82 protein-coding genes, 12 rRNA genes and 3 riboswitches are annotated in these 115,343 nt (G+C 38.9%); of the genes, 83 read left to right on the plus strand and 11 right to left on the minus strand.

Translation table 11 applies throughout. From position 1 onward, the window contains the following. Positions 1 to 267: 267 nt before the first annotated feature. The 4 genes from moaC to tatC are packed head-to-tail and all read left to right on the plus strand — an operon-like array spanning position 268 to position 2,432. Positions 268 to 756, plus strand: a complete 489-nt coding sequence (gene moaC / locus BK577_RS12895) for a cyclic pyranopterin monophosphate synthase MoaC (protein ID WP_078433171.1) — start codon at positions 268 to 270, stop codon at positions 754 to 756. 44 nt (positions 757 to 800) lie between these two features. Beyond that, positions 801 to 1,445, plus strand: coding sequence for a redox-sensing transcriptional repressor Rex (locus BK577_RS12900; RefSeq protein ID WP_026561987.1), 645 nt, complete (start codon positions 801 to 803; stop codon positions 1,443 to 1,445). Positions 1,446 to 1,469: 24 nt separating this feature from the next. Further along, positions 1,470 to 1,667 (plus strand): twin-arginine translocase TatA/TatE family subunit, encoded by a 198-nt coding sequence (locus BK577_RS12905; protein ID WP_026561986.1) that lies wholly within the window; start codon positions 1,470 to 1,472, stop codon positions 1,665 to 1,667. A gap of 18 nt (positions 1,668 to 1,685) precedes the next feature. After that, positions 1,686 to 2,432, plus strand: coding sequence for a twin-arginine translocase subunit TatC (gene tatC, locus BK577_RS12910; RefSeq protein WP_026561985.1), 747 nt, complete (start codon positions 1,686 to 1,688; stop codon positions 2,430 to 2,432). A gap of 14 nt (positions 2,433 to 2,446) precedes the next feature. Here the strand turns inward: tatC and BK577_RS12915 are convergent, their stop codons facing one another. Further along, positions 2,447 to 2,650, minus strand: a complete 204-nt coding sequence (locus BK577_RS12915) for a YdiK family protein (protein ID WP_026561984.1) — start codon at positions 2,648 to 2,650, stop codon at positions 2,447 to 2,449. Beyond that, the gene (locus BK577_RS12920; RefSeq protein WP_078433172.1) at positions 2,647 to 3,372 is read right to left on the minus strand and encodes a CPBP family intramembrane glutamic endopeptidase; all 726 of its coding nucleotides are present in this window, start codon (positions 3,370 to 3,372) and stop codon (positions 2,647 to 2,649) included. The genes BK577_RS12915 and BK577_RS12920 overlap by 4 nt, the downstream gene beginning before the upstream one ends. Before the next feature lie 318 nt (positions 3,373 to 3,690). On the opposite strand from BK577_RS12920, the gene groES reads away from it, so the two are divergent. The 16 genes from groES (at position 3,691) to BK577_RS13000 (ending at position 22,890) form a co-directional block, all read left to right on the plus strand. Further along, positions 3,691 to 3,975, plus strand: a complete 285-nt coding sequence (gene groES / locus BK577_RS12925) for a co-chaperone GroES (protein WP_026561982.1) — start codon at positions 3,691 to 3,693, stop codon at positions 3,973 to 3,975. 51 nt (positions 3,976 to 4,026) lie between these two features. After that, a complete protein-coding gene (gene groL / locus BK577_RS12930) occupies positions 4,027 to 5,661 on the plus strand; it encodes a chaperonin GroEL (RefSeq protein WP_078433173.1) in 1,635 nt (544 codons plus the stop codon). A 687-nt stretch (positions 5,662 to 6,348) separates the two neighbouring features. Then, on the plus strand, positions 6,349 to 7,239 hold the full coding sequence (locus BK577_RS12935) for an AraC family transcriptional regulator (RefSeq protein ID WP_245823508.1): 891 nt from the start codon (positions 6,349 to 6,351) through the stop codon (positions 7,237 to 7,239). Between the two features lie 21 nt (positions 7,240 to 7,260). Continuing rightward, positions 7,261 to 8,115: a sugar phosphate isomerase/epimerase family protein gene (locus tag BK577_RS12940; protein ID WP_078433175.1), complete on the plus strand. Its 855-nt coding sequence runs from the start codon at positions 7,261 to 7,263 to the stop codon at positions 8,113 to 8,115. An 18-nt stretch (positions 8,116 to 8,133) separates the two neighbouring features. Then, positions 8,134 to 9,291, plus strand: coding sequence for a Gfo/Idh/MocA family protein (locus tag BK577_RS12945; protein WP_078433176.1), 1,158 nt, complete (start codon positions 8,134 to 8,136; stop codon positions 9,289 to 9,291). A gap of 64 nt (positions 9,292 to 9,355) precedes the next feature. Beyond that, entirely contained in the window at positions 9,356 to 11,332 is a 1,977-nt protein-coding gene (locus BK577_RS12950) for a hypothetical protein (RefSeq protein WP_078433177.1), read from the plus strand. 376 nt (positions 11,333 to 11,708) lie between these two features. Then, the gene (locus tag BK577_RS12955) at positions 11,709 to 12,440 is read left to right on the plus strand and encodes an ATP-binding cassette domain-containing protein (protein WP_245823469.1); all 732 of its coding nucleotides are present in this window, start codon (positions 11,709 to 11,711) and stop codon (positions 12,438 to 12,440) included. Continuing rightward, positions 12,437 to 13,246 carry a hypothetical protein gene (locus BK577_RS12960; protein WP_078433178.1) on the plus strand — a complete coding sequence of 270 codons (810 nt, stop codon included), beginning with the start codon at positions 12,437 to 12,439 and terminating at the stop codon, positions 13,244 to 13,246. The genes BK577_RS12955 and BK577_RS12960 overlap by 4 nt, the downstream gene beginning before the upstream one ends. 9 nt (positions 13,247 to 13,255) lie before the next feature. Continuing rightward, positions 13,256 to 14,023 (plus strand): ABC transporter permease, encoded by a 768-nt coding sequence (locus tag BK577_RS12965; protein WP_078433179.1) that lies wholly within the window; start codon positions 13,256 to 13,258, stop codon positions 14,021 to 14,023. A 402-nt stretch (positions 14,024 to 14,425) separates the two neighbouring features. Then, a complete protein-coding gene (locus BK577_RS12970) occupies positions 14,426 to 15,106 on the plus strand; it encodes a response regulator transcription factor (RefSeq protein ID WP_342743293.1) in 681 nt (226 codons plus the stop codon). Continuing rightward, complete coding sequence (locus BK577_RS12975; protein ID WP_078433181.1) at positions 15,100 to 16,545, plus strand: sensor histidine kinase; 1,446 nt, start codon at positions 15,100 to 15,102, stop codon at positions 16,543 to 16,545. Before BK577_RS12970 ends, BK577_RS12975 begins: the two co-directional genes overlap by 7 nt. Before the next feature lie 299 nt (positions 16,546 to 16,844). After that, positions 16,845 to 17,552 (plus strand): SH3 domain-containing protein, encoded by a 708-nt coding sequence (locus BK577_RS12980; RefSeq protein WP_078433182.1) that lies wholly within the window; start codon positions 16,845 to 16,847, stop codon positions 17,550 to 17,552. Between the two features lie 861 nt (positions 17,553 to 18,413). Beyond that, positions 18,414 to 19,388, plus strand: a complete 975-nt coding sequence (locus BK577_RS12985; protein WP_078433183.1) for an aldo/keto reductase family protein — start codon at positions 18,414 to 18,416, stop codon at positions 19,386 to 19,388. A gap of 82 nt (positions 19,389 to 19,470) precedes the next feature. Beyond that, positions 19,471 to 20,487, plus strand: a complete 1,017-nt coding sequence (locus BK577_RS12990) for an aldo/keto reductase (protein WP_078433184.1) — start codon at positions 19,471 to 19,473, stop codon at positions 20,485 to 20,487. Positions 20,488 to 20,718: 231 nt separating this feature from the next. Further along, positions 20,719 to 21,831 (plus strand): hypothetical protein, encoded by a 1,113-nt coding sequence (locus BK577_RS12995; RefSeq protein WP_078433185.1) that lies wholly within the window; start codon positions 20,719 to 20,721, stop codon positions 21,829 to 21,831. 102 nt (positions 21,832 to 21,933) lie between these two features. Next, on the plus strand, positions 21,934 to 22,890 hold the full coding sequence (locus tag BK577_RS13000; protein WP_139367304.1) for a glycine-rich domain-containing protein: 957 nt from the start codon (positions 21,934 to 21,936) through the stop codon (positions 22,888 to 22,890). 167 nt (positions 22,891 to 23,057) lie between these two features. On the opposite strand, the gene BK577_RS13005 is transcribed toward BK577_RS13000, so the two are convergent. Further along, positions 23,058 to 23,855, minus strand: coding sequence for an AraC family transcriptional regulator (locus BK577_RS13005; RefSeq protein WP_245823470.1), 798 nt, complete (start codon positions 23,853 to 23,855; stop codon positions 23,058 to 23,060). Between the two features lie 287 nt (positions 23,856 to 24,142). On the opposite strand from BK577_RS13005, the gene BK577_RS13010 reads away from it, so the two are divergent. The 7 genes from BK577_RS13010 to BK577_RS13040 all read left to right on the plus strand — a co-directional run bounded on the left by BK577_RS13010 (position 24,143) and on the right by BK577_RS13040 (position 32,335). Further along, positions 24,143 to 25,540, plus strand: a complete 1,398-nt coding sequence (locus BK577_RS13010) for a family 4 glycosyl hydrolase (RefSeq protein ID WP_425435942.1) — start codon at positions 24,143 to 24,145, stop codon at positions 25,538 to 25,540. Positions 25,541 to 25,811: 271 nt separating this feature from the next. Then, a complete protein-coding gene (locus BK577_RS13015; protein WP_245823471.1) occupies positions 25,812 to 27,380 on the plus strand; it encodes an ATP-binding protein in 1,569 nt (522 codons plus the stop codon). Between the two features lie 23 nt (positions 27,381 to 27,403). Beyond that, positions 27,404 to 28,084: a response regulator gene (locus BK577_RS13020; RefSeq protein WP_078433190.1), complete on the plus strand. Its 681-nt coding sequence runs from the start codon at positions 27,404 to 27,406 to the stop codon at positions 28,082 to 28,084. A gap of 184 nt (positions 28,085 to 28,268) precedes the next feature. Continuing rightward, positions 28,269 to 29,240, plus strand: a complete 972-nt coding sequence (locus BK577_RS13025; RefSeq protein WP_078433191.1) for a tripartite tricarboxylate transporter substrate binding protein — start codon at positions 28,269 to 28,271, stop codon at positions 29,238 to 29,240. A 116-nt stretch (positions 29,241 to 29,356) separates the two neighbouring features. After that, on the plus strand, positions 29,357 to 29,806 hold the full coding sequence (locus tag BK577_RS13030; protein WP_078433192.1) for a tripartite tricarboxylate transporter TctB family protein: 450 nt from the start codon (positions 29,357 to 29,359) through the stop codon (positions 29,804 to 29,806). Between the two features lie 18 nt (positions 29,807 to 29,824). Then, entirely contained in the window at positions 29,825 to 31,327 is a 1,503-nt protein-coding gene (locus BK577_RS13035) for a tripartite tricarboxylate transporter permease (RefSeq protein WP_078433567.1), read from the plus strand. Between the two features lie 426 nt (positions 31,328 to 31,753). Beyond that, complete coding sequence (locus BK577_RS13040; protein WP_078433193.1) at positions 31,754 to 32,335, plus strand: nitroreductase family protein; 582 nt, start codon at positions 31,754 to 31,756, stop codon at positions 32,333 to 32,335. 55 nt (positions 32,336 to 32,390) lie between these two features. On the opposite strand, the gene BK577_RS13045 is transcribed toward BK577_RS13040, so the two are convergent. Then, on the minus strand, positions 32,391 to 33,575 hold the full coding sequence (locus tag BK577_RS13045; protein WP_078433194.1) for a DUF4317 domain-containing protein: 1,185 nt from the start codon (positions 33,573 to 33,575) through the stop codon (positions 32,391 to 32,393). Between the two features lie 329 nt (positions 33,576 to 33,904). On the opposite strand from BK577_RS13045, the gene BK577_RS13050 reads away from it, so the two are divergent. After that, complete coding sequence (locus BK577_RS13050) at positions 33,905 to 35,044, plus strand: CAP domain-containing protein (protein WP_245823472.1); 1,140 nt, start codon at positions 33,905 to 33,907, stop codon at positions 35,042 to 35,044. 53 nt (positions 35,045 to 35,097) lie between these two features. On the opposite strand, the gene BK577_RS13055 is transcribed toward BK577_RS13050, so the two are convergent. After that, entirely contained in the window at positions 35,098 to 36,276 is a 1,179-nt protein-coding gene (locus tag BK577_RS13055; protein ID WP_078433196.1) for a sensor histidine kinase, read from the minus strand. A 397-nt stretch (positions 36,277 to 36,673) separates the two neighbouring features. On the opposite strand from BK577_RS13055, the gene BK577_RS13060 reads away from it, so the two are divergent. The 3 genes from BK577_RS13060 (at position 36,674) to BK577_RS13070 (ending at position 37,482) form a co-directional block, all read left to right on the plus strand. After that, entirely contained in the window at positions 36,674 to 36,916 is a 243-nt protein-coding gene (locus BK577_RS13060; RefSeq protein WP_078433197.1) for a hypothetical protein, read from the plus strand. A gap of 1 nt (position 36,917) precedes the next feature. Beyond that, positions 36,918 to 37,166 carry a hypothetical protein gene (locus BK577_RS13065; protein WP_078433198.1) on the plus strand — a complete coding sequence of 83 codons (249 nt, stop codon included), beginning with the start codon at positions 36,918 to 36,920 and terminating at the stop codon, positions 37,164 to 37,166. 127 nt (positions 37,167 to 37,293) lie between these two features. Beyond that, positions 37,294 to 37,482 (plus strand): hypothetical protein, encoded by a 189-nt coding sequence (locus BK577_RS13070; RefSeq protein WP_078433568.1) that lies wholly within the window; start codon positions 37,294 to 37,296, stop codon positions 37,480 to 37,482. A gap of 128 nt (positions 37,483 to 37,610) precedes the next feature. On the opposite strand, the gene BK577_RS13075 is transcribed toward BK577_RS13070, so the two are convergent. Continuing rightward, positions 37,611 to 37,817 carry a hypothetical protein gene (locus BK577_RS13075; RefSeq protein WP_078433199.1) on the minus strand — a complete coding sequence of 69 codons (207 nt, stop codon included), beginning with the start codon at positions 37,815 to 37,817 and terminating at the stop codon, positions 37,611 to 37,613. An 83-nt stretch (positions 37,818 to 37,900) separates the two neighbouring features. Here BK577_RS13075 and BK577_RS13080 point away from each other — a divergent pair, with 83 nt between their 5' ends. Beyond that, entirely contained in the window at positions 37,901 to 38,533 is a 633-nt protein-coding gene (locus BK577_RS13080; protein ID WP_245823473.1) for a hypothetical protein, read from the plus strand. Positions 38,534 to 38,585: 52 nt separating this feature from the next. On the opposite strand, the gene BK577_RS13085 is transcribed toward BK577_RS13080, so the two are convergent. Further along, on the minus strand, positions 38,586 to 39,764 hold the full coding sequence (locus tag BK577_RS13085; RefSeq protein ID WP_078433200.1) for a DUF418 domain-containing protein: 1,179 nt from the start codon (positions 39,762 to 39,764) through the stop codon (positions 38,586 to 38,588). Positions 39,765 to 39,917: 153 nt separating this feature from the next. Between BK577_RS13085 and BK577_RS13090 the strand changes: the two genes are divergently transcribed. The 37 genes from BK577_RS13090 (at position 39,918) to purD (ending at position 93,959) form a co-directional block, all read left to right on the plus strand. Continuing rightward, a complete protein-coding gene (locus tag BK577_RS13090) occupies positions 39,918 to 40,637 on the plus strand; it encodes a response regulator transcription factor (RefSeq protein WP_078433201.1) in 720 nt (239 codons plus the stop codon). Next, on the plus strand, positions 40,634 to 42,394 hold the full coding sequence (locus tag BK577_RS13095) for a sensor histidine kinase (protein WP_078433202.1): 1,761 nt from the start codon (positions 40,634 to 40,636) through the stop codon (positions 42,392 to 42,394). The genes BK577_RS13090 and BK577_RS13095 overlap by 4 nt, the downstream gene beginning before the upstream one ends. Positions 42,395 to 42,563: 169 nt before the next feature. Further along, a complete protein-coding gene (locus tag BK577_RS13100) occupies positions 42,564 to 43,526 on the plus strand; it encodes an AAA family ATPase (RefSeq protein WP_078433203.1) in 963 nt (320 codons plus the stop codon). Further along, complete coding sequence (locus BK577_RS13105; RefSeq protein WP_078433204.1) at positions 43,527 to 44,735, plus strand: DUF58 domain-containing protein; 1,209 nt, start codon at positions 43,527 to 43,529, stop codon at positions 44,733 to 44,735. Next, a complete protein-coding gene (locus tag BK577_RS13110; protein WP_078433205.1) occupies positions 44,732 to 46,945 on the plus strand; it encodes a transglutaminase TgpA family protein in 2,214 nt (737 codons plus the stop codon). The genes BK577_RS13105 and BK577_RS13110 overlap by 4 nt, the downstream gene beginning before the upstream one ends. A 24-nt stretch (positions 46,946 to 46,969) precedes the next feature. After that, positions 46,970 to 47,071, plus strand: a riboswitch (purine riboswitch). Positions 47,072 to 47,276: 205 nt separating this feature from the next. Beyond that, positions 47,277 to 48,818, plus strand: coding sequence for a glutamine-hydrolyzing GMP synthase (gene guaA, locus BK577_RS13115; protein WP_078433206.1), 1,542 nt, complete (start codon positions 47,277 to 47,279; stop codon positions 48,816 to 48,818). 84 nt (positions 48,819 to 48,902) lie between these two features. Next, positions 48,903 to 49,004: riboswitch (purine riboswitch) on the plus strand. Positions 49,005 to 49,135: 131 nt separating this feature from the next. Then, positions 49,136 to 50,458: an NCS2 family permease gene (locus BK577_RS13120; RefSeq protein ID WP_078433207.1), complete on the plus strand. Its 1,323-nt coding sequence runs from the start codon at positions 49,136 to 49,138 to the stop codon at positions 50,456 to 50,458. A gap of 301 nt (positions 50,459 to 50,759) precedes the next feature. Next, positions 50,760 to 52,309 (plus strand): 16S ribosomal RNA (locus BK577_RS13125). Between the two features lie 226 nt (positions 52,310 to 52,535). After that, positions 52,536 to 55,465 (plus strand): 23S ribosomal RNA (locus BK577_RS13130). A gap of 219 nt (positions 55,466 to 55,684) precedes the next feature. Next, positions 55,685 to 55,800, plus strand: a 5S ribosomal RNA gene (rrf, locus tag BK577_RS13135). The 16S, 23S and 5S rRNA genes sit together here, the layout of an rRNA operon. A gap of 774 nt (positions 55,801 to 56,574) precedes the next feature. Next, positions 56,575 to 58,869: a bifunctional diguanylate cyclase/phosphodiesterase gene (locus BK577_RS13140; protein ID WP_078433208.1), complete on the plus strand. Its 2,295-nt coding sequence runs from the start codon at positions 56,575 to 56,577 to the stop codon at positions 58,867 to 58,869. Positions 58,870 to 59,307: 438 nt separating this feature from the next. After that, positions 59,308 to 60,858: ribosomal RNA gene (locus BK577_RS13145) — 16S ribosomal RNA — on the plus strand. Positions 60,859 to 61,084: 226 nt separating this feature from the next. Continuing rightward, positions 61,085 to 64,014: ribosomal RNA gene (locus tag BK577_RS13150) — 23S ribosomal RNA — on the plus strand. Positions 64,015 to 64,093: 79 nt separating this feature from the next. Next, positions 64,094 to 64,209: ribosomal RNA gene (gene rrf / locus BK577_RS13155) — 5S ribosomal RNA — on the plus strand. A 587-nt stretch (positions 64,210 to 64,796) separates the two neighbouring features. Next, on the plus strand, positions 64,797 to 66,470 hold the full coding sequence (locus BK577_RS13160; protein ID WP_425435943.1) for a DUF6044 family protein: 1,674 nt from the start codon (positions 64,797 to 64,799) through the stop codon (positions 66,468 to 66,470). A gap of 16 nt (positions 66,471 to 66,486) precedes the next feature. Beyond that, a complete protein-coding gene (locus tag BK577_RS13165) occupies positions 66,487 to 67,500 on the plus strand; it encodes a glycosyltransferase family 2 protein (protein ID WP_078433210.1) in 1,014 nt (337 codons plus the stop codon). Continuing rightward, a complete protein-coding gene (locus BK577_RS13170) occupies positions 67,472 to 67,888 on the plus strand; it encodes a GtrA family protein (protein WP_078433211.1) in 417 nt (138 codons plus the stop codon). The genes BK577_RS13165 and BK577_RS13170 overlap by 29 nt, the downstream gene beginning before the upstream one ends. Positions 67,889 to 68,181: 293 nt before the next feature. Further along, positions 68,182 to 69,731, plus strand: a 16S ribosomal RNA gene (locus BK577_RS13175). 226 nt (positions 69,732 to 69,957) lie between these two features. Beyond that, positions 69,958 to 72,887: ribosomal RNA gene (locus tag BK577_RS13180) — 23S ribosomal RNA — on the plus strand. 219 nt (positions 72,888 to 73,106) lie between these two features. Further along, a 5S ribosomal RNA gene (gene rrf, locus BK577_RS13185) occupies positions 73,107 to 73,222 on the plus strand. 643 nt (positions 73,223 to 73,865) lie between these two features. After that, positions 73,866 to 75,415 (plus strand): 16S ribosomal RNA (locus BK577_RS13190). Between the two features lie 226 nt (positions 75,416 to 75,641). Then, positions 75,642 to 78,571 (plus strand): 23S ribosomal RNA (locus BK577_RS13195). Positions 78,572 to 78,790: 219 nt separating this feature from the next. Then, positions 78,791 to 78,906: ribosomal RNA gene (gene rrf / locus BK577_RS13200) — 5S ribosomal RNA — on the plus strand. A 462-nt stretch (positions 78,907 to 79,368) separates the two neighbouring features. After that, positions 79,369 to 80,130, plus strand: coding sequence for a class I SAM-dependent methyltransferase (locus BK577_RS13205; RefSeq protein WP_078433212.1), 762 nt, complete (start codon positions 79,369 to 79,371; stop codon positions 80,128 to 80,130). 199 nt (positions 80,131 to 80,329) lie between these two features. Next, positions 80,330 to 80,530, plus strand: coding sequence for an NETI motif-containing protein (locus tag BK577_RS13210; RefSeq protein ID WP_078433213.1), 201 nt, complete (start codon positions 80,330 to 80,332; stop codon positions 80,528 to 80,530). Positions 80,531 to 80,616: 86 nt separating this feature from the next. Then, a riboswitch (purine riboswitch) is annotated at positions 80,617 to 80,718 on the plus strand. Between the two features lie 111 nt (positions 80,719 to 80,829). After that, positions 80,830 to 81,318 (plus strand): 5-(carboxyamino)imidazole ribonucleotide mutase, encoded by a 489-nt coding sequence (gene purE / locus BK577_RS13215; RefSeq protein ID WP_078433214.1) that lies wholly within the window; start codon positions 80,830 to 80,832, stop codon positions 81,316 to 81,318. Then, positions 81,305 to 82,435: a 5-(carboxyamino)imidazole ribonucleotide synthase gene (purK, locus tag BK577_RS13220; protein ID WP_078433215.1), complete on the plus strand. Its 1,131-nt coding sequence runs from the start codon at positions 81,305 to 81,307 to the stop codon at positions 82,433 to 82,435. Before purE ends, purK begins: the two co-directional genes overlap by 14 nt. 16 nt (positions 82,436 to 82,451) lie before the next feature. Beyond that, positions 82,452 to 83,744, plus strand: coding sequence for an adenylosuccinate lyase (gene purB / locus BK577_RS13225; protein ID WP_078433216.1), 1,293 nt, complete (start codon positions 82,452 to 82,454; stop codon positions 83,742 to 83,744). 120 nt (positions 83,745 to 83,864) lie between these two features. Beyond that, on the plus strand, positions 83,865 to 84,596 hold the full coding sequence (gene purC / locus BK577_RS13230) for a phosphoribosylaminoimidazolesuccinocarboxamide synthase (RefSeq protein ID WP_078433217.1): 732 nt from the start codon (positions 83,865 to 83,867) through the stop codon (positions 84,594 to 84,596). Then, the gene (gene purS, locus BK577_RS13235; protein WP_026562375.1) at positions 84,584 to 84,838 is read left to right on the plus strand and encodes a phosphoribosylformylglycinamidine synthase subunit PurS; all 255 of its coding nucleotides are present in this window, start codon (positions 84,584 to 84,586) and stop codon (positions 84,836 to 84,838) included. The genes purC and purS overlap by 13 nt, the downstream gene beginning before the upstream one ends. Continuing rightward, positions 84,835 to 85,518 (plus strand): phosphoribosylformylglycinamidine synthase subunit PurQ, encoded by a 684-nt coding sequence (gene purQ, locus BK577_RS13240; RefSeq protein ID WP_078433218.1) that lies wholly within the window; start codon positions 84,835 to 84,837, stop codon positions 85,516 to 85,518. Before purS ends, purQ begins: the two co-directional genes overlap by 4 nt. Next, positions 85,502 to 87,730: a phosphoribosylformylglycinamidine synthase subunit PurL gene (gene purL, locus BK577_RS13245; RefSeq protein ID WP_078433219.1), complete on the plus strand. Its 2,229-nt coding sequence runs from the start codon at positions 85,502 to 85,504 to the stop codon at positions 87,728 to 87,730. The genes purQ and purL overlap by 17 nt, the downstream gene beginning before the upstream one ends. After that, the gene (gene purF / locus BK577_RS13250) at positions 87,706 to 89,118 is read left to right on the plus strand and encodes an amidophosphoribosyltransferase (protein WP_078433220.1); all 1,413 of its coding nucleotides are present in this window, start codon (positions 87,706 to 87,708) and stop codon (positions 89,116 to 89,118) included. Before purL ends, purF begins: the two co-directional genes overlap by 25 nt. Positions 89,119 to 89,239: 121 nt before the next feature. Next, positions 89,240 to 90,277, plus strand: a complete 1,038-nt coding sequence (gene purM / locus BK577_RS13255; RefSeq protein ID WP_078433221.1) for a phosphoribosylformylglycinamidine cyclo-ligase — start codon at positions 89,240 to 89,242, stop codon at positions 90,275 to 90,277. Beyond that, the gene (gene purN / locus BK577_RS13260) at positions 90,277 to 90,843 is read left to right on the plus strand and encodes a phosphoribosylglycinamide formyltransferase (RefSeq protein ID WP_078433222.1); all 567 of its coding nucleotides are present in this window, start codon (positions 90,277 to 90,279) and stop codon (positions 90,841 to 90,843) included. The genes purM and purN overlap by 1 nt, the downstream gene beginning before the upstream one ends. Before the next feature lie 19 nt (positions 90,844 to 90,862). Beyond that, entirely contained in the window at positions 90,863 to 92,401 is a 1,539-nt protein-coding gene (gene purH, locus BK577_RS13265; protein ID WP_078433223.1) for a bifunctional phosphoribosylaminoimidazolecarboxamide formyltransferase/IMP cyclohydrolase, read from the plus strand. Between the two features lie 289 nt (positions 92,402 to 92,690). Next, positions 92,691 to 93,959: a phosphoribosylamine--glycine ligase gene (gene purD, locus BK577_RS13270; protein ID WP_078433224.1), complete on the plus strand. Its 1,269-nt coding sequence runs from the start codon at positions 92,691 to 92,693 to the stop codon at positions 93,957 to 93,959. On the opposite strand, the gene BK577_RS26745 is transcribed toward purD, so the two are convergent. Both BK577_RS26745 and BK577_RS13275 read right to left on the minus strand, forming a co-directional pair. Continuing rightward, positions 93,940 to 94,041: an EYxxD motif small membrane protein gene (locus tag BK577_RS26745; protein ID WP_342743284.1), complete on the minus strand. Its 102-nt coding sequence runs from the start codon at positions 94,039 to 94,041 to the stop codon at positions 93,940 to 93,942. The genes purD and BK577_RS26745 overlap by 20 nt on opposite strands. 212 nt (positions 94,042 to 94,253) lie before the next feature. Then, a complete protein-coding gene (locus BK577_RS13275; protein ID WP_078433225.1) occupies positions 94,254 to 94,532 on the minus strand; it encodes a YgaP family membrane protein in 279 nt (92 codons plus the stop codon). 106 nt (positions 94,533 to 94,638) lie between these two features. Here BK577_RS13275 and BK577_RS13280 point away from each other — a divergent pair, with 106 nt between their 5' ends. The 7 genes from BK577_RS13280 to BK577_RS13310 all read left to right on the plus strand — a co-directional run bounded on the left by BK577_RS13280 (position 94,639) and on the right by BK577_RS13310 (position 104,622). Then, the gene (locus BK577_RS13280) at positions 94,639 to 96,381 is read left to right on the plus strand and encodes an adenine deaminase C-terminal domain-containing protein (protein WP_078433226.1); all 1,743 of its coding nucleotides are present in this window, start codon (positions 94,639 to 94,641) and stop codon (positions 96,379 to 96,381) included. 45 nt (positions 96,382 to 96,426) lie between these two features. Next, entirely contained in the window at positions 96,427 to 97,470 is a 1,044-nt protein-coding gene (locus tag BK577_RS13285) for a DUF3048 domain-containing protein (protein ID WP_245823510.1), read from the plus strand. Between the two features lie 14 nt (positions 97,471 to 97,484). After that, positions 97,485 to 97,799 carry a YerC/YecD family TrpR-related protein gene (locus BK577_RS13290; protein ID WP_026562364.1) on the plus strand — a complete coding sequence of 105 codons (315 nt, stop codon included), beginning with the start codon at positions 97,485 to 97,487 and terminating at the stop codon, positions 97,797 to 97,799. Positions 97,800 to 98,196: 397 nt separating this feature from the next. Continuing rightward, positions 98,197 to 98,883 (plus strand): heptaprenylglyceryl phosphate synthase, encoded by a 687-nt coding sequence (gene pcrB / locus BK577_RS13295; RefSeq protein WP_078433227.1) that lies wholly within the window; start codon positions 98,197 to 98,199, stop codon positions 98,881 to 98,883. Between the two features lie 240 nt (positions 98,884 to 99,123). After that, on the plus strand, positions 99,124 to 101,343 hold the full coding sequence (gene pcrA, locus BK577_RS13300) for a DNA helicase PcrA (RefSeq protein WP_078433571.1): 2,220 nt from the start codon (positions 99,124 to 99,126) through the stop codon (positions 101,341 to 101,343). A 36-nt stretch (positions 101,344 to 101,379) separates the two neighbouring features. Then, a complete protein-coding gene (gene ligA / locus BK577_RS13305) occupies positions 101,380 to 103,386 on the plus strand; it encodes an NAD-dependent DNA ligase LigA (protein ID WP_078433228.1) in 2,007 nt (668 codons plus the stop codon). Between the two features lie 51 nt (positions 103,387 to 103,437). Then, positions 103,438 to 104,622, plus strand: coding sequence for a CamS family sex pheromone protein (locus tag BK577_RS13310; protein ID WP_078433229.1), 1,185 nt, complete (start codon positions 103,438 to 103,440; stop codon positions 104,620 to 104,622). 330 nt (positions 104,623 to 104,952) lie between these two features. Here the strand turns inward: BK577_RS13310 and BK577_RS13315 are convergent, their stop codons facing one another. Next, on the minus strand, positions 104,953 to 105,366 hold the full coding sequence (locus tag BK577_RS13315) for a hypothetical protein (protein WP_078433230.1): 414 nt from the start codon (positions 105,364 to 105,366) through the stop codon (positions 104,953 to 104,955). A gap of 553 nt (positions 105,367 to 105,919) precedes the next feature. Here BK577_RS13315 and putP point away from each other — a divergent pair. The 5 genes from putP (at position 105,920) to gatB (ending at position 111,357) form a co-directional block, all read left to right on the plus strand. Further along, positions 105,920 to 107,392 (plus strand): sodium/proline symporter PutP, encoded by a 1,473-nt coding sequence (gene putP / locus BK577_RS13320; protein WP_078433231.1) that lies wholly within the window; start codon positions 105,920 to 105,922, stop codon positions 107,390 to 107,392. 101 nt (positions 107,393 to 107,493) lie between these two features. Further along, positions 107,494 to 107,874 carry an Hsp20/alpha crystallin family protein gene (locus BK577_RS13325; RefSeq protein ID WP_078433232.1) on the plus strand — a complete coding sequence of 127 codons (381 nt, stop codon included), beginning with the start codon at positions 107,494 to 107,496 and terminating at the stop codon, positions 107,872 to 107,874. A 276-nt stretch (positions 107,875 to 108,150) separates the two neighbouring features. Beyond that, positions 108,151 to 108,441 carry an Asp-tRNA(Asn)/Glu-tRNA(Gln) amidotransferase subunit GatC gene (gene gatC / locus BK577_RS13330; protein ID WP_078433233.1) on the plus strand — a complete coding sequence of 97 codons (291 nt, stop codon included), beginning with the start codon at positions 108,151 to 108,153 and terminating at the stop codon, positions 108,439 to 108,441. Between the two features lie 13 nt (positions 108,442 to 108,454). Further along, the gene (gatA, locus tag BK577_RS13335) at positions 108,455 to 109,912 is read left to right on the plus strand and encodes an Asp-tRNA(Asn)/Glu-tRNA(Gln) amidotransferase subunit GatA (protein ID WP_078433234.1); all 1,458 of its coding nucleotides are present in this window, start codon (positions 108,455 to 108,457) and stop codon (positions 109,910 to 109,912) included. A gap of 14 nt (positions 109,913 to 109,926) precedes the next feature. Then, positions 109,927 to 111,357, plus strand: a complete 1,431-nt coding sequence (gene gatB, locus BK577_RS13340) for an Asp-tRNA(Asn)/Glu-tRNA(Gln) amidotransferase subunit GatB (protein ID WP_078433235.1) — start codon at positions 109,927 to 109,929, stop codon at positions 111,355 to 111,357. 39 nt (positions 111,358 to 111,396) lie between these two features. On the opposite strand, the gene BK577_RS13345 is transcribed toward gatB, so the two are convergent. Then, positions 111,397 to 112,158, minus strand: coding sequence for an AAA family ATPase (locus BK577_RS13345; protein WP_078433236.1), 762 nt, complete (start codon positions 112,156 to 112,158; stop codon positions 111,397 to 111,399). A 235-nt stretch (positions 112,159 to 112,393) separates the two neighbouring features. Between BK577_RS13345 and BK577_RS13350 the strand changes: the two genes are divergently transcribed. Beyond that, positions 112,394 to 113,305, plus strand: coding sequence for a diacylglycerol kinase (locus BK577_RS13350; protein WP_078433237.1), 912 nt, complete (start codon positions 112,394 to 112,396; stop codon positions 113,303 to 113,305). A gap of 90 nt (positions 113,306 to 113,395) precedes the next feature. After that, positions 113,396 to 114,775, plus strand: a complete 1,380-nt coding sequence (rlmD, locus tag BK577_RS13355; protein WP_078433238.1) for a 23S rRNA (uracil(1939)-C(5))-methyltransferase RlmD — start codon at positions 113,396 to 113,398, stop codon at positions 114,773 to 114,775. The last annotated feature ends 568 nt before the right edge of the window (positions 114,776 to 115,343 follow it).

A 115,343-nucleotide genomic window follows, 5' to 3' on the forward strand; every position in this document is an offset into this window, starting at 1 on the left:
TGCCCTTATAGGCAACAGTGACTGATTTCATATTGAAAGAACCTTAGGGGAAACTCTTCTTAAGGGTGATGAAGGACAAAAGTTGATGAGCTAGAGTAGGAAAGATCTCTAATGAGGGGGATGAAAGACAAAAGTCAGTGAGATCACCCAAGTAAAGTCCTTTTAACGAAGGAAAACGAACAAAAAACAAATCTATTAATTGTCACAATAACAAAACAGACAGATGCAAAAAAATAGTGTATAGTCTAGGTATAAGGGGATCTGTATATGTCAGAGTTTACTCATTTTAATGATCAGGGCAGAGCAAAGATGGTTGATATTTCTGCCAAAGAAGAAACAGTTAGAACAGCTCTTGCTAAAACCAGCATAACTGTCACCGAAGAAGTATATAAGAAAATCACAAATCATGAGATAGGCAAGGGTGATGTTTTATCCGTTGCCCAGGTAGCCGGAATTATGGCTGCTAAACAAACATCAAATGTTATTCCGATGTGTCACCCAATTTCAATTAAAGGTGTTAACGTTGAATTTGAATGGATAGTTAATGATCCTGATTATACTTTAGGTATTTCTGTTACTGTCAAAACAAAAGGAAGTACAGGTGTTGAAATGGAAGCGTTAACCGCTGCAAGCATTACAGCACTTACTGTTTATGATATGTGTAAAGCAGTTGATAAAGGTATGATCATAGGAGAAACCTATTTAGTTGAAAAAACAGGTGGCAAAAGTGGTGATTTTTTAAGAAAAGAAAAATGACAATATATATTGTCATGTGTTTTGTTTGAATGTGAGGGATCAGATTGAATATAGACCAAACGAAAATACCGCAGGCAACAGCAAAGAGGTTGCCGTTATATTACCGTTTTTTGAAAAATTTACACTCATCAGGGAAGCAGCGTGTGTCTTCAGCTGAGCTAAGTGATGCTGTAAAGGTAGATTCTGCAACGATTCGGAGAGATTTCTCATATTTTGGAGCATTAGGGAAAAAAGGGTATGGTTATAATGTAAATTATCTGTTATCCTTTTTTAGAAAAACACTAGATCAGGATGAAACAACGAAGGTTTGTTTAATAGGAGTAGGTAACTTAGGTACCGCTTTTTTACATTATAATTTTACTAAGAATAATAATACGGTGATTTCTTTAGCTTTTGATGTAGCACAAGAAAAGGTTGGGACAGAAATTGGCGGAGTACCTGTTTTTCATTTAGATGATCTTGAAACACAGCTTCCAGATGATGTAACAGTGGCCATCTTAACTGTACCGGCTGCAGTAGCGCAATCTATTACCGACCGTTTAATTACAAAAGGCATTAAAGGAATTTTAAATTTTACACCGGCTCGAATTAATGTTCCTGATGAAATTAGAATTCACCATATTGATTTAGCGGTTGAACTTCAGTCACTTGTCTACTTTTTGAAACATTATCCAAATGATGAAAAATAACAGCACACAAAGGAGATGGATTTAATGCCAAATGTAGGAATCGGAAGCCTCTTATTAATTGTTTTTGTTGCACTTCTTATTTTTGGACCAAAGAAATTACCACAGCTTGGAAAAGCAGCTGGTAATACATTACGAGAGTTTAAAAATGCTACAAAAGGTTTAGCCGATGATGATGACGATGATCAAGATGCTAAGCAAAAGAATAAAGAAGAGGTAAAGTAAGATAGGATGGAACCCGATATGAAACACGATGAAATGTCGGTCATTGAACATATAACAGAACTGAGAAAACGACTCGTCATTGTTGTCGTTTTCTTTTTCTTAGCTGTTATAGCCGGTTTTTTACTTTCAGGACCGATCATTAAATATTTACAGCATACAGACGAAGCAAAATCATTAACATTAAATGCCTTTAATCTGACAGATCCATTGATGGTCTACATGAAGTTTGCATTTATTATTGCATTTGTTATTACATCGCCAATCATTTTGTACCAGCTTTGGTCTTTTGTAAGTCCAGGTCTATATGAGAAGGAGAGAAAAGTAACCTTAAGCTACATACCGATCTCAGTCTTCCTTTTCTTATTGGGTTTGGCATTTTCATACTTTATTCTTTTTCCATTTGTCATTGATTTTATGGAAAGAATATCGAATGATCTAGATGTGAACCAGGTAATTGGAATTAATGAATACTTCTCTTTCTTAATTCAATTAACTCTTCCATTTGGATTACTCTTTCAATTACCTGTTGTTATTATGTTTTTAACAAGATTAGGAATCGTCACACCGATGTTTTTATCAAGTGTACGGAAATATGCTTATTTTGTGTTATTAGTTATCGCAGCACTTATTACACCACCTGAATTAGCTTCACACTTGATGGTTTCTATCCCTCTATTTATTTTATATGAAATTAGTATTTGGGTTTCGAGAATCACATATAGAAAATCGCAAAAATTGAGATTTGAAGAGGAAAATAAAAAATGAGACTGTCAGTAGTCTCATTTTTTTATATTCATTTTTTTGATTTTTCTAGATAAACGAAACATCCGAATGGATACACCAATATCGAATGTAGCAATAAGCATCAATAAGATTGTCGGAAAAGTGAAAATGCCTTCTTTTGCACTGTTAATCGCTAAATAGATAAACAGCAACCCCATAATCAAATAAAAAACAGCCATAGAAATAGGGTTTGTTCTCATGTTAAAAAGCCTCCAATAATGACTTGCATTTGTTCCATTTGCTTCATCATTCTTTCAATATCCTCTTGAAACGCAATTTGAAAAACCACAACCATTGTATTCATTGAAACATGTGCAAAGATGGGGACGAGTATACGCTTGGTTTTCACATAAAGAAAAGCAAAGGTAAAGCCCATCGAACCATACAGCAACACATGCTGTGGTTCACCATGCAATAGAGAGAAGATAAGAGAACTGATTAATGCTGCAATGAAAAAGTTTGTTCTTGTATATAGTACGCCAAAAAGGATTTTTCGGAATATAATTTCTTCAAGAATCGGGCCTATAATAGATGTAACAACCATGACTAAAGGAAAGAGCTCAATTATACTTACAATTCTTTGAGTATTTTCAGAACCAGGATCCACTCCAAAAATATTAACTTCAATATTAGCAGCTACACCTTGTACAAAAATAGCTAAGAAAAACCCAATAATTGCCCAACCAATGGAAGCACCTATAGAAGCTGGCTCTCCACGAAAACGGTTTTCCTCATGACGTTCATTTCTTAGGAAAAAGAGAATAATTAAGAACGTAAGTGTAAAGCTAAAGATTGTCCAATAGGCAAATCTCTCTACATTTGTCTCCCCGATGTTCAATAAGTCAAATAGCTTGATTCCCAGATAGCCTGATAACTGAAGAATCATATAGGCGATTAAAATAAACCAATAATGCTTTTTCATGTAAACCTCCTAAGTAAAGCACAAACGTATCTGTTTAGTTAGTCAGGTATATTGTAACATACCCTAATGTCATCCTATGTATGATACCGCATAAGAATGAGACAAATTAGTGAAGAGTTCACTTTTTGGCAGCGTACTCATTCATAATTTATAATTAATAGATAAGTTGAAAACTTCTAAAAAAAATTTTAAACTTCATACTTGAAATTAAAAGAAAACTTATATATTATAATAATTGTGTTAGCACTCAAAGGTTGTGAGTGCTAATAAAAAGGAAAAATAATCATTTATTCAAAGAATTTGAGGAGGTTGTTTCACTTGTTAAAGCCATTAGGTGATCGCGTTATTATCGAGTTAGTTGAATCAGAAGAAAAAACTGCTAGTGGTATCGTCCTACCGGATAGTGCGAAAGAGAAGCCACAAGAAGGTAAAGTAGTTGCTGTTGGTACAGGTCGTGTACTAGATAGTGGAGAGAAAGTAGCTCTTGAAGTAGCGGAAGGCGATCGTATTATCTTCTCAAAATATGCTGGTACTGAAGTGAAGTATGAAGGTACTGAATACTTAATTTTACGTGAAAACGACATTTTAGCTGTTATCGGATAATAAACAGCACACATAATAGATTAGTTAAAAATTTGAGGAGGTTTTGTAAACATGGCAAAAGATATTAAATTTAGCGAAGAAGCTCGTCGTTCAATGCTTCGTGGTGTTGATGCTTTAGCAGATGCGGTAAAAGTAACATTAGGACCTAAAGGACGTAACGTTGTATTAGAAAAGAAATTCGGTTCTCCTTTAATCACTAACGATGGTGTAACAATTGCGAAAGAAATCGAATTAGAAGATGCTTTCGAAAACATGGGTGCTAAGCTTGTTGCAGAAGTTGCGAGCAAAACAAACGATGTTGCTGGTGACGGTACAACAACTGCAACTGTTTTAGCTCAAGCTATGATCCGTGAAGGATTAAAGAACGTAACTGCGGGTGCTAACCCAATGGTTGTTCGTAAAGGAATTGAAAAAGCTGTAGCTGTTGCATTAGAAGAGCTTCAAGCTATTTCTAAACCAATTGAAGGAAAAGAATCTATTGCACAAGTTGCTGCGATTTCTTCAGCTGACGAAGAAGTAGGTCAATTAATTGCTGAAGCAATGGAGCGCGTTGGTAATGACGGTGTTATCACAATTGAAGAATCTAAAGGCTTCTCTACTGAACTAGAAGTAGTTGAAGGTATGCAATTTGACCGTGGTTATGCATCTCCATACATGGTAACTGATTCTGACAAAATGGAAGCAGTTCTTGAAAATCCATATGTATTAATCACAGACAAAAAAATCACAAACATTCAAGAAATCTTACCAGTGTTAGAGCAAGTTGTTCAACAAGGTAAGCCACTATTATTAATCGCTGAGGATGTAGAAGGTGAAGCTCTAGCAACTCTAGTAGTGAACAAACTTCGTGGAACATTCAATGCTGTTGCTGTTAAAGCACCAGGTTTCGGTGATCGCCGTAAAGCAATGTTAGAAGATATTGCGATCCTAACTGGCGGTGAAGTAATCACTGAAGAATTAGGCTTAGACCTTAAATCTGCAACAATCGATCAATTAGGACGTGCTTCTAAAATTGTTGTTACAAAAGAAAACACAACAATCGTAGAAGGTGCTGGCCAACCTGATCAAATCTCAAGCCGTGTAGGCCAAATCCGTGCTCAAGTAGAAGAAACTACTTCTGAGTTCGATAAAGAAAAATTACAAGAACGTTTAGCTAAATTAGCTGGCGGTGTAGCAGTAATCAAAGTTGGTGCTGCAACTGAAACTGAATTAAAAGAGCGCAAACTACGTATCGAAGATGCTCTTAACTCTACTCGTGCTGCAGTAGAAGAAGGTATTGTTTCCGGTGGTGGTACTGCTCTAGTAAACGTATATAACAAAGTTGCTCAAATTCAAGAAGAAGGTGACACTCAAACTGGTGTTAACATCATCCTTCGTTCTCTTGAAGAGCCAGTACGTCAAATCGCACACAATGCAGGTCTTGAAGGCTCTGTCATCGTTGAGCGCTTGAAAAATGAAAAAGTTGGCGTAGGATTTAACGCAGCTAACGGAACATGGGTAAACATGTTTGAAGCTGGTATTGTTGACCCAACTAAAGTAACTCGTTCTGCACTACAAAACGCAGCTTCTGTAGCAGCTATGTTCTTAACAACTGAAGCTGTTATCGCTGACAAGCCTGAAGAAGGCGGCGGCATGCCTGATATGAGCGGCATGGGCGGCATGGGTGGAATGGGCGGCATGATGTAATGACCGCTTAACCCCTTGATATATAAGGGATTCTGAGTTATTTGCTAACAAAATGTTAACATATATTAAGTTTAAAAGAGGCTTTCTCATTAGTTTTCAAAACTTTTGAGAGCCTTTTTTATTTCTTCTATAATGACGGTAGATGTTTCCACAGTCATCTATGTGTTCCTTGTATCTCCATGATATTCTCCATAGATCCATGTTATCTTACACGAATTGTACCCCGTTTCACTTAACGTTTTACTTTATGTTGAAAGCTATGTATTTACTATAATAGACCCCTCTTTTAGACTTGGTGAACCAGTGTCTCGACTTTAGAATCACTTGCTTCAATTTGTGTGAAAAATAGTAGATCTGGCCCGTAATTAATTACAATTGCCTGTTTTCTTTAAAGTTAAGAAACTTCTATGCTTTATACAATTTTTGTTGGTATGTTTGTATTTTCTTTTGCATTTTTGCAAAAATCACCTTCAAGTGAAGTTATATCTTAATTTCACTTGAAGATAATTTTTAAAAAAGTGACTTCATTTTTATTTATATTTCCATCATTAAAATAATGTGAAAAATCAACTTAACCACTCACAGCACATTATGTCTCAAAATACTACACTAATAGCTATATTTTTGATGTTTATATTAAAGTAGAATGAAAACAGAAGCACTTAGGGGTGGGAAATTGTGAACAAGATGTTGGAAGTGCAATATAGATTAAATGATAATCCAGATTATACTTATTTTCATTCTCATGACGCCTACGAAATTTTTATGTTTCATAAAGGTGCTTGTAGGTATCTTATAAATAATCATATTTACGATTTACAACCTGGCGATATTTTGCTGATGGATGGATTAGCTTTGCATAAACCAAATACAATTAAAGACAGTGAATATATAAGAAGTCATATCCACTTTAAACCTGAAGATATCGAACCAATATTAAGTTCAATAAAGGCAAATGGTTTGCTTGATGTGTTTAAATATCAACATCATTACTTATTGAGAACAAACAACACTTCTAAACTACAGTATATTGAAGAATTGATTAAGAAGTTATATCAAATTAGACTAGTTTCAAATGTTACAGAGCTTGAAAAAGCATGGGAAATGAAATTGATCTTAGGTCAAGTCTTAATACAAATCAATCAGATATTAAAGGATTCTCACTTAGATATTAGTAGAAGCTCGACTAGTAAAACTTCGCATGCCGAGAAAATTGCTACTTATATTCAACATCATTATAGAGAACAATTCACTATTGCTGATATGGCAAAATCAATTAATTTGGATAAATCCTACATTTCAAAAGTGTTTAAAGAGGCTACTGGTTTTACGATTATGGAATATGTGATGGCATGTCGAATAAAACAAGTGAAATATTTGTTAGAAACAAAGGAAAAAAAATCAATACAACAAATTGCTTTTGAATGTGGTTTCTGTAATATGTCTCATTTCAGTCGGTATTTTAAGAAACAGGTAGGAATAACTCCTAGAGCTTATCGACAAAAGCGCCTTGATCTTTATCGGAAAACTAGAACTCCCAAATTATTTAATAGTGAAATAAAAGAGAATAAAATTTAGACATTGAAAGAGGTTGATTTTGTGAGTAAATTTATTATCTCAGCTTTTGCAGACGAGATAGACGCTAATTTAGATACACAAATGGATGTATTAGATCAACACGGTATTAAGCATATTGAAATGAGAGGTGTAAATGGAAAACTTCTTGTTGATTCTTCTTTAGAAGAAGTTAAAGAGATTAAGAAACAGATAGACACAAGAGGCTTTAAACTTTCTGCTGTTGGATCACCATTAGGAAAAATAAAAATTACCGATGATTTTGAGCCTCATTTAGAGCAGTTTAAACATACGTTAGAGATTGCAAAAATTATGGAATGTAAGTATATTCGGATGTTTAGCTTTTTTATCCCTAAAGGAGACGCCCCAGGAGATTATAGGGATGAAGTAATGAAAAGATGGAAGAGTTTTATAGAGACAGCGGAAGGTAGTGGAGTTATTCTCCTTCATGAAAACGAATCTGGAATCTATGGAGATACTCCAGAGAGATGTCTTGATCTTCTTAATACGGTGAATAGTGACTATTTCAAAGGGATTTTTGACTTTGCAAATTTTGTGCAATGTAAAGCCAAAAATTATCCTGATGGGTTTGAACTGCTTAAAGACTATATCGAGTATATTCATGTCAAAGATGCGTTCTACAGTGATGGCCGCGTAGTGCCAGCAGGAGAAGGCGACGGAAATGTGGTGGAAATTCTTCAAGTGTTACATCGTAATGGTTATGAAGGCTTCTTATCTCTTGAACCGCATTTGTGGGATTATAAAGACTATTCTTTATTAGAACCAGATTCACCGGGTTATGATTTACCAGAGGGTGGAGCTAAAAGTTTTGCAGTTGCTGTCAAAGCGCTCAAAAATATATTAGAAGATATAAAGTAATAGTTAGGAGGAATGATTTTGGATAAAGTACGTATAGGAATTATAGGTATCGGCGGTATGGGCACAAACCAGGCAAATAATTTGATTGCGGATAAGGTTCCAAATGCCGAACTTACTGCTGTATGTGATATAAGAACTGAAAGGTTAGACTGGGCTAAAGAAAACTTTGGTGATAAAGTTAAGCGCTTTAATAATACGGAAAGCTTTTTTGAATCTAAAGCATTTGATGCAGTTATGGTTGTGACACCACATTATGACCATCCTGCTTTAGCTATTCAATCATTGAATGCAGGCTACCACACGTTAATTGAAAAACCTGCTGGGGTTTATACGAAAGCTGTAAGAGAAATGAATGAGGTTGCTTCAAAATGTGACAAGGTGTTTGCCATTATGTATAACCAGCGGACAAATCCTTTATATGGAAAATTGAAGAATCTTATCGATTCAGGCGAACTTGGAGAAATTAGAAGAACGAACTGGATTATTACAAATTGGTACAGACCACAGAGCTATTATGATTCAGGTGGCTGGAGAGCTACTTGGTCTGGAGAAGGTGGTGGTGTACTTCTCAATCAAGATCCGCATCAATTAGACTTATGGCAATGGATGTGTGGGATGCCAAAGCGCGTACGTTCTTTTATGTCCTTCGGGAAATATCGCGATATTGAAGTGGAAGATGATGTCACTGCTTATGTAGAGTATGAAAATGGGGCGACAGGTGTTTTTGTAACAACGACAGGAGAAGCACCAGGTACGAATAGATTAGAAGTGACAGGCGATAGAGGAAAAATTGTCGTCGAGGATGATAAGCTAACTTTTTGGAGATTACGTGAGTCAGAACCAGAGTTTAACGAGCGTTTTAAAGGTGGTTTTGGAAGCCCTGAATGCTGGAAATGTGAAATTCCTGTGCAAGGTGATAATTCTCAGCACATCGGAATTATGAAAAACTGGATTGAAGCCATTCAAAATGACGTAAAGTTGATTGCTCCAGGTATTGAAGGAATCAATGGATTAACTATCTCCAATGCTATGCATTTATCTGCTTGGACAGATGATTGGGTAAATATCCCGTTTAATGAAGATCTGTTTTATGAGAAGCTCATGGAGAAAATAAATAACTCCACATATAAAAAGAGTGGAGACGAAATAACTCTTGATGTTACTGGAACACATTAAACGTGCTACAAAGTAGTTTATAGATATATGTATAATCCTGCAAAATAATTGGGGTGTAGAGAATATGGAACTAATAATCTCAGCAAGAAGTAAAGAACAGAAGAGCGACGACTACCTTCCGTTGAAAGAGCATGGAATAAGTGCATCTATAGAGATAAATAGTGGAGATGGTTGGCCTAAGGATCCATATCATGCAAGAGCATGGCTTCGAAACGATAACGGAATAAAGTGGTCTGGAGTCATACATATAGAACTTCCATTTACAAAAGTTAATCCCCGCTATTTCTTGCCAGCATTTATGTATGGTAGAAACCGCGGTGAAGCTCCACAGAATGTACCAAATGAATTTCCGAGGTTACGAGAGGGTGGCTTCAATCGTCCATCGTCCCCTTGGTGGATGGTAAGGAGCGACAAATTATCACACCCGGTAGCTCTTGTATATGATAATGATAAAATATATGGGCTTAGTGCGAGCCCTTACTTTATATCGAAGAATGGAAGTAAGCAACAATGGATGCCTAATACAGAAGGAACATTTTACCAGTATGGTGGTTATACATGTTCACTTGATAAAGGAACAATCGGATACACGCTCGGTTATGAGAATGCGCCATGGCTATTCATTAAGTCACATCTGGTAAAAGAAAGATTCCCACTTAGTGATAATTGTTTTGAATTGGAACCTGGAGAGATTGTTGAATTTTCATTGGATTTATATGAATACGATGCCAATTCAGAATTAGATATTAATGATGTGATCCAAGAAGTCTATTACAATTATCACCAAAATCCAAGGAAGTCTAGCGATGTAAAAACAACTGTTACGGATTTGGCCCAAGCTATTTATGCGGATGGTTGGCTTCAGGAAGATTTAAACTACGCGTGTCAGGTGCATGAGGATTTAGAGAATGGAGGATACCGTTATACTAAACTCACATCTATAAGTTGGACTAATGGTTTATCAGCTGCAGTTCCTATGTTAATGGCAGCATTGAGACTTGAAAATGAACCGATGCGCAAGCAGTCACTCTCTTGTATTACAAACATTGTAGAAAATTCTATCAACCAATCATCGGGCTTACCGTATGATACATGCAACAATGGGTCATGGAGTGTTAAAGGATGGTGGTTTGATGGAATACATACACCAGGTCATAGCTCTTATGTAGTTGGTCAGGCGCTCTTCTACATTTTGAAAGCTTATGATTATGAAAAGCGTTATAAAAACGTTTCTCATGATGATTGGCTGGAATTTGTGAAGGCGGTTCTCATGAAAATTGAGAAAACAAAAAATTTAGATTATGAATATCCATACATCTTCTCTGAGAAAACAGGTGCTGGAATTGAATATGATTCATTTAGTGGAACTTGGTGTATGGCTGCATTGGCTTATTATTGCTGGCTAGTTAATGATAAAATGCATTTGGATAGTCTTAAGAAAAGTGAAAAACATTATTATGATGCATATGTTAAGCGGATGGAATGCTACGGGGCACCACTGGATACCGATAAGGCTGTTGACTCAGAAGGAATATTAGCCTATTTAAAAGCTCTCAAGTTTTTGCATGCCTTAACGAATGATAGTATTTATTTGAAACATATGAGGGATGCTTTATGCTATGAATTTTCATTTAAATTTTGCTATAATTCACCAATACAAGTCCCGCCTCTTAGCAGAATTGGCTGGTCGAGCTGTGGAGGTAGTGTTACTTCCGTTGCTAACCCACATATACATCCAATGTCTAGCAACATTATTGATGAATTGTTATATTATGAGAAAAATAGTGAAGATCAATATGTTCAAGACCGTATAGCAGATATTGTAAGATGGAGCTGTCAGACATATAATACTTATGATCGTGAATTCGATTATGGAAAAAAAGGATGGATGTCAGAGCGTTTTTGTCATTCCGAAGGGCTAGTAACGCAAAAATATAGTGATGACTCACTCGCAAGCACATGGTTTTGTTTGATGCCATGGGCAAGTGCGAGCATTATTGAGGGGTTGGCTGGTGATTATTGGGATGTAAATATTGGTTGAGTATAAAATACATAAAAGAGAAATAGTAAATCTATTTTTCACCCTTTTCACTTAAGTTGTGAAGTAGTGATGTAAAAACTTATATTGATAGCAAAACCACTTCCTATAAAAATTAGGGAGTGGTTTTTTGTGTTAATAAAAACTTCGTACGCGGACTTCTTAGATAACTGACCTTTCAAGAACACAAATAGAAAAACTATTGATAGCTATATATGATGTTCCTGTTCTAATAGCGATAAAAATTCTAATGACTAAGTATGTAAGGAATACTTCCACCAATACATATTTAAGAATAAATAAAAATGTATATTTTTCCCATGATTTTTATACTTTTTTTATATTTAGCTTTTATTCTTTCCTTATAGGAGGGATAAAAGTGAATAAAACAAAAGTATTAGAAGTCAAAAATATAAGTAAAAAAGTAAAAGGAAAAAGGATCCTGGAAGATGTATCATTTGATTTATATAGCAGTGATATATGCGGGTTTGTAGGACCGAATGGGTCGGGAAAGACCACACTTATTAGAATTTTAACAGGGTTAATTCATCCCACAAAAGGAGCGGTTTTTATAAATGGAAAAAACATCAACGAGAGACAAGCATCTGCGTTGCAGAATGTCGGAGCGATTGTTGAGTCACCAATCTTTTTTCCGTACATGACAGGCAAACAGAATTTAATCAATTTAGCGAGAATCACTCATGGTGTCAATAAAGGAGAGATAAAAGAGAAAGTAAAAGAAGTGTTAAAGGTTGTTGGATTAGAGGATCGAGGAAATGACAAGGTTGGAAGTTATTCCTTAGGAATGAAACAACGTCTAGGTATTGCACAAGCATTATTGGGTGAACCGCGTTTTATTATCTTGGATGAACCCTCAAATGGATTGGATCCGTTAGGAATGAAACAATTAAGAGAACTAATTTTATCATTAAATAAGAACAAGGGAATCACATTTCTTATCTCTAGTCATCTCATAAAAGAATTAGAGGTGGTCTGTCACTCTTGGGTAATGATTAATAAAGGGAGTATCGTTTGGCAGGGCAAAAGCAGTGAATTAGGTGATAAATACGAGGATCTTGAACAGAAATTTATTGGACTAATGAGTCAATGAAAAAACTCGTTTATGCCGAATGGCAAAGAATGTGGATAAAAAAAAGCACCTGGTTATTCTTATGTATGATTCCCATGCTATTAGTAGCTACCTCTCGTTATTTGTCGAAACATAATAAACTGATTTCTAAAGATTCTCCTGATTATACGTATGCAAATTCCTTTCCAATCATGGGTTTAGCAGAACAGTTAACCTTTACCTTTAGTATCATTTTATTAATTATTTGTATATTGGGATTTGCACAAGAAATTCATACAGGTCAGTTGAGGCTAATTATCCAGCGTTCGTATTCATATCGAGATGTGATCCTAGCAAAGTTAATTAATGTTTTACTATTTACTTTGCTATTCTTGTCTATCTATTTTGTATGCAGTTATGTTGTTGGATTTTCTTTATTTGATGATAAGGATGATATTCTTTTATTCTTCCATGAAACACCGAAATCAGCTGGTCAAGTTTTTTTGTATAACCTAGCATATTATGGTCTAGTCTATCTTTCATTAGTTGCAATGGTTAGCGTTTATGCATTGTTTTCAATTATTAGTAAATCAACCACCAGTGCGATTGGGTTAGGGATGGCATTTCTTCTATTCTCTCTAGCATACCCAACCATTTTTAATATGTCTGGCACTTCTTCACCCTTTGTGTTATTTAGTTCCCTGCCAATGATTCAATATCAAGGAATTGCCGTCATGTTAGCATCAAATTCTGTATTCTATTTTAACCTGTTCGTACTAATTGCCTATATAGCCATTTCAAATGCTTTTATCCTGTATTTTACGAACAAAAAAGACTTTTTTCTTTGAGGTGAAATAATGGGTTTACTAGTCAAAAATGAGTTTCAGAAAATTTTATTAAGAAAAAAAACAATGCTCCTCTTCATCATATTTACATTAATTGTGCTTGGGTCGTGTTTGTTTTTAAATTATTATGGTCTAGGTAATCACACCAGTGACTCTCCACAAGTCAAAGTCAATAATCTAAATTTACCTGTGTTAGTGGCGAAAGAGTCTTTCTTTGTTTTGAGTTTAATCATTTTCCCACTGCTATTTCTAGATAGCTTTAGTGGTGAGCTAAGCTCAGGAGCATATAGGATGACACTTATCCGCCCGATATCTAGAGTGAAACTGCTTTTTTCAAAGTATGTATCTCAACTGATCATTGCTTTGCTATTTTTAGCCATTCCCTTACTTGTCGGTTACATTTATGGGCAACTTTTAAGTCCACATGTAAGTCATGTTACGTATTCCAATCAATATTCAAAACTGAACGGATTAGAATCTGTTTTATATACAGTAAAGTTCTATAGCTTACTACTCATTATTGGGATCAGTATTTTGACGATTGTAAGTTTACTAAGCGCGTTCATTCCGAATACTCCTTTATGTTTCCTGTTCACACTTGGAGTAATGATTGGCTCCATTTATATAAGTGATACATTTTCATACTTCTTACTTTCTGGTGAATATGTTTATAACCAATTAAATAATCAAGGTATTACCTTCTTTTTAACAAATGGTATAATTATCCTTTGTGGAGGGTTAGTTAATTCACTTAGGTGGAGAACCAAGGACTTTTTTTAAATAGGCTGTTTTCAGAACCTTGCTTGCAGCGAGAAATGCTCACTTTCTGCTGAGAGGGACGGTGAGCTTTCTCAGTGTAATCACCTGCTTAAGTCTTATCTGTCCTACTATTTATTTCCATCATGCTTCAGCACCTAAACCCTTCATGGGTCATATAAGCCACTCTTGAATGAAGTAAAAAGAACATCTTCCATATCTATGGAGTGTCTTAAGACTGGCGGGGTTAAACAACCGCATATGCATTTTTAAGCAGGAGTCTTGCAATCTGCTTAATCAACCTTAAACAGATTTTGTCAAAGAACCTATTAAAAAACAACCATTTCAAAAAGGTTTAGATTACAAGTACCTCGATCAAAGACTCGATGAAAAATAAAGGGGGGGGGGAGTACCATTACGAATACCATTTTAGTCGTAGACGATGAACAGGAAATCGTCAATTTCCTAAAAGAAATTCTCTTATTAGAAGGCTATTCTGTTGTAACTGCTTTAAATGGAACGAGTGCCATTGAAATGCTAACAGATGAGATTAGCTTAGTGATATTAGACGTCATGTTGCCAGATATGGACGGATTTCATGTATGTAAAGAAATAAGGAAATCGTTGTCTTGCCCGATCTTATTCCTAAGCGCTGATGCCACTGAAAAATCAAAAATAGAAGGATTGATGATAGGTGGAGATGACTATATCCACAAACCCTTTAGTATAAGCGAGCTTAAAGCTAGAATCATAGCTAATTTAAGGAGAGTAAAAAACGTTGAGGATGAGGAACAAAAACATGTACTATCCTTTGAAAATATAAAAATAAATTTAAAGTCCCATGAAGTGTTTGTTAAGGATCAACCCATTCGTTTTACGAAGACAGAATTTGATTTATTAAAAATGTTTGCTTTACACCCTCAGCAGGTTTTGACAAAGGAGCAATTATTTAATCAAGTCTGGGGATATAATAGTGAGTCTGATTTATTAACAGTTGTTGAGCATATAAAAAAAATTAGAACAAAGCTAGCCTTACTTGATCCTGATTATAAATACATTGAAACATCATGGGGAATCGGATACAAGTGGAGTATTACTAAATGCTGAGAAACCTATCAATAAAAAAACAACTACAAATCGGTTTTTTCTTTATTATGACAGGTAGCATCGTTTTAACATTATTCACGATGATTATAGGAATAAATTACTTAATTGAAAATAACGATAAAGTGAAGCCGGCAAATTACTATGAACAACAACTACCAATCATTGAGGACTATATTAACAAAAAAGGACAAAAGTTACTTGATCAAAATGAGCAGGAAAGTTTGGAGCAAATTATACCGAGAGAAGGTATTACATATCAAGTGCTTGATTCTGAAGGAAGGAAAGTATATGGAACTTTATCCGTAAATCTTATTAGTCCTTCCAATCCTTTAATCCATAACATTAATGAAAAGGTTCATAGCAAAAGTGATGAAAATAACCTTACTTATTATGTTCCACTCTTAAGCCAGAATAATAACCTAATAGGAGCTGTAGCTCTTAATTATGATATTAAAATGTCGTATTCTTCGACATGGCCACTCCTAATTGTCGTAGGGTTAATATCATCTCCATTTATCTATATTATTTTGCTAACCTTATTCATATCTAACATAATTGGGAAGAGGGTTTCGACCCCTATCCATAATTTAATTGAGGCATCAAATAGGATTAAGAATAAAGATTTAAATTTTAAAATTGAATACGATGTAAAAAACGAAATAGGCGATTTAACAAGTTCATTCGAACAAATGAGAAACGAATTAGAAATTAGTTTGACCCATCAATGGAAGCTGGAGCAGGATAAAAGAGATTACCTTAAAGCCATATCCCATGATTTAAAAACCCCTTTGACAATCATTAAGGGTCATGCAGAAGGTTTATTAGAAGGTCTTTGGAAAAATGAAAACTTACTATTTGCTTACTTACAAACCATTACATCAAATGTCGATCGTACATCAAAGCTTTTAAATGATATAAATCTTGTTACAGAGTTAGATAGTTTCTCCTTTAAATTATTTTTACATAGGGTAAAGATTAAACCATTCTTCAAAGAACAGTTAACGAACTTTTCCTATCTAGCAGATAAAAAACAGATCGCTCTTGCTGTATCGATTACGAATGATCATGATGTAGAAATATTTACATTGGATAAAGAGCGAATAAGTCAAGTGATTGATAATATTTTAATGAATAGTCTGCGATTTACTCCATACAAGGGTACAATTCAGATTGATATCGACATTTGCCCTGATGAGTTATCATTTCATGTCCATGATTCGGGTCCAGGGATATCTTTAGAAGAAAACATGACTAAAATCTTTGAAAAATTTCATCAAGAAAATCACTCTCAATCTACACATAAAGTACATTCGGGCTTAGGGTTATATATTGCTAAAACGATCATCGAGAAACATAATGGATCAATTTCCGCTAGAAACTCTATTAAATACGGTGGAGCACACATTTGGTTTACGATACCTAATCATATAAATACGTAATAGTGGAGGGAATTGTAAAGTGTCTACCTTAACTGATAAAAGAATTCTAATCTTATTACTGATTTGAATGGCTACCATTTTACTAACATTGATAATATTAATTTAAGCTTCTCATTAAAGTCTACTTTTTCGCCCATGGTTATATTAGAAAAGGTCTTTCATCACTCAATTGGCGGAGGCATTTTCTTTTTTATTAATCATATGTGCTTTATGGCATTCACCACAATTGGAAGATATGGGCGATATGACTCTTGCAGATAACTTTAAAAACCTTCATATTGGATGGAAGGAGGTGCGATATGCGACACGATATACAAGCAAATGAACGAGCATTCTCTTCCAAAGAAGTGGCGGAAGAAGTGGGAATTGCAACTCCCACAGTTCGAAAGTATGGACAAATTTTAGAGCGGAATGGATATGAATTTTTGAAAGATGGCGACCGGCGTATCTTTGTTCAATCTGACATTAGAGCACTTATAGCGTTACGCGATACGGACAAGCCCCTGGACGATACAGCCAGAGAGCTTGTGGCTCAACAAAAAGAAAGATTAGAAGCATCTGATGAAACAGACATAGCGATAAACGATACATATGAAAATTTATCATACGACTCTAATCAAGTAAAAGAAGCTCTAAGGTTTTTAGTGAATGAGCTTGCTGCGGCACGTGAAATGAATGTCCAATTGACAAACGATATATCACAACTTAAAACACATGTTTCCCAACTCCAACAAGACCATCATGTTATAAGTTCAAGCATCGCAAATTCAGCACAAAGAACGAATGCTAAAATTGAAAAATTAACGGAACAACAAAACACGCATTACGAAACATTACTGCAACAAGAAAAACAAAGAAGTGAACACTTACAAAAAGAATTACAAAATATGCGGGAGGAACAGAAAAAAGAATGGAGTGCACAAAACGATTTTAATAAACGCTTAGAAGTATCGATACAACAACCTAAAGAAAAATGGGGATGGCTATTCTCCTTATTTCGAAAATAAGGTGCAATGATGATATTATCTAATACTATTTTCAGAAATAGTATTAGATAAATAGCTGGATAGAGTGGCTCTTTTTGTTGTTGTATCGCTGGGCGATATATCTTGTAAATAAGACCAAAAGCTTCACGTTTTAATAGAAATGGTGGATCGATATGCGATATATCATTTACAAATGTTAAAACGACTTTTTGTTACTAGAAGTTAGCAGTAGAAGTGGGGAATCAACACCTTGTTTGTCTGTATGGTCATATTACAGGGCGATATGTATATGATTAAACGTATCAGGGAGCGATATAGAGGTTGCAAACAAGTTATATTCCCAAGGTGAAATAATCAAAAACAGAAATTCACTTGTTCTGACAATTCGGACATACTATTTTTCAAATTTCAACAAATTCCCGGGAAATATCTGCAGATTCCGAGTCAATATTTGACAAAATAGGATATATATAAAGTAATGGATACATAAATAACTAGCTTCCCAGATGTTTGATTTGAAAGCTGGTCTCGAAGTAAAAGGAAGACTTGACCGGGAATTCTCTAATATGCCATAATTTCATCGCATTTTCCTTCCCTTACCCCAATAGTAGCTACTATAAATTTTATATTATCTAACCTTTTTCTTACTATATCAAAAAAAATTCAGTACTTTAAATGAATTTCTTTACTCTTTATACTATAAAAACAAGGTTGTTTATTGTTTGATTATTCAAATATTCACGAACAACTTGAAGGCTTTTTAAAACCTATTGATTTGCTCTCAGTCTTATTTAGAGAAATATAAACATTTTTAGCGATTTATATCTTCTCTAGGAACAATTTTTTCCGTTATCAAACTAAAATTCATAGGAGTGTTTCAAAATGAAGTATCGTCGTTTAGGCAACAGCGGTTTGAAAATTAGTGAAATTGGGCTTGGAAGCTGGCTAACGTATGGGGAAACAGTAGGAAACCAAAATGCCATTGATTGTATTCATCAAGCATATGAACTTGGTATTAATTTCTTTGATACTGCAAACGCATACAATGGAGGAGAAGCTGAGAAAGTGGTTGGTGAAGCCCTCAAATCTTATTCCAGAGAAAGCTATGTGCTTGCTACGAAAGTGTTTTTCCCGATGGGAGATGGTCCGAATGACCGAGGTCTTTCACGAAAACATATCATTGAGCAATGTGATGCGAGTTTAAAACGATTAGGTGTTGATTATCTCGATCTTTATCAATGTCATCGATTTGATGAAGAAACGCCAACAGAAGAAACTTTACGCGCATTAGATGATTTAGTTCAGCAAGGTAAAATTTTATATTATGGTGTTAGTGAGTGGACTGCTGTACAGATCACCGATGCAGTTCATATAACAAAAGAAAAAAATCTACGTCCACTTATTTCAAATCAACCAATCTATAACATGCTTGTACGTTATATCGAAAAAGAAGTTTTACCTGTTTCTGAAAAAGCTGGAATCGGACAGGTTGTCTTTTCCCCGTTAGCACAAGGAATTCTTACAGGTAAATATAAACCTGGTCAAGAGATTCCTTCCAACACGCGTGCAGCTAATGAAAACATCAATCGTTGGATTAAAAGCTACTTAAATGATGAAGTGTTAGAACGAGTTGCCCGTTTGGAAGGAATTGCGAATGATTTAGGTCTTAAATTATCTCAATTAGCTGTTGCCTGGATCTTAAGACAACCTGGTGTTAGTTCGGCAATTGTTGGAGCAAGCCACCCAGAACAGGTAATTGAGAATGTGAAAGCCTCTGAAGTTGAGCTTTCTAACGATGTATTAACTGAAATTGAATCAGTTTTAAAAGAGATTGATGGATTTGTACCGATATGGTAGAGAGTGAGCGCACTCAGTTCACACTACCCTTTTCAAATAATGTCAGGTTTAAATGAAATATTCTATTAGGAGTGATGAATCAATGGAATATCGTTATCTAGGGAAAACTGGTTTACAAGTAAGTGAACTATGTCTTGGAACGATGACATTAGGTCGTGAAACCAATGAAAAGGATAGCTTCAGTATTTTAGACCGTTATGCTGAAGAAGGCGGGAATTTTATTGATACTGCTGATGTCTATACTCGTGGTGCTTCAGAAGAAATCGTCGGTAAGTGGTTAAAGAACCAAAATCGTGATGATTACGTTGTTGCAACAAAGGTTCGTTTCCCTATGGGTGAAGGACCAAATGATGTTGGGCTGAGCAGAAAACATATTATTTCAGGTGTTAAAGAAAGCTTACACCGCCTGGGAACTGACTATATTGATCTCTATCAGGTTCATGCATGGGATCCTCGAACACCTTTAGAAGAAACGTTAAGCACGTTAAATGATCTTGTTCGTGAAGGTCTTGTACGTTACATTGGAGCAAGTAACTTTAAAGGTTGGCAGCTTCAAAAAGCAATAGACTTAAGTAAACAAAAAGGTTGGGAACAATTTGTTTGCCTACAACCCCAATATAATTTGTTATGTCGTGCAACCGAATATGAATTGATTGATGTTTGTGAAAATGAAGGATTAGGCGTCATCCCATGGAGTCCGCTGCGCGGAGGATGGTTAAGTGGTAAGTTTACACGTGACATGGTTAAGCCGCCAGAAGATTCTCGTATATCTGTTGCTGAAGAAAAAGGTTATAGTGAGACATGGGATAAGTATAATAATGATTTTACGTGGAATTTGTTAGATACGTTATATAGTGTTGCAGAAGAAGCAGGTAAGACTCCGGCTCAGACCGCAATCAACTGGCTTCTAAACAGTCGCGGAGTTACGGCCCCAATTATCGGTGCACGTACAATGGAACAGCTTGAAGCTAACTTAGGCTCTGCTGGATGGTCTTTAACGAAGGATCAACTCAAACACTTAACTGAAGCGAGTGAATTATTTGTAAGCTATCCTTATGATATTGATGCAATAAATCAACGCGCTAAAGGTAGAGAATAAGAGGAGGTTGGGCAGGTTTTTTGAGCCTCCTCCCTAAAGAATAGTAATCAAGGCTTCTCAAAAGTTCACTGATCTTTTGGGGAGCTTTTTTCTTTTTACTCTTCTCTCAAAGATAGGTTTTCGTAAAATTGCTAGTACAGGATGGGGAATTTAACTATAGATCTATATAGAATAATTCATTACCACTTTACTGTTTCTGGTAAAATAGGGAATAGGAGGAGTTGTTGACTTATGGAAATGCAAACGAAAGATCATTTGAATTTTACGAATCAGCTTCCAAAGTGGGCCATTGGTTGCCATATTGGGTTAATCTCCTTGTTCTTTTTACTGGGAATGGGTATTTTTGTTTTAACTGCCAAAGAAGTCTCAGAGACTGGGCTGGGTATCTCAATTCTTTTATTTGTGATTTGTGTTTTCTTTCTTGGACTTTCGTGGTTTAGTTATAAAAATTTACGAAAGTATTTAGACTTCATTATAAAAATCCGTGTTGGTGAAAAAGGTTATGATTACTACGCAAAAGACAAAAAGAAAGGTATTGAACAAGAATTTTTCCTACCTTATGAAAATATGAAGTATGTTTTAATTGGAATGGATTATCGATTAAAGGCAAAATACAAGTATAGTGTTCATCATGATAGGACGAAACTTATTCCAGTAAGGTCGGCAAAAATATTAATCTGTGGTGTCAGTACCAATAATCAATTAAAGGTTACAAGTTTTGCTCATTGGGATGAAGGATCACTTAATAAATGGATTGATATATTTCAAAAGCACGGGGTAGACATTTTTCATACCGATAAAGCCTTAACAGCAACCCCAAACAATCCAGAAGTTATTGAATCAATTCCAAAAAAGAGGTTTGAAGGAGCACTTTCCTTTGAAATTGGTTCAGAGGCAGACGGGTTGGATAATATTTTTTTAACAGAAGAGCAGCAAGAATTGGTTGAGGAAAAAGAGAAAAAAGGACGAAAGAGCGGCCTTTACTTTACAATTCTTTTATCTATTTCACAGATCTTGATGATTTGCTTTTGGTTTCCTAATTGGGGAATTGTGGATAAATCCTTTAGTGATAGTTCTGGGGAATTCGTCGCTCTTTTATTTACTGTTCTTTCACAGTTTTTTATCTATTTAAAAATGCGAAAGATCAAATGGTATGAACCTATACGAGATATTATCATCATTTATCTAGGCATCCTAATCGGCATTCAGCTTTCACCAGATGAACGAACGACATTTCAATTTGCGGTTCAAGGTTATGCAATGATGACAATCTGTTCATTTTTGTTCCTCTACTATGGAGTGAAATTATCTTCTTGGTTTCAAAAATTAAGGAAAAAACGATGAATATAATCAGGCTAGAAACTTTAATGAAACTTACCTAAGGTTATTTCGTATATTTAAGAGATGAAGAGGATTATATAACATGAATTTGAAAGGATGAGGACCATGACAGGGATTTTCATAGGGATTATTGTGATGGGGCTCTTTTTTCTGCTGGGGCGCACATTAGGTGCAGGGAGGAAAAAGTCTTTAAAGAATGACCTTATTCCAGAACAACTAGGTGTACAGGTAGTAGAAGCAATCCCGATTGTGAATAAGCTCGATCTGTCCCTATCAAACTTTTATATAGATAATGTGAAAAATCGTGTCCTGCAGAGTCATCCGAAATGGAAGGATCATGAGTTTGACTGGGGAATGTTTGAATTGAAACGTTATTTCGTGATGAATAGTCTTTTAAAGTCAGTCCCGATGTTTAGTCATCATGTAGATGAAATTTGGCATGAAATGCTCATGTTTACAAGGGACTATGAGAAGTTTTCGAAGGACTTTTACAATGATACACTGCACCACACACCTAATCTGGATAGTACTCCGATACCGGGTGAACGTGCCTTTTTTGATTGGGTGTATATTAGTTTATTTGAAGTGACTGACAACAGTAGATCCATCTGGGGGCGCCTTTTACAGAACCCAATTAAGCGTGAAATTCTAGAGGATTTTCGTTTATTATCTGAAGATGACCTATTATCGAAATATTTTAGAAAAAATGAAGAATGGCTGGAAGTAAAAAGATTTTTAATTAGTAAAATGAAAAATGAGATTCATGAGGCTGAGCTGCAAAACACAAATTCTAAGAAATTTGCTCCACATACATCGGCGGTAGACACTAATCTATATACATATGCAGCGGGGGCAGCGGTCTTTTATTCGATATACAATGAAGATCAATTTCATGAGCATATGAGTGAAGTTGTTCCTGAAGAATACCAAAAAGGTATATCGTCCGGTGGAGGATCTAGTTGTTCCGGCTTTGCTTGTAGCAGTGATTCAGGTGATTCAAGTGGTGGTGGAGATTCAGGGGGCTCCAGCTGCTCCAGTTGTGGAGGAGGCTGTAGTAGTTAATGAATAAAAAGAAAACAGAAATCGGATTCGATTTCTGTTTTCTATTCCTTAGATAAATAGAATATATGATCCGCTTATATATAATTTCATAAAATTGTATATATTACCTTAATAGTTCTAAGTGTCCCGTCTTTATATTATAAATTTTATAAAATATAGAGAATCAATTACCAAACAAATTGAGAAGGTGGCACTTTGTAATATTTTTTAAATGCTTTTGAGAAACTGTATTGATCTGGGAATCCCAGCATGCCAGAAATTTGTTGTATTGAATAGCGTTTGTCATATAACAGCTCGCGTGCACGATTCATTCTCAATTGATAGATGTAACGACCAGGAGTAACACCAAGTGCTTGTTTAAAATATGAAATGAAATATTTTTCCGACATGCCCACTAGTGTAGCGAGATCCTTAACTCGGAGCGATTGATGCAAATGTTCTTGTATATACATAAAGACAGGTTGTAAGGTGTCTAGTTTAATAGACTGTTTTCCCTTAAGACCATCATGAGAAGTAAAGTCCCCTCTGTATTGTCCAAGTCCATAATCCTCCAAAATCTTAGCGATTAAAATAGTAAGACAACCCTTTAGCCGAATTCCCGACATCGGACTCATTTGTTTATACTGGTCATATGTATCCAAAAACATATTAATTTCTTCTTTGACAAGTGTTCTTGAGATAACACCTGCTATTTGAAAATTATCTAGAATTCCCAGGTGTTCTCCAAGCCCAAAGTCAAAGTGTGTAAAGATAAAGCTGCATCCAGAATCTACAGATTTAGCAGTATATGTCATCTTAGGTCTGAAGAGGATTAAATCTCCTTTAGAAGCAAGGAAAACCTTATCATGAATATGGATTTCAATTTTCCCTTCCTTGATATACCATAAGTCATAGTCCAGATGATTTTTATTCTCTATCCAATCTTGAGGGTGAGCAATTTCACTACAAGCGTTAATTCTAAGCATGATAAGCTCAGAAAGCTCATTAAAAATATTTAAGTTATTTATAGTGATCAACTCCTTACTTTTAGACATGTAAGCTATATATGATTATATCAAAAGGTAATAATGGATAAAGTGATCTTACTATTTGACATTAAATACTTACTCATTAGCATGTTGAATGTTGGCTGGATAAATATAATGAATAGTAGAGCAACTAATTATTGGGGTGTATATCTTCATTTAATTAGTTCTTCCTTGTAATTTTTTGTATCCGATTTCAATGGTTAAGATGATTAAGTTTGGAGGAGATTCATATTACGATTTATCAGCCGAAAGTAGTCGTGTTAGGAGCGGGTAGTTTATTCTTTGGTCGACAAGTTATATGGCAGATGGTACATTCCGAGTATCTAAACAAAGGAACATTATCTTTAGTAGATACAGACGAGGACCGTCTAAAAAGGCTAGTTAAACTTGCAAGAATGGTTGTCGAAGCTAATAATGTAGATTTAAAGATTGAGGGATCAACCAATCGCAAAGATGTACTTAAGGATGCTGACTTTGTTGTTCTAAGTTTTGCTAAGGATACGGTAAAGTACAGAGGAATAGATTGTGAGATTTCTGAGAAGTATGGGATAAGAATGTGTTCTGGAGATACGATCGGACCTGGCGGAATTTTTCGAGCAATGCGTGAGCTTCCTGAAATTATGCGGTGTGCAAGAGATATTGAAGAAATTTGTCCGGAAGCTTGGGTAATCAACTATATTAATCCATCTACAATTCATGGCATTGCTTTAAAACGCTACGCACCAAAATTAAAAACATTTGCCTTATGTGATTCACACCATATGCCTCATAAGAAGGTGATCTATGCGGAAAGAGCAGGGATTATTGGGAACAAGAGTGAGTATACAGAAGAAATTGATCGTAAATTTGATTTACGCATTGCCGGTGTTAATCATTTTACTTGGCTGCTAAAAGCGGAATATGAAGGCCGGGATGTACTATCTAAGATTGCCGGATCGTTGAAGCGATCAGCGGAGACAGAAACGGTAGGTGGCGACACAGGGGCAAAAGCTCTTTTTAATGATGCGATAAGTTATCAGCTGTTTGACATCTTTGGATTTGTTCCAACCTGCACTGCTCACACGAAGGAATATGTTCCTTATTGGCAAGGTCTCGGTAAACTAGAAGATGAGATTCCTCCGTTATCGATTTGGGAAACAGAGGATCGTTACAAGCGTCACGAGGAGATGTGGCAACAGATTGATGGCTTCTTAAGCGGTGAAATACCAATTGAGGAATATATGACTTCATTTGGTCCAGACCATGCGACAGATATTATTGAAAATATGGTCGGCGGATTAGGTAAAACGTTCTACATTAATACACTCAATCAAGGTGCTGTAACGAATATGAACGACGATGCCTTCCTCGAACTGTTATGTGAAGTTAATAAGGACGGAGTCAAGCCGTTACATGTCGGTGAAATGCCCCGTGGAATCCGCGGTATGCAAGAACTAGTGCTAGATACACATGAATTGACAGCTGAAGCAATTGTTGAAGGCGACCATAAAAAACTTAGAAGGGCGATGTTAACAGACCCACTAGTTAACTCGATTGCCGATGCAGATCAAATTATTAATGAACTCCTCGAATTAGAGAAGGATATTATTCCTAAGCATTGGTATACAAAGAGTCTTGTGTAGCTGCCTATTTTTTCTTTAAAACAAAGCCGCCCCATAGCAGGGCGGCTAGCTAGTTCAATTACATGAAATAAAGAATGAATCATTTATTAGCATGAATACTGGGTTAACATTTGTATGAGGTCTTTCATTGTTTTACAGTGGAAGGCTTCTTTTGTTATATTTTTGAAAGTTCATTTGAGTCGAAATATTCAATCATGTATTATGAATATAAATATCTCAAATTATACTATTATATTTAATACAGTTGTTTACAAGTAAAATGGAGGGCGATATGAAAGTTCAGTTTACATTACAAATAAAAATTCTAGGTTTTATTTTCTTTCTCATTTTACTTGTTGTTGGTGTCCTAACAGCTACGTTTGCTTTTAATGAAACAAAAGAGGATGTAAAACAGGCTGAAGAATTGGCACTTCAAACAGCCCAAACCCTCTCGTTTATGCCTGCGGTACAGGATGTTTTTCGGGAACAAAATAACAATAAGCAAAATTTGAATTTAATTATTAATAAGATGACTAATCAAGTAGATGCTTCAAGGATTTTTATTGAAAATCGCAAGAAGAACCTAATAGCTGGCAGAGAGTCTATTTATCAATTTCAGGACACATATAAAGCACTTGTATTCGGGAGTTTTTATGTTACTCATGTAGGAAAAGGAGAGAATGAGGTTTTAAGAGGAATTGCTCCAATTATTCTTGATTACGGAGATTATACAAAAGTCGAAGGGGCCGTAGTTGTTGAATTCCAGATGATAAAAATTCGTGACCGTATTACCAGTGAAGTAAATGAAATGGTTATTACTTCTGGGGTCGTATTACTTATAGGGATTATCGGAAGTGCTGTTCTTGCACGTAATATTCGCAAAGATACTCTCGGGCTGGAACCTTATGAAATCGCTTTATTATTTAGAGAACGAAATGCAATTTTACAATCAGTTAAAGAAGGTATTATTGCTATTGATCAATACAGCAGGGTTACGATGATGAATAAATCAGCTCAACAAATTTTGGATATTTCAAGCCGGGAAGAGGCTCAAAGGATTAGTGAAATGATTACATCTGATCATATTTTAAAACTAATGGATTCAAAAAGAGATGTCATAAATGAGGAAGTGCAGTACGAGGACAGAACTATTATTGTCAATACACGACCGGTCTTAGAGGATGGAGAAAGGGTCGGAACAGTTGCTACCTTTAGGGATAAAACTGAAATGAAAAAGATGGTTGATGCATTTTCTGAGGTGAATCAGTATTCAGAGGATTTGCGGGCACAAGCACATGAGTTTACAAATAAATTATATGTCATATTAGGATTAATCCAACTTGGCAAAAAGGAGGAAGCAATCCAGCTTATCCAAGAAGAAACAAAATCACAAGAACAACATACCGAACTTATTTTTAACAATATACAAGATGAGAAAATTCAAGCCATTTTACTAGGGAAACTTGCAAAAGCATCTGAAAAGAAATTGAATTTTCATATTGAAGAAGAAAGTTCAGTTTCACCTCTATCAGAAAAATTCCAACTTGCTCCCTTAATCATAATTTTAGGAAATATATTAGATAATGCATTTGATGCAGCTGCTGATAGTGAAGAAAAAAGAGTTTCCTTCTTTGCAACTGATTTTGGGAAAGATGTTTTGTTCGAGGTAACAGATAGCGGCAAGGGGATTCCAAATGGCATGGAAGAAGCCATTTTTCAAAAAGGTATGTCACTTAAGGGTGAAAAAAGAGGGTATGGCCTTGCAAATGTAAAAGAAGAAGTAGAACTTCTGGGTGGCTCGATCGAATTAACAAGTACGGAAGATGAGGGGACTGTATTTTCTGTATTTTTACCAAAGTAATAGAAAAAGAGGGGGAGATGGGGATGATTAACGTAATTATAGCTGAGGACGACTTTCGTGTTGCCCAAATTCATGAGGCATATTTGGCAGAAGTGAAGCAGATGAATTTGATAGGAAAAGCAAGCAATGCAAAAGAAACGTTTGAATTACTGGGAAAATTAGAAGTGGACTTAGTTTTATTGGATGTGTACATGCCTGACCAGCTTGGTACAGAGCTTTTAGCAGAAATGAGAGAAAACTATCCTGAAGTCGACATTATGATGATTACAGCAGCAGCAGATAAGGCATTTGTAAATAAAGCGTTGAACTACGGGGTAGAACATTATTTAGTAAAGCCAATTACCATTGAACGATTTAAAGAGGTAATGGATCAGTATAAAAAGAAAAAAGAGCTATTGAAGTCTGTTACAGAAGTGAGCCAAGACCTTCTTGATCATCTGTTTGGATCAGGTGATAAACAAATTGAAAAGCCATTGCTTCCATCAGGTATTGATTATGTCACACTAAAAAAAATAAAGGATATCATTGAACTTGAATTCGATGGAATAACATCAGAAAAAGTCGGCAAAAAAATGGGTGCATCAAGGACAACAGCAAGGAGATATCTTGAATATTTAGTTGGGATTGGTGAAGCTATATCTGAGCATGTATATGGAATTGTTGGTAGACCAGAGAGACGCTACTACTCAAAAAAGGCAGAGTAGTTGTGTCTCTCTGCTGTTTTGTGAACAAAATGAACAAAACTAAATTTAATTTCTTTATTAATCAATATTTTGAAAACGTTTACATCAAAAAACTTGAAAGATATGATATTCATAGATAGAGAAACACACATTTATCGCAAGAGGGTAGGCGTAGCCAAAATCGTTTAAAGGGGTGTTAGTTTTTATGAAAAAAATAGGAATTTTACTTTTATTGATGGCGATTTTAACAGCATGTTCAAATTCGGCCTCAGGAAATAAGGAATTTCCAAATGAAAATATTGAAATTGTTGCTCCTGCATCACCAGGTGGTGGATGGGATTTAACAGCCAGATCGATTCAACAAGGTTTAAAGGACAATAATTTAGTAGATAGCAATATTAATGTAATGAATAAACCTGGCGGCGGGGGAGAAGTAGGCTGGAAATACTTAGAGTCTAAGGATGCTCACTACTTAGCTGTTAATTCAAGCTTACTCCTTACAAACAACTTACTAGGTCAAAGTCAGTTAACACATAAGCAATTTACACCAATTGCAACACTTGCAACTGAATGGATTTCTATTGCAGTTCCAGTTGATTCTGAATTTAAATCAGCTGAAGAAGTAATGAAAAAATTAAAAGAAGATCCAAAGTCTTTAAAAATTGGAGTAGGTCCAGCACTAGGAAATAACGACCATTTATCATTTGTTCAAGCTTTTAGTGAATATGGTGGAGATCCTTCTCAACTTGATTTTCTTGTATATGAAGGTGGCGGAGACGTTGTAACAGCATTATTAGGAAACCACGTAGATGTTATAACGACTGCATTATCAGAAGTAAAAGACCAACACTTAGCTGGAAAACTTAAAATTCTAGCTGTTTCTTCTGAGGAAAGAATAGAAGAACTTGAGGATGTTCCAACTTGGCAAGAGCAAGGTGTTGACATGGTTTTCCCACATTGGAGAGGAATTATGGGACCACCAGATATGACAGAAGAAGAAATAGCATATTGGGATGAAAAAATTGGTGAATTAGTAAAGACAGAAGAATGGCAAAAAGTTCTTGAAAATAATGATTGGGACGATTTCTATAAAAATAGTTCAGAAACAAAAAGCTTCTTAGAGGAACAAGAGAAACAATATAAAGAGTTGGTTAATAATTCTGGGCTCGTTAATTAAAGATTGAAAGATAAAAAAATAAAGTTAACCTTCCTCCTAGAGGGAAGGTTAACTTTTCATCAGTAAGGATACTTAGCTAAGTGCCTTAGATAAAAAATAGAAAGGGGCGAATTCTAATGAAAATCATTAAAATGGGTATGCCGGTATTTTTAATTTTAGTAAGCTGCCTTTTTTTAGTTGGATCTTTCAATCTGCCAAAAGCGAATTTGGGTAATCCAAATGGTCCTCTTTATTTTCCGATCGGTTTAAGTTTTCTATTATTGATTTTTAGTGTTTTGTATCTATTCCAAGAACTAAAAACATTAAATAAAGAAAATAAAAAAATCACACTAATGCTTGCTGGGCGAACTCCAAAACTTATTGGACTTACTGTTTTGTTAGGAGTAGGATATGCGTTTATTTTCGAGATTATCGGATTTTTATTTTCAACAGTCCTATTCTTAGGCGCACTTTTATTTGTCGTGAATGGTAAACAAAAGTGGAAAGTAAATGTTATTGTAACGGTTTGTTTCTCATTTTTATCCTGGTATGCATTTAGTGTATTACTGGGTGTTAGCTTACCTTAGGAGGTGAATCGAATGGATATGAATAATTTTCTCGAAGGATTAATGACATCTTTAGAGCCGATGAATATATTATGGGTTATTATTGGGGGATTTTTAGGAACAATCGTAGGAATGTTACCGGGACTTGGACCAGCAACAGCTGTAGCGGTATTGATACCTATTACATTTGGAATGGAGCCAATCAGTGCGATTATCCTAATGGCTGCGATTTACTATGGTGCCATGTATGGTGGATCGAGAAGTTCGATTTTATTAAATACACCTGGTGATGGATCAGCAATTGCTGCAACCTTTGATGGATATCCTATGGCTCAAAAGGGTCAAGCTGGTGAAGCAATGGCCATTTCAGCGGTAGCCTCCTTTATTGGTGGAATTATGGCTGTTATCGGATTTATTTTCCTTGCCGAACCCCTTGCAAACTTTGCCTTAAAATTTGGACCAGCAGAATATTTTCTTTTAATGCTGCTTACTCTTTCTGCAATTGTATCACTTTCAATTGGCAAAATGATAAAAGGATTTTTGGCCATGTCACTGGGGCTATTATTAAGCACAGTTGGAATAGATACACAAACGGGTGTTTATCGATTTACATTGGGAATACCACATTTCAGTGAAGGAATTGATTTCTTAATTGTGATTATTGGGGTTTATGCAATTGGTGAGGTATTGTACAATTTCCTTACGATTGATCACCTTAAGAAGGAAAAGAAAAAGGTCGGGAAAATTTGGTTTAGTAAAGAGCAATGGAAACGTTCGAAGTGGCCAATTTTAAGATCTGGACCACTTGGATTTATTATTGGAGTTCTGCCTGGAGCAGGTGGATCCATTGCTTCGATGATCAGTTACTCTACAGAAAAACAAATCTCTAAAAAGCCTGAGGAATTTGGTAAGGGTGCAGTAGAAGGACTTGCAGCTCCGGAGTCTGCTAATAATGCCGCATCTGTAGGGGCGATGATCCCATTATTAACAATGGGTATACCAGGATCCGGTACAACAGCTGTCATGCTAGGAGCACTTATTATGCTCGGAATTAAACCAGGCCCACTTCTATTCGAAAACGACCCAACAACTGTTTGGTCTCTAATTAATAGTATGTTTATTGGGAATATCGCCTTAGTTATTATTAATATTTTACTAGTTGGTGTCCTTGTAAAAATACTTGATACACCGGCAAAAGTACTTTATCCAATTATCGTGTTACTAGCTTTCATTGGGACATATACACTAAGTTACAGTGCTATTGATTTCTTCTTACTGTTGGTTTTCGGCTTATTTGGGCTTATGCTTAAAGTTCTAGACTTCCCGATTGCACCTCTTGTTTTGGCTTTAATTGTTGGAGCGGACATGGAGCAAAATTTCCGAAAGGCAGTATTATCATCTGATGGAAGTATGGATATCTTCCTCGCCTCACCAATTTCTGTAACTCTTATCTTCTTAACGATCTTATCCATTAGCTATCCAGCTATTGTGAAATACTTTCAAAGGCGTAAAGAGAGAAAAGATATAAATATAAATATGTAAGTGAAAATCCGGTGTTATTTTGGTTTTTATCAGGATAACATCGAATTTTTTGTTCTGTGAAAAGCTTTTTTACTTTTGAATAGATAAATAGATTACTTAGTATACTAGAATAGAACAGTAGTGAAGAGGGAAGTAAAGGTAATACAAAATTTTCGTGAATTTAGAATATTAAGGACGTAACTGTTCTTAATATTTTTTCATAATCAGTAAAATACGGGAACATAAGCCAGCTGAAAAAGCACTATCAGAGAGCACTATCAGAGTTAAGGGAGCCCCCACCTTAGTGCGAGCAACGAATTTCCGTAATAAGATTTAGAATGACAATAATCAAAAAATCACTAAAAAAGACTGATTCATAAGCCGTATATTTTGATTGGAAGGAAAATATTGCTAAAATAAATATATCTTGAGCATGGAGGATTATAAATGGTGAATGTCTCAACTATACGTAAACCTAATTTCGAAGTATCCCCTCAATTTATTAATCGTTGGTCACCGAGATCTTTTTTGGAAAAGGAAATTCCGGAGAATGTACTTTTCAGCCTTTTTGAGGCAGCGCGTTGGGCTCCATCAGCATCTAATATACAACCTTGGAGATTTATTATAGCTCGCACAAAGGAAGATCTTGAAAAATTCCATTCTTTTATTATGCCTGGAAACCTTGTATGGTGTAAAAAAGCGCCTGTATTAGCTGTCGTTGCTTCAAAAAAAACTACTGAACGCGGCCCTAACTCTTGGCATGCCTTTGATGCAGGAACGGCTTGGGGATATTTGGCTTTAGAAGCACATAAAAAAGGTCTAGTAACCCATGCAATGGGAGGATTTGAAAAAGAGAAAGCTCGTGAAGTTTTAAATGTGCCGGATGATATTGAAATTCATGCGGTAATAGCGATTGGATATCAAGGTGAAAAAGAAATACTGCCAGAAAATCTCCAGGAGCGTGAACAACCAAGTGATCGCCGTCCGTTGAAAGAATTGCTTTTTGAAGGTACCTTTGACAATAAATAAAAAATGAAAATAAGAGTGAAACCTACTAACTGAGTAGGTTTCACTCTTAATATTTCTATTCTTCCTCCGGTTTCACACCAAAAGCCTCCGGAATCATCGTAAATCCTTCAATTACAGTATCTTCTTCCACTTCAATCATTAGGTAACGTTTGCCGCTTAATTGAACTTGTTTTACGTACCTTAAATCTTGCGGGCTAATCGAAATATTTGCTATTTTTGTATTGATTTTAATTGATTTTGATGTAAACTTCGGCAAAACACTGTTTGCTTTTATCTCATATTTATCATCATCAATTATTTTTTTGAAGGAAGTTTCGACTTTTTCTGTATTTACATCTTCAAGTCCACTCATTTTTAGAACTCGTGCAACATCAATTGAATCTAATTTTGGTTGTTCTTCCTCTTCATTTTCAACAATCATCCGGTTAATTTCTTCATACACATTAGAGAGAGTGGAGGTATTCAATTGATCTCCTGTAACATCCTTAATAATTTCCTCAAAAACAATTTTATCATCTTTTGCGGTCATCGTTTCCTCGCCATTTAATACCTCTTCAATGAATTGGTGATCAGGTTCATGTACTCTGCCTGATGAATATAAGATGTGATTAACATCTGCTGCATGATCAGTAAAACAAGGAAACAGAAATCCGCCCATAGGTGCATGAAGGTTAATGATTGGATCAACAACAAAGTTGTACTTAAACTCTCTTTCAACATAGTCAAAAAGCAGTTCTTTTTTGGGCTCTTGAGTATTATTGATGCTGCATAAAATAAAGGGATGAGAGTAAACGGTATCTCGTTCACTTTCTTCTGCTTCATCATTTCGACGTTTCGTTGGTTTTAAATATTCTCCACGAATGAATGTAACGACAATGTCCATCTCATATTGTCGGGTAAGGAGCATTTTTCCTACGATTTGAAGCATTTGTTCCTTCCAGCCTTCCACATCTGTACTGAGTAATCCTTGATGTAAAATAAGCTGGCTGCTATTGGCGGCATCTCGTTGGAACTTCAATTCAAAGAGCTTTTCATCCAAATTGCCGGCAAGTAACTTTTTAAAGTTACTCATAAATAGCTCTTTTTGATCATCATCAAGCATTTCAAATGGCTGGCTTTGATGATGATAAATCTCACTTGATTCCTTCATAATATACACATTAAAAATGTCAGAGATTTTGAGTAAATCATTATTTATTTTGAATTGTTTTCGAATATTTGCTACATCTTTTTTATTCATGATTCGGTTACACTCCTAAGCCACTCTACTTTTAGTCATTCCTTTATTTTAACATACTTGTTTTCTTGATAATAAGTATCGAAAGTGTGTATAAACACCTTAAGTCTTTTCACCAAATTTTCATAATCGGGCGTTATAATCAGCTTTAATTAGGTCAAAGTTGTAAAGAAGCTGTTTTTTATTTTACTATCAAATAGGATAAGATTTTATTGATGGGTCTAAGAAAAACTAAGGCTTTTTGCATTAGGACTTGGTGATAAGTTAGTTTTTTCCAATCTTTATAACTTAATTTTTGCTAAAATCATGATTAAAAGAAATACGGGACAGGAGTGTCGTTATTGCCGAGAGTACAAAATATTGTTGCTTTGCTTTTGGTTGCAGGCGGTTTTTGGTATTTTTATGGGGAGACCTTTAATCAAGCCGGTATTCAAGGTTTAGTTGAAGAAGTTCGTACAGATATTACAGAGATAAAGGAAAATCCTGAAGTAATCTCTGCGATAAATAGAGTGAGTAATGACATTCAGCAATTGTTTCAGAGACTTATTCAAAATATACCGGAAAAGGAAGAGGAAAATCAAAAAGTAGTAGAGCCTCCGAAGCTTGAAGCTCCTTCTGAACAGTCATATTCGGTTTATAATATAGAAATTGGTGACACTCGGGAACAGGTCGAACAGCAAGTGGGGACAGCAAAACGATCGTCTTTAAATGAGTATGGAGTTGAGTGGGTTACGTATCACGAGAATTACCAAAACTTTATTATGGTCTCGTATGATAATCAAGACCGGGTTGCTGGTCTTTATACAAATCAGGATTTATTAACAACAACAATGGGAATTTCCTTCGCAAGTTCAAGGGAAGATGTTCTAGCGGAGATGGATGATCCACTTACAAGCATTCAAAAAGGATTTGTATTTTATCAAGTTCAAAATAATGAGGAATATGATATATTTCGGATTGACCAAAATTATGTGACAGTCTTTTATGATAAGCATGAAGAAAATACTGTTACAGCTATTCAAATTATCAGTGAGGAACTGGAAAATCAAAGAGAAAACTTCTTTGCTGTACCAAGTGAAGAGTTGAAAGAAGGATTTGAGTACCAGTTGTTTGATTTAACAAATGCCGCCAGAGTGACTCATGGTCTATCTGTACTGAATTGGGAGGAACCAGTCCGGGGAACAGCTCGTGACCATAGCCAGGATATGGCGGATCATAACTACTTTAGCCATACCAATCTTAACGGTCAATCTCCGTTTGATCGAATGACAGAAGACAATATTACGTATCAAATGGCTGGAGAGAATCTTGCTACAGGACAAATCAGCAGTGTTTTTGCACATGAAGGATTGATGAATTCACTAGGTCATCGAGAAAATATTTTGCAAACAGATTTTGAAGGGCTTGGTGTTGGTGTTGCGTTTAGTAGTGATTCACGTCCGTATTATACGGAGAATTTTTTAACGAAATGATGCAAGGGGTGGTTGGTTCATGCAACCACCTTTTAATTTTTTATTAGAACGAGTTACTTTAAAGGCAGTTTCACCTCAAAATAAGTCCTGCCATCAAACGATTCTACGTGGATCTCCCCATGATAAGTTTCCACTATTTTTTTCACAATATAAAGCCCTTGGCCTCTAATTTTGCGTTCTGCATTTTTCGATTTCGTCGAATATCCCGGAATGAAAATTTTCTCTTTTTCCTCTGCTGGGATAACAGGGCCTGTGTTTGTTACATGGAGCACATATTCTACGTTGTTGTCTCCGCAGTAAACGTCAATTTTACGCTGGTCATGTGGAAGTTCACTTGTTGCATCGATTGCATTATCAATCAAGTTCGATAAGATTTTAACCAGGTCAATTGATTGGATGGAATCAAAGGAAGAATTTGAAATATGAAATTGAATATCAATATTATGATTCTGTGCTTTAAGAGATTTAGTTTGAGATAAAACAGATAATGCTGGATTTTTAGCGTTACTTGGCAGTTGATAGATGACTTTTGCTTCTTCGCGCATTAAATTTGAATAATCCAGAGCTTCCTGCTGTTTTCCTAGTTTAAGTAACCCATTTAAAACTTGAATATGGTTGGCAAAATCATGACGTAATGAACGTACAGACTGTACTAATGAATGAATTTCAACATGATATGTTTCTTCTGTTTCACCAATTTGATTCATTAATTCACGCTTGTACCATTTTTGTATAATGAAAAAAATCATTAATAATAAAATGACCAACAGTCCACTTATGATAAAGCTTGGCATACTGTTCTCAATTACTGTAGCACCAATTCGATCAAGGGTTGTTGTTTCAATATCTATACTTAAAAATCCGATTGTTTCTCCTTGTTTGTTTTGAATAGGTACACCGGCAGATATATACTCTCCATAATGTGGATCCTTAATTTTACCTGTTACATACGGCTTGTTCGCGAAGGCTTGTTGAATTTGATCCAGTGGAACCAAACAGTCCATTCCAATCGTATAGTAATTTTGATTATCTTTTGGAAATCCGGCAATCATGACTTTGGGTCTTGACTTAGCATCCTGAAAAGATAATGTATAAACATGCAAAGCTGCCGTATGTTTTTGTGCTTCATATAGAGATTGTCTAATCTTCCAGTAATCCTTCGTTCTTTCAGGTTTTTTAATAAAACGCTCATAGGCATCTGTATCAATTGTTTTCGCAATTGAAGCAGCCATGACTTGTGCGTTGTTCCCTACCGATATTTCTGCTGCCTTTTTAGCAGTATAATAAGAAACCAATATATTTAGTGTAATTAAACAAAGAAGAGTTGTTAACGCAAGTATAATAATGAATTTAATCTTTTTACTCTTTTTTATAATGTTGAACTCCTTTCGACAGAATGTTTAAAGGAAAAATATATTTCTACTATAATAGGTATCTAAAAGATTCTACCCAATATTGGCTGTAGTTACAATAGGTAGTACTAGTTTGCAAAATTTGTGTAGTGCAGGCTGAGAATAGGAAAGAAATTGACATGGATTACACTTGGATACCGAAGCTAACTGACTCACATTCCTTTTCTCACACGCATATAGTAAGTAAAATTAGCTTTTATGAATGGAGGAATCATTAGTGCCTGTTTCGGTTGTATTTAATCAAATAAATGTTATAAGCATGTCTTCCAATTCGATTATTGCCTCGGGCCAGAACAGCCAACCCGATTGGAATACTCAAGGGAAATTTAATGCGGGTAATGGAAATTCTGTAAACGCCGTAATCTTAGGATGTACAAATATTATTAATGATCAAGATGTATGTGATACTACTATTGCTCAGCCGGAGAATATTAATCCACAAACAGTTTCGCAGATTTAGAATGTGTATGAATATTACATTTAGTAATATCAATATTGCTTCTATATCGTCAAATTCCGGAGTTTTTACCGGGACCAATTCACAAATAAATTGGCAGGTAAATAGGAAAAGTAATAACGGATTAGGAAAAATGATAGGATATCAAAATGTAGCTGCTCAAGTCGTTAATATAATTAATGATAATGATCTGATTGATGCGGATTTTTCACAATATCAAAAGGAAAATAACCAGGTTGTTACGCAGAGTTAATTGGCTCCTTACCATCTTTAATATAGATGGTTTTTTGCTCTTTCAAGGTATTCATTGTCTAAAACTTGCATATCGTTATATAAATGGGAATTTTATTATCATGTTATATGTAAAGGGGATACTAAAGATGGTGAAAGTTCAATACAAGTCAATTAGTGTCCAACATATCACGAATAGTTCAGGTGTATTTTTCGGAGACAATGTCCAATATCGTTGGAGAGTTCAAAAGAAGACTTCTGAAGGGTTCGGCAATGTAATGGGAAGCGGAAATAAAATAAAAAGGAATACAACTGTAAAAAGAGAGAGGAATACGTAATTTATCTATTGTTATTGAAGGGTTGTTGATTATCTTTATAATATTAGAAAGCATATGAATTTTATGGATAATAGTATAAGAAAAACTAAGGCTTTCGCCATTAGGACTTGGCGACAAGCCAAATTTTTCTAATCATCATTTAGGACAAGATGTGTATTGTTAGATAGCTTATTTTCATTTCCAAGCACCTTCCCGAAACCCGAATTATTTCTTTTGATTGTTGACCTCCAATAAAGTTGATAGTTTTTCCCAATAAAAATCCCTGAATTATCTTCAATGTTACTTACGGTAATATCCTCAAATGTAATCTGCGGGGCAGTAATCTCAAATTTCAACTTTCCTCACACCGATCAAATGAACTTATAACACATGGTATGTTACGAATGTCTAAAGTGCTAATGATAAGGGATGAGATAATATGGATTTAAATGAAGGAACCATAATAAAAATCCTTCAAAATATAGAAAAAAGAATGGTTCAAATAGAAGAAAAACTCAATACTGAGCAGAAAAATTATAAGTTTCATATTGATCATGTAGAAAATTTGACTCTTGAAAACTTGTCCTATCATTTAGAGGCTCTAGATGTAAAAGAGGTAAGTGGTATCCTAAATATAGGAAACACTTTTCAGGAGGGTCGTCCCACTACAATTCAAAAGCAAAAGATTAGAAGTAAACAAACACCGAAAACGGAAGATATATCTATTATCATTAATGAAAAGAAAATCCCATATAAATTTGTTGGAAGCGAAGAGAATAAAGTAAATGAACGTGATCCCCTTGCCTCTATATTCACAATTGGTGATATTCATATTGGGAACATTGAAGATGCCTCAGCTGTGAACTTCGGAAACAATTTTCCAACAGATTTTACAAGTAACAAAAAACACAATCAGGGTTTGGGGAATATTTTTGGAAATCAAAATGACATTCATGATATACAGTCACTTATGGAAGAAAAGGATGCAGTCGAAGTTTATCATGACAGTCAAGAGAAACCTGATGATAAATGGATGGAAATACTTTTAAAGAGTAAAGAGGAAGAAAATTAAGGAGGAGGATAGACATATGAGCATATTCTGCCTATCCACTTTCATAATAAAACTACATAGATACTGTTTGTTTATTGCTTTTGGGGCCTTTTATAGAGAAATTTGTAACAATTCTTAAAAACCTCTCGATAGGACCCTGTTTAGCTAGTCTAAGATAGAATGTACTCGAAATCATTTGAATCATAAATATACCTATTGCAAGGGTAATGCCTTTAAGCACAGAGGAACTTCCGAAATATCCAAAGCCATATCCATAATAAATTGTCGTACAAATGATTGTTTGCATAAGGTAATTTGTTAGAGAAAGCTTTCCGACACTTATGAATGCCCTTTTAATGATTCCCTCTTTTGACAGGGTAAAAAGAAAAGCAAATAAAAAGATGTAACCAATTGATAATAAATTTGCTCCTATGAAATTGAAGACCTCTGACCAATTGAAATCAGGGAAAAAGAGTGAACAACTTTTTAATGCCAAACCAACAGGTATTAACACCGAGCCAAGTTTGTATTGCTTTTTTTCTAATTGGGGCATGGTAAATAACCCTATTTTAGCGCTATAAATTCCTAGTAAGAATAGTGGTGCCGAGATTAATGGAGCCAGGGCAAGAATGAAGAGAAATAATCCATCTGATATGTCTAATGGTATCTCATTGTTACGGTGTTCTTTGATTTCCGAATAAGTTCCTGTGCTGTAAATTTCGATTGTATCTCTCACATAGGTTTCCATCTGCTCTTGTTCCTTCTTCGTTTCTTCATAACCTCCATAGCCTAATAAGGATGTCAAACAAAGTAATATGACTGCCCAGATGAGAATGGTGTTACTTTTTCGATTTAAGAAAAGTAACAAAAAGAAACCCATCATTCCGTAAAATGTTAAAATATCTCCCTCCCATAAATATGTACCATGCAAAATACCTAGTAGTAAAAGTGCAAGAAATCTCCTGACAAAGTAGCGTTTATATTTAAGGGCTTTGCCTTCCAATTTTTCTTTCATTTTAACCATTGAATAGCCGAATAAGAAGGTGAAGATTGGCATAAAGCTCCCCTCAATGGCAATTTTTATAACATGATAGGCTGTATGATTAGCTTGTGAAAGAGAGTAAAAGTTAATCTCATCTTTTCCCCATATCCCGTATTGGAAAATAAGCATATTTGCTAGTAAGATTCCAAACAAACTAGCACCTCGCATTGCGTCAATCATGTCAATTCTGTTATGTGCAGTAGTCTTCATAATAAATCTCCTTTTGTTGATTTGTACTTTTAGAATATCTATACAGCCTTAACTCAACGAAAAGAGAAGATTAACAGATACTTAATTTTAAAAAAGGGAAATTAATGTTTTGGTAATGTTTGTATGTTACGATCATTCCTGAGGTGAGATTTGATGCAAGAAGCAAATATATTATTGGTTGATGACGAAACATCAATTGTGAAAATGGTTGAAATGGTGTTAGAAAAAGAAGGATTTACGAATATTTATACTGCATACACAGCACATGATGCGTTAAGGATCATTCAAAATTATCCGATAGATTTTATTGTACTTGATGTGATGCTGCCGGACTTATCCGGCTTTGATATATGTCCGAAAATCAGGGAGACATCTGATGCTTATATTTTGTTTTTAACAGCGAAGGTATCAGATTTAGATGTACTGACCGGATTTGCGATTGGGGGAGATGATTATGTAACTAAACCTTTTAATCCTCTTGAGATTGCAGCTCGAATTAAAGCGACTCTAAGAAGGAGAGAGTTGCCTAAAAGAATGTACAAAAATATAAAGAAAAACACCAATCGATTTGATTTTGGAAGGTTTTGTGTTGATGTTGATGCAGGGGAATTACTTGTAGACGGAAAAGTAGTGCAGTGTCCGGCACAGGTATTTTATCTGTTAATCTATTTCTGTCAAAATCCGAATATTGTTATTTCTAAACAAAAGTTATTAGAAACTGTTTGGGGATTTGAAAGATACGTAGATGATAACACAGTAACTGTCCACATTCATAAGTTAAGGGAAAAAATTGAAGTAGACCCAAGCAATCCAAAATACTTAAAAACAGTGAGAGGTCTGGGATATAAGCTCGTCAAGGAGAGAGAAATGTGAGAGCCGTAAAGAGAAGATTAACATTTCACTTTTTAATCCAATACTTTACCATAGCTTTGCTGTTAAGCGTGATAGTTGTAGGACTTGTTATATTGTTATTTTGGTTTATTGCAAATGAAGATATGAAGCGCAGTTTTCCTGCAGGTGCATTAAGTTCACTTGCTACTGAGATTAATATTGTAGATGGTGAAGCAACGATTAGTAAAGGCTGGAACGAGGAATTGAAAAAGCAAGAAATGTGGTTTCAAATTATCAATGAAGATGGAAATGAAATTGCTTCAAGCAATACTCCGGCAAATGTTCCAAAATCATACTTATTTAATGAGTTATTAAAAATTGATGAGGAAAATCGCTTTAGAGATTATCATGTTTATACTGAAATTGATACGTATACATTTTCTGACCCCTATTATTATTTGTTAGGATACAAAGATCCTTCCTATGAACATCTAATAGCTCTTATGAACAAGTATAGCCAATATGGAGAAATTGAAAGCAGTTATATAGAAAATGTTAACAACGAACTCCTAAAAGAGGATGAAACATTACATATTGTTGATGCTAATGGTGAAATTATACAAAAGTTTGGTAGTATGCTTGAAATCCAGGAATATAAACCTCTTGAAATCTTATCAAGAAGAATAGATCAAGGTATGTATCCAACAAAGATATCTGTAATCTCCGATGAAAAATCAAATTTCACATGGGTTTTACATTCGAAAAATAAGTTAACAAAGGAATATTCCAATCCAACGTTTTTCCGAAATCTGTTAATCGCGTTTATTGTGGTGGCAATCATTGTTTTGGTGATTACAATTAGTATTGCTGTTTGGCACGGTTTTCGATATGGACGTCCGATCGTGATCTTTACTAGTTGGCTTGGGAGAATGGAACAAGGACAATATCAAGAAGTTCTAACTGAAAGAGAAAGGAAAAGAATCTTTCGGAAAAGTGGGAAGGTAAGGACGAGGTATCGTTTGTACCAGGAGGTTTTTCAAGCTTTTTATAGTATGGCAGAAAGGTTAAGCTCAGCGGAGAAAGAAAGGAAACGTCTTGACCAAACAAGGGAAGAGTGGATGACGGGGATCTCGCACGACTTACGAACTCCCTTATCAACTGTACAAGGATATGGGCATTTATTAGAAAGTGAAAAATATGAATGGTCTAGGCTTGAGATTAAAGATATGGGCAAGGTCATTCGCGAAAAGGGAGAATATATGCTCGAACTTGTTGAGGATTTCTCTCTTGCGTTCCAACTGAAAAATAATGCTTTAGAGGTGTCAAAGGAAGAGGTTAATATAAACATATTTCTTCAAGATATTGTTTCAAAGTATAAGGAAGATCGTACACTGATGGGAGTAAATCTCTCACTAGTTGAAGAAGTGGATCATGTACAATTAACTATTTCCAGAAAGTGGTTCGAACGAATCTTTGATAACCTGATAATGAACGCTATAAAGCATAACCCGACAAATACAAGCATTACGCTTATTATTAAAAGAGGGAAGAATCCAGATTCAATAGAAATAAAGATTAAGGACAATGGGGTTGGAATGGAAGAAGAGATGAAGGAAAAACTATTTGACCGTTATTATCGTGGAACAAATACCGAGGAGAAAGTGGATGGGGCAGGGCTTGGCATGAGTATTGCGAAGGAAATTGTAAAACTGCATAACGGTGATATTCATGTAAGTTCACGGGTCGGTGAAGGGACTGTTATTACGTTAACATTTCCTATGCCAGTCGAATTGGAATGATGTGCCCAGGATAAACCTTCTTATTATTAGTGTCTTAGTTGATTAGTTCAATGGGACACTTTTTTTGTGTAATATCTAGTACATATTACTAAATGCAAAAGGGTTTCGCTTCGTTTCTAAAGAATACTATAATAGAAGATAGATAGAATTTCACCGTAGGAGGAAAATGATGTCTCAAATTGAAGAAATGCATCCAAAACTCGGTCGAGTTATTCAAAATATAGAAAATGTTATGGTTGGTAAAAGAGATGTAAGCATTTTGAGTCTGGTGGCCATTCTGGCAAATGGACATGTTCTATTAGAGGATGTTCCTGGTGTTGGAAAAACCATGATGGTTCGTGCGCTTTCTAAATCAATAGGTGCTGAATTCAAAAGAATACAGTTTACACCGGATTTATTGCCTTCAGATGTAACAGGGGTGTCGATTTATAATCCAAAGGAATTAAAGTTTGAATTTCGGGAAGGTCCTATTTTTGGGAATATTATATTAGCGGACGAAATTAACCGTACCTCTCCAAAGACTCAATCAGCACTTCTTGAAGGAATGGAGGAAGGAAGTATTACAGTAGACGGTGTAACCAGAGTTCTTACTAAACCGTTTTTTGTAATGGCGACTCAAAATCCAGTTGATTATGAAGGAACATATCCATTGCCGGAAGCCCAGTTAGACCGTTTTCTATTTAAGCTTAGAATGGGTTACCCAACGAAGGCTGAAGAATTAGAGGTATTAACCTTAGCTGAAAGAGAGAGACCTATTCATAAAATTGATAGTGTGATTACAAAAGAAGAGCTGGTAGAACTTCAAAATGAAATGCAATTTGTCTATGTTGATGGGACGATTAAAAATTATATTATCGATTTGACATCAAAATCAAGGTTGCACCCATCTGTTTATTTAGGTGCCAGTCCACGTGCTTCTATTGCCCTAATGAAGGCTGCTCAAGCGTATGCGTTTATTATGGGGCGTGATTATATTATTCCTGATGATATTCAGTATTTAGCTCCTTTTACATTAGCTCACAGGATTATTTTGAGATCGGAAGCCAAGTTTGAAGGGAAAAGTGCTGATGATATTGTGAAGGAAATTATTTCAAAAACGCCTGTACCAGTGCAAAGGGCAATGAGTAAGTAAATGAGTTATTTCCTAAAGAATTTAAAGGCTGGCTGGAAGGTTGTTTCTCTCTTGTTTTTTACGTTGATTGCATTTAGTTATGCGATGTTTCAAGGTGGGTTTGTAAGCTGGTTTTTATTTTACAGCTTTCTGCCCTTTGCTATTTACTCCCTATTATTAATGATTTATCCTATTCGTTCGATCCGGGTTACGAGACGAATTAATCAGGATCAATTTTCGGTCGGCCAGCGATTAATTGGCACTATTACAATTAAGCGATCATTTCCTTTCCCGCTATTTTACTTACTTGTTGAAGATGAATTAACTGAAAAGCTATTGGGAGTGAAAAGGTTGGAAGAGCCTAAAAGACTCTTTTTCCCTTGGTTTAAAAAATCATTGTCATTTAGCTATGCTCTTCTTGAAATGTCGCGTGGTGAACATCATTTTAGATCAATTCGACTCAGAACAGGTGATCTTTTTGGGTTGATTGAAAAAGAAATAACAGTAGAAGTGGAAAATTATTTCTTAGTGTATCCTTCGACTGTTGACCTTGTCTATCATTCAAATCAAAAACAATATGAACAGGGGGCGGCATCAAGCTTAACAAAATATTGGCAGGATTCAACAATGGCAGTAGGAGTCAGGGAATATCAACCGGGTGACAAGTTCGCATGGATTGATTGGAAGGCGACAGCTAGAAGAGATTCAATTATGACAAAAGAGTTCGAACAAATGCAAAGCCATGATTTGGTTATCTTTTTTGACCGTACCCCGTCTCCATTATTTGAAACTGCTGTATCTTATGCTGCCTCTTTGATCCAAGCTATTACCAAAAGCGGAGCGAGAGTAGGGTTTGTTTCGGTTGGAGAACAATCACACGTTTTTCCAATGCAATTGGATGAACAACATAGAAGGAATTTATTCTATCATTTAGCCAAGGTTGATTGTGATAGTAAAACCTCCTTTGCTACTATCTTAGAGGAAAATAGATTGAATACAGAGGTAAAGCAATCTACCAGCATTATCGTTACATCAAATCTTACCCTTGATCTAACCAGAAAATTGGAGTTGTTGTCAGGACAGCAACGAATGTTTATCTTATACCTTGTAAAAGATAGAAATGAAAATCTCACCAAAGAGGAAAGTGTGTTAGTTGAGAGGCTGGCTCAACGTCAAATTCAGCTTCATATTGTGAAGGATCAAAACCATAAAGAGGTGAGCAGCCCATGAAGGTATCTAATAGTTTTGAGGGGAAATCTGTTGCTCTTTTATACTATGTGTTTGCGTTTATTTTGTTATGGGAATGGCTGAAACCTCTAAATGCATTTACCGATACAGGAAATACATTTATATTCGTGTTTTTTATTGGTGTCAGCTTTCTCATGACGTTTTTTCATACGAAATGGTATATTTCCTTTCCAGTGAAGATATTCATCATTATGTTTATGCTGCATGGATTGTATTTTGAAGGAGTATTTTTCAGCTTTCTATGGATAAGTGACTTAATGCGGGATATTGGCTTCAATTTCTCTCTTATTCCAAGTGCAGATTGGATGGGAATGACGTCAAGTTTCCGGACATTACTATTCTTTATCCTACTTTGGCTCTTGGTCTACTTAATTCATTACTGGATCTTATATCAGAAGAGAATTTTATTTTTCTTTGTGTTAACTCTCGTTTATATTACGGTATTAGACACATTTACACCATATGATGCTACCTATGCCATTGTTAGAATCGTGTTAATTGGTTTTTTTATGCTGGGTCTGCTTTATTTTGACCGATTAAAGAAGCTTGAAAATCTTAAAGTGAAACGAATCACTTCTTTACGTTGGATTATGCCTCTTTTTGCTTTTATTGTCTTTTCAATGATACTTGCAATTCTAGCACCTAAAGCTTCACCGCAATGGCCTGATCCTGTTCCTTTTATAACAGCAGTCGGGCAACAAGATGAAGGTGGAGGAGATACGAAAAGGATTGGGTATAGCCCGAATGATGAATCATTGGGAGGATCGTTTGTTAGTGATGATACTGAAGTATTTAGACATACATCTACAGACAGGCATTACTGGAGAGTGGAAACAAAAGATGTATACACGGGTAAGGGTTGGCAAGCTTCTGATCCTGAAGCAGTACAGGAAGAAATTAGTTCCATTCCTGATGAGCTAAGCTGGTTTGATGATAGAGTAGAGACAAAAAGTCTTGAATCCAGTATTACGATTAATCAAGAATATCGTTATCTACATGTGATCTATCCTCTTGGATTAACATCTGTTAAAACTGAATCGGAGTTCCCGCTATTTCTTAATCGGAACTCGGAAATGATATCCCCATTTCAGGATGATGAGGGTTCCAGGGAAGATTTCCTATCCTATGACGTGACATATGATCTCCCGTTATATCCATTAAATGAGATGAAGAAAGCACAAACTTTTGAAGATGTCCCAGAAGGTTTTAACGAAAGGTATACACAATTACCCGAATCTCTACCAGAGCGTGTGCGGGAGCTTGCGGTATCTATTACAGAATCAAAGGACAATCAGTTTGATAAAGCGAAGGCGATAGAAGATTATTTAGGTAGTGCTGAATATACCTATGATAAAGAAGAGATACCTGTTCCTAGTGCTGAACAGGATTATGTAGATCAATTTTTATTTGAGACATTTAAAGGCTATTGTGATAATTTCTCAACGTCGATGATTGTTTTATTAAGATCCGTCGATATCCCTGCACGATGGGTGAAGGGATATACAGAAGGTGAGTTTGTAAGTACGGCAGAGAATAGTGAAAGAGAATATGTTGTGACAAACAATAATGCTCATTCTTGGGTGGAAATATACTTTGATGGTGTTGGCTGGGTACCATTTGAACCAACAAAAGGTTTCGTTAATCCTTATACGTTAACGAATGATTATAGGGATGTAACAGAAAATGAGGATAAAGAAGAACCTGAAGAAGTTTTAGAAGAAGAAAAAGATCCTAAACAAACTCCCGAAAAGCCTGAGGAAGTGGAAGAGGAAGAATCTGCATCCTCAACGAACAGCTCCGGTTTAAACATGGGTGATTTTCGTTTAGGTAGTATGGGCTTGTATATATTATTAATTATGGGAGCTTTATTGATCTTTATCGTCTATCGAACAAGAATGAAGTGGCTGCCAGGATTGATTATAATGAAATATAAGAATCGATCAGATGATGATGTGTTTTTCCAAGCTTACGAATCCCTGTTAAAACAGTATGAAAGACGAGGGATTAAACGAAAAGAAGGTCAAACTTTAAGAGAATATGCTCGTTACATTGATGACTATTTTCAAATGGTTCATATGACGGCATTAACCAAAAACTATGAAAAGGCATTGTATAGACAGGATAATGCTAAAGATGAATGGAGAAATTCAGTTGAATTGTGGGAAAATTTAATTAAAAGGACATCATCTTGACCAAGTGCATGTGAGATTGATAGAATTAAAAAATTAATAGACCTTCATATATCCTCGATAATATGGATCGAGAGTCTCTACCGGGTAACCATAAATCTCCCGACTATGAAGGCAGAATAAGTTCGTAATGTAACTAGAATTCTGCCTTCTTCAATTATTGCATCTTAAAGATGTAATATAAATGGATGTATTGTCCATGATGAAGGTGGATTCTAGTTTTTTGCTATTTAGACGATGGATAGGTGTATTTCCTGGGTTATGAACCTTTTGTATGGATACTATGGTCTTTTTAGCATACTAATAAGTGCATGAAATATACGATGAGGTGACGATGGTGGCAAACATTCATGAAATGGTAGTAGTTTTAGACTTCGGAAGTCAGTACAATCAGTTAATCACAAGACGTATCCGTGAATTTGGAGTGTATAGTGAGTTACATCCCCACACTCTTTCAGCAGAAGAAATTAAACAAATGAATCCAAAGGGAATCATTCTTTCTGGTGGACCTAATAGTGTGTATGGAGAAAATGCATTTGATTGTGATGAGAAAATCTTTGATTTAGGTATTCCTGTACTTGGTATTTGTTATGGAATGCAGCTTATGACACATAAACTTGGTGGTAAGGTTGTTCCTGCAGATCACCGTGAATACGGAAAAGCGACAATAGATGTGCATGGGAAACCGGCTCTTTTTACAGAGTTGCCTGAGCAGCAGGTTGTTTGGATGAGCCATGGTGATTTAGTGCAAGAAATTCCGGAAGGATTCCATGTGGATGCTACCAGCACTTCTTGCCCATTTGCAGCAATGAGTAATGAAGATCGTAAGTTTTATGGTGTTCAATTCCACCCTGAGGTTCGTCATTCTGAATTCGGAAATGAATTACTTAAGAACTTTGTTTTCAATATTTGCGGCAGTGCAGGTAACTGGTCAATGGAAAACTTTATTGAAATGGAAACGGACAAGCTGAAGCAAAAGGTAGGAAATAAGAAAGTTTTATGTGCATTAAGTGGTGGAGTTGATTCATCTGTTGTAGCAGTTTTAATTCATAAGGCAATTGGTGATCAATTAACATGTATCTTCGTTGACCATGGCTTACTGCGTAAAAATGAAGCGGAAAGTGTAATGAAGACCTTTAGTGAAGGCTTCAACATGAATGTTATTAAAGTGGATGCGAAGGATCGTTTCTTAGATAAACTAAAAGGTGTATCAGATCCTGAGCAAAAACGTAAAATCATTGGTAACGAGTTTATCTATGTTTTTGATGACGAGTCAGCTAAATTGCAAGGTATTGAATTTTTAGCTCAAGGTACTCTTTATACAGATATTATTGAAAGTGGTACAGCTACAGCTCAAACAATTAAATCCCATCACAACGTAGGCGGTCTGCCGGAGGATATGGAATTCCAACTAATTGAGCCGTTAAATACTTTATTTAAAGATGAAGTTCGTGCTCTTGGAACAGAGCTTGGTATTCCGGATGAAATTGTGTGGAGACAGCCGTTCCCAGGTCCGGGATTAGGAATACGTGTGCTTGGAGAAATCACTGAAGAAAAACTTGAGATTGTTCGTGAATCAGACTATATCTTACGTGAAGAGGTCAAAAAGGCAGGACTTGATCGTGACATCTGGCAGTACTTTACGGTATTACCTGACATTCGAAGTGTTGGTGTAATGGGTGATGCAAGAACATATGATTACACAATCGGGATTAGAGCTGTAACATCAATTGATGGAATGACATCTGATTGGGCCAGAATTCCATGGGATGTATTAGAGGTTATTTCAACAAGAATTGTAAATGAGGTTAAACACATTAATCGTGTGGTGTATGATATTACCAGCAAACCACCTGCAACAATTGAGTGGGAGTAAAATACGAACAAAACGAACATTATTTAAAATAATGTTCGTTTTTTTATTGACGAACATAAGGTGTGCTGATAAAATAAAGTTAGAATTAAATAAGTCGGAATACGTCGTATAATGTCGAGGATATGGCTCGAAAGTTTCTACCAAGCTACCGTAAATGGCTTGACTACGAGGTATTAATAGCATGGTTCGATCAAACCTGCCATTAATATTTTTTTAGTCAAGCGCTCACGTAATGTTGGGCGCTTTTTTATTTGGATATTAATGAGGAAAATAGTCGTGTGTGCTAATAAACTAATACTGAGGAGGAATACCTATTTATGAAAAAGTTTTTTCAGTTTGATGAATTAGGTACAAATTATCGACGTGAATTTATTGGTGGTTTAACAACGTTCTTATCTATGGCTTATATTTTATTTGTTAATCCGAACACATTGGCAATGACATCTATTCCGGATTTGCCAGATGCTATGAGAATGGACACAGGAGCGATCTTTACAGCTACAGCAATAGCAGCAGCAGTCGGGTCGTTGTTAATGGGTCTCATAGCGAAGTATCCTATCGCTTTAGCACCGGGTATGGGGCTAAATGCATTTTTCTCTTTTACAGTTGTATTGACAATGGGAGTACCTTGGCAAACGGCATTATCAGGGGTTTTAGTGTCAGGTGTTATTTTTATTCTTCTAACCCTAACGGGATTACGTGAAAAAATTATTAATTCTATTCCGGCTGAATTAAAGTTTGCTGTAAGTGCTGGGATTGGTTTGTTTATAACATTTGTTGGTTTTCAGAACGCGGGGATTATCGTTAATAATGATGCTACATTAGTTAGCCTCGGTGATTTTACAAATCCTCAAACATTACTTGCGATATTTGGTATTTTTGTAACAGTTATATTAATGGTTCGTGGAGTAAAGGGCGGTATATTTTACGGAATGCTTATTACAGCTATCGTTGGAATGGCTACAAGCCAAATTGCTGTACCAGATAAGGTGGTTGGGGCAATACCAAGCTTAGCACCGACCTTTGGACAGGCATTTATAAATTTAGATCAGATCTTTACAATACAAATGCTTGTTGTTATTTTAACTTTCCTATTCGTGGATTTCTTTGATACTGCTGGAACATTAGTTGGGGTTGCGAACCAAGCAGGACTAATGAAAGATAATAAATTACCAAGAGCAGGGAAAGCGTTGTTCGCTGACTCAGCTGCTACGGTTGTAGGTTCTATCTTAGGTACATCTACGACTACATCATATGTTGAATCTTCTGCAGGGGTTGCTGCAGGGGCACGATCAGGTTTTGCCTCTGTTGTAACAGCTATCTTATTCTTATTAGCTTTGTTTTTCTCTCCGTTACTAGGAGTTATTACATCTGCAGTAACTGCACCAGCATTGATTATTGTTGGAGCATTAATGGTAGCATCGCTTGGTCAGATTGATTGGAATCGATTTGAAATTGCAGTACCGGCATTTTTAACTATTATTACAATGCCGTTAGCATACAGCATTGCAACAGGGATCGCTGTTGGTTTTATCTTCTATCCAATCACAATGATGATGAAGGGTAAAGCGAAAGAAATCCATCCTGTTATGTACGGATTGTTTGTTATCTTTATTCTATATTTTGTATTCTTAGCTTAAAAGAGAGTAAGAAGGGAGCATTTGCTTCCTTTTTTTGTTTGTGAAATTTATTGTTGACTATATGGTGTGTAGCTGGTATAGTAGTGAAAGTCATCCGAAAGGCATTCAGTTACTTTCGATTGATAAAAAAACATGTTGACTTAATTGTTTGCAACATGTTATATTGATAAAGTCGCTTCTGAAGGAACGACAAACAAAATGATCTTTGAAAACTAAACAAAACCAAGCGTGCCAACGTTAATTTCGATTAACAAAAAACGTACTATATAGTACAAAACTTTTATGAGCTATATCAAACACTTTATTGGAGAGTTTGATCCTGGCTCAGGACGAACGCTGGCGGCGTGCCTAATACATGCAAGTCGAGCGAATCTGAGGGAGCTTGCTCCCAAAGATTAGCGGCGGACGGGTGAGTAACACGTGGGTAACCTGCCTGTAAGATTGGGATAACTCCGGGAAACCGGAGCTAATACCGGATAACATTTTGAACCGCATGGTTCAAAATTGAAAGATGGTTTCGGCTATCACTTACAGATGGACCCGCGGCGCATTAGCTAGTTGGTGAGGTAACGGCTCACCAAGGCAACGATGCGTAGCCGACCTGAGAGGGTGATCGGCCACACTGGGACTGAGACACGGCCCAGACTCCTACGGGAGGCAGCAGTAGGGAATCTTCCGCAATGGACGAAAGTCTGACGGAGCAACGCCGCGTGAACGATGAAGGCCTTCGGGTCGTAAAGTTCTGTTGTTAGGGAAGAACAAGTACCAGAGTAACTGCTGGTACCTTGACGGTACCTAACCAGAAAGCCACGGCTAACTACGTGCCAGCAGCCGCGGTAATACGTAGGTGGCAAGCGTTGTCCGGAATTATTGGGCGTAAAGCGCGCGCAGGCGGTTTCTTAAGTCTGATGTGAAAGCCCACGGCTCAACCGTGGAGGGTCATTGGAAACTGGGGAACTTGAGTGCAGAAGAGGAGAGTGGAATTCCACGTGTAGCGGTGAAATGCGTAGAGATGTGGAGGAACACCAGTGGCGAAGGCGACTCTCTGGTCTGTAACTGACGCTGAGGCGCGAAAGCGTGGGGAGCGAACAGGATTAGATACCCTGGTAGTCCACGCCGTAAACGATGAGTGCTAAGTGTTAGAGGGTTTCCGCCCTTTAGTGCTGCAGCAAACGCATTAAGCACTCCGCCTGGGGAGTACGGTCGCAAGACTGAAACTCAAAGGAATTGACGGGGGCCCGCACAAGCGGTGGAGCATGTGGTTTAATTCGAAGCAACGCGAAGAACCTTACCAGGTCTTGACATCCTTCGCTACTTCTAGAGATAGAAGGTTCCCCTTCGGGGGACGAAGTGACAGGTGGTGCATGGTTGTCGTCAGCTCGTGTCGTGAGATGTTGGGTTAAGTCCCGCAACGAGCGCAACCCTTGATCTTAGTTGCCAGCATTCAGTTGGGCACTCTAAGGTGACTGCCGGTGACAAACCGGAGGAAGGTGGGGATGACGTCAAATCATCATGCCCCTTATGACCTGGGCTACACACGTGCTACAATGGATGGTACAAAGGGCTGCAAGACTGCGAAGTCAAGCCAATCCCATAAAACCATTCTCAGTTCGGATTGCAGGCTGCAACTCGCCTGCATGAAGCCGGAATCGCTAGTAATCGCGGATCAGCATGCCGCGGTGAATACGTTCCCGGGCCTTGTACACACCGCCCGTCACACCACGAGAGTTTGTAACACCCGAAGTCGGTGGGGTAACCGTAAGGAGCCAGCCGCCTAAGGTGGGACAGATGATTGGGGTGAAGTCGTAACAAGGTAGCCGTATCGGAAGGTGCGGCTGGATCACCTCCTTTCTAAGGATATGAGGCATGCTTGGTATTTTGTTTAGTTTTGAGAGATCATACGATCTTTCAATAAGTAAGAAAACACATAGGAGTGAAAATGCATTCAGCATTTGATGATCCTGTGCTTTATGTTCCTTGAAAACTAGATAACGAAAACAATTCAAGTAATTCACTGAGTTTAAACGCTTAGTTTAGTGATTCTCTTAATAATGTAAGTGACATCTTTGATGTCAAAGGTTAAGTTGTTAAGGGCGCACGGTGGATGCCTTGGCACTAGGAGCCGATGAAGGACGGTACTAACACCGATATGCTTCGGGGAGCTGTAAGTAAGCTTTGATCCGGAGATTTCCGAATGGGGAAACCCACTGCTCGTAATGGAGTAGTATTTTTACCTGAATACATAGGGTAATAAAGGCAGACCCGGGGAACTGAAACATCTAAGTACCCGGAGGAAGAGAAAGCAAACGCGATTTCCTGAGTAGCGGCGAGCGAAACGGAATTAGCCCAAACCAAGAGGCTTGCCTCTTGGGGTTGTAGGACACTCTATACGGAGTTACAAAGGAACGGAGTAAATGAAGAGGTCTGGAAAGGCCCGTCAAAGAAGGTAACAACCCTGTAGTTGAAACTTCGTTCCCTCCAGAGTGGATCCTGAGTACGGCGGGACACGTGAAATCCCGTCGGAAGCAGGGAGGACCATCTCCCAAGGCTAAATACTCCCTAGTGACCGATAGTGAACCAGTACCGTGAGGGAAAGGTGAAAAGCACCCCGGAAGGGGAGTGAAAGAGATCCTGAAACCGTGTGCCTACAAGTAGTCAAAGCCCGTTAATGGGTAATGGCGTGCCTTTTGTAGAATGAACCGGCGAGTTACGATCCCGTGCAAGGTTAAGTTGATAAGACGGAGCCGCAGCGAAAGCGAGTCTGAATAGGGCGAATGAGTACGTGGTCGTAGACCCGAAACCAGGTGATCTACCCATGTCCAGGGTGAAGTTCAGGTAACACTGAATGGAGGCCCGAACCCACGCACGTTGAAAAGTGCGGGGATGAGGTGTGGGTAGCGGAGAAATTCCAATCGAACTTGGAGATAGCTGGTTCTCTCCGAAATAGCTTTAGGGCTAGCCTTGAAATGAGAGTCTTGGAGGTAGAGCACTGATTGGACTAGGGGCCCCCATCGGGTTACCGAATTCAGTCAAACTCCGAATGCCAAAGACTTATGTTCAGGAGTCAGACTGCGAGTGATAAGATCCGTAGTCAAGAGGGAAACAGCCCAGACCACCAGCTAAGGTCCCAAAGTATACGTTAAGTGGAAAAGGATGTGGAGTTGCTTAGACAACCAGGATGTTGGCTTAGAAGCAGCCACCATTTAAAGAGTGCGTAATAGCTCACTGGTCGAGTGACTCTGCGCCGAAAATGTACCGGGGCTAAACGTATCACCGAAGCTGTGGATTGTTCTTTTAGAACAATGGTAGGAGAGCGTTCTAAGGGCTGAGAAGCGAGACCGGAAGGACTCGTGGAGCGCTTAGAAGTGAGAATGCCGGTATGAGTAGCGAAAGAGGGGTGAGAATCCCCTCCACCGAATGCCTAAGGTTTCCTGAGGAAGGCTCGTCCGCTCAGGGTTAGTCGGGACCTAAGCCGAGGCCGAAAGGCGTAGGCGATGGCCAACAGGTTGAAATTCCTGTACCACCTCCTCACCATTTGAGCAATGGGGGGACGCAGAAGGATAGGGTAAGCGCGCTGTTGGATATGCGCGTCCAAGCAGTTAGGCTGACAATGAGGCAAATCCCATTGTCACATAAGCTGAGCTGTGATGGCGAGGGAACTATAGTACCGAAGTTCCTGATTCCACACTGCCAAGAAAAGCCTCTAGCGAGGTGAGAGGTGCCCGTACCGCAAACCGACACAGGTAGGCGAGGAGAGAATCCTAAGGTGAGCGAGAGAACTCTCGTTAAGGAACTCGGCAAAATGACCCCGTAACTTCGGGAGAAGGGGTGCTTTTTAGGGTGAATAGCCCGGAAAAGCCGCAGTGAATAGGCCCAGGCGACTGTTTAGCAAAAACACAGGTCTCTGCGAAGCCGCAAGGCGAAGTATAGGGGCTGACGCCTGCCCGGTGCTGGAAGGTTAAGGGGAGAGGTTAGCGCAAGCGAAGCTTTGAACCGAAGCCCCAGTAAACGGCGGCCGTAACTATAACGGTCCTAAGGTAGCGAAATTCCTTGTCGGGTAAGTTCCGACCCGCACGAAAGGCGTAACGATCTGGGCACTGTCTCAACGAGAGACTCGGTGAAATTATAGTACCTGTGAAGATGCAGGTTACCCGCGACAGGACGGAAAGACCCCGTGGAGCTTTACTGTAGCCTGATATTGAATTTTGGTACAGCTTGTACAGGATAGGTAGGAGCCTGAGAAGCCGGAGCGCTAGCTTCGGTGGAGGCGTCGGTGGGATACTACCCTGGCTGTATTGAAATTCTAACCCACAGCCCTGATCGGGCTGGGAGACAGTGTCAGGTGGGCAGTTTGACTGGGGCGGTCGCCTCCTAAAATGTAACGGAGGCGCCCAAAGGTTCCCTCAGAATGGTTGGAAATCATTCGTAGAGTGTAAAGGCACAAGGGAGCTTGACTGCGAGACCTACAAGTCGAGCAGGGACGAAAGTCGGGCTTAGTGATCCGGTGGTTCCGCATGGAAGGGCCATCGCTCAACGGATAAAAGCTACCCCGGGGATAACAGGCTTATCTCCCCCAAGAGTCCACATCGACGGGGAGGTTTGGCACCTCGATGTCGGCTCATCGCATCCTGGGGCTGTAGTCGGTCCCAAGGGTTGGGCTGTTCGCCCATTAAAGCGGTACGCGAGCTGGGTTCAGAACGTCGTGAGACAGTTCGGTCCCTATCCGTCGTGGGCGTAGGAAATTTGAGAGGAGCTGTCCTTAGTACGAGAGGACCGGGATGGACGCACCGCTGGTGTACCAGTTGTCTTGCCAAAGGCATAGCTGGGTAGCTATGTGCGGAAGGGATAAGTGCTGAAAGCATCTAAGCATGAAGCCCCCCTCAAGATGAGATTTCCCATCACATTAGTGAGTAAGATCCCTGAAAGATGATCAGGTTGATAGGTCAGAGGTGGAAGCGCGGTGACGTGTGGAGCTGACTGATACTAATCGATCGAGGACTTAACCTAACAATAAGCGAATGCTTAGTGAATTGAATTGTGAATCGTTATCTAGTTTTGAAGGAATATGTATTCTTTCAATCTAAGTTCATAGTAAGAAGGTTTCGAGAAACGAACAGTTCAAGGAATCGATTGAGGAGACACCGGAGCGTACTTCAGTATGTGAGGATGTTGACGAATGAGATGACGCAGAAATGTGAAGTTTATCGGAAGCCGTAAACTATATTATTTGGTGATGATGGCGGAGAGGTCACACCCGTTCCCATGCCGAACACGGAAGTTAAGCTCTTCAGCGCCGATGGTAGTTGGGGGTTTCCCCCTGTGAGAGTAGGACGTTGCCAAGTAAAAAGAGGAAGAAAAGATCAGTAGAGATACTGGTCTTTTTTTGTTTGAATTAAATGATTGTAGAAAAACCGAAGGTTTCACGTAAAGAGGTAGGAACAAAATACACTTACTAGCCTGAGGCTTGGGAGAAGCAAGAAGATCAAGGAGCGCAGAGAGAGAAGACCGGAGTGTGCGTAGTTGGCACATGAGGATCTGAACGAACAAGTTGACGCGGAGATTCGCCGCTTATCGCAAGCCGAGAAATCCGAACACGGAAGTTAAGCTCTCAGCGCCGATGGTAGTTGGGGGTTCCCCCCTGTGAGAGTAGGACGTTGCCAAGTAAAAAGAGGAAAAAAGATCAGTAGAGATACTGGTCTTTTTTGTGAAATAAAACCGAAGGTTATCCCAAAGAACAAAGACAAAACCTAGGGAGAAGCATATCAATGTAGATTTTTGGTGAACGTTGTAGAATAGTTGATAATTTAAGATAATCGAAGATAAACTTCTAGAAATCGTTGATAAAATGAAATAATCGAAGATAAATTTGCTTAGCTCTCAATGGTTAAGAGATCCGGCTATACTAACATTAGAAAATAGAGAACTAGAGTAGAGTTACTGATTTAGAATTTTTAAATGTGTTAAATAAAACTTGATATCAATTAACTAGTTTTTTGGAAAAAAATACAGATTATTATTTTATTAGTAAAATGTTACAATAATACAATCGATATAGTTAAATATACCTATTTTGTATAAGATGAGCATTATACCTTTATGAAAAGAGGGTTAAGGTAATGAAGCTTAAGACAAAAAGTCTTTTGGTGGTTGGATTTTTCATGCTTCTATTTTTAGTGTTGCTATTGACTACTATTCGTCCGATTCTGTTAGAAGATGCTATAAAATTAGATGATACTAACATTCAGAGGGAGTTAGATACGTTAAATAACCAGTTGATATCTACAATGGGCATAATTAAAAGAACAAATTTAGACTGGTCTGTATGGGATGATACATATTTATATATCAAAGGTGACTATCCTGAATACCCGGAAGTCAACCTACAAAAGGCTACTTTCGAAAATACGATGCTTAATTTTATGATTTATTTAGATGATAAAAATCAGTTAGTACATCAAGTTGGATATAATCATGAAAATAAAGAATTCCTTGTCTTAGGACAGGAATTTTACAAAGAATACTTGCCGATTGTCCAATCAAAAGATAATGAAAAAACGCATCTTATAACTACTGAATATGGATTAACTGTAACATCGTTTGAACCAGTATACTTGAGTAGTGGAGAAGGTCTATCTGCTGGAACATTAATAGTAGGGATGATAATAAATGAGCAGTTTATGGAGGAATTAGGAAAAAGAATTAATATTCAACTTACTTTAAAAGAAGTTAATAAGCCTTTTTCGACAAGAACAAAAGTAGAGGTATTAAATGATCAGAAAATTAAAGGTTCACTATTTTTGAAAGATTATAGTGAAAATAAAGTTTATGAAATAAGTTATGTGAATAACAGAAATTACTTTATACAGAAAAGATCGGGTGTCAATCAATTATCAGTGTATATTTTTTTAACTAGTATTACGACAGTTCTCTTGATTCTATTTTTGCTGAATCGTTTTATTGTTTCTCGTATCGGTAACTTATCTATACAATTAAAACATATTCAAGATAATAAAGAAATTAGACTAAGGGTTATCTCAAATGATAGGAATAGAGATGAGTTATCGGATTTGGAAAATTCAATTAATGCAATGTTAGAATCTCTTGAGAAAAAACATAATGAAATTGTTAGCTTAGCTTATTATGATTCTTTGACCATGCTACCAAATCGTTATTATTTAAATAAAGAATTTCACAAGTTAGCTAAAAAGAGTCAACAAAACGTAGCTATTTTGTTTTTGGATCTTGATGGTTTTAAACGTATTAATGACTCTCTTGGCCATGAAATAGGGGATCGCTTACTTTTTAGTGTTTCCGATAGAATTGCTCCACTAATTTCTAAAAGAGAAGGGATATTTTCGAGATTTGGTGGCGATGAATTTGTTATAGTTGTGAACTATAGTCACATAGAAGATTTGAAAAAGTTAGTCCAGGATATTCTGATTGAGGCGGGGAAAGAAAATAAATTAAAGACATATAAGACCTTTGTAACAGCTAGTATTGGGGTTAGTGTCTATGAACAGGATGGCACTGGCCTAAATGAATTACTGCAGAAGGCTGATATTGCTATGTATGAAGCGAAACGAAAAGGTAAAAATCAATCATGTTTTTATCAAGATTTAGAGATAGCTAGTGAATATAAAAATATACTTGAATTAGAGAATGATTTAAAATTTGCTCTGAGTATGAAACAGCTAGAGATACATTATCAACCGATCGTTTGTAGTGTTGACCACAGTATTCTGGGTGTGGAAGCTTTAGTTCGTTGGAATCATCCATCAAAGGGTATGATTTCTCCAGCGCTTTTCATTCCTATAGCAGAAGAAACGGGACTTATGCCCGCGATAGGTGAATGGGTGTTAAAAGAATCTATTAAGCAAATAAGCTCATTACACAGTAAAGGATTTAAAAACTTAGTGCTATCAGTTAATGTATCGAAAACACAGATGAAGGATAAAAGCTTTATTTATAAGTTAGATGAAATCTTAACCAAATATAATTACCCTCCTTCAAAGCTGCAAATTGAGATTACAGAAAGTGTGATTGATTCTTACCTAAATGAAATTCAAGATTTTTCAAATGCACTAAAAAAACGTGACATTATGGTTGCACTTGATGATTTCGGAGTGGGAACGTCCTCGCTTTTATTTATTAAAGAGTTACCAATAGATGTAATAAAAATTGATCGAAACTTTATTAAAAATGTGCCAAGGGATTCATTTGATACTATACTACTATCTGGTATTTTTGAAGTGATTACGGCTTTAAATATAGATGTTGTTGTAGAGGGGATTGAACAAGAAGAACAAGTAAATTACATTGCATCACAATATATTACCAGACTACAAGGCTTTTATTTTAGTCGTCCATTACCGTTTTCTATCCTTCTAGAAAAATACTTTACTATAACTTAAGGGATTTAGCGTGAATCACATGAGATTTCACGCTTTTCTTATTCTTCCCATTTATACCTTACATGCATTGTCTTCAATCGGAATATTTAATTAGGTATTTTTATATAGGAAAAGCTTAGTTTTATTAACAATTATGAAGTATTAATTAAAATAAATATAAAAAAACTATTGTTAGGTAGTTGACAATAAACTAATAGTTAGTTATTATAAGAATCTGCCATTAATTAGCTGAATTGAAAATATGATTCTAAAAATTACTTTTAAAAAGTTGTTGACATACTATATTTTAAACGGTATACTAATAAAGTTGCTTCTGAAAACGAAGTTAACAACGAATGATCTTTGAAAACTAAACAAAACCAAGCGTGCCAACGTTAATTTCGATTAACAAAAAACGTACTATATAGTACAAAACTTTTATGAGCTATATCAAACACTTTATTGGAGAGTTTGATCCTGGCTCAGGACGAACGCTGGCGGCGTGCCTAATACATGCAAGTCGAGCGAATCTGAGGGAGCTTGCTCCCAAAGATTAGCGGCGGACGGGTGAGTAACACGTGGGTAACCTGCCTGTAAGATTGGGATAACTCCGGGAAACCGGAGCTAATACCGGATAATATTTCGAACCGCATGGTTCGAAATTGAAAGACGGCTTTTAGCTGTCACTTACAGATGGACCCGCGGCGCATTAGCTAGTTGGTGAGGTAACGGCTCACCAAGGCAACGATGCGTAGCCGACCTGAGAGGGTGATCGGCCACACTGGGACTGAGACACGGCCCAGACTCCTACGGGAGGCAGCAGTAGGGAATCTTCCGCAATGGACGAAAGTCTGACGGAGCAACGCCGCGTGAACGATGAAGGCCTTCGGGTCGTAAAGTTCTGTTGTTAGGGAAGAACAAGTACCAGAGTAACTGCTGGTACCTTGACGGTACCTAACCAGAAAGCCACGGCTAACTACGTGCCAGCAGCCGCGGTAATACGTAGGTGGCAAGCGTTGTCCGGAATTATTGGGCGTAAAGCGCGCGCAGGCGGTTTCTTAAGTCTGATGTGAAAGCCCACGGCTCAACCGTGGAGGGTCATTGGAAACTGGGGAACTTGAGTGCAGAAGAGGAGAGTGGAATTCCACGTGTAGCGGTGAAATGCGTAGAGATGTGGAGGAACACCAGTGGCGAAGGCGACTCTCTGGTCTGTAACTGACGCTGAGGCGCGAAAGCGTGGGGAGCGAACAGGATTAGATACCCTGGTAGTCCACGCCGTAAACGATGAGTGCTAAGTGTTAGAGGGTTTCCGCCCTTTAGTGCTGCAGCAAACGCATTAAGCACTCCGCCTGGGGAGTACGGTCGCAAGACTGAAACTCAAAGGAATTGACGGGGGCCCGCACAAGCGGTGGAGCATGTGGTTTAATTCGAAGCAACGCGAAGAACCTTACCAGGTCTTGACATCCTTCGCTACTTCTAGAGATAGAAGGTTCCCCTTCGGGGGACGAAGTGACAGGTGGTGCATGGTTGTCGTCAGCTCGTGTCGTGAGATGTTGGGTTAAGTCCCGCAACGAGCGCAACCCTTGATCTTAGTTGCCAGCATTCAGTTGGGCACTCTAAGGTGACTGCCGGTGACAAACCGGAGGAAGGTGGGGATGACGTCAAATCATCATGCCCCTTATGACCTGGGCTACACACGTGCTACAATGGATGGTACAAAGGGCTGCAAGACTGCGAAGTCAAGCCAATCCCATAAAACCATTCTCAGTTCGGATTGCAGGCTGCAACTCGCCTGCATGAAGCCGGAATCGCTAGTAATCGCGGATCAGCATGCCGCGGTGAATACGTTCCCGGGCCTTGTACACACCGCCCGTCACACCACGAGAGTTTGTAACACCCGAAGTCGGTGGGGTAACCGTAAGGAGCCAGCCGCCTAAGGTGGGACAGATGATTGGGGTGAAGTCGTAACAAGGTAGCCGTATCGGAAGGTGCGGCTGGATCACCTCCTTTCTAAGGATATGAGGCATGCTTGGTATTTTGTTTAGTTTTGAGAGATCATACGATCTTTCAATAAGTAAGAAAACACATAGGAGTGAAAATGCATTCAGCATTTGATGATCCTGTGCTTTATGTTCCTTGAAAACTAGATAACGAAAACAATTCAAGTAATTCACTGAGTTTAAACGCTTAGTTTAGTGATTCTCTTAATAATGTAAGTGACATCTTTGATGTCAAAGGTTAAGTTGTTAAGGGCGCACGGTGGATGCCTTGGCACTAGGAGCCGATGAAGGACGGTACTAACACCGATATGCTTCGGGGAGCTGTAAGTAAGCTTTGATCCGGAGATTTCCGAATGGGGAAACCCACTGCTCGTAATGGAGTAGTATTTTTACCTGAATACATAGGGTAATAAAGGCAGACCCGGGGAACTGAAACATCTAAGTACCCGGAGGAAGAGAAAGCAAACGCGATTTCCTGAGTAGCGGCGAGCGAAACGGAATTAGCCCAAACCAAGAGGCTTGCCTCTTGGGGTTGTAGGACACTCTATACGGAGTTACAAAGGAACGGAGTAAATGAAGAGGTCTGGAAAGGCCCGTCAAAGAAGGTAACAACCCTGTAGTTGAAACTTCGTTCCCTCCAGAGTGGATCCTGAGTACGGCGGGACACGTGAAATCCCGTCGGAAGCAGGGAGGACCATCTCCCAAGGCTAAATACTCCCTAGTGACCGATAGTGAACCAGTACCGTGAGGGAAAGGTGAAAAGCACCCCGGAAGGGGAGTGAAAGAGATCCTGAAACCGTGTGCCTACAAGTAGTCAAAGCCCGTTAATGGGTAATGGCGTGCCTTTTGTAGAATGAACCGGCGAGTTACGATCCCGTGCAAGGTTAAGTTGATAAGACGGAGCCGCAGCGAAAGCGAGTCTGAATAGGGCGAATGAGTACGTGGTCGTAGACCCGAAACCAGGTGATCTACCCATGTCCAGGGTGAAGTTCAGGTAACACTGAATGGAGGCCCGAACCCACGCACGTTGAAAAGTGCGGGGATGAGGTGTGGGTAGCGGAGAAATTCCAATCGAACTTGGAGATAGCTGGTTCTCTCCGAAATAGCTTTAGGGCTAGCCTTGAAATGAGAGTCTTGGAGGTAGAGCACTGATTGGACTAGGGGCCCCCATCGGGTTACCGAATTCAGTCAAACTCCGAATGCCAAAGACTTATGTTCAGGAGTCAGACTGCGAGTGATAAGATCCGTAGTCAAGAGGGAAACAGCCCAGACCACCAGCTAAGGTCCCAAAGTATACGTTAAGTGGAAAAGGATGTGGAGTTGCTTAGACAACCAGGATGTTGGCTTAGAAGCAGCCACCATTTAAAGAGTGCGTAATAGCTCACTGGTCGAGTGACTCTGCGCCGAAAATGTACCGGGGCTAAACGTATCACCGAAGCTGTGGATTGTTCTTTTAGAACAATGGTAGGAGAGCGTTCTAAGGGCTGAGAAGCGAGACCGGAAGGACTCGTGGAGCGCTTAGAAGTGAGAATGCCGGTATGAGTAGCGAAAGAGGGGTGAGAATCCCCTCCACCGAATGCCTAAGGTTTCCTGAGGAAGGCTCGTCCGCTCAGGGTTAGTCGGGACCTAAGCCGAGGCCGAAAGGCGTAGGCGATGGCCAACAGGTTGAAATTCCTGTACCACCTCCTCACCATTTGAGCAATGGGGGGACGCAGAAGGATAGGGTAAGCGCGCTGTTGGATATGCGCGTCCAAGCAGTTAGGCTGACAATGAGGCAAATCCCATTGTCACATAAGCTGAGCTGTGATGGCGAGGGAACTATAGTACCGAAGTTCCTGATTCCACACTGCCAAGAAAAGCCTCTAGCGAGGTGAGAGGTGCCCGTACCGCAAACCGACACAGGTAGGCGAGGAGAGAATCCTAAGGTGAGCGAGAGAACTCTCGTTAAGGAACTCGGCAAAATGACCCCGTAACTTCGGGAGAAGGGGTGCTTTTTAGGGTGAATAGCCCGGAAAAGCCGCAGTGAATAGGCCCAGGCGACTGTTTAGCAAAAACACAGGTCTCTGCGAAGCCGCAAGGCGAAGTATAGGGGCTGACGCCTGCCCGGTGCTGGAAGGTTAAGGGGAGAGGTTAGCGCAAGCGAAGCTTTGAACCGAAGCCCCAGTAAACGGCGGCCGTAACTATAACGGTCCTAAGGTAGCGAAATTCCTTGTCGGGTAAGTTCCGACCCGCACGAAAGGCGTAACGATCTGGGCACTGTCTCAACGAGAGACTCGGTGAAATTATAGTACCTGTGAAGATGCAGGTTACCCGCGACAGGACGGAAAGACCCCGTGGAGCTTTACTGTAGCCTGATATTGAATTTTGGTACAGCTTGTACAGGATAGGTAGGAGCCTGAGAAGCCGGAGCGCTAGCTTCGGTGGAGGCGTCGGTGGGATACTACCCTGGCTGTATTGAAATTCTAACCCACAGCCCTGATCGGGCTGGGAGACAGTGTCAGGTGGGCAGTTTGACTGGGGCGGTCGCCTCCTAAAATGTAACGGAGGCGCCCAAAGGTTCCCTCAGAATGGTTGGAAATCATTCGTAGAGTGTAAAGGCACAAGGGAGCTTGACTGCGAGACCTACAAGTCGAGCAGGGACGAAAGTCGGGCTTAGTGATCCGGTGGTTCCGCATGGAAGGGCCATCGCTCAACGGATAAAAGCTACCCCGGGGATAACAGGCTTATCTCCCCCAAGAGTCCACATCGACGGGGAGGTTTGGCACCTCGATGTCGGCTCATCGCATCCTGGGGCTGTAGTCGGTCCCAAGGGTTGGGCTGTTCGCCCATTAAAGCGGTACGCGAGCTGGGTTCAGAACGTCGTGAGACAGTTCGGTCCCTATCCGTCGTGGGCGTAGGAAATTTGAGAGGAGCTGTCCTTAGTACGAGAGGACCGGGATGGACGCACCGCTGGTGTACCAGTTGTCTTGCCAAAGGCATAGCTGGGTAGCTATGTGCGGAAGGGATAAGTGCTGAAAGCATCTAAGCATGAAGCCCCCCTCAAGATGAGATTTCCCATCACATTAGTGAGTAAGATCCCTGAAAGATGATCAGGTTGATAGGTCAGAGGTGGAAGCGCGGTGACGTGTGGAGCTGACTGATACTAATCGATCGAGGACTTAACCTAACAATAAGCGAATGCTTAGTGAATTGAATTGTGAATCGTTATCTAGTTTTGAAGGAATATGCCTTCAAACTTTATATTATTTGGTGATGATGGCGAAGAGGTCACACCCGTTCCCATGCCGAACACGGAAGTTAAGCTCTTCAGCGCCGATGGTAGTTGGGGGTTTCCCCCTGTGAGAGTAGGACGTTGCCAAGTAAGAAGAGGAAAAAGATCAGTAGAGATACTGGTCTTTTTTGTTAGTATAAAACGATTGCCAAAACCGAAGGTTTTTCGTAAAAATGTAGAGATAAAGTATAATTACTAGCCAGAGGCTTGGGAGAAGCATATCAAGTAACTTCTACTAAGAGCGCTACCTCCTGTGACAACGTAGAAATCAGCACATCCTGTGCAAGTAAGGAAACGCAGAGAGAAGACCGGAGTGTGCGTAGTTGGCACATGAGGATCTGAACGAACAAGCTGACGAGGAGATTCGCCGCTTATCGCAAGCCGAAATCCGAACACGGAAGTTAAGCTCTCAGCGCCGATGGTAGTTGGGGTTTTCCCCCTGTGAGAGTAGGGCGTTGCCAAGTAAAAAGAGGAAAAAGATCAGTAGAGATACTGGTCTTTTTTTTGTGCAACAAGAAAAAATAACCGAGGTTTTTCAGAAAAACGAACTAAGTAAGATATTTTTTCTTAAACTCTTTTTAGAAAATTTTCATTTAATTTTTTAGTATTATTATCCTGATTTTGTAAATCTTAATAAGTACTATTAGATATTTGTTCACTAATTAGAGGTGTGGATGTTGCATGTTAAAAGAATGAACAAAGAGAAATTCTTAATTTTATTGGCTTTATTTATCATCTGTATATACCTATCTCCATTATATTGTTTAGGAGAGAATGCCCATATTCGTGTTCATGATAATCTAGATTCTAATATGGCCTGGTATAAGGTATTGAGTGAAAGTGGGCAGCTATTAGGTTCAACTAATGCAACAATCTCTCAAGTGATTAATGGGCTTCCCAGAAACGCGTATGGTACTGAATTCAGCTTGATTGTGTGGCTGTATGTTATGTTTCCCACTATGGTTGCTTATGCACTCAGTCAAACAATTACTAGAATATTTGCTTTTATAGGGATGTATTTACTTCTAAAAGATCACTTCCTGAAAAATAAAGAATACCATCTTATTTCTGTTGGGGTTGCATTAGCATTTGCATTGACACCTTTTTGGCCTTCCGGAATGCTCAGTACATTAGGGATGCCACTTGCTCTATGGTCTTTTTTACATGTAAGAAACGGAACTAGAACGTGGAAGCAATATCTTGTTTTAACGCTTTTACCGTTTTACTCCAGTTTTGTTTTAGGATTTTTCTTTTTTTTATTTGGGATGGGTGTTTTCTGGGTTATTGATTTTATTAGAGGAAAACGAAATTATAATTTTCTATTTTCACTTTGCTACATGACAGCACTGTATTTAATAGTTGAGTATCGATTAGTATACTCTTTTATTTTTGATGAAGAGCCAAATAGTAGAGATGAATATTTTCATGCAAGACTTTCTTGGTGGAGAGTAATAAGATTAACATTTAAAAATTTTGTGTTAGGTCATACACATGTAATGACAGTTCATGGAATTTTTGTACTAGCTGTTTTATTTCTCTCTCTTACCATCATTATTTCAAAAAAGTTATGGAAAGAAGAGAAGGTGTTTATATATTTCCTAATATTAAACTTCTTGTTATCCGCCTGGTATGCGTTTTGGTTTTACAAGGGATGGTTACCTTTAACGAAAAAATTTCATGTCCTGGACACTTTTAACTTTGCAAGGTTTCATTTCTTAAGACCATTGATCATATATGTTGGGTTTGGGTTAGGACTCAAAATAATATGGAATCAGAGAAATAGCTGGAAGCCGCTAGCGACATTTTTTATCATAGCTCAAGTTGTTATACTATTAGGCTTTAATGATGAAATTATCTATCATAAAAAACCGTCAGTAAAAGAGTTTTATGCTGAAGAACAGTTCAAAGAGATTAAGCTGTATATAGGATTGCCACAAGAAGATTACAGGGTAGTGAGTATTGGTATTCATCCTTCCATACCACAATATAACGGTTTTTACACACTTGATACATATAATAATTTCTATCCTTTATCATATAAGTACAAATTTAGAGCCATTATTGAAAAAGAGCTTGAGAAAAATAAAACGATACGTACCTACTTTGATGAGTGGGGAGGACGTTGTTATCTATTCACAGATGAACTTGGCAAGCATTATATGTTTAAAAAGAATTCAAAGAAAACGTTAAAAAACCTTGAATTAAATACAAGAGCATTAAAAGACTTGGGAGGGATGTATATATTTTCGGCAGTACCGATTGAGAACAGCGATGTTAATCAATTGGAACTTGAGAGAACATTTGAGTCAAAGTCATCCGCTTGGAAAATTTACTTGTATAAAGTCTTATAAAGCTGGAGGTTTTACCATGAATGATCCTATTTTAACAATCGTTGTACCATGTTATAACGAAGAAGAAGTGTTACCAGATACTATATCGGTGTTATTAGAGGAAATAAATTACCTAATTGAGACTAATATCATCTCCGAAAAAAGTAAAGTTCTGTTTGTTGATGATGGAAGTAGAGACAGGACATGGTCGATCATATATAAAAATAGTCTGGAAAGTGAATTTATCCATGGATTAAAGCTGGCAAGAAATGTTGGCCACCAAAATGCTCTATTAGCCGGATTAATCACTGCATGCAAAACATCGGATTGTGTTATTTCAATTGATGCAGATTTACAAGATGATGTAGGTGTAATAAAGGATTTTATGCAAAAATTTAGTGACGGATTCGATATTGTCTATGGAGTAAGGGAGAAAAGAGACGCAGATAAATTCTTCAAAAAAGCTACAGCATTAGGATTTTATAAAATGATGCAAAGGCTAGGCGTAAACCTTGTCTATAACCATGCAGATTTTCGATTAATGAGTAAGAGAGCAGTTGAAGAGTTAGAAAAGTTTGAGGAAGTTAATTTGTTCTTGAGAGGGATTGTTCCTTTATTAGGTTTTCCATCAACATCTATTTACTATAACCGTAAAGAAAGACTCGCAGGCGATACTAAATATCCATTGAGAAAAATGCTATCATTTGCATTTGAAGGTATTACGTCATTCTCTGTAACACCTATAAGGTTTGTAATGCTGGTAGGAATATTATCTTTTATCACTAGCCTGTTATTTGGGACTTATTTTATTACATTAAAATTTCTTGGAGAAACACAAACTGGTTGGACATCACTTATTACATCTATCTGGCTAATAGGAGGATTGCAGCTAATTGCAATTGGATTGATTGGAGAATATATTGGTAAGGTTTATAAAGAATCCAAAAGACGACCAAGATACAGTATAGATGTTAATACTCTTAACTTGACACAACAATTGATGGAGAGGAATTTAGAACCAAATGGTGGAGAGCATAGAGAATTACTTTAATAAATCAAACACTTTTATTAGGTACATTCTTGTTGGGGTGTTAAATACTATTATAGGAATATCAATTATACTTCTACTGTTTGAGGTCCTTAAGTTATCTTATTGGAGTTCAACATTTATCGGAAATAGTGTGGGGGCAATAGTGAGCTATTTTTTGAATCGTAACTTTACATTTAAAAGTAATGTAGAAAATAAAAAGGGAATACTGCTTTTTACTATTGTTATATTAGGAAGTTACTTTATATCGTATCCTATCGGGTATCATCTTTTGTTTAAGGATATATTTAAATCAACTATATTAGGAAGTGAGTTATCAATATTACTTTCTGCATGTGTATATACGATCTTAAATTATATGGGACAGAGGTATCTAACGTTCCGTAGATGAATACCCCCCAAAAAAAATACCAGTTGATTAATATTAATTTGATTGGTAAGATATAAACCTAGTCGCGAGAAGTTAAAATCCTCTGACGTTAGTAACATTTATAAATCTCAACTTTATTGTTGACATTGCTTTATGGAGATGTTAAGATGTAATTCCGGTCGTGGTTAAGATAGATGGCTGGACAAGCTGGAAATGATCTTTGAAAACTAAACAAAACCAAGCGTGCCAACGTTAATTTCGATTAACAAAAACGTACTATATAGTACAAATTTTTATGAGCTATATCAAACACTTTATTGGAGAGTTTGATCCTGGCTCAGGACGAACGCTGGCGGCGTGCCTAATACATGCAAGTCGAGCGAATCTGAGGGAGCTTGCTCCCAACGATTAGCGGCGGACGGGTGAGTAACACGTGGGTAACCTGCCTGTAAGATTGGGATAACTCCGGGAAACCGGAGCTAATACCGGATAACATTTTGAACCGCATGGTTCAAAATTGAAAGATGGTTTCGGCTATCACTTACAGATGGACCCGCGGCGCATTAGCTAGTTGGTGAGGTAACGGCTCACCAAGGCAACGATGCGTAGCCGACCTGAGAGGGTGATCGGCCACACTGGGACTGAGACACGGCCCAGACTCCTACGGGAGGCAGCAGTAGGGAATCTTCCGCAATGGACGAAAGTCTGACGGAGCAACGCCGCGTGAACGATGAAGGCCTTCGGGTCGTAAAGTTCTGTTGTTAGGGAAGAACAAGTACCAGAGTAACTGCTGGTACCTTGACGGTACCTAACCAGAAAGCCACGGCTAACTACGTGCCAGCAGCCGCGGTAATACGTAGGTGGCAAGCGTTGTCCGGAATTATTGGGCGTAAAGCGCGCGCAGGCGGTTTCTTAAGTCTGATGTGAAAGCCCACGGCTCAACCGTGGAGGGTCATTGGAAACTGGGGAACTTGAGTGCAGAAGAGGAGAGTGGAATTCCACGTGTAGCGGTGAAATGCGTAGAGATGTGGAGGAACACCAGTGGCGAAGGCGACTCTCTGGTCTGTAACTGACGCTGAGGCGCGAAAGCGTGGGGAGCGAACAGGATTAGATACCCTGGTAGTCCACGCCGTAAACGATGAGTGCTAAGTGTTAGAGGGTTTCCGCCCTTTAGTGCTGCAGCAAACGCATTAAGCACTCCGCCTGGGGAGTACGGTCGCAAGACTGAAACTCAAAGGAATTGACGGGGGCCCGCACAAGCGGTGGAGCATGTGGTTTAATTCGAAGCAACGCGAAGAACCTTACCAGGTCTTGACATCCTTCGCTACTTCTAGAGATAGAAGGTTCCCCTTCGGGGGACGAAGTGACAGGTGGTGCATGGTTGTCGTCAGCTCGTGTCGTGAGATGTTGGGTTAAGTCCCGCAACGAGCGCAACCCTTGATCTTAGTTGCCAGCATTCAGTTGGGCACTCTAAGGTGACTGCCGGTGACAAACCGGAGGAAGGTGGGGATGACGTCAAATCATCATGCCCCTTATGACCTGGGCTACACACGTGCTACAATGGATGGTACAAAGGGCTGCAAGACTGCGAAGTCAAGCCAATCCCATAAAACCATTCTCAGTTCGGATTGCAGGCTGCAACTCGCCTGCATGAAGCCGGAATCGCTAGTAATCGCGGATCAGCATGCCGCGGTGAATACGTTCCCGGGCCTTGTACACACCGCCCGTCACACCACGAGAGTTTGTAACACCCGAAGTCGGTGGGGTAACCGTAAGGAGCCAGCCGCCTAAGGTGGGACAGATGATTGGGGTGAAGTCGTAACAAGGTAGCCGTATCGGAAGGTGCGGCTGGATCACCTCCTTTCTAAGGATATGAGGCATGCTTGGTATTTTGTTTAGTTTTGAGAGATCATACGATCTTTCAATAAGTAAGAAAACACATAGGAGTGAAAATGCATTCAGCATTTGATGATCCTGTGCTTTATGTTCCTTGAAAACTAGATAACGAAAACAATTCAAGTAATTCACTGAGTTTAAACGCTTAGTTTAGTGATTCTCTTAATAATGTAAGTGACATCTTTGATGTCAAAGGTTAAGTTGTTAAGGGCGCACGGTGGATGCCTTGGCACTAGGAGCCGATGAAGGACGGTACTAACACCGATATGCTTCGGGGAGCTGTAAGTAAGCTTTGATCCGGAGATTTCCGAATGGGGAAACCCACTGCTCGTAATGGAGTAGTATTTTTACCTGAATACATAGGGTAATAAAGGCAGACCCGGGGAACTGAAACATCTAAGTACCCGGAGGAAGAGAAAGCAAACGCGATTTCCTGAGTAGCGGCGAGCGAAACGGAATTAGCCCAAACCAAGAGGCTTGCCTCTTGGGGTTGTAGGACACTCTATACGGAGTTACAAAGGAACGGAGTAAATGAAGAGGTCTGGAAAGGCCCGTCAAAGAAGGTAACAACCCTGTAGTTGAAACTTCGTTCCCTCCAGAGTGGATCCTGAGTACGGCGGGACACGTGAAATCCCGTCGGAAGCAGGGAGGACCATCTCCCAAGGCTAAATACTCCCTAGTGACCGATAGTGAACCAGTACCGTGAGGGAAAGGTGAAAAGCACCCCGGAAGGGGAGTGAAAGAGATCCTGAAACCGTGTGCCTACAAGTAGTCAAAGCCCGTTAATGGGTAATGGCGTGCCTTTTGTAGAATGAACCGGCGAGTTACGATCCCGTGCAAGGTTAAGTTGATAAGACGGAGCCGCAGCGAAAGCGAGTCTGAATAGGGCGAATGAGTACGTGGTCGTAGACCCGAAACCAGGTGATCTACCCATGTCCAGGGTGAAGTTCAGGTAACACTGAATGGAGGCCCGAACCCACGCACGTTGAAAAGTGCGGGGATGAGGTGTGGGTAGCGGAGAAATTCCAATCGAACTTGGAGATAGCTGGTTCTCTCCGAAATAGCTTTAGGGCTAGCCTTGAAATGAGAGTCTTGGAGGTAGAGCACTGATTGGACTAGGGGCCCCCATCGGGTTACCGAATTCAGTCAAACTCCGAATGCCAAAGACTTATGTTCAGGAGTCAGACTGCGAGTGATAAGATCCGTAGTCAAGAGGGAAACAGCCCAGACCACCAGCTAAGGTCCCAAAGTATACGTTAAGTGGAAAAGGATGTGGAGTTGCTTAGACAACCAGGATGTTGGCTTAGAAGCAGCCACCATTTAAAGAGTGCGTAATAGCTCACTGGTCGAGTGACTCTGCGCCGAAAATGTACCGGGGCTAAACGTATCACCGAAGCTGTGGATTGTTCTTTTAGAACAATGGTAGGAGAGCGTTCTAAGGGCTGAGAAGCGAGACCGGAAGGACTCGTGGAGCGCTTAGAAGTGAGAATGCCGGTATGAGTAGCGAAAGAGGGGTGAGAATCCCCTCCACCGAATGCCTAAGGTTTCCTGAGGAAGGCTCGTCCGCTCAGGGTTAGTCGGGACCTAAGCCGAGGCCGAAAGGCGTAGGCGATGGCCAACAGGTTGAAATTCCTGTACCACCTCCTCACCATTTGAGCAATGGGGGGACGCAGAAGGATAGGGTAAGCGCGCTGTTGGATATGCGCGTCCAAGCAGTTAGGCTGACAATGAGGCAAATCCCATTGTCACATAAGCTGAGCTGTGATGGCGAGGGAACTATAGTACCGAAGTTCCTGATTCCACACTGCCAAGAAAAGCCTCTAGCGAGGTGAGAGGTGCCCGTACCGCAAACCGACACAGGTAGGCGAGGAGAGAATCCTAAGGTGAGCGAGAGAACTCTCGTTAAGGAACTCGGCAAAATGACCCCGTAACTTCGGGAGAAGGGGTGCTTTTTAGGGTGAATAGCCCGGAAAAGCCGCAGTGAATAGGCCCAGGCGACTGTTTAGCAAAAACACAGGTCTCTGCGAAGCCGCAAGGCGAAGTATAGGGGCTGACGCCTGCCCGGTGCTGGAAGGTTAAGGGGAGAGGTTAGCGCAAGCGAAGCTTTGAACCGAAGCCCCAGTAAACGGCGGCCGTAACTATAACGGTCCTAAGGTAGCGAAATTCCTTGTCGGGTAAGTTCCGACCCGCACGAAAGGCGTAACGATCTGGGCACTGTCTCAACGAGAGACTCGGTGAAATTATAGTACCTGTGAAGATGCAGGTTACCCGCGACAGGACGGAAAGACCCCGTGGAGCTTTACTGTAGCCTGATATTGAATTTTGGTACAGCTTGTACAGGATAGGTAGGAGCCTGAGAAGCCGGAGCGCTAGCTTCGGTGGAGGCGTCGGTGGGATACTACCCTGGCTGTATTGAAATTCTAACCCACAGCCCTGATCGGGCTGGGAGACAGTGTCAGGTGGGCAGTTTGACTGGGGCGGTCGCCTCCTAAAATGTAACGGAGGCGCCCAAAGGTTCCCTCAGAATGGTTGGAAATCATTCGTAGAGTGTAAAGGCACAAGGGAGCTTGACTGCGAGACCTACAAGTCGAGCAGGGACGAAAGTCGGGCTTAGTGATCCGGTGGTTCCGCATGGAAGGGCCATCGCTCAACGGATAAAAGCTACCCCGGGGATAACAGGCTTATCTCCCCCAAGAGTCCACATCGACGGGGAGGTTTGGCACCTCGATGTCGGCTCATCGCATCCTGGGGCTGTAGTCGGTCCCAAGGGTTGGGCTGTTCGCCCATTAAAGCGGTACGCGAGCTGGGTTCAGAACGTCGTGAGACAGTTCGGTCCCTATCCGTCGTGGGCGTAGGAAATTTGAGAGGAGCTGTCCTTAGTACGAGAGGACCGGGATGGACGCACCGCTGGTGTACCAGTTGTCTTGCCAAAGGCATAGCTGGGTAGCTATGTGCGGAAGGGATAAGTGCTGAAAGCATCTAAGCATGAAGCCCCCCTCAAGATGAGATTTCCCATCACATTAGTGAGTAAGATCCCTGAAAGATGATCAGGTTGATAGGTCAGAGGTGGAAGCGCGGTGACGTGTGGAGCTGACTGATACTAATCGATCGAGGACTTAACCTAACAATAAGCGAATGCTTAGTGAATTGAATTGTGAATCGTTATCTAGTTTTGAAGGAATATGTATTCTTTCAATCTAAGTTCATAGTAAGAGGGTTTCGAGAAACGAACAGTTCAAGGAATCGATTGAGGAGACACCGGAGCGTACTTCAGTACGTGAGGATGTTGACGAATGAGATGACGCAGAAATGTGAAGTTTATTGGAAGCTGTAAACTATATTATTTGGTGATGATGGCGAAGAAGTCACACCCGTTCCCATGCCGAACACGGAAGTTAAGCTCTTCAGCGCCGATGGTAGTTGGGGGTTTCCCCCTGTGAGAGTAGGACGTTGCCAAGTAAAAAGAGGAAGAAAAGATCAGTAGAGATACTGGTCTTTTTTTTGTGTTTAATAAAACGATTGCCAAAACCGGAGGTTTTTTGTAAAGATGTAGAGACTAGGTATAACTTACTAGCCTGAGGCATGAGAAAAGCATACCCATGTAGAGTTTTGATGAATATTTCGAAGATAAAATGAAATTATCGTTAATAAATCTTTAGAATCAAGGATAAATTAACTTAACGCAATGTTAATGTACCAAAGGATTCATTTGATAGCGAATATGGCTTTAGATATAGATGTTGTTTTATCATTTTCTTCAATTAATACAGTTAATAAAGTTTTTTTATCATTACCTGGGCAATTCATTAAAAGCTATTGTTTTGATAAAAATAAATTAAGTAGTTGACAATAAACTAATAGTTAGTTATTATAAATATCTGCCGTTAATTGGCTGAATTGAAAATTTGATTTTAAAAAACACTTTTAAAAAGTTGTTGACTTATTATCTTCTGAACGGTATACTAATAAAGTTGCTTCTGAAAAAGAAGTTAACAACAAATGATCTTTGAAAACTAAACAAAACCAAGCGTGCCAACGTTAATTTCGATTAACAAAAAACGTACTATATAGTACAAAACTTTTATGAGCTATATCAAACACTTTATTGGAGAGTTTGATCCTGGCTCAGGACGAACGCTGGCGGCGTGCCTAATACATGCAAGTCGAGCGAATCTGAGGGAGCTTGCTCCCGAAGATTAGCGGCGGACGGGTGAGTAACACGTGGGTAACCTGCCTGTAAGATTGGGATAACTCCGGGAAACCGGAGCTAATACCGGATAACATTTTGAACCGCATGGTTCAAAATTGAAAGATGGTTTCGGCTATCACTTACAGATGGACCCGCGGCGCATTAGCTAGTTGGTGAGGTAACGGCTCACCAAGGCAACGATGCGTAGCCGACCTGAGAGGGTGATCGGCCACACTGGGACTGAGACACGGCCCAGACTCCTACGGGAGGCAGCAGTAGGGAATCTTCCGCAATGGACGAAAGTCTGACGGAGCAACGCCGCGTGAACGATGAAGGCCTTCGGGTCGTAAAGTTCTGTTGTTAGGGAAGAACAAGTACCAGAGTAACTGCTGGTACCTTGACGGTACCTAACCAGAAAGCCACGGCTAACTACGTGCCAGCAGCCGCGGTAATACGTAGGTGGCAAGCGTTGTCCGGAATTATTGGGCGTAAAGCGCGCGCAGGCGGTTTCTTAAGTCTGATGTGAAAGCCCACGGCTCAACCGTGGAGGGTCATTGGAAACTGGGGAACTTGAGTGCAGAAGAGGAGAGTGGAATTCCACGTGTAGCGGTGAAATGCGTAGAGATGTGGAGGAACACCAGTGGCGAAGGCGACTCTCTGGTCTGTAACTGACGCTGAGGCGCGAAAGCGTGGGGAGCGAACAGGATTAGATACCCTGGTAGTCCACGCCGTAAACGATGAGTGCTAAGTGTTAGAGGGTTTCCGCCCTTTAGTGCTGCAGCAAACGCATTAAGCACTCCGCCTGGGGAGTACGGTCGCAAGACTGAAACTCAAAGGAATTGACGGGGGCCCGCACAAGCGGTGGAGCATGTGGTTTAATTCGAAGCAACGCGAAGAACCTTACCAGGTCTTGACATCCTTCGCTACTTCTAGAGATAGAAGGTTCCCCTTCGGGGGACGAAGTGACAGGTGGTGCATGGTTGTCGTCAGCTCGTGTCGTGAGATGTTGGGTTAAGTCCCGCAACGAGCGCAACCCTTGATCTTAGTTGCCAGCATTCAGTTGGGCACTCTAAGGTGACTGCCGGTGACAAACCGGAGGAAGGTGGGGATGACGTCAAATCATCATGCCCCTTATGACCTGGGCTACACACGTGCTACAATGGATGGTACAAAGGGCTGCAAGACTGCGAAGTCAAGCCAATCCCATAAAACCATTCTCAGTTCGGATTGCAGGCTGCAACTCGCCTGCATGAAGCCGGAATCGCTAGTAATCGCGGATCAGCATGCCGCGGTGAATACGTTCCCGGGCCTTGTACACACCGCCCGTCACACCACGAGAGTTTGTAACACCCGAAGTCGGTGGGGTAACCGTAAGGAGCCAGCCGCCTAAGGTGGGACAGATGATTGGGGTGAAGTCGTAACAAGGTAGCCGTATCGGAAGGTGCGGCTGGATCACCTCCTTTCTAAGGATATGAGGCATGCTTGGTATTTTGTTTAGTTTTGAGAGATCATACGATCTTTCAATAAGTAAGAAAACACATAGGAGTGAAAATGCATTCAGCATTTGATGATCCTGTGCTTTATGTTCCTTGAAAACTAGATAACGAAAACAATTCAAGTAATTCACTGAGTTTAAACGCTTAGTTTAGTGATTCTCTTAATAATGTAAGTGACATCTTTGATGTCAAAGGTTAAGTTGTTAAGGGCGCACGGTGGATGCCTTGGCACTAGGAGCCGATGAAGGACGGTACTAACACCGATATGCTTCGGGGAGCTGTAAGTAAGCTTTGATCCGGAGATTTCCGAATGGGGAAACCCACTGCTCGTAATGGAGTAGTATTTTTACCTGAATACATAGGGTAATAAAGGCAGACCCGGGGAACTGAAACATCTAAGTACCCGGAGGAAGAGAAAGCAAACGCGATTTCCTGAGTAGCGGCGAGCGAAACGGAATTAGCCCAAACCAAGAGGCTTGCCTCTTGGGGTTGTAGGACACTCTATACGGAGTTACAAAGGAACGGAGTAAATGAAGAGGTCTGGAAAGGCCCGTCAAAGAAGGTAACAACCCTGTAGTTGAAACTTCGTTCCCTCCAGAGTGGATCCTGAGTACGGCGGGACACGTGAAATCCCGTCGGAAGCAGGGAGGACCATCTCCCAAGGCTAAATACTCCCTAGTGACCGATAGTGAACCAGTACCGTGAGGGAAAGGTGAAAAGCACCCCGGAAGGGGAGTGAAAGAGATCCTGAAACCGTGTGCCTACAAGTAGTCAAAGCCCGTTAATGGGTAATGGCGTGCCTTTTGTAGAATGAACCGGCGAGTTACGATCCCGTGCAAGGTTAAGTTGATAAGACGGAGCCGCAGCGAAAGCGAGTCTGAATAGGGCGAATGAGTACGTGGTCGTAGACCCGAAACCAGGTGATCTACCCATGTCCAGGGTGAAGTTCAGGTAACACTGAATGGAGGCCCGAACCCACGCACGTTGAAAAGTGCGGGGATGAGGTGTGGGTAGCGGAGAAATTCCAATCGAACTTGGAGATAGCTGGTTCTCTCCGAAATAGCTTTAGGGCTAGCCTTGAAATGAGAGTCTTGGAGGTAGAGCACTGATTGGACTAGGGGCCCCCATCGGGTTACCGAATTCAGTCAAACTCCGAATGCCAAAGACTTATGTTCAGGAGTCAGACTGCGAGTGATAAGATCCGTAGTCAAGAGGGAAACAGCCCAGACCACCAGCTAAGGTCCCAAAGTATACGTTAAGTGGAAAAGGATGTGGAGTTGCTTAGACAACCAGGATGTTGGCTTAGAAGCAGCCACCATTTAAAGAGTGCGTAATAGCTCACTGGTCGAGTGACTCTGCGCCGAAAATGTACCGGGGCTAAACGTATCACCGAAGCTGTGGATTGTTCTTTTAGAACAATGGTAGGAGAGCGTTCTAAGGGCTGAGAAGCGAGACCGGAAGGACTCGTGGAGCGCTTAGAAGTGAGAATGCCGGTATGAGTAGCGAAAGAGGGGTGAGAATCCCCTCCACCGAATGCCTAAGGTTTCCTGAGGAAGGCTCGTCCGCTCAGGGTTAGTCGGGACCTAAGCCGAGGCCGAAAGGCGTAGGCGATGGCCAACAGGTTGAAATTCCTGTACCACCTCCTCACCATTTGAGCAATGGGGGGACGCAGAAGGATAGGGTAAGCGCGCTGTTGGATATGCGCGTCCAAGCAGTTAGGCTGACAATGAGGCAAATCCCATTGTCACATAAGCTGAGCTGTGATGGCGAGGGAACTATAGTACCGAAGTTCCTGATTCCACACTGCCAAGAAAAGCCTCTAGCGAGGTGAGAGGTGCCCGTACCGCAAACCGACACAGGTAGGCGAGGAGAGAATCCTAAGGTGAGCGAGAGAACTCTCGTTAAGGAACTCGGCAAAATGACCCCGTAACTTCGGGAGAAGGGGTGCTTTTTAGGGTGAATAGCCCGGAAAAGCCGCAGTGAATAGGCCCAGGCGACTGTTTAGCAAAAACACAGGTCTCTGCGAAGCCGCAAGGCGAAGTATAGGGGCTGACGCCTGCCCGGTGCTGGAAGGTTAAGGGGAGAGGTTAGCGCAAGCGAAGCTTTGAACCGAAGCCCCAGTAAACGGCGGCCGTAACTATAACGGTCCTAAGGTAGCGAAATTCCTTGTCGGGTAAGTTCCGACCCGCACGAAAGGCGTAACGATCTGGGCACTGTCTCAACGAGAGACTCGGTGAAATTATAGTACCTGTGAAGATGCAGGTTACCCGCGACAGGACGGAAAGACCCCGTGGAGCTTTACTGTAGCCTGATATTGAATTTTGGTACAGCTTGTACAGGATAGGTAGGAGCCTGAGAAGCCGGAGCGCTAGCTTCGGTGGAGGCGTCGGTGGGATACTACCCTGGCTGTATTGAAATTCTAACCCACAGCCCTGATCGGGCTGGGAGACAGTGTCAGGTGGGCAGTTTGACTGGGGCGGTCGCCTCCTAAAATGTAACGGAGGCGCCCAAAGGTTCCCTCAGAATGGTTGGAAATCATTCGTAGAGTGTAAAGGCACAAGGGAGCTTGACTGCGAGACCTACAAGTCGAGCAGGGACGAAAGTCGGGCTTAGTGATCCGGTGGTTCCGCATGGAAGGGCCATCGCTCAACGGATAAAAGCTACCCCGGGGATAACAGGCTTATCTCCCCCAAGAGTCCACATCGACGGGGAGGTTTGGCACCTCGATGTCGGCTCATCGCATCCTGGGGCTGTAGTCGGTCCCAAGGGTTGGGCTGTTCGCCCATTAAAGCGGTACGCGAGCTGGGTTCAGAACGTCGTGAGACAGTTCGGTCCCTATCCGTCGTGGGCGTAGGAAATTTGAGAGGAGCTGTCCTTAGTACGAGAGGACCGGGATGGACGCACCGCTGGTGTACCAGTTGTCTTGCCAAAGGCATAGCTGGGTAGCTATGTGCGGAAGGGATAAGTGCTGAAAGCATCTAAGCATGAAGCCCCCCTCAAGATGAGATTTCCCATCACATTAGTGAGTAAGATCCCTGAAAGATGATCAGGTTGATAGGTCAGAGGTGGAAGCGCGGTGACGTGTGGAGCTGACTGATACTAATCGATCGAGGACTTAACCTAACAATAAGCGAATGCTTAGTGAATTGAATTGTGTATCGTTATCTAGTTTTGAAGGAATATGTATTCTTTCAATCTAAGTTCATAGTAAGAAGGTTTCGAGAAACGAACAGTTCAAGGAATCGATTGAGGAGACACCGGAGCGTACTTCAGTACGTGAGGATGTTGACGAATGAGATGACGCAGAAATGTGAAGTTTATCGGAAGCCGTAAACTATATTATTTGGTGATGATGGCGAAGAGGTCACACCCGTTCCCATGCCGAACACGGAAGTTAAGCTCTTCAGCGCCGATGGTAGTTGGGGGTTTCCCCCTGTGAGAGTAGGACGTTGCCAAGTAAAAAGAGGAAGAAAAGATCAGTAGAGATACTGGTCTTTTTTTGTGTGAATAAAACGATTACCAAAACCGAAGGTTTTTAGTAAAATGTAGAGATAAAGTATAATTACTAGCCTGAGGCTTGGGAGAAGCAAGAAGATCAAGGAAACGCAGAGAGAGAAGACCGGAGTGTGCGTAGTTGGCACATGAGGATCTGAACGAACAAGTTGACGCGGAGATTTGCCGCTTATCGCAAGCCGATATCCGAACACGGAAGTTAAACTCTTAGCGCCGATGGTAGTTGGGGGTTTCCCCCTGTGAGAGTAGGACGTTGCCAAGTAAAAAGAGGAAAAAAGATCAGTAGAGATACTGGTCTTTTTTTGTTTTTAAAAAACAATAGCCAAAAGTCGAAGTTTTTAACAAAACACCAATTTTTTACAAAAACATGTTATATTAAAGAAAACATATAGGCAGGCAGGTGCGAAATGGAGAGAAGAAATCATTGGGATGCGAATTTATACGATCAGCATCATTCATTTGTCTCTGAGTATGGACAAGGTTTAGTAGAGCTGTTAAAACCTATGCAAGGTGAGAGAATACTTGATGTTGGATGTGGTACTGGTGATTTAATGAATACATTTGGTCGCTTAGGTGTATCTGTTTTAGGTGTGGATCAATCTGAGCCGATGATAGTAAAAGCTAAAGAAAAGTATCCACAATTAAACTTTGAAGTCAGAGATGTGTTGGAACTAGGTTTTAAAGAGGAGTTTGATGCTGTTTTTTCAAATGCTACTTTACATTGGGTAAAAGAGCCGATGGCAGCTTTAGAAAAGATGTTTGAAAGCTTAAAGGTAGGGGGACGTTTTGTTGCAGAATTTGGGGGAGTTGGTAATGTTGAGCTGATTTTGAATGAGTTTAGGAATCAGTGCGAAAAAGAGGGATATCCTGTAACAAGTGAGTCGCTTCCCTGGTATTTCCCTAGTATTGGTGAGTATACATCATTAATGGAGAAAGTTGGTTTTAAGGTGACATATGCGGTACATTTTAGTAGACCAACAGCTCTCGATGGTGAAGAAGGGCTTAGAAACTGGTTACGAATGTTTATGCCGAATTTTCTAGCTTCATTGCCTGATGATGTAGAAACGAAGGTGTTAGAAAATGTAGAAAATAGCTTACGTTCCATTTTATATAAGAATCAGCAATGGGAAGCAGATTATAAGCGTATTAGAGTAATGGCTATTAAGTAGGAGAATAAGTAACGTTTTATAACCTAACTTAGAGAAACTAAATATTGAATTTTTTATATTGTGAATGATGATTAAGGTTTTCCTTAGTTAATCATTCTTTTTTATTTCCTAAAATAGTCACTGTTGATATAAAGGATATCTTTACATAAATAGTGGTAGAATGTAGAATACATAGAACTGTGAGCATGGAGGTAAGAGCATGACATCTAAGCCAAAAAAGAAAAAGTTTGTTGTTGAGGAAAATGAAACAATTGATGATTGTCTCGACAGGATGAGTAAGGAAGGGTATATGCCGGTTAGAAGAACTGAACAGCCAATTTTTAAGGAGGAGATCCGGAATAATGTGGTTGAACAGATCCCGTGTGGAAGAATGATTACATTTGAAGGGAAACTTCTGTAAAAACCGAACAATAAGGAACTATTAAAATAAATCGTTCGATTTTACGTTGACATGGAATAGCTTCATTGTTAATATAAACATGTAAATAATTAATTTAAAATATACCTCATATATAATTGGGAATATGGCCCAGAAGTTTCTACCCGATAACCGTAAATTATCGGACTATGAGGGAAAGTGTATATACGAATCGGAAATAGATAAATCCGAGCTCGATATATCTAACTTTCTCTACTAGTTGAGAAGGTTAAATATCGAGCTTTTTTGTTATTATGATTTTTTATAAAGGTGGGGAAAGAATGGATCCGATTGTTGGAGTCATAATGGGAAGTACCTCTGACTGGGACACGATGAAATTTGCATGCGATATACTGGATGAACTTAGTATTCCGTATGAGAAAAAGGTAGTTTCTGCACATCGTACACCAGATTATATGTTTGAATATGCTGAGAATGCTAGAAGCAGAGGCTTGAAGGTTATTATTGCCGGTGCAGGTGGGGCAGCCCATTTACCAGGTATGGTTGCGGCAAAAACAACTCTGCCAGTCATTGGTATTCCTGTTCAGTCAAAGGCTTTAAATGGTCTTGATTCATTATTATCAATTGTTCAAATGCCAGGTGGTGTTCCTGTTGCAACTGTTGCCATTGGCAAAGCTGGAGCAACAAATGCAGGATTATTAGCTGCAGAGATCTTGTCCACAAATAATCAAGCATTAGCTGATAGACTAGATACGAGAAGAGAAGAATTACGATTAAAAGTTTTGGAGAGCAGTGATGAGCTTGACTAATCAAACGATTCTACCAGGCAGTACAATTGGCATCATCGGTGGTGGACAGCTTGGGAGAATGATGGCCATTGCAGCGAGACAACTAGGCTATCGTATTGCTGTATTAGATCCGACGAAAGACTGTCCTTGTGGTCAAATTGCTGATATCGAAATAACAGCTAGCTATGATGATCTTGATGCAATTAAAGAATTAGCTAAGGTAAGTGATGTTATAACATATGAGTTTGAGAACATTGATTACACAGCTTTACGTTGGTTAGAAGAGCATGCTTCATTACCACAGAAGAGTTCATTGCTTTTGCTAACACAAGATCGTGAAACAGAAAAAGCTGCGATTGTAAATGCGGGGTGCCAGGTTGCCCCATATGAGATTATCCATTCCGCAGAAGAGCTGCAAAAGGCAGTAGAAGTGCTTCAGTATCCATGTGTCTTAAAAACGTGCCGTGGTGGTTATGACGGTAAAGGACAGGTTGTGCTTCGAGGAGATAAGGATCTCTCAAAAGCAGAGGAGCTGCTAACTCATGGAACATGTATATTAGAAAAATGGGTTCCTTTCGAAAAGGAAATTTCAGTAATTGTGACAAGGTCTGTTAATGGAGAAACAAAAACATTCCCAGTAGCTGAAAATATTCATAAAGACAATATTTTATATCAAAGCATCGTTCCTGCCAGAGTATCAGATCGTGTCATTCAAAAGGCGGAAGAACTTGCTATTAAACTATCAAATAGTTTTGAACTTGTAGGAACACTTGCTGTTGAAATGTTCTTAACAGACAATGACGAAATTTATATAAATGAGTTGGCACCACGCCCGCATAACTCGGGTCATTACACGATTGATCTATGTGAAACAGATCAGTTTGAACAACATATACGTTCTGTATGTAATCTTCCTTTAGGACAAACCAAGCTATTACAAAGTGGTATGATGGTTAATCTTTTAGGAGAAGATTTATCAATAGTAAGTGAACATCTTTCACTGCTGCAATATGCTAAGCTTCATCTTTACGGCAAAAAAGAGCCTGCCTCTAAGCGTAAGATGGGACATATAACATTTATTATTGAACCAATTCAGGATAATATAGAAAAGATTAATAAAATATGGGGTCAAAATTGAACGGAGGCAAAAAGAAATGATTGAACGTTATACAAGACCAGAAATGGGTGCAATTTGGACGGAAGAGAACAAATTTAAGGCTTGGTTAGAGGTCGAAATTCTTGCATGTGAAGCATGGGCTGAGCTTGGCGTTATTCCAAAAGAAGATGTAAAACTACTTCGTAAAAATGCATCATTTGATGTGAATCGCATAAATGAGATTGAGCTAGAAACTCGTCATGATGTTGTAGCCTTTACAAGAGCAGTATCTGAGACTCTTGGTGAAGAGCGTAAATGGGTTCATTACGGTTTAACATCAACAGATGTTGTTGATACAGCTTTATCATATTTATTAAAGCAAGCGAATGATATCTTATTGAAAGATATTGAGAACTTTATCCAAATTTTAAAAGAAAAAGCACAAGAGCATAAATATACGGTCATGATGGGACGTACTCATGGTGTTCATGCTGAACCAACCACATTTGGATTGAAGCTTGGCTTATGGTATGAAGAAATGAAGCGTAATTTAGATCGTTTCAAACGTGCTGCAGAAGGCGTTGAGTACGGTAAAATCTCTGGCGCAGTAGGAACGTATGCAAATATCGATCCATTTGTTGAAAAATATGTTTGTGAAAAGCTAGGAACAAAACCAGCTCCAATCTCAACACAAACCCTGCAGCGTGATCGTCATGCTGATTACATGGCATCTATCGCACTTGTAGCAACATCAATCGAAAAATTTGCTGTTGAAATTCGCGGGTTACAAAAGAGTGAGACTCGTGAAGTGGAAGAGTCTTTTGCAAAAGGTCAAAAAGGGTCTTCAGCGATGCCGCACAAACGTAATCCGATTGGTTCAGAAAACATGACTGGTCTTGCACGTGTCATTCGCGGTTATATGTTAACAGCATATGAAAATGTTCCGTTATGGCATGAAAGAGATATTTCTCACTCTTCTGCTGAGCGTATTATCTTACCGGATGCAACGATTGCTCTTAACTATATGTTAAATCGTTTTGGTAACATCGTGAAAAACTTAACGGTTTTCCCGGAAAATATGAAGCGTAATATGGATCGTACACAAGGTCTTATTTACTCTCAACGTGTGCTACTAGCTTTAATTGATACTGGAATGACTAGAGAAGAGGCATATGATCTAGTTCAACCAAAAGCAATGGAAGCTTGGGAAAAACAAGTACCTTTCCGTGGTTTAGTAGAAGCTGAAGAAAAAATTACTTCAAGACTCTCAGAAGAAGTCATTGCTGATTGCTTCGATTATAACTACCACTTAAAAGGTGTAGATGCAATTTTTGAACGTCTTGGTCTTTAAAAAAACAATAGCAAGGGCTTAAACAAGTCCCTTGCTATCTCTTTGAACAATAACATAGGTAAGAAAATCTGACAGAACATAATCTAAAGGTTCCCAATATTCAGTTTTAGGAGGGCTTTCATGAGCACAGAAAAGCTTGAGTTACTATATGAAGGTAAAGCTAAACAGATTTTTAAAACAAACGAACCTAATATTCTATGGGTCTCTTATAAAGATTCTGCTACTGCTTTTAACGGTGAGAAGAAGGAAGAGATTACTGGTAAAGGTCGTTTAAATAACGAAATTTCCACATTGATTTTTGAAAAGCTAACAGCAAAAAATATTGAAAACCACTTTGTGAAAAGACTGTCATCAACAGATCAGCTTGTGAAAAAAGTAACGATTATTCCTTTAGAGGTCGTTGTAAGAAATGTTGTAGCAGGAAGCCTTTCTAAACGAATTGGTATTGAAGAAGGAACAGAGATTAAGAATCCTTTAGTGGAGTTTTATTATAAAGACGATGACTTAGGAGATCCACTCATTACAGAAGATCACATTGCTTTATTAGAATTAGCTACACCAGAGCAGGTTCAAACATTAAAAACACTTGCCAAGCAGGTCAATGAAGTGCTTAAGGCTCATTTTCTTTCCTGTGATATACGCCTGATTGATTTTAAATTAGAATTCGGTATGACAGAGGAAGGAAAAATTATTCTTGCTGATGAAGTATCACCTGATACATGCAGATTATGGGATATCAACACAAATGAGAAGTTCGACAAAGATGTTTTTCGTAGAAATATTGGTAGTTTAACAGATGCATATGAGGTTATTTTAACTAGACTTGGAGGCCAATCAACATGTACAAAGTAAAAGTTTATGTCACGTTAAGAGAAAGTGTATTAGATCCACAAGGAAGTGCAGTAAAGAGTGCATTACACAGCATGGACTACAATGAAGTTCAAGATGTTCGTATCGGGAAATATATGGAGTTAACGATTGAGAAGTCAGATCGTGATTTAGATACAGCTGTTCGTGAAATGTGTGAAAAATTACTTGCTAATACAGTGATTGAAGACTTTAGCTATGAGGTACAGGAGGTTGTCACAAAGTGAAATTCGCTGTGATTGTATTCCCAGGATCTAATTGTGATGTTGATATGTATCATGCAATTAAAGATGAGCTCGGTGAAGAAGTGGAGTATGTATGGCATGATGAGACAGATTTAAGCCAATATGATGGAATTCTTCTACCTGGTGGTTTTTCATACGGAGATTACTTACGCTCAGGAGCTATTGCCCGCTTCTCAAATGTAATGAAGGAAGTCGTGAAAGCTGCTGAATCTGGTAAACCTGTACTCGGAGTATGTAATGGATTCCAGATTTTATTAGAGGTAGGATTACTTCCAGGTGCTATGAAACGAAATGAAAACTTAAAGTTTATGTGCAGACCAGTTAATTTAAAGGTTGCAAATAATGAAACAGCCTTTACTTCAGCTTATGCTAAGGATGAGGTTATCTCAATTCCGATCGCACATGGAGAAGGGAACTATTATTGTGATGAGCAAACACTACAAACGCTTAAAGAAAACAATCAAATTGTGTTTACGTACGAAACGAATCCAAATGGCAGCCTAGTTGATATTGCAGGCATTACAAACGAGCGCGGAAATGTATTAGGAATGATGCCTCACCCTGAGCGTGCTGTTGATGAGCTATTAGGAAGTGCAGACGGATTAAAATTATTTCAATCAATCGTAAAAAACTGGAGGGAATCTCATGTCACTACTGCTTGAACCAACTAACCAGATGATAAAAGATGAAAAAATCTACAGACAAATGGGTGTAAGTGATGACGAGTTTGCCCTGATTGAAAAAATTATTGGACGTCTTCCAAATTACACAGAGATCGGTATTTTTTCAGTAATGTGGTCTGAGCACTGCAGTTACAAAAACTCTAAACCAATTCTTAAAAAATTCCCTGTTACAGGTGAAAAAGTATTACAAGGTCCTGGTGAAGGTGCAGGGATTGTTGATATCGGTGATAACCAAGCCGTCGTATTTAAAATTGAAAGTCATAACCACCCATCAGCAATTGAGCCGTATCAAGGTGCTGCAACAGGTGTAGGTGGAATCATCCGTGACGTTTTCTCAATGGGAGCAAGACCGATTGCAATCTTGAATTCACTTCGCTTTGGAGAACTAAAAACACCTCGAGTGAAATACTTATTTGAAGAGGTTGTTGCAGGGATTGCAGGATATGGTAACTGTATCGGTATTCCAACAGTAGGTGGAGAAATTCAATTTGATGATTCATATGAGGGAAATCCACTTGTTAACGCAATGTGTGTTGGGTTAATTAATCATGAAGATATTAAAAAAGGTCAGGCTAAAGGTGTTGGCAACACAGTTATGTATGTGGGTGCGAAAACTGGTCGTGATGGAATTCATGGTGCAACGTTTTCTTCTGAAGAATTAACCGACGATTCTGGTGCAGATCGTTCAGCTGTTCAAGTTGGGGATCCATTTATGGAGAAGCTTTTATTAGAAGCTTGCTTAGAAGTAATTAAGAATGATGCATTAGTTGGTATTCAAGACATGGGGGCAGCTGGATTAACAAGCTCTTCAGCAGAGATGGCAAGTAAAGCTGGTTCTGGTATGGAAATGGATCTTGATCTTATCCCACAACGTGAAACAGGAATGACTCCATATGAAATGATGCTTTCTGAATCTCAAGAAAGAATGCTTCTTGTTATTGAAAAAGGAAGAGAGCAAGAAATCACTGATCTTTTTGAAAAATATGATTTAGAGGCTGTTTCAGTTGGTAGAGTAACAGATGATAAAATGCTTCGTCTATTCCATAAAGGTGAAGTCGTTTGTGAGCTTCCAGTTGATGCTCTTGCTGAAGAGGCACCAGTTTATCACAAGCCTTCTAAAGTACCTGCGTATTATGAAGAGTTCCAAAAAATGAACGTAGCACCACTTCAAGTAGATAACTATAAAGAAACACTTATTAATCTATTAAAACAACCTACGATTTCTTCTAAAGAATGGGTTTATGATCAATATGATTACATGGTACGTACAAATACAGTCGTAGCCCCTGGTTCTGACGCAGCTGTTGTTCGTATTCGTGATACGAAAAAAGCGTTAGCTATGACAACTGACTGTAACTCTCGTTATCTATATCTAGATCCCGAAGTTGGCGGGAAAATTGCTGTAGCGGAAGCTGCGCGTAACATCGTATGTTCAGGAGCAACTCCATTAGCAATTACAGATAACCTAAACTTCGGTAACCCAGAAAAACCTGAGATTTTCTGGCAAATCGAAAAAGCGGCAGACGGTATTAGTGAAGCTTGTCGAGTATTAAATACCCCGGTAATCGGCGGAAATGTTTCACTATATAACGAAACAAACGGAACAGCAATCTATCCAACTCCTGTTATCGGAATGGTTGGATTAATTGAAGATACAGATTATATTACAACACAGGATTTCAAGTCGGCTGGAGATCTAATTTATTTAGTAGGTGAAACAAAAGCAGAATTCGGTGGTAGTGAACTTCAAAAACTTACACACGGAAAAATCTTTGGTCAATCACCTGAACTTGATTTAGACAAGGAAAGCAAAGTACTAGGACAGCTTTCAGCCGCAATCCGTGCGAAGTCAGTTGCATCTGCACATGATGTTTCTGAGGGTGGCGTTGCGGTTGCTTTAGCAGAACCATTATTCGGCGGCAAAGGACTAGGTGCGGAAGTAGCTCTTCAAGGTGATGCAACTGCAGCACTATTTAGTGAATCACAAACAAGATTTATTCTATCAGTGAAAAAGGAAAACAAAGAAGCATTTGAACAATTAGTTGAAGCGGTTTGTATCGGGGAAGTAACAAACTCCGGTAACCTAGTTATTAAAAATGAACAGGATGAAACACTTGTCGATGCATCTGTTGAAGAATTAAAAGATGCATGGAAAGGAGCAATCCCATGCTTGCTGAACTCAAGGGATTAAACGAAGAATGTGGTGTATTCGGAATTTGGGGTCACCCGGAAGCAGCGCAAATTACGTATTATGGCTTGCATAGTCTCCAGCATAGAGGTCAAGAAGGTGCCGGGATTGTGACAAGTGATGGTGAGAAGCTAACTGGTATGAAAGGGTTGGGACTCATCAATGAAGTATTTGCAAACGGGAAATTAAAAGAGCTATCTGGTAAAGCCGCGATCGGCCATGTTCGTTATGCAACAGCAGGTGGAGGCGGATATGAAAATGTTCAGCCTTTGCTTTTTAAGTCACATAGCGGAAGCTTAGCTCTTGCACATAACGGAAATCTTGTGAATGCAACACAGGTTAAACATCAGCTTGAAAGCCAAGGGAGTATTTTCCAAACAACTTCTGATACTGAGGTATTAGCACATCTGATTAGAAGAAGCGGCTATCAAGATATGAAAGAAGCTGTAAAAAATGCCTTAACGATGATTAAGGGAGCATATGCATTTTTAATTATGACAGAAAATGAAATGATGGTTGCTCTAGATCCTAATGGATTACGTCCACTGTCTATTGGAGTCATGGGAGATGCGTATGTTGTTGCATCTGAAACATGTGCATTTGATGTGGTTGGTGCAAAGTACGAAAGAGACGTTCAACCTGGTGAGCTTTTGATTATCAATGATGAAGGAATTCGCTCTGAACGCTTTTCTATGAATATCAACCGTTCAATATGCAGTATGGAATATATTTACTTCTCACGTCCTGACAGTAATATTGATGGCATTAACGTTCATACAGCACGTAAAAACCTTGGTAAACGCTTGGCTGTTGAATCCGAAGTGGATGCGGATGTTGTAACGGGTGTTCCTGATTCAAGTATTTCAGCAGCAATCGGTTTTGCTGAATTAACTGGAATCCCTTATGAGTTAGGATTAATTAAAAATAGATATGTAGGGCGGACATTTATTCAACCTTCACAATCATTACGTGAGCAAGGTGTAAAGATGAAGCTTTCTGCTGTTCGCGGTGTTGTTGAAGGGAAGCGTGTTGTCATGGTTGATGATTCGATTGTACGTGGAACAACAAGTAAACGTATTGTGAATATGCTTCGTGAAGCAGGGGCAACAGAGGTTCATGTGCGTATCAGTTCACCGCCAATTGCAAATCCATGTTTCTATGGAATTGATACTTCTACACATGAGGAACTAATTGCGTCTAATCATACAGTGGAAGAAATTCGACAAATTATCGGGGCTGATAGCTTGGCTTTCTTAAGTGTTGAAGGCTTACTTGAAGGTCTAGGCCGACCATATGAAGGTGAAACAAGAGGTCAATGCTTAGCTTGCTTCACAGGTCGTTATCCGACTGAAATTTATGCAGATACCGTTTTACCGCATGAAAAAGCGTAAATAGAAAAAATGTGATAGGAATCGAATGCTCGATTCCTGTCTTACTTTAAAGTACAAAGTGAACAGTCTCGCACTGACTCTTTAAATTGATAAATAGATTAGTTTTTTAGGAGGATCACACATGTCTGACATTTATAAGCAAGCTGGTGTAGATATTGAAGCTGGTTATGAAGCTGTGACAAGAATGAAAAAGCATGTTGCCAAGACAATGCGCGCTGGTGTATTAGGTGGACTTGGCGGCTTTGGTGGAATGTTTGATTTAAGTGAACTAAATTACAAAAAGCCTGTCCTTGTTTCAGGAACAGACGGTGTTGGAACAAAGTTAAAGCTTGCTTTTATGGCTGATAAGCATGATACGATCGGAATTGATGCTGTTGCCATGTGTGTGAATGACATTTTAGCTCAAGGAGCAGAGCCTTTATTTTTCTTGGATTATCTAGCACTGGGAAAGGCAAAGCCGGAAAAAATCGAGCAAATTGTAAAAGGAATTGCTGACGGTTGTGAACAATCAGGATGTGCATTGGTTGGTGGAGAAACAGCAGAAATGCCAGGTTTATACGAAGAGGAAGAATATGATGTTGCCGGCTTTTCAGTTGGAGCTGTGGAAAAAGACGAAATTGTAACAGGTGAACATATTAAGTCCGGCCATGTTTTAATTGGTCTTGCATCAAGTGGAATTCACAGCAACGGTTTTTCATTAGTTCGCAAGATTCTGTTAGAGGATCAAAAGCTTGAACTTGATCAGGTTTATGAGCCTTTTACACAAAACTTAGGAGAAGTACTTCTAACACCAACAAAAATTTATGTGAAGCCTGTCTTAGACGTGGTTAAAACCTATCAAGTTGATGGAATGGCCCACATTACTGGTGGCGGTTTTATTGAAAATATTCCAAGGATGTTACCTGAAGGAACAGGAGCGGAAATTGATCTTGGTTCATGGCCAAAGCCTGCAATTTTTGACTTTCTAAAGGGAAAAGGTCAGCTGGAAAGTGAAGACATGTATAATGTATTTAATATGGGAATTGGCTTTGTTCTTGCTGTGAAAGAAGAAGTATTGCAGGATGTGCTTGCAAAACTAGATGCAAATGGTGAAAAAGGGTATGTCATTGGACGTGTCATTGAGGGCTCTGGAGTAACATTCAATGGAGGAGCATTTTAATGAAAAAGTTAGCCGTTTTTGCATCAGGGAATGGCAGTAATTTTCAAGCTATTTTAGATGAAGTGAAAAGTGGAGCTTTAGAGGCAGACATTAGCTTGGTTGTTTGTGATAAACCAACAGCAGGTGTAATTGCACGGGCTGAAGCAGCAAATATCCCGGTTTTCTGTTTTGTCCCGAAAGAATATGAAACAAAAGCTCAGTTTGAACAAGAAATTTCAGCTATTTTACAAAAATATCAAATTGATCTCGTTATCCTTGCGGGCTATATGAGATTAATTGGTGAAACACTGCTAACTGCTTATGAGTCAAAAATCATCAATATTCACCCATCATTACTGCCGGCTTTTCCAGGTAAAGATGCTATCGGACAAGCATATGAAGCAGGGGTAAAAGTAACGGGTGTAACTGTCCATTATGTTGATGCAGGCATGGACACAGGTCCAATTATTGCACAGAAGGCAATAGACATTTCAGAGGAAGATACTGCTCAATCCATTGCTGAGAAAATCCATGCAGTTGAACATGTATTATATCCAAAAGTCATTCAAGAACTAGTTACAAAATAAAGCATAGAGGTGAGGAATCATGTCAGTAAAACGTGCACTTGTTAGTGTTTCAGATAAAGCGAATCTTGTTCCTTTTGTGAAAGAGTTAATTGAATTAGGTGTTGAAGTCATTTCAACAGGTGGAACAAAATCATTATTGGAAGAAAACGGACTAAATGTTATTGGAATTTCAGAGGTAACAGGCTTCCCGGAAATTATGGACGGCCGCGTTAAAACACTTCATCCAAATATCCATGGCGGTTTACTAGCTGTGCGTAGTAATCCTAGTCACATGAATCAGCTGAAGGAAAATAATATTGAAACAATTGACATGGTTGTGGTGAATCTTTATCCATTCAAAGAAACCATTTCAAAACCGGATGTTCAATTCCAAGATGCGATTGAGAACATTGATATTGGCGGTCCTTCTATGCTTCGTTCTGCAGCTAAAAACCATGAAGATGTGACAGTGGTTGTTGATCCGGCTGATTATCAAAACGTATTAGATGAACTAAAATCATCAGGTGAAGTTTCATTAGCTCAAAAGCAACGCTTAGCTGCAAAAGTATTCCGTCACACAGCTGCATATGATGCGTTAATCGCCGAATTTCTAACGAAAACAATTGGTGAAGAAGATCCTGAAACAGTCACATATACATTTGAGAAAAAACAGTCTTTACGCTATGGTGAAAACCCTCACCAAAGTGCAACTTTCTATCAAAAACCATTCGTTCCAACAGCTTCAATTGCAAATGCAAAACAGTTGCACGGGAAAGAGTTATCTTTTAATAACATCAAAGATGCTGATGCAGCACTACAAATTGTACGTGAGTTTGCAGAGCCGGCAGCGGTTGCTGTTAAGCATATGAATCCATGTGGCGTTGGTGTAGGAACATCAGTAAACGAAGCATTTACACGTTGCTTTGAAGCAGATCCAACTTCTATTTTCGGAGGAATCGTTGCACTAAATGAAGAAGTTGATGTAGAGACTGCCAAGCAGTTACATGAGATCTTCCTTGAAATCGTTATTGCTCCTTCTTTTAGCCAAGAAGCATTGGAGGTTTTAACAAGTAAGAAAAACCTTCGTTTGTTAACAATTGATGTAAAAGCAGCATCTAAACAAGATAAAGTACTTCAATCTGTACATGGTGGCTTACTTGTACAAGATGAAGATACCCTTTCACTTGATGATGTTGAGGTAACAATCCCTACGAAACGTGAGCCTTCTGAGGAAGAGTGGAAGGACCTTAAGCTTGCTTGGAAAGTAGTCAAACATGTGAAATCAAATGCCATTGTTCTCACAAAGGATGAAATGACAGTTGGTGTTGGTGCCGGTCAAATGAACCGTGTTGGTGCAGCGAAAATTGCGATTGAACAAGCGGGTGTTAAGGCACAAGGCAGTGCATTAGGTTCTGATGCATTCTTCCCTATGTCAGATACGGTTGAAGCAGCTGCAAAAGCAGGTGTAACAGCAATTATTCAACCGGGTGGGTCCATCAAGGATGAAGATTCTATTCGCATGGCGGATGAGTATGGCATTGCGATGGTATTCACAGGAGTACGTCACTTTAAACATTAAGAGCAAAAGCGCAAGCGCCTTGATCAGCCTCGGGCAAATAAGACGCAAATGAATAGAAGACGTTCTTTGTCTTCAATTCATTTGTGGCTAGACCCTAGAGGGGCTAGGCGCTGGCAGTCAAAACACGCGACGTCAATCGCCATGACTGCACTTGCACATCCTGTGCTTCGGAGCTGGATGTCAAAGCGCTTATCCCACAGTTCAAGAATATTATAATTTCCTAAACGATGAATATGGAGCCAGTTGAACTGGCTCTTGAATGTTTTAAAAACAAGAGCGGGGTGTGAAGATGAAAGTACTGATTATCGGGCAAGGCGGACGTGAACATGCATTAGTTTGGAAGGCAGCACAAAGTAAACTTGTAGAGGAAGTTTTTGTTGCACCTGGTAATGACGGAATGGATGAGCTGGCTACACGAGTAGACATTAGCGAAACAGACAATGGAGCACTAGTATCTTTTGCAAAAGAGAAAAACATTGATTTAACAATCGTTGGCCCTGAAGTTCCTTTACTAAATGGTATTGTAAATGATTTTGAAGCTGAAGGCTTAAAAATATTTGGTCCAAGAAAAGAAGCAGCACTTATTGAGGGCAGCAAAAACTTTGCCAAAGAAATCATGATCAAATACAATATTCCAACAGCTGAGTATCAAACATTCACAGATGTTGAAAAGGCAAAGGCATATATTCAGGAAAAAGGTGCACCAATTGTTATTAAAGCGGACGGGTTAGCTGCCGGTAAAGGTGTAACAGTTGCTGAAACTCTCGAAGTAGCGTTAGATAGTGTAACAGATATGCTGGAAAATGCGAAGTTCGGTGATGCATCAAGTTCTGTTGTTATTGAAGAGTTTTTAGCAGGTGAAGAGTTTTCATTAATGGCATTTGTTAAAGATGAACAAGTATACCCAATGGTAATAGCTCAGGACCATAAACGTGCCTATGACAATGATGAAGGCCCAAACACTGGGGGAATGGGTGCCTATTCTCCTGTGCCACAAATTTCAGAACAAGTTGTGGAAACGGCAGTAGAAACAATTTTAAAACCGGCGGCAAAAGCGCTTGTAAGTGAAGGCCGTTCATTTACAGGAATTTTATATGCCGGACTCATCTTAACAACGAATGGTCCAAAAGTTATTGAATTTAATGCCCGTTTTGGTGATCCTGAGACACAGGTTGTTCTGCCAAGATTGGAATCAGATCTGGTCGAATCATTATTAGCTATTCTCGATGATAAACCTGTTGAGTTAAAGTGGTCTGAGCAAGCAGTGCTTGGTGTTGTTCTTGCTTCAAAAGGTTATCCAAATGACTATGAAAAGGGACAACCGATCGGCTCTCTTACTGCTAAACATGAAGAAGCTGTTATCTTCCATGCAGGAACGAAAAAAGTGGAAGATCAGTTTGTCAATAACGGGGGACGTGTACTAGTTGTATCTGGCTATGGTTCAACCATTCAAGCTGCACAAAAACAAGCATATGAACTAGTTGAAAAAATTTCAGCTCCTGCATTGTTTTACAGAACTGACATTGGAAACAAAGCTATTAAGCACGTCGTTTCTTAATATAGACATATAACAAAGCAACAATGCCGCCAATTAAGGCGATGAGAATAAACGACATATCTGTTAAATATTCTAAGAACATATGTAACACCTCCTAAAACGATAGAATAAGGGGCTGGCTATGCCAGTCCCAATTTATTTTTAAACGGTAAGAAAAATGATTGTACTTAGTTTAGTGTCTAGCTACAGCGCCTAGCCCCTCGAGGTCATAATTGGAATTGAAGGCAAAGAACGCCTTCAATTCCAAATTTACTTATTTGCCCTAGGCTGATCAAGGCGCTTACGCCTTTCTTATTATGAAGGATTATACGTAACTTCCTCCACATCTTCACCAAAATAATCTTCATCATCATCTTCAAAGAAATAAGTATCCCTATTTTCAAACAAGTAGGTGATTGGGCAAAAACGCAGAATACCTTCTCCAACCTTCATTGCGCCAAGTATGATCGCAATAAGATAAGAATCTCTCCAAGGCTTCTTACAATATTTTGATGTAGCCCATGCTAATACAGATAGCCCACATGTAATTCGAATAAGCGCATTAACAATCCCGATATTTGGTCTAACCATCATAAGCCTCCCTAATTGTCATAAAATTGAAATAAAAACTTTAATGCGTTAATAAATTCCATATGTTAACATAGTATCTAAGTAGTAACTAGAAAATGGAGGGTCTTTTATGCCCGAGCAAAAATTTCAATGGAAAAATAGTCAGATACGAAAACAAATAGAGGTATTAACCAATCATTTAGCTCCATCAGTTGTGCTTAAAAATGCAACATATCTTAACTCTTATTTAAGACAATGGATGAAAGCAAATATTTGGATCTATGAAGATCGCATTGTTTATGTGGGGGACAAATTACCTGAGCAGACATTTCAGATGGAAGTAATTGATTGCGCTTCCAATGTGATTGTACCAGGTTATATTGAACCACACGCACATCCATTTCAGTTATATAATCCCCAATCCTTAGCGAGATATGTGTCACAAACAGGAACAACAACATTTATAGGTGATAATCTTTTTCTTCTTTTGCAGTCCAGCAAAAAGAAAGCGCTTACTTTTATGGATGATATGGAAAAGCTGCCTTATCACTATTTCTGGTGGGCCAGGTTTGATTTGCAAACAGAGGTACACTCTGAGGAAAAGGTCTTTTCACATGATTTTGTTCGAAAATGGTTGGAGCATAAGTCAGTTCTTCAGGGTGGTGAGTTAACAGGATGGCCAAAGCTTGCTGATGGAGATGATTGGATTCTGTATTGGTTGCAGGAAACAAAACGAAGAGGAAAACGAATAGAAGGGCATTTCCCAGGTGCCTCTAAAAATACGTTAACAAAAATGAAGTTATTTGGAGTTGACAGTGATCATGAATCAATGACAGGTAAAGATGTGATGAATCGTTTAAAGATGGGGTATACTGCTGCATTAAGACAATCATCTATTCGCCCGGACCTGGAGAAGTTATTAAAAGAAGTGCAAAATGAGGGGCTTTCGGTATATGATCATGTCTATTTCACAACAGATGGTTCAACACCGACCTTTTATGAAAATGGAATGATAAATACGTGTATAGACATCGCTTTAGACTGTAATGTTCCTGCGATAGATGCTTATCACATGGCTTCTTTTAATATTGCCAGGTATTATCAGCTGGAAGATCGCATCGGTGTTATAGCTCCGGGGCGTATGGCAACATTAAACATCCTTGAAAATATTGATAATCCTGATCCTCTATCTGTTATGTCAAAGGGAAAATGGCTGGTGAAAAACAGAGAGATTCAGCAATGTCACGATGATGTGGACTGGGGACAGTATGGGTTGGAACCTGCTGAAATAAAGTGGGATTTACTCATTGATGATTTGCAATTTTCGATGCCAATGGGAATGAAAATGCGTAATGCTGTCATAATGGAGCCATATTCAGTGACAATTGACAGTTCCTCCGAGTTACTTTCGGAAGATCATGATGAAAGCTTTTTAGCATTAATCGACCGTAATGGGGAATGGCGGATAAATACTGTGATCAAAGGCTTTTCAAAGAAAGTGCAGGGTTTTGCCAGTTCATATTCAACGACAGGTGATATTATTGTGATCGGCAAGAATAAAAAAGAAATGCTGTCAGCTTTTGCACGAATGAAAGATATAGGTGGAGGCATTGTATTAACGGAGAATGAGCGCATCATATTTGAAATGCCTTTAAAGTTAAATGGTGGAGCTTCCCAAGAAGTACTAGAAAAGGTTATAACAAAGCAAAAGGAATTAAATATCTTATTAAAAGAAAGAGGATACCGATTTGATGATCCGATTTATTCTTTGCTTTTTTTATCATCTACTCATCTACCGTATATACGAATTACACCAAGAGGTATATTTGATGTGATGAAAAAAACGGTACTCTTTCCATCTATAATGCGTTAAAATATAAAAGTGGAAAATAGATAAGGTTGTGTTAGTTTGAGGAATGTGAAATTTGCGGCCGCTTTCTTTTCAATATGTGTATTTATGAGTGCCTGCAGTAATGATGAATCACAAGAGCAAAGTATTCCGGATAATGGTGAAGCATTCGAACAAATAGAAGAAACAGTAGTGGAAGCAGTTGAAGAAAGCGTTGTCTCGCCATTAACAGGATTAGAAACAGATGAACAAAATATCACACAACGTCCAGTTAGTGTGATGATTAACAATCACCCTGCTGCAAGACCGCAATCAGGGTTAACAAAAGCGGACATTGTTTATGAAGTTTTAGCTGAAGGAAATATTACCAGGTTTTTAGCTGTCTTTCAAAGTGACATACCTGATATAATCGGGCCTGTAAGAAGTGCAAGACCATATTATATTGATTTAAGTAAAGGATATGACTCCCTTTATATTGCCCATGGCTATAGCCCGGATGCGTTAGTAAAGCTAACAAACGGTGAAGTCGATTCCTTAAATGGTATGGAATACGACGGAACACTTTTTTGGAGAGCTGACCACCGGAAAGCACCGCACAACTCCTATATATCAAAAGAAAATATTTTAGAAGGTGCTATTTCCAAACAATATGAAGTGGCAGCAGAAGTAGAACCCTTTGAATTTTTATCTGAAGAAGAAGTGCAGAATTTAGAAGGGGAACATGTTAACAAGTTTGTTATCAAATATGACAATTCCCAAACCTGGCAGGCAACTTACGAGTATAATCAAACTGAAAAGGTCTATAGTCGTTATAGTGACACTCAACAAACAGTTGATCTTGAAAGTAATGATCCTGTAAAACTTTCTAATGTTTTTGTAGTAGAAATAGATCATAACATTGTAGATGATTATGGAAGACGAGGAATTGATTTGAAGTCTGGAGGAAAAGCTTTATTACTTCAAAATGGTTTGATGCAAGAGGTAGAATGGGTAAATGAAGATGGTAGGATTTTACCTGTAAAAGACGGGAACATCGTAAAGTTTGTTCCGGGAAAAACATGGATTAATATTGTACCAAATTTAGATATGTTTCTAATTCAATCGCAAGAATAAAAGGAGAATGAATTATGCAAATAGAAAAGCTTCGCGGAAAAGAGCTTGATCAGCTTTTTCAATCTATTTTGTCATTAAAAGACCTTGAGGAATGCTATCGTTTTTTTGATGATTTATGTACAGTCAATGAAATTCAATCCCTGGCACAGAGGCTGGAGGTTGCTAGAATGCTGCGTGAAGGCAATACCTATCATAAAATCGAAACAGAAACAGGTGCCAGCACAGCCACTATTTCACGTGTTAAGCGTTGCTTAAACTATGGAAATGATGCCTACACAATGGCATTAGAACGTGTTCATGGCAATAAGGAATCAGAAGAAGTTGAATAAATAGATAAACACCACAATATGTGGTGTTTTTTATTTGTCCTTTTTAAAGACACTTTTAAAACAATGATTATGACTTTTCTATAAGATTGTTATCTATTAATAAGTTCTTTTTAAGAAACAAAGTAGGTTGATTGGAGCGGAAGGTGCGAGACTCCTGTGGGAGTTGTGGGACAGGTGAGATCCCACAGGCGCGCATGCGCCGAGGAAGCTCACCGCCCACCCCACGGAAAGCGAGCGTCCTGGAGCTCCAATCAACCTAACTAAACTCATAGTACGAAGCATAAAGTTTGTGAAAACAGCCTAAAACTTCAAACATCTTCCTTCTCTTTTAAGTTTTTTGCTAGCATGTAATTTGCTATAATAGGGAAATGGATGTTTTTGAATGGAGGAATCCAGCATGTACGATATTACCGAGTGGAAACATGTGTTTAAACTCGATCCTGATAAAGAGATAAATGATGATGAGTTAGAGAAGATCTGTGAATCCGGTACAGATGCAATTTTAGTCGGTGGTAGTGATAATATCACAGAGGATAATGTGTTGAACTTAATGGCGAGAATTAGACGCTATCTTATCCCTTGTGTTTTGGAAGTTTCTACAGCAGAATCCATTATTCCCGGTTTTGATTTGTACTTCATTCCAACTGTTTTAAATAGTAAAAAAACGAAGTGGATGATGGAGCTACATCATGAAGCTGTTAAGGAATATGGCGAGATTATGAATTGGGATGAAATTCTTGTTGAGGGCTACTGTATTCTTAATCCGGAATGTAAAGCAGCAGCTTTAACAGATGCAAATACAGAATTGTCCATTGAAGATGTGAAGGCTTATGCCCGCGTAGCAGAAAATATGTATCACTTACCGATCTTTTATTTGGAATATAGTGGTAAGCTTGGGGATATCACTGTCGTCGAGCAAACAAAAAAGGTGTTAAATCATACAAAGCTATTCTATGGCGGTGGAATTTCAACTCCTGAGCAAGCAAAGGAATTTGCTCAATATGCAGATGTGGTTGTAGTGGGCAATGTTATATATGAAAATTTACCAGCAGCATTAAAGACTGTGGCTGCAGTTAAAGAGTGATTGAAAATAATTTTTTTAAAGGTATGAAAGTATAAATTATTAATTAGTTATAGTGTCTAGCTCCAGCGCCTAGCCCCTCGAGGTCATAAGTCAATTTGAAATTGAAGGCAAAGAACGCCTTCTATTTCAAATTGACTTATTGCCCTAGGCTGATCAAGGCGCTTGCGCTTTTCTTAGTTGAAGGTTTTTTGTGATGACGTTAAAATAGAACATATGTTTTTATAAAGGATGGTGAGGATGTTGCAATTTTTATCAAATCAGTTATTAGCAGGTTTGAATGATATGCAACAAAAAGCGGTAAAAACAACAGATGGCCCTTTACTAATTATGGCCGGTGCCGGTAGTGGAAAAACTAGGGTGTTAACACACCGTATTGCATATTTAATGACAGAAAAACAAATTGCCCCTTGGAATATATTGGCGATTACGTTTACAAATAAAGCTGCACGTGAAATGAGAGAGAGGATCCAAGGGATCTTAGGTTCTGGCGGGGATGATATTTGGATTTCTACCTTTCACTCGATGTGTGTAAGAATTTTACGAAGAGATAGTGACAGAATGGGAATCAACCGTAACTTTTCCATTCTTGATACGACAGATCAATTGTCAGTAATAAAATCAGTACTAAAAGAGAGAAACTTGGATCCTAAAAAGTATGATCCAAGAAGCATGCTGGGATCTATTAGCAGTGCCAAGAATGAACTAATCACACCAGAAGAATTTGATAATCAAGCAGGAAGCCATTACGAGCAAATCGTTAGTGATGTTTACAAAGATTATCAAAAGAAACTCCGTAAAAACCAGTCACTTGACTTTGATGACCTTATTATGACAACCATTCAATTATTTCAACGTGTTCCGGAAGTGCTAGAGACATATCAGAGAAAGTTCCAGTATATTCATGTTGATGAGTATCAAGATACGAACAGAGCGCAATATATGCTTGTTAAGCTTTTAGCTGCAAGATTTCAAAATTTATGTGTTGTTGGGGACTCTGATCAATCAATCTACCGTTGGCGTGGAGCAGATATTGCAAATATTTTATCGTTTGAGAAGGATTATCCTCAAGCAAATGTTATTTTATTAGAACAAAACTATCGTTCAACCAAGCTTATTTTAGAAGCAGCCAATGAAGTGATTAAGAAAAACTCGAATCGTAAACCTAAAAAGCTTTGGACGGAAAATCCGCAAGGGCCAAAAATTACGTACTATCGTGCTGATAGTGAGGCATCAGAAGGACAATTTGTGGCAGGGAAAATTAAGCAGTTGGTGGATTCAGGACAACGTAAGCTTTCTGATATCGCGATTCTGTATCGTACAAATGCACAATCCCGTATTATTGAGGAAGTATTATTAAAGTCAAATTTAAATTATACAATCGTTGGTGGTATTAAGTTCTACGACCGAAAAGAAATTAAGGATTTACTAGCATATCTTCGTTTAATTGCTAATCCGGATGACGACATTAGCTTGGCCCGTGTTATCAATGTACCGAAACGTGGTGTTGGTTCAACGTCTTTTGATCGGATTGCAAATTATGCAATCGCTCATGATATTTCGATATTCCGGGCACTTGATGAAATAGAACATATTGGAGTAAGTGCCAGAGTTGTTAATGCATTGGTAGAGTTTCGGGAATTAATCCGAAACCTTGGTAATATGCAGGACTATCTTTCAGTTACTGAGCTTGCTGAAGAGATTATTGAAAAATCGGGTTATCGAGACATGCTAAAGCAGGAAAAAACGCTTGAAGCCCAAAGCCGCCTGGAGAATATTGATGAGTTTTTATCTGTTACTCAAACCTTTGAGAAGCAAAATGAAGACAAAAGCCTTGTTGCCTTTTTAACGGACTTAGCTCTTGTATCAGATATTGACAAACTTGATGAAGAAGAACAGGAACAAAGTGATGCACTCGTTTTAATGACACTTCATTCTGCAAAAGGCCTGGAGTTCCCGGTTGTCTTTTTAATTGGACTTGAGGAAGGAGTTTTCCCACATAGCCGTTCTTTAATGGAAGAAGATGAGATGGAGGAAGAACGCCGTCTGGCATATGTAGGGATTACAAGGGCTGAACAGGAGCTGTTTATAACAAATGCTCAAATGCGTACATTATTCGGTAGGACGAGCATGAATCCGGAATCACGATTTATTTCTGAAATTCCAGGTGAGTTAATTGAGAACTTGAATGAACAGGTGAAAAAAGCTTCAACTTCATTCAATACAGCACGCAGACAGGAAAAACGTCCCCCAGTGTCAAGGCCTGTTGTTACACCATCTTCTACTGGAGGAGATGAACTTCCGTGGGCAGTTGGAGATAAAGCTGAACATAAAAAATGGGGTATTGGTACGGTTGTAAGTGTAAAAGGAGCAGGAGAAGGAAAGGAATTAGATATTGCGTTTCCTAGTCCAGTCGGCATTAAACGTCTCCTTGCTAAATTTGCTCCTATTAATCGTGTGTAAATCAAAAGTTCCGGAAGAAAGGATTGGGACATCTGAATGGATAAACAATCAGCAACAAAACGAGTTCAAGAGCTTCATGAGCTATTAAACACTTACAACTATGAATATCATGTTTTAGACCAGCCGAGTGTTCCTGATGCAGAATATGACCGTCTCATGCAGGAACTTATAAAGGTCGAAGAAGAATTTCCTGAATTTAAAACACAAGACTCTCCAACCCAAAGGGTTGGAGGGGTTGTGTTGGAAGCCTTTCAAAAGGTTGTCCATCGAACTCCCATGCTAAGTCTCGGTAATGCATTTAATGAACAAGACCTGCGGGATTTTGATCGAAGAGTTAGACAAGCTGTCGGTGATGATGTCCAGTATGTTGTTGAATTAAAAATAGACGGATTGGCTGTTTCTCTTCGTTATGAAAATGGTTATTTTGTCCAAGGGGCTACACGTGGAGATGGAACTACTGGAGAGGATATCACGGAAAATTTGAAAACTGTTCGCTCTATACCGCTAAAGCTAAAATCGAATGTGTCCTTTGAAGTACGCGGCGAAGTATTTATGCCGAAGAAATCTTTTGAAAAATTAAATGAACTTCGACTAGCTGCAGAGGAAGAGCCATTTGCAAATCCAAGAAATGCTGCAGCAGGTTCAATTAGACAACTGGACCCTAAAATAGCAGCCAAGAGAAATCTTGATATTTTTGTTTATAGTATCGCTGATTTAGGGGCGACAGGCATTCAAAGACATAGTGAAGCACTAGATTTTCTTGAGAAAGAAGGCTTCAAAACAAATAAAGAACGTAGAAAATGTGAAAATATTGACGAAGTGATTACTCTGATTGAAAACCTGCAGGAAAAACGTGCAACACTACCTTATGATATTGATGGGATTGTTATTAAAGTAGATTCCTTAGATCAGCAGGAAGAACTTGGGTTTACGGCAAAAAGTCCCCGCTGGGCTGTTGCTTATAAATTTCCAGCTGAAGAAGTTATGACAAAACTAATCAATATCGAACTAAGTGTTGGAAGAACAGGGGTTATCACACCAACAGCTATTTTAGAACCGGTGAGGGTTGCTGGTACTACCGTACAACGTGCATCACTACATAATGAAGATTTAATTCGAGAAAAAGATATTAAGCTCGGAGACACAGTTGTGGTTAAAAAAGCGGGAGATATCATTCCCGAGGTCGTCAATGTTTTAATGGAACATCGTACAGGTGAAGAAAAGGAATTTTCAATGCCAACACATTGCCCGGCATGTGAAAGTGATCTGGTAAGAATTGAAGGAGAAGTAGCATTACGATGTATTAACCCACAATGCCCTGCTCAGATTCAAGAAGGTCTCATTCATTTTGTTTCACGGAATGCGATGAATATAGACGGTCTTGGAGAAAGAGTTGTCTCTCAGCTATTCCTTGCAGGATTAATTAAAGATGTGGCAGATCTTTACCGTTTAACAAGAGAACAGCTCCTCGGGCTTGAGAGAATGGGTGAAAAGTCAACAGACAACCTGTTACAAGCAATTGAGCAATCGAAGGAGAATTCACTTGAAAGACTTCTTTTTGGTTTGGGAATTCGCCACGTCGGATCAAAAGCAGCTAAAACATTGGCTCAACAATTTGAAACAATTGAAAACCTTCAGAAGAGTACAGAGGAAGAGTTAGTAGCTATCAATGAAATCGGTGGAAAAATGGCAGATGCTATTACAACCTACTTTCAAAACCCTGATGTACAGCATCTTGTGAGTGAACTACAAGCATTAGGTGTTAACACAATGTACAAAGGTCCTAAACTGGTAAAAGCGGAAGACAGTGATTCTTATTTTGCCGGAAAAACGGTTGTGTTAACAGGGAAGCTTGAACAATTGTCACGAAATGAAGCGAAAGAAGGGATTGAAGCTCTAGGTGGCAAAGTGACTGGAAGTGTTAGCAAAAGCACAGATCTTGTCATAGCCGGCGAGGCCGCAGGAAGTAAACTGAAAAAAGCGGAAGAGCTAAATATCGAAGTATGGAATGAAACTCAATTAATAGAAGAGTTAAATAAATAATCGTCAACCCATCCCAGTGAAATAGGAAAAAATAAGAGGTGTGGACTTACATTGAAAAAGAGACTAGTTATGGTGTTAACAGGCTTACTATTTTTAACGGCTTGTGCACCTAATTTCGGAGAGCAAGAGGAAATCGTTCAGGAAACCGAGGATGAATCTACGGAAACAGCGATCATCCCAAAGTATAATATTTCAGACTCATATTACAAAATGGTTTTACCGTTTAAGCAAGGGGAAGCAAGAGGGTTAGTGTCAGAACAACTAAATACCCGACTTGATATTGACGAGTTTGAAACAGGTTTAATGAGGGTTGCGCAGGAGACATTTTCCACAGATGAATATCTATATCAGGAAGGCCAATATTTAACAAGTGAAGTGATTACGAGCTGGTTAAAGAGAAAGCTAACCGGTGATGCTCTAAAACAGGCACAAGCAGAGGCAAAAGAAAATGATGAAAAATTTGTGGATTTAGGATTAAATCCTGCGCTTACTGGTGAAGGTGGATTAGAACAACAAAATGCCAATAATCCAATTTACTTAGCACATATGCTTGAGCATAACTATTTAATCCAGGAGGGTAATACAGCCAAGCTTGGCGGAGTTGTTATCGGGTTAGCGATGAATTCTGTACACTACTTTAATCAAAAGGATGGTTATGCAAGAGAGCATAAAATTAGTAGAAGTGAAATCCTCTCAAAAGGAAAAGAAATTGCACAGGAAATCATTACTCGTGTTAGAAACACAAGTGGTTTAGAGAACGTTCCAATTGTTATTGCCTTATATGAACAAGAAAAAAAGTCCTCAATTGTTCCTGGTAATTTTATTGCGAAAACAACAGTAAAGCAGGGTACCAACAATTTAGGGAAATGGGAAGATATAAAGGAAGATTATTACTTCTTTCCATCACCGGAAGCAACAGAAGACTACAGAGATGACGCGCAAATGTTTAATCGATTTAAGCAGGATATCGAAGAGTTTTTCCCGAATTACACAGGTGTAATCGGAAAAGCATTTTACAAAAATGAGGAACTTAACTATCTTGATATTGAAATTCCAATGCAGTTTTATGGAAAAGCAGAAGTAGTGGCATTTACTCAATTTGTTACCGGGAAAATCATGGAATACTTTCCGGATTACATGAATGTAGAAGTCAATATTATGTCAACATCTGGTCAGGAAGCACTCATTTTGAAAGAGCCAAATCAAGAGGAACCAACCGTTCATATTTATAAATAATAAAACCGCTTGGAGATCTCCAAGCGGTTTTATTCTATTCAATATTACAATGAAAAATATTCTATCTTGTACAAGACTTCTCAATAATAGGAAAGCCTCCTTGGCTCTAGCAACTAGCAGAGAGTGATTGTACTTCTTTATAACTAAAGTAAGATTGAGAGAAAACCAATGATCCTGCTAATATTAACATGGTTGAGAGAATGCATAAAAGTATGGGTTTCTTTTGTACTATCAGAAAGTATATAAATTTTATGGATGATAGTATAAGAAAAACTAATGCTTTCGCCATTAGGGCTTGGCGACAAGCCAAATTTTTCTAATCTTAGCATTTTATCCATTCCAATAAAGCCGCTCATTGTGTGGCTGTTCATAAAGTGGAATTTCATCCTCTTTTGAATCCTGCTGTGGTGTATTTTCTGTTTGTTGTGGTTGGGGAGAAATAACATTTATTTTTTTATCTGAATCTTTGTTTGATAAAGTATGAATTAACTGTGAAGTGAGGTCATTTCTTTTTTCGTATGCAGTTAAAAAGGCTGAAATGGCAATAATGATTCCTCCACCTATCAACGCAAATAAATAAGGTCCGAAAGAACCAACCATTTGAAGTAACATAAAGTCGATTGACCCGCCATACATTTCTCTTTCTGCTTCAGCAGCTTTAAAGGTCATCGATATATGATTGATTAATCCACCTGCACCCAGGAGGATTAAAAATCCACCAAAGCCAATTAAGAATTTCTTCAATTTTACCACTCCTGACGAAATGATTCTCGTCCGATTTTACCATAAATTAATAGATATATCCAGAAAATTGAAAATATAAGTAGTGTTTTAGATAAGTAAATAGAGGGAAAAATAAATTATTATATCATGAAATTCTAAGTGCTGAAAGACAAAAATCATCAAAAAATATGTGGAAAAACGCAATTTTTGCAAACTTAATTTTATGAATTTTAATGAATAGATATAATCTATAATAGGATATTTTGACTAATTGATGCGTTTTTGTGAATAATTATGCATTTTTTAATTTGCGGCCAAGACGGAAATTTGTTTGATCTGTCAGATTGTGTTAAGATGTTAAACGTCTCGTGCCTACTGTCAGTCTATTAGCCTATAAATATCTTTCATCATGAAATTGCATATGACTGCATAAGGATTTGTTAAAGCTAATTTAGGGGGTGTCCATATGGAATTAACTTTAGCAACATGGTGTTGGTTGTTGATCCCAATGCCATTGTTAGTAGTACTATCGATTATTACCTATTTTACTGAGAAAAGGAGTGGTTAAGGAAAAATGGATATTAATATAGCCCAATTAACGGCAATTATTATTTATCTGGTAGGGATGTTAGCTATTGGAATAGTTGCATCTAAAATGACAAGTAATTTAACAGATTACGTACTTGGAGGAAGACGTCTAACTCCGGGGGTAGCCGCTTTAAGTGCAGGAGCATCAGACATGAGTGGTTGGTTAATGCTGGGTTTACCCGGAGCCATGTATGCCAGTGGTATGGGAGGAATGTGGATTGCGATAGGTTTATCAGTTGGTGCGTATTTAAACTGGCAATTTGTTGCAAAGCCATTTAGGGTATATACGGAAGTTGCAAATGATTCAATCACGGTATCAGACTATTTTGAAAATCGTTTCCGTGATAAATCAAGATTACTAAGAATCGTATCTGCTATTGTTATTCTGGTATTCTTTACTTTTTACACTTCTTCAAGTCTGGTAGGTGGTGCCATTCTTCTTGAAAGTTCGTTTGGAATGGATTATAGACTAGCGTTATGGATTGGTTGTGGAGTTATCCTTTCATATACTCTTTTAGGAGGATTCCTGGCAGCAAGTTGGACTGATTTTATTCAAGGAATTTTAATGCTTTTAGCTTTAGTCATTATACCAATCGTTGTTGTATATGAACTTGGTGGTTGGGGAGACACGTTACAAAAGATTGGAAATATTGATCCATCTTATCTAGATATCAATACAGGAGCAACATTTATAGGAGTAGTTTCACTACTTGCATGGGGACTGGGTTATTTTGGTCAACCGCATATTGTTGTTCGATTTATGGGGATTAGATCGACTAAGGATATTCCAAAAGCTCGATTAATTGGGATGACATGGATGATTATTTCACTCTTTGGAGCAATTTTTATCGGATTCACAGGAATTGCTTACTTTGCTGATGCACCGCTTGAAAACTCTGAAACAGTGTTTATTATGTTTTCACAGGTGTTATTTAATCCTTGGGTTTCAGGATTCTTGCTTGCAGCAATTCTTGCAGCTATTATGAGTACAGTAGATTCTCAATTAATTGTTGCTTCAAGTGCTTTAGCACAAGACTTTTATAAGCAGCTATTTAAAAGAGATGCTACACAAAAGGAAGAAATGATTGTTGGAAGAATTGCCTGTCTTGTTATTGCGATCATTGCAATCTTCTTAGGTTATGATCGAGAGAGTAAAGTTCTTGAGCTTGTAAGTTATGCATGGGCAGGGTTTGGTGCTGCATTTGGTCCACTTATTATCTTGAGCTTGTTCTGGAAACGCATGACCAGAAATGGTGCATTAGCCGGAATGATTGTTGGTGCTCTAACCGTTATTATTTGGTCTAAACTAACAGGCGGTATTTTTGATTTGTATGAACTGGCACCAGGATTCATCTTTTCATGGATCACAATTTGGATTGTGAGTTTATTAGGAAAAGAGCCTTCGGAAGAAGTTCAAAATGAGTTTGATACGTTTAAAGCTGAATTAAGAAAGTCTTAAAGCCGAAACATCCCCTTTCATTTTAAGGGGGTGTTTTTTGATAGGCAAAAAACAGATTAGCTTCATAGGATATATTAAAACGTAAATGGAGGTTATAAAGAATGACAGATCCAATGAAGCTGATCAATGAGTTTTTCCAAAGCCGGCCTAAACGAACATTGCTGGATTCTATAGATGACGCGTTTAGGAAATCAAATCCTGTTGCTGGTTTCTCCATAGATGTAAAGGAGACAGCAGATCATTTTATTGTTATTGCTGAGCTTCCGGGTGTCCCAAAAGAGGATATTCAAGTGGAATTGCGTGGAGACGATGTGGTCATTAGAGTGAAGGAGCAACGTCATCAAAGCAGGAGAATCGGTGGAGTCAAAAATGTTTCGTTGCCTCATTATGTATTGAGGAAAAATATGAAGGCCATGTATAAACACGGATTACTGGAGATTCAGTTGGATAAAAAGAAGCCAAAGAAGATTGAGATTGAGTAGTACTTAACGTGTCCCGCTAGTATGAAACTAGCGTTTTTTTTATTCCTCAATTTTAGGTTTTTGTCGAATAGTCGATAAATTTGAAGAATCGAAGATAAAATAGAAGGAATCGAAGATATATCTTAATAATCGTAGATGAAGTCCTCAGAATCGAAGATAATCCTAAATTTGATCTCCAAGTATGGTAGCTTTTCTCTACAATTGTTGATTAAATATATGTTCATTTGGTATCATCAGAGTATTGTGATTGTACGATTTTGTGGAGGTGAGTGTTAGATGTCTAGAATTTCAACTGATCAAGTAAAGCATGTTGCGAATTTAGCTCGTTTGGCTATTTCTGAGGAAGATGCGGAGCTTTTTACAAAACAATTAGATGCAATTATTACATTTGCAGAGCAATTAAATGAAGTCGATACTGAAAATGTTAAGCCTACTTCTCATGTATTGGATATGAAAAATGTGATGAGAGAAGATGTTCCTAAAAAAGGATTAGATAACGAAGAGGTTGTTAAAAATGCACCAGATCATGCTGATGGGTATATTCGTGTACCATCAATTTTAGAATAAAGGAGGGACAAGCATGGCATTATTTGATCATAAAATATCAGAATTAAAAGAACTTTTACATAAGAAGGAAATAACTGTTTCTGATTTAGTGGATGAATCTTATCAACGCATCCAAGCGGTTGATGATAAAGTTGGAGCGTTCCTTGCATTAAATGAAGAACAAGCACGTACATATGCTAAGGAATTAGATGAAGCGTTAGATAGCCGTAGTGAATTTGGGCTATTATTCGGTATGCCGATCGGGGTCAAAGATAATATCGTAACAAAAGGCTTACGTACAACTTGTGCTAGTAAGATCCTGGAGAACTTTGATCCTATTTATGATGCAACGGTTGTGAAACATCTTCAAAATGCTGAAGCAGTGACAATCGGAAAACTAAACATGGACGAATTTGCGATGGGTTCATCAACTGAGAACTCCGGCTTTAAACCGACTCGTAATCCTTGGAATTTAGAGACTGTTCCAGGTGGTTCTAGTGGCGGGTCTGCTGCTGCTGTAGCTGCTGGTGAAGTTCCTTTTTCACTGGGATCAGATACAGGTGGTTCCATTCGTCAACCTGCTTCTTTCTGTGGAGTTGTTGGACTAAAGCCTACATATGGACGTGTTTCCCGTTTTGGTTTGGTTGCTTTTGCATCTTCTTTAGACCAAATTGGACCAATTACACGTACAGTTGAAGATAATGCTTTCCTCCTGCAAGCGATCTCTGGTGTAGATGAAATGGATTCAACTTCTGCAAATGTGGAAGTACCAGATTTCCTTTCTTCACTAACAGGTGATGTGAAAGGATTAAAAATCGCTGTACCAAAAGAATATCTTGGTGAAGGTGTAAATGAAGAAGTAAAGCAGTCAGTTCTTGATTCATTAAAAGTGTTGGAAGGACTAGGAGCGACATGGGAAGAGGTTTCATTACCACACTCTAAATATGCTCTTGCAACCTACTATTTACTTTCTTCATCTGAAGCTTCTGCAAACCTGTCTCGTTTTGATGGTGTGCGTTATGGCTATCGATCAGATAATGCAGAAAATCTAATTGAGTTGTACAAGCAGAGTCGTGCAGAGGGCTTTGGTAATGAAGTGAAGCGACGTATTATGCTTGGAACATTTGCATTAAGCTCCGGTTACTATGATGCTTACTATAAAAAAGCGCAAAAAGTACGTACATTAATCAAAAAAGATTTTGAAGATGTATTTGAAAATTATGATGTTATTATTGGGCCGACTACACCAACACCTGCCTTTAAAATCGGTGAAAATGTAAAAGATCCATTAACAATGTATGCAAATGATATTTTAACAATTCCTGTAAACCTTGCAGGTGTACCAGGAATTTCTGTGCCTTGTGGCTTATCAAATGGATTACCGCTTGGATTACAGATTATCGGAAAGCATTTCGATGAAAGTACCATCTACCGAGTTGCTCATGCGTTTGAGCAGGCAACAGAACATCATAAAGCAAAACCTGAATTGTAAGGGGTGAGGAAACAATGGAATATGAAACGGTCATAGGACTTGAGGTCCATGTTGAGCTAAAAACTGAATCAAAAATCTTTTCAAGTGCACCAAACCACTTTGGTGCTGAGCCGAACACAAATACAACCGTAGTCGAGCTGGGCTATCCAGGTGTATTACCTGTCTTGAATAAAAAAGTTGTTGATTTTGCGATGAAGGCATGTATGGCTTTGAACTGCGAAGTTGCTACTGAGACGAAATTTGATCGTAAAAATTATTTTTATCCGGATAATCCAAAAGCATACCAAATTTCCCAATTTGATAAACCGATTGGGGAAAATGGATGGATTGATATTGAAGTAAATGGTGAAACAAAACGTATCGGCATCACACGTATTCATATGGAAGAAGATGCAGGTAAATTAATTCACTCAAATGACGGCTACTCTTTAGTTGATTTAAACCGTCAGGGTACACCTCTTATTGAAATCGTATCTGAACCGGATATCCGTACACCTGAAGAAGCCTATGCTTATTTAGAAAAGCTTAAAGCGATTATTCAATATACTGAGGTATCAGATTGCAAAATGGAAGAAGGCTCACTACGTTGTGACGCCAACATCTCTTTACGTCCTGTAGGACAAGAAGAGTTCGGAACAAAAACAGAGCTTAAAAACTTAAACTCCTTTGCATTTGTTCAAAAAGGCCTAGAATATGAGGAAAAACGTCAAGAAAAGGTTCTTCGTTCCGGTGGGGTGATTGACCAGGAAACTCGTCGCTATGACGAAGCAACGAAGAAAACGATTCTTATGCGTGTAAAAGAAGGCTCTGATGATTACCGTTATTTCCCTGAGCCGGATCTTGTTGAACTATATATTGATGATGAATGGAAGAACAGAATCCGTACGTCCATTCCTGAGCTTCCGGATGCTCGCCGCAAACGATATATTGATGAGCTTGGCTTACCTGCGTATGATGCACAGGTGTTAACGATGACGAAGGAAATGTCTGATTTCTTTGAAGCTACCTTAACAGCTGGTGCTGAAGCAAAACAAGCATCAAACTGGATCATGGGTGAAGTTTCTGCTTACTTAAATGCTGAAGGGAAAGAGCTACATGATGTCGCTCTTACGGCAGAAGGTTTAGCAGGGATGATTAAGCTAATTGAAAATGGAACGATTTCTTCAAAAATTGCCAAGCAAGTATTCAAAGAACTTATCGAAAATGGTGGAGATCCTGAAACGATTGTAAAAGAAAAAGGATTGGTTCAAATTTCCGATGATGAAACATTACGTAAATTTGTTAACGATGCGATCGATGCAAATCCACAATCTGTTGATGACTTCAAAAATGGTAAACAAAAAGCAATTGGCTTCTTAGTTGGTCAAATTATGAAGGCAACAAAAGGACAAGCAAATCCACCGATGGTAAATAAACTATTGATGGAAGAAATCCAAAAAAGATAAAAGCAAAAAGAGAGATCTGCTCTGCACGGGATCTCTCTTTTACATGGTATCTTGTTGTAATAAATGATGAAGGATGCGATCTTTGTCATCAAAAAACTGTTTCATTAATTGATAGTGGTTTGTGTCTTCAAGCTTCGTTTCACGAATCCCTTCTTCTGATAGTTCATAAATTGTTGCTTTGGGATAAGCCATAATAATCGGTGAATGAGTGGCGATAATAAATTGAGAGTCATGATGAACAAGTTCATCAATTCTGGAGAGCATCGACAGTTGCCGTAAAGGTGAGAGAGCAGCTTCAGGCTCATCCAGTAAATAAATACCTTGTCCACGAAATCGGTTCGTAAAAGTGGCGAAGAAAGACTCACCATGTGATTGTTCATGTAAAGATTGTCCGCCATATCCGTCGATGACCCGGGGACCCCGACCTTCCTTGTCTAATTCTTCAATATTTGAAGCAACATTATAAAAGCTTTCAGCTCTTAAGAAAAAACCGTCCTTAGGTCTAATTGTTCCTTTTATTAGTCTTAGGTAGTGATCAAGGTTTGAGTGAGAATCATAGGTGGAAAATGTGAAATTAAGTGAACCGCCTTCAGGATTAAAGCCTATACCAAGGGCAATAGCTTCTAATAATGTCGACTTACCCATTCCATTTTCTCCAACCAAAAACGTAACATTTGGATGAAGTGATATTTCATCAAGAAATTCTATACTTGGCAGATTAAAGGGATATTGTTGAAAAGAAGGGACAGAATCTCTTAAAAGTTGAATACGCCTAATATACTGGTCATTCAGCTCATCCATATGTATACCTGCTTTCCAAGTGATTTGCTAATAATTGTAACAAAAATGCGAACGGGTTCATACTACTTCTGCATGGAAAATCGAATGAAAAACTTTACTTTTATTATAAAACATGGTGATAATGGTAGTTGGGTTAAAATGTTTTGTACCCATCAAAATGGGAGACAATGATAATAGTATATAAATGATTTTAAAAAAGACTTAAATGTCATTTCATGAATATAGGATGATGAGTATGAAAAGAGCTAGAATTATTTATAATCCAACCTCGGGACGTGAGCTTTTTAAAAAGAATCTTCCAGAGGTATTACAAAAATTTGAACAAGCAGGCTATGAAACGTCCTGTCATGCTACAACATGTGAAGGAGATGCCACAAAGGCAGCAAAAGCTGCATGTGAACGTGACTTTGACTTGATTGTCGCAGCTGGTGGAGATGGAACAATCAATGAGGTCGTGAATGGCGTGGCTGATCAAGAAAACCGTCCGACACTTGCCGTTATTCCGGTTGGGACAACAAATGATTTTGCGCGGGCTATCGGTATTCCGTTAAATAATGTGATTCAAGCAGTTGAAGTCATACTAGCCGGAAGGCCGAAAAAGATCGATATTGGGAAAGTGAATGACCATTACTTTATTAATATTGCCGGTGGCGGTCGTCTGACAGAGCTTACCTATGAAGTGCCAAGTAAGCTAAAAACAATGGTAGGACAGCTGGCTTATTATTTAAAAGGTATGGAGATGCTTCCGTCCATTCGTCCTGCTGAGGTGGAAATTGAATATGATGGAAAGCTTTATGAGGGAGAAATTATGTTGTTTTTAGTTTCTCTTACAAACTCAGTTGGAGGTTTTGAAAAGCTTGCACCAGATTCAAGGTTAGATGATGGAATGTTTGATCTGTTAATTTTAAAAAAGACAAACCTTGCAGAGTTTATCCGAATCGCCGGCTTAGCCCTAAGAGGCGAGCATATTAATGATGAGCATCTTATATATACAAAAGCGAACCGTGTTAAGGTACAAAATAAAGATAAAATGCAGCTCAATTTAGACGGTGAATATGGTGGTTTGCTGCCTGGCGAGTTCGTTAATATGTACCAGCATATTGATGTCATTATGTCAGCAGAAAAAGTAAAGCAAATGGAAGAATAAGAAACTTGGCACAGGGTAACAGCCAGGTTTTTTACTTTCACTGGACTATGATAAAATAGTGTAAATTATTGTACGTAAAGGAAGAACGACATGTCAAAAATTCAAGTACCTGTTGCAAAAAATGAATACTACGATGTTACCTTTGAGGATTTAACACATGAAGGTGCAGGCGTTGCTAAAGTGGACGGCTTTCCCATCTTTGTTGAAAATGCTCTGCCAGACGAACGAGCAAAAATAAAGGTCATCAAGGTGAAAAAGGGTTTTGCCTTTGGCCGGTTAATTGAAACTTATGAACAAAGTAAACATCGTACAAACGCACCCTGTCCCATCTACTCACAATGTGGAGGATGTCAGCTCCAGCATCTTAGTTATGAAGGACAACTTGGCTTCAAGAAAAGGCAAGTTGAACAGGTTTTATCACGAATTGGGAAACTGGATTTAACAAAAGTTCATGTACATCCTACATTAGGAATGAACGATCCCTGGAACTATCGAAACAAAGCACAGGTCCCAATTGGTGAACGTGAAGGTGGACTTGTAGCGGGCTTTTATCAGAAAAGAAGCCATGACATTATCGATATGGAAAGATGTCTCATTCAGCAAGCTGAAAATGATGATATTGTACAAGCTGTAAAGAATATATGTGAAACCTATGGAATCCGGGCATATAACGAGGAAAAGCACAAAGGCTGGCTGCGTCATATTATGGTACGCTATGGCCTTGTTACAAAGGAAATGATGGTTGTATTTGTTTCGAAAACAGCAGATTTTCCTCATAAGAATGACATTATAAAGGAAATAACAACTCAATTTCCGCAAGTAAAATCAATCGTGCAAAATATTAATAACAAGCGAACCAATGTTATTTTTGGTGACGAGACGAAGGTGCTTTGGGGAGAGGAATATATTTACGATAAAATCGGTGACGTGAAATTTGCCATTTCAGCCCGATCTTTCTATCAAGTGAATCCGGAGCAAACAAAAGTCTTATATGACAAAGCTCTTGAATATGCCGGTTTAAATGGTGAAGAATCTGTCATCGACGCTTATTGTGGAATTGGGACAATTTCATTGTTTCTGGCTCAAAAAGCAAAGCGGGTTTTTGGTGTAGAAATTGTACCTGAAGCAATTGAGGATGCGAAGAGAAATGCCGAGCTGAATGGAATGACAAATGCTGAGTTTGCTGTTGGTGAAGCGGAGGTTGTTATTCCGGAATGGTACAAGCAAGGGAATACGGCAGATGTCATTGTTGTGGATCCTCCTCGTAAGGGATGTGATGAGGCGCTGTTGAAGACCATTATAGAGATGAAGCCTAAGCGTGTTGTTTATGTGTCTTGTAATCCCGGGACGTTGGCAAGGGATTTGCAGGTGCTTGAGTTAGGCGGATATGAAACGGTTGAGGTGCAGCCGGTTGATATGTTTCCGCATACGACACATGTGGAGTGCGTGGCGCAACTCATTTTAAAATAAGGCAACTGCCCTTCAGTGGCATTGCCTTTTTAAGAGTCATATAAGAGATTAACAATGCTTTATTTAAAATGGACAGTGCAGTCATATTCACAAGTAATCTTTTCAACCAGTGAATGAAGAATTGTTGGAGTTACATCATTTAGATGATGCAAGGCATTTTCATCTGCTTTGTCGTTACCTCGATTATTAATCTTATAATTGTTATTTTACGTACTAAAAGAATTTTTTAATTTGAGAAATGATTTTTGTGAAAAAACTAGTGGAAAAAGAGTGTGGGTATTGTAAAGTTGAAATTACTGGGAGTAATTGCAGTGTGAGAGGAACCAGTATCAATAATCATATCGTCATGTGAAATATTAGTGAATCTATAATTTTTATTACGCACTATACAAAGTAGGAAGGAATATGAAAAACTTTGGAGAATAAAGTAAAAATAGATTGATAAGGAGGTTGTAGATGATTTGAAACATGAATAAATTCGGTAATTAGGAAGGGTGTGATAGGCCATCTGTATAAATTTCTTATGTTTCAACTTGCTTTTTAGTGCAGTTCAAAATATTTTTTTAGT

The sequence above is a fragment of the Metabacillus halosaccharovorans genome, from assembly GCF_002019635.1.
In the GTDB taxonomy this organism is placed as follows: domain Bacteria; phylum Bacillota; class Bacilli; order Bacillales; family Bacillaceae; genus Metabacillus; species Metabacillus halosaccharovorans.

Excerpts from the sequence above, each read along its gene's own strand:
- moaC (WP_078433171.1), top strand. The coding sequence starts at position 268 with ATGTCAGAGTTTACTCATTTTAATGATCAGGGCAGAGCAAAGATGGTT.
- BK577_RS12905 (WP_026561986.1), top strand. The coding sequence starts at position 1,470 with ATGCCAAATGTAGGAATCGGAAGCCTCTTATTAATTGTTTTTGTTGCA.
- tatC (WP_026561985.1), top strand. The coding sequence starts at position 1,686 with ATGAAACACGATGAAATGTCGGTCATTGAACATATAACAGAACTGAGA.
- BK577_RS12915 (WP_026561984.1), bottom strand. The coding sequence starts at position 2,650 with ATGAGAACAAACCCTATTTCTATGGCTGTTTTTTATTTGATTATGGGG.
- BK577_RS12920 (WP_078433172.1), bottom strand. The coding sequence starts at position 3,372 with ATGAAAAAGCATTATTGGTTTATTTTAATCGCCTATATGATTCTTCAG.
- groL (WP_078433173.1), top strand. The coding sequence starts at position 4,027 with ATGGCAAAAGATATTAAATTTAGCGAAGAAGCTCGTCGTTCAATGCTT.
- BK577_RS12935 (WP_245823508.1), top strand. The coding sequence starts at position 6,349 with ATGTTGGAAGTGCAATATAGATTAAATGATAATCCAGATTATACTTAT.
- BK577_RS12950 (WP_078433177.1), top strand. The coding sequence starts at position 9,356 with ATGGAACTAATAATCTCAGCAAGAAGTAAAGAACAGAAGAGCGACGAC.
- BK577_RS12960 (WP_078433178.1), top strand. The coding sequence starts at position 12,437 with ATGAAAAAACTCGTTTATGCCGAATGGCAAAGAATGTGGATAAAAAAA.
- BK577_RS12965 (WP_078433179.1), top strand. The coding sequence starts at position 13,256 with ATGGGTTTACTAGTCAAAAATGAGTTTCAGAAAATTTTATTAAGAAAA.
- BK577_RS12975 (WP_078433181.1), top strand. The coding sequence starts at position 15,100 with ATGCTGAGAAACCTATCAATAAAAAAACAACTACAAATCGGTTTTTTC.
- BK577_RS12980 (WP_078433182.1), top strand. The coding sequence starts at position 16,845 with ATGCGACACGATATACAAGCAAATGAACGAGCATTCTCTTCCAAAGAA.
- BK577_RS12985 (WP_078433183.1), top strand. The coding sequence starts at position 18,414 with ATGAAGTATCGTCGTTTAGGCAACAGCGGTTTGAAAATTAGTGAAATT.
- BK577_RS12990 (WP_078433184.1), top strand. The coding sequence starts at position 19,471 with ATGGAATATCGTTATCTAGGGAAAACTGGTTTACAAGTAAGTGAACTA.
- BK577_RS12995 (WP_078433185.1), top strand. The coding sequence starts at position 20,719 with ATGGAAATGCAAACGAAAGATCATTTGAATTTTACGAATCAGCTTCCA.
- BK577_RS13000 (WP_139367304.1), top strand. The coding sequence starts at position 21,934 with ATGACAGGGATTTTCATAGGGATTATTGTGATGGGGCTCTTTTTTCTG.
- BK577_RS13005 (WP_245823470.1), bottom strand. The coding sequence starts at position 23,855 with ATGCTTAGAATTAACGCTTGTAGTGAAATTGCTCACCCTCAAGATTGG.
- BK577_RS13015 (WP_245823471.1), top strand. The coding sequence starts at position 25,812 with ATGAAAGTTCAGTTTACATTACAAATAAAAATTCTAGGTTTTATTTTC.
- BK577_RS13020 (WP_078433190.1), top strand. The coding sequence starts at position 27,404 with ATGATTAACGTAATTATAGCTGAGGACGACTTTCGTGTTGCCCAAATT.
- BK577_RS13025 (WP_078433191.1), top strand. The coding sequence starts at position 28,269 with ATGAAAAAAATAGGAATTTTACTTTTATTGATGGCGATTTTAACAGCA.
- BK577_RS13030 (WP_078433192.1), top strand. The coding sequence starts at position 29,357 with ATGAAAATCATTAAAATGGGTATGCCGGTATTTTTAATTTTAGTAAGC.
- BK577_RS13035 (WP_078433567.1), top strand. The coding sequence starts at position 29,825 with ATGAATAATTTTCTCGAAGGATTAATGACATCTTTAGAGCCGATGAAT.
- BK577_RS13040 (WP_078433193.1), top strand. The coding sequence starts at position 31,754 with ATGGTGAATGTCTCAACTATACGTAAACCTAATTTCGAAGTATCCCCT.
- BK577_RS13045 (WP_078433194.1), bottom strand. The coding sequence starts at position 33,575 with ATGAATAAAAAAGATGTAGCAAATATTCGAAAACAATTCAAAATAAAT.
- BK577_RS13055 (WP_078433196.1), bottom strand. The coding sequence starts at position 36,276 with ATGGCTGCTTCAATTGCGAAAACAATTGATACAGATGCCTATGAGCGT.
- BK577_RS13065 (WP_078433198.1), top strand. The coding sequence starts at position 36,918 with ATGTGTATGAATATTACATTTAGTAATATCAATATTGCTTCTATATCG.
- BK577_RS13070 (WP_078433568.1), top strand. The coding sequence starts at position 37,294 with ATGGTGAAAGTTCAATACAAGTCAATTAGTGTCCAACATATCACGAAT.
- BK577_RS13080 (WP_245823473.1), top strand. The coding sequence starts at position 37,901 with ATGGATTTAAATGAAGGAACCATAATAAAAATCCTTCAAAATATAGAA.
- BK577_RS13085 (WP_078433200.1), bottom strand. The coding sequence starts at position 39,764 with ATGAAGACTACTGCACATAACAGAATTGACATGATTGACGCAATGCGA.
- BK577_RS13090 (WP_078433201.1), top strand. The coding sequence starts at position 39,918 with ATGCAAGAAGCAAATATATTATTGGTTGATGACGAAACATCAATTGTG.
- BK577_RS13100 (WP_078433203.1), top strand. The coding sequence starts at position 42,564 with ATGTCTCAAATTGAAGAAATGCATCCAAAACTCGGTCGAGTTATTCAA.
- BK577_RS13105 (WP_078433204.1), top strand. The coding sequence starts at position 43,527 with ATGAGTTATTTCCTAAAGAATTTAAAGGCTGGCTGGAAGGTTGTTTCT.
- BK577_RS13110 (WP_078433205.1), top strand. The coding sequence starts at position 44,732 with ATGAAGGTATCTAATAGTTTTGAGGGGAAATCTGTTGCTCTTTTATAC.
- guaA (WP_078433206.1), top strand. The coding sequence starts at position 47,277 with ATGGTGGCAAACATTCATGAAATGGTAGTAGTTTTAGACTTCGGAAGT.
- BK577_RS13120 (WP_078433207.1), top strand. The coding sequence starts at position 49,136 with ATGAAAAAGTTTTTTCAGTTTGATGAATTAGGTACAAATTATCGACGT.
- BK577_RS13140 (WP_078433208.1), top strand. The coding sequence starts at position 56,575 with ATGAAGCTTAAGACAAAAAGTCTTTTGGTGGTTGGATTTTTCATGCTT.
- BK577_RS13165 (WP_078433210.1), top strand. The coding sequence starts at position 66,487 with ATGAATGATCCTATTTTAACAATCGTTGTACCATGTTATAACGAAGAA.
- BK577_RS13170 (WP_078433211.1), top strand. The coding sequence starts at position 67,472 with ATGGTGGAGAGCATAGAGAATTACTTTAATAAATCAAACACTTTTATT.
- BK577_RS13205 (WP_078433212.1), top strand. The coding sequence starts at position 79,369 with ATGGAGAGAAGAAATCATTGGGATGCGAATTTATACGATCAGCATCAT.
- BK577_RS13210 (WP_078433213.1), top strand. The coding sequence starts at position 80,330 with ATGACATCTAAGCCAAAAAAGAAAAAGTTTGTTGTTGAGGAAAATGAA.
- purE (WP_078433214.1), top strand. The coding sequence starts at position 80,830 with ATGGATCCGATTGTTGGAGTCATAATGGGAAGTACCTCTGACTGGGAC.
- purK (WP_078433215.1), top strand. The coding sequence starts at position 81,305 with ATGAGCTTGACTAATCAAACGATTCTACCAGGCAGTACAATTGGCATC.
- purB (WP_078433216.1), top strand. The coding sequence starts at position 82,452 with ATGATTGAACGTTATACAAGACCAGAAATGGGTGCAATTTGGACGGAA.
- purC (WP_078433217.1), top strand. The coding sequence starts at position 83,865 with ATGAGCACAGAAAAGCTTGAGTTACTATATGAAGGTAAAGCTAAACAG.
- purS (WP_026562375.1), top strand. The coding sequence starts at position 84,584 with ATGTACAAAGTAAAAGTTTATGTCACGTTAAGAGAAAGTGTATTAGAT.
- purL (WP_078433219.1), top strand. The coding sequence starts at position 85,502 with ATGTCACTACTGCTTGAACCAACTAACCAGATGATAAAAGATGAAAAA.
- purF (WP_078433220.1), top strand. The coding sequence starts at position 87,706 with ATGCTTGCTGAACTCAAGGGATTAAACGAAGAATGTGGTGTATTCGGA.
- purM (WP_078433221.1), top strand. The coding sequence starts at position 89,240 with ATGTCTGACATTTATAAGCAAGCTGGTGTAGATATTGAAGCTGGTTAT.
- purN (WP_078433222.1), top strand. The coding sequence starts at position 90,277 with ATGAAAAAGTTAGCCGTTTTTGCATCAGGGAATGGCAGTAATTTTCAA.
- purH (WP_078433223.1), top strand. The coding sequence starts at position 90,863 with ATGTCAGTAAAACGTGCACTTGTTAGTGTTTCAGATAAAGCGAATCTT.
- purD (WP_078433224.1), top strand. The coding sequence starts at position 92,691 with ATGAAAGTACTGATTATCGGGCAAGGCGGACGTGAACATGCATTAGTT.
- BK577_RS26745 (WP_342743284.1), bottom strand. The coding sequence starts at position 94,041 with ATGTTCTTAGAATATTTAACAGATATGTCGTTTATTCTCATCGCCTTA.
- BK577_RS13275 (WP_078433225.1), bottom strand. The coding sequence starts at position 94,532 with ATGATGGTTAGACCAAATATCGGGATTGTTAATGCGCTTATTCGAATT.
- BK577_RS13280 (WP_078433226.1), top strand. The coding sequence starts at position 94,639 with ATGCCCGAGCAAAAATTTCAATGGAAAAATAGTCAGATACGAAAACAA.
- BK577_RS13290 (WP_026562364.1), top strand. The coding sequence starts at position 97,485 with ATGCAAATAGAAAAGCTTCGCGGAAAAGAGCTTGATCAGCTTTTTCAA.
- pcrB (WP_078433227.1), top strand. The coding sequence starts at position 98,197 with ATGTACGATATTACCGAGTGGAAACATGTGTTTAAACTCGATCCTGAT.
- ligA (WP_078433228.1), top strand. The coding sequence starts at position 101,380 with ATGGATAAACAATCAGCAACAAAACGAGTTCAAGAGCTTCATGAGCTA.
- putP (WP_078433231.1), top strand. The coding sequence starts at position 105,920 with ATGGATATTAATATAGCCCAATTAACGGCAATTATTATTTATCTGGTA.
- BK577_RS13325 (WP_078433232.1), top strand. The coding sequence starts at position 107,494 with ATGACAGATCCAATGAAGCTGATCAATGAGTTTTTCCAAAGCCGGCCT.
- gatC (WP_078433233.1), top strand. The coding sequence starts at position 108,151 with ATGTCTAGAATTTCAACTGATCAAGTAAAGCATGTTGCGAATTTAGCT.
- gatA (WP_078433234.1), top strand. The coding sequence starts at position 108,455 with ATGGCATTATTTGATCATAAAATATCAGAATTAAAAGAACTTTTACAT.
- gatB (WP_078433235.1), top strand. The coding sequence starts at position 109,927 with ATGGAATATGAAACGGTCATAGGACTTGAGGTCCATGTTGAGCTAAAA.
- BK577_RS13345 (WP_078433236.1), bottom strand. The coding sequence starts at position 112,158 with ATGGATGAGCTGAATGACCAGTATATTAGGCGTATTCAACTTTTAAGA.
- BK577_RS13350 (WP_078433237.1), top strand. The coding sequence starts at position 112,394 with ATGAAAAGAGCTAGAATTATTTATAATCCAACCTCGGGACGTGAGCTT.
- rlmD (WP_078433238.1), top strand. The coding sequence starts at position 113,396 with ATGTCAAAAATTCAAGTACCTGTTGCAAAAAATGAATACTACGATGTT.